This is a genomic window from Micromonospora sp. CPCC 205561 (assembly GCF_036906775.1).
Lineage (GTDB): Bacteria > Actinomycetota > Actinomycetes > Mycobacteriales > Micromonosporaceae > Micromonospora.
The window spans coordinates 1-101,083 of the sequence record NZ_JBAKHV010000015.1; the positions used below are offsets into that span (position 1 = coordinate 1).

General features: G+C 74.6%; 93 protein-coding genes, 1 tRNA gene and 1 riboswitch. Of the genes, 41 read left to right on the top strand and 53 right to left on the bottom strand.

Translation table 11 applies throughout. The features are described from left to right. Positions 1-1,697: S8 family serine peptidase (locus V6V16_RS10800; protein WP_334561788.1), on the top strand; the 1,697-nt coding region annotated here is incomplete at its 5' end. Between the two features lie 20 nt (positions 1,698-1,717). On the opposite strand, the gene V6V16_RS10805 is transcribed toward V6V16_RS10800, so the two are convergent. Continuing rightward, entirely contained in the window at positions 1,718-2,308 is a 591-nt protein-coding gene (locus V6V16_RS10805) for a dienelactone hydrolase family protein (RefSeq protein ID WP_334561790.1), read from the bottom strand. 63 nt (positions 2,309-2,371) lie between these two features. Here V6V16_RS10805 and V6V16_RS10810 point away from each other — a divergent pair, with 63 nt between their 5' ends. The 3 genes from V6V16_RS10810 to V6V16_RS10820 all read left to right on the top strand — a co-directional run bounded on the left by V6V16_RS10810 (position 2,372) and on the right by V6V16_RS10820 (position 4,282). Beyond that, the gene (locus tag V6V16_RS10810) at positions 2,372-2,962 is read left to right on the top strand and encodes a helix-turn-helix domain-containing protein (protein ID WP_334561792.1); all 591 of its coding nucleotides are present in this window, start codon (positions 2,372-2,374) and stop codon (positions 2,960-2,962) included. Between the two features lie 103 nt (positions 2,963-3,065). Beyond that, on the top strand, positions 3,066-3,995 hold the full coding sequence (locus tag V6V16_RS10815) for a GNAT family N-acetyltransferase (RefSeq protein ID WP_334561793.1): 930 nt from the start codon (positions 3,066-3,068) through the stop codon (positions 3,993-3,995). Between the two features lie 89 nt (positions 3,996-4,084). After that, complete coding sequence (locus tag V6V16_RS10820) at positions 4,085-4,282, top strand: hypothetical protein (protein ID WP_334561795.1); 198 nt, start codon at positions 4,085-4,087, stop codon at positions 4,280-4,282. A gap of 56 nt (positions 4,283-4,338) precedes the next feature. Here the strand turns inward: V6V16_RS10820 and groL are convergent, their stop codons facing one another. The 3 genes from groL to V6V16_RS10835 all read right to left on the bottom strand — a co-directional run bounded on the left by groL (position 4,339) and on the right by V6V16_RS10835 (position 7,788). Then, a complete protein-coding gene (gene groL / locus V6V16_RS10825) occupies positions 4,339-5,961 on the bottom strand; it encodes a chaperonin GroEL (RefSeq protein WP_334561797.1) in 1,623 nt (540 codons plus the stop codon). Positions 5,962-6,235: 274 nt separating this feature from the next. Next, positions 6,236-7,411 (bottom strand): hypothetical protein, encoded by a 1,176-nt coding sequence (locus tag V6V16_RS10830; protein WP_334561799.1) that lies wholly within the window; start codon positions 7,409-7,411, stop codon positions 6,236-6,238. 173 nt (positions 7,412-7,584) lie between these two features. Next, positions 7,585-7,788 carry a cold-shock protein gene (locus tag V6V16_RS10835; protein ID WP_121656584.1) on the bottom strand — a complete coding sequence of 68 codons (204 nt, stop codon included), beginning with the start codon at positions 7,786-7,788 and terminating at the stop codon, positions 7,585-7,587. Positions 7,789-7,997: 209 nt separating this feature from the next. On the opposite strand from V6V16_RS10835, the gene V6V16_RS10840 reads away from it, so the two are divergent. Beyond that, a complete protein-coding gene (locus V6V16_RS10840) occupies positions 7,998-8,531 on the top strand; it encodes a GNAT family N-acetyltransferase (protein WP_334561803.1) in 534 nt (177 codons plus the stop codon). 104 nt (positions 8,532-8,635) lie between these two features. Here V6V16_RS10840 and paaN read toward each other — a convergent pair whose 3' ends face one another. The 3 genes from paaN to thrC all read right to left on the bottom strand — a co-directional run bounded on the left by paaN (position 8,636) and on the right by thrC (position 13,106). Next, positions 8,636-10,309, bottom strand: coding sequence for a phenylacetic acid degradation protein PaaN (gene paaN / locus V6V16_RS10845; RefSeq protein ID WP_334561804.1), 1,674 nt, complete (start codon positions 10,307-10,309; stop codon positions 8,636-8,638). A gap of 52 nt (positions 10,310-10,361) precedes the next feature. Then, entirely contained in the window at positions 10,362-11,381 is a 1,020-nt protein-coding gene (locus tag V6V16_RS10850; protein WP_334561914.1) for a GNAT family N-acetyltransferase, read from the bottom strand. Between the two features lie 438 nt (positions 11,382-11,819). Beyond that, a complete protein-coding gene (gene thrC, locus V6V16_RS10855) occupies positions 11,820-13,106 on the bottom strand; it encodes a threonine synthase (protein WP_334561805.1) in 1,287 nt (428 codons plus the stop codon). A gap of 10 nt (positions 13,107-13,116) precedes the next feature. Then, positions 13,117-13,252: riboswitch (SAM riboswitch) on the bottom strand. A 240-nt stretch (positions 13,253-13,492) separates the two neighbouring features. On the opposite strand from thrC, the gene V6V16_RS10860 reads away from it, so the two are divergent. After that, entirely contained in the window at positions 13,493-14,233 is a 741-nt protein-coding gene (locus V6V16_RS10860) for a hypothetical protein (protein WP_334561806.1), read from the top strand. Positions 14,234-14,478: 245 nt separating this feature from the next. Then, positions 14,479-15,195 (top strand): DUF4232 domain-containing protein, encoded by a 717-nt coding sequence (locus V6V16_RS10865; RefSeq protein ID WP_334561808.1) that lies wholly within the window; start codon positions 14,479-14,481, stop codon positions 15,193-15,195. Positions 15,196-15,208: 13 nt separating this feature from the next. Here the strand turns inward: V6V16_RS10865 and V6V16_RS10870 are convergent, their stop codons facing one another. Both V6V16_RS10870 and V6V16_RS10875 read right to left on the bottom strand, forming a co-directional pair. Continuing rightward, positions 15,209-16,081 (bottom strand): ABC transporter permease, encoded by an 873-nt coding sequence (locus V6V16_RS10870; RefSeq protein ID WP_334561810.1) that lies wholly within the window; start codon positions 16,079-16,081, stop codon positions 15,209-15,211. Continuing rightward, positions 16,078-18,942, bottom strand: a complete 2,865-nt coding sequence (locus tag V6V16_RS10875) for an alpha/beta fold hydrolase (protein WP_334561812.1) — start codon at positions 18,940-18,942, stop codon at positions 16,078-16,080. Before V6V16_RS10875 ends, V6V16_RS10870 begins: the two co-directional genes overlap by 4 nt. 370 nt (positions 18,943-19,312) lie before the next feature. Between V6V16_RS10875 and V6V16_RS10880 the strand changes: the two genes are divergently transcribed. The 7 genes from V6V16_RS10880 to V6V16_RS10910 are packed head-to-tail and all read left to right on the top strand — an operon-like array spanning position 19,313 to position 27,576. After that, positions 19,313-20,491 carry a hypothetical protein gene (locus V6V16_RS10880; protein ID WP_334561814.1) on the top strand — a complete coding sequence of 393 codons (1,179 nt, stop codon included), beginning with the start codon at positions 19,313-19,315 and terminating at the stop codon, positions 20,489-20,491. Beyond that, positions 20,478-23,075 carry a nitrate- and nitrite sensing domain-containing protein gene (locus tag V6V16_RS10885; RefSeq protein WP_334561816.1) on the top strand — a complete coding sequence of 866 codons (2,598 nt, stop codon included), beginning with the start codon at positions 20,478-20,480 and terminating at the stop codon, positions 23,073-23,075. Before V6V16_RS10880 ends, V6V16_RS10885 begins: the two co-directional genes overlap by 14 nt. Beyond that, the gene (locus V6V16_RS10890) at positions 23,072-23,542 is read left to right on the top strand and encodes a roadblock/LC7 domain-containing protein (protein ID WP_334561818.1); all 471 of its coding nucleotides are present in this window, start codon (positions 23,072-23,074) and stop codon (positions 23,540-23,542) included. Before V6V16_RS10885 ends, V6V16_RS10890 begins: the two co-directional genes overlap by 4 nt. Then, a complete protein-coding gene (locus tag V6V16_RS10895) occupies positions 23,539-24,012 on the top strand; it encodes a DUF742 domain-containing protein (RefSeq protein ID WP_334561820.1) in 474 nt (157 codons plus the stop codon). Before V6V16_RS10890 ends, V6V16_RS10895 begins: the two co-directional genes overlap by 4 nt. Further along, positions 23,990-24,727 (top strand): GTP-binding protein, encoded by a 738-nt coding sequence (locus tag V6V16_RS10900; RefSeq protein WP_334561822.1) that lies wholly within the window; start codon positions 23,990-23,992, stop codon positions 24,725-24,727. Before V6V16_RS10895 ends, V6V16_RS10900 begins: the two co-directional genes overlap by 23 nt. A 43-nt stretch (positions 24,728-24,770) precedes the next feature. Beyond that, complete coding sequence (locus V6V16_RS10905; RefSeq protein WP_334561823.1) at positions 24,771-25,283, top strand: hypothetical protein; 513 nt, start codon at positions 24,771-24,773, stop codon at positions 25,281-25,283. 55 nt (positions 25,284-25,338) lie between these two features. Then, entirely contained in the window at positions 25,339-27,576 is a 2,238-nt protein-coding gene (locus tag V6V16_RS10910; RefSeq protein WP_334561825.1) for an AAA family ATPase, read from the top strand. Between the two features lie 108 nt (positions 27,577-27,684). Here V6V16_RS10910 and V6V16_RS10915 read toward each other — a convergent pair whose 3' ends face one another. The 11 genes from V6V16_RS10915 to V6V16_RS10965 form a co-directional block, all read right to left on the bottom strand. Further along, positions 27,685-28,815 carry an SRPBCC family protein gene (locus tag V6V16_RS10915; RefSeq protein WP_334561827.1) on the bottom strand — a complete coding sequence of 377 codons (1,131 nt, stop codon included), beginning with the start codon at positions 28,813-28,815 and terminating at the stop codon, positions 27,685-27,687. A 2-nt stretch (positions 28,816-28,817) separates the two neighbouring features. After that, on the bottom strand, positions 28,818-29,411 hold the full coding sequence (locus V6V16_RS10920; protein ID WP_334561829.1) for a hypothetical protein: 594 nt from the start codon (positions 29,409-29,411) through the stop codon (positions 28,818-28,820). Positions 29,412-29,674: 263 nt separating this feature from the next. Further along, positions 29,675-30,184 carry a GNAT family N-acetyltransferase gene (locus V6V16_RS10925; RefSeq protein ID WP_334561830.1) on the bottom strand — a complete coding sequence of 170 codons (510 nt, stop codon included), beginning with the start codon at positions 30,182-30,184 and terminating at the stop codon, positions 29,675-29,677. A 186-nt stretch (positions 30,185-30,370) separates the two neighbouring features. Next, a complete protein-coding gene (locus tag V6V16_RS10930) occupies positions 30,371-31,273 on the bottom strand; it encodes a hypothetical protein (protein ID WP_334561832.1) in 903 nt (300 codons plus the stop codon). Further along, positions 31,242-31,937: a DUF3618 domain-containing protein gene (locus V6V16_RS10935; protein ID WP_334561834.1), complete on the bottom strand. Its 696-nt coding sequence runs from the start codon at positions 31,935-31,937 to the stop codon at positions 31,242-31,244. The genes V6V16_RS10930 and V6V16_RS10935 overlap by 32 nt, the downstream gene beginning before the upstream one ends. Positions 31,938-31,959: 22 nt before the next feature. After that, positions 31,960-32,352, bottom strand: coding sequence for a phage holin family protein (locus V6V16_RS10940; protein ID WP_334561835.1), 393 nt, complete (start codon positions 32,350-32,352; stop codon positions 31,960-31,962). After that, positions 32,349-33,074 carry a hypothetical protein gene (locus V6V16_RS10945; RefSeq protein ID WP_334561836.1) on the bottom strand — a complete coding sequence of 242 codons (726 nt, stop codon included), beginning with the start codon at positions 33,072-33,074 and terminating at the stop codon, positions 32,349-32,351. The genes V6V16_RS10940 and V6V16_RS10945 overlap by 4 nt, the downstream gene beginning before the upstream one ends. Before the next feature lie 253 nt (positions 33,075-33,327). Further along, positions 33,328-33,819: a DUF3263 domain-containing protein gene (locus tag V6V16_RS10950; protein ID WP_334561838.1), complete on the bottom strand. Its 492-nt coding sequence runs from the start codon at positions 33,817-33,819 to the stop codon at positions 33,328-33,330. Positions 33,820-34,107: 288 nt separating this feature from the next. Then, the gene (locus tag V6V16_RS10955) at positions 34,108-35,124 is read right to left on the bottom strand and encodes an ABC transporter permease subunit (protein WP_334561840.1); all 1,017 of its coding nucleotides are present in this window, start codon (positions 35,122-35,124) and stop codon (positions 34,108-34,110) included. Beyond that, entirely contained in the window at positions 35,121-36,131 is a 1,011-nt protein-coding gene (locus tag V6V16_RS10960) for an ATP-binding cassette domain-containing protein (protein ID WP_334561842.1), read from the bottom strand. The genes V6V16_RS10955 and V6V16_RS10960 overlap by 4 nt, the downstream gene beginning before the upstream one ends. Positions 36,132-36,229: 98 nt before the next feature. Continuing rightward, complete coding sequence (locus V6V16_RS10965) at positions 36,230-37,015, bottom strand: DeoR/GlpR family DNA-binding transcription regulator (protein WP_334561843.1); 786 nt, start codon at positions 37,013-37,015, stop codon at positions 36,230-36,232. A gap of 195 nt (positions 37,016-37,210) precedes the next feature. On the opposite strand from V6V16_RS10965, the gene V6V16_RS10970 reads away from it, so the two are divergent. Genes V6V16_RS10970 through nagA form a run of 3 tightly spaced genes read left to right on the top strand, consistent with a single transcriptional unit; the run spans position 37,211 to position 40,166 of the window. Continuing rightward, positions 37,211-38,140 carry an SIS domain-containing protein gene (locus V6V16_RS10970; RefSeq protein WP_334561844.1) on the top strand — a complete coding sequence of 310 codons (930 nt, stop codon included), beginning with the start codon at positions 37,211-37,213 and terminating at the stop codon, positions 38,138-38,140. Next, positions 38,137-39,057, top strand: coding sequence for an ROK family protein (locus tag V6V16_RS10975; RefSeq protein WP_334561846.1), 921 nt, complete (start codon positions 38,137-38,139; stop codon positions 39,055-39,057). Before V6V16_RS10970 ends, V6V16_RS10975 begins: the two co-directional genes overlap by 4 nt. Continuing rightward, complete coding sequence (gene nagA, locus V6V16_RS10980) at positions 39,057-40,166, top strand: N-acetylglucosamine-6-phosphate deacetylase (RefSeq protein ID WP_334561848.1); 1,110 nt, start codon at positions 39,057-39,059, stop codon at positions 40,164-40,166. The genes V6V16_RS10975 and nagA overlap by 1 nt, the downstream gene beginning before the upstream one ends. Positions 40,167-40,408: 242 nt before the next feature. Here the strand turns inward: nagA and V6V16_RS10985 are convergent, their stop codons facing one another. Next, positions 40,409-41,617 carry a DUF4032 domain-containing protein gene (locus V6V16_RS10985; RefSeq protein ID WP_334561850.1) on the bottom strand — a complete coding sequence of 403 codons (1,209 nt, stop codon included), beginning with the start codon at positions 41,615-41,617 and terminating at the stop codon, positions 40,409-40,411. Between the two features lie 124 nt (positions 41,618-41,741). Between V6V16_RS10985 and V6V16_RS10990 the strand changes: the two genes are divergently transcribed. Both V6V16_RS10990 and V6V16_RS10995 read left to right on the top strand, forming a co-directional pair. After that, positions 41,742-42,509, top strand: a complete 768-nt coding sequence (locus V6V16_RS10990) for a phosphatase PAP2 family protein (protein ID WP_334561852.1) — start codon at positions 41,742-41,744, stop codon at positions 42,507-42,509. A 9-nt stretch (positions 42,510-42,518) separates the two neighbouring features. Further along, a complete protein-coding gene (locus tag V6V16_RS10995) occupies positions 42,519-43,757 on the top strand; it encodes an APC family permease (RefSeq protein ID WP_334561853.1) in 1,239 nt (412 codons plus the stop codon). Between the two features lie 46 nt (positions 43,758-43,803). On the opposite strand, the gene V6V16_RS11000 is transcribed toward V6V16_RS10995, so the two are convergent. Then, on the bottom strand, positions 43,804-45,591 hold the full coding sequence (locus V6V16_RS11000; RefSeq protein ID WP_334561854.1) for a potassium channel protein: 1,788 nt from the start codon (positions 45,589-45,591) through the stop codon (positions 43,804-43,806). Between the two features lie 111 nt (positions 45,592-45,702). Here V6V16_RS11000 and V6V16_RS11005 point away from each other — a divergent pair, with 111 nt between their 5' ends. The 4 genes from V6V16_RS11005 (at position 45,703) to V6V16_RS11020 (ending at position 49,810) form a co-directional block, all read left to right on the top strand. After that, entirely contained in the window at positions 45,703-46,200 is a 498-nt protein-coding gene (locus tag V6V16_RS11005; RefSeq protein ID WP_334561855.1) for an MSMEG_6728 family protein, read from the top strand. Positions 46,201-46,296: 96 nt separating this feature from the next. Continuing rightward, entirely contained in the window at positions 46,297-47,829 is a 1,533-nt protein-coding gene (locus V6V16_RS11010) for an FAD-dependent oxidoreductase (protein ID WP_334561856.1), read from the top strand. A 66-nt stretch (positions 47,830-47,895) separates the two neighbouring features. Beyond that, positions 47,896-49,071: a hypothetical protein gene (locus tag V6V16_RS11015; protein ID WP_334561858.1), complete on the top strand. Its 1,176-nt coding sequence runs from the start codon at positions 47,896-47,898 to the stop codon at positions 49,069-49,071. 295 nt (positions 49,072-49,366) lie between these two features. Beyond that, the gene (locus V6V16_RS11020; protein ID WP_334561860.1) at positions 49,367-49,810 is read left to right on the top strand and encodes an HNH endonuclease; all 444 of its coding nucleotides are present in this window, start codon (positions 49,367-49,369) and stop codon (positions 49,808-49,810) included. Between the two features lie 112 nt (positions 49,811-49,922). Here V6V16_RS11020 and V6V16_RS11025 read toward each other — a convergent pair whose 3' ends face one another. Both V6V16_RS11025 and V6V16_RS11030 read right to left on the bottom strand, forming a co-directional pair. Further along, positions 49,923-50,696 carry an enoyl-CoA hydratase/isomerase family protein gene (locus tag V6V16_RS11025; protein WP_334561861.1) on the bottom strand — a complete coding sequence of 258 codons (774 nt, stop codon included), beginning with the start codon at positions 50,694-50,696 and terminating at the stop codon, positions 49,923-49,925. 119 nt (positions 50,697-50,815) lie between these two features. Continuing rightward, positions 50,816-53,209: a M4 family metallopeptidase gene (locus tag V6V16_RS11030; protein ID WP_334561862.1), complete on the bottom strand. Its 2,394-nt coding sequence runs from the start codon at positions 53,207-53,209 to the stop codon at positions 50,816-50,818. 165 nt (positions 53,210-53,374) lie between these two features. Here V6V16_RS11030 and V6V16_RS11035 point away from each other — a divergent pair, with 165 nt between their 5' ends. After that, positions 53,375-53,914, top strand: a complete 540-nt coding sequence (locus V6V16_RS11035; RefSeq protein WP_334561863.1) for a hypothetical protein — start codon at positions 53,375-53,377, stop codon at positions 53,912-53,914. A gap of 51 nt (positions 53,915-53,965) precedes the next feature. On the opposite strand, the gene V6V16_RS11040 is transcribed toward V6V16_RS11035, so the two are convergent. The 3 genes from V6V16_RS11040 to V6V16_RS11050 all read right to left on the bottom strand — a co-directional run bounded on the left by V6V16_RS11040 (position 53,966) and on the right by V6V16_RS11050 (position 55,556). Continuing rightward, positions 53,966-54,385, bottom strand: coding sequence for a VOC family protein (locus V6V16_RS11040; protein ID WP_334561864.1), 420 nt, complete (start codon positions 54,383-54,385; stop codon positions 53,966-53,968). A gap of 57 nt (positions 54,386-54,442) precedes the next feature. Next, positions 54,443-54,844: an AraC family transcriptional regulator gene (locus V6V16_RS11045; RefSeq protein ID WP_334561866.1), complete on the bottom strand. Its 402-nt coding sequence runs from the start codon at positions 54,842-54,844 to the stop codon at positions 54,443-54,445. 73 nt (positions 54,845-54,917) lie between these two features. Then, on the bottom strand, positions 54,918-55,556 hold the full coding sequence (locus V6V16_RS11050) for a TetR/AcrR family transcriptional regulator C-terminal domain-containing protein (RefSeq protein WP_334561868.1): 639 nt from the start codon (positions 55,554-55,556) through the stop codon (positions 54,918-54,920). A 184-nt stretch (positions 55,557-55,740) separates the two neighbouring features. Between V6V16_RS11050 and V6V16_RS11055 the strand changes: the two genes are divergently transcribed. Further along, a complete protein-coding gene (locus V6V16_RS11055) occupies positions 55,741-55,968 on the top strand; it encodes a hypothetical protein (protein ID WP_334561870.1) in 228 nt (75 codons plus the stop codon). Between the two features lie 62 nt (positions 55,969-56,030). Here V6V16_RS11055 and V6V16_RS11060 read toward each other — a convergent pair whose 3' ends face one another. Then, positions 56,031-56,705, bottom strand: coding sequence for an HNH endonuclease family protein (locus V6V16_RS11060; protein WP_334561871.1), 675 nt, complete (start codon positions 56,703-56,705; stop codon positions 56,031-56,033). A gap of 1,245 nt (positions 56,706-57,950) precedes the next feature. On the opposite strand from V6V16_RS11060, the gene V6V16_RS11065 reads away from it, so the two are divergent. Further along, entirely contained in the window at positions 57,951-58,259 is a 309-nt protein-coding gene (locus V6V16_RS11065) for a hypothetical protein (RefSeq protein ID WP_334561872.1), read from the top strand. 1,603 nt (positions 58,260-59,862) lie between these two features. On the opposite strand, the gene V6V16_RS11070 is transcribed toward V6V16_RS11065, so the two are convergent. Then, positions 59,863-59,939, bottom strand: a tRNA-Thr gene (locus V6V16_RS11070). Positions 59,940-60,267: 328 nt separating this feature from the next. On the opposite strand from V6V16_RS11070, the gene V6V16_RS11075 reads away from it, so the two are divergent. Continuing rightward, entirely contained in the window at positions 60,268-61,359 is a 1,092-nt protein-coding gene (locus V6V16_RS11075) for an ABC transporter ATP-binding protein (RefSeq protein WP_334561873.1), read from the top strand. A 235-nt stretch (positions 61,360-61,594) separates the two neighbouring features. On the opposite strand, the gene rlmB is transcribed toward V6V16_RS11075, so the two are convergent. Beyond that, positions 61,595-62,731: a 23S rRNA (guanosine(2251)-2'-O)-methyltransferase RlmB gene (gene rlmB, locus V6V16_RS11080; RefSeq protein ID WP_334561875.1), complete on the bottom strand. Its 1,137-nt coding sequence runs from the start codon at positions 62,729-62,731 to the stop codon at positions 61,595-61,597. Further along, positions 62,731-64,146 (bottom strand): cysteine--tRNA ligase, encoded by a 1,416-nt coding sequence (cysS, locus tag V6V16_RS11085; protein WP_334561877.1) that lies wholly within the window; start codon positions 64,144-64,146, stop codon positions 62,731-62,733. Before cysS ends, rlmB begins: the two co-directional genes overlap by 1 nt. A 63-nt stretch (positions 64,147-64,209) precedes the next feature. Between cysS and V6V16_RS11090 the strand changes: the two genes are divergently transcribed. Beyond that, complete coding sequence (locus V6V16_RS11090) at positions 64,210-64,857, top strand: IclR family transcriptional regulator (RefSeq protein ID WP_334561878.1); 648 nt, start codon at positions 64,210-64,212, stop codon at positions 64,855-64,857. A gap of 194 nt (positions 64,858-65,051) precedes the next feature. Further along, positions 65,052-66,068, top strand: coding sequence for a hypothetical protein (locus V6V16_RS11095; protein WP_334561879.1), 1,017 nt, complete (start codon positions 65,052-65,054; stop codon positions 66,066-66,068). 98 nt (positions 66,069-66,166) lie between these two features. Here V6V16_RS11095 and V6V16_RS11100 read toward each other — a convergent pair whose 3' ends face one another. Both V6V16_RS11100 and V6V16_RS11105 read right to left on the bottom strand, forming a co-directional pair. Then, on the bottom strand, positions 66,167-67,855 hold the full coding sequence (locus tag V6V16_RS11100) for a S8 family serine peptidase (protein ID WP_334561880.1): 1,689 nt from the start codon (positions 67,853-67,855) through the stop codon (positions 66,167-66,169). A 129-nt stretch (positions 67,856-67,984) separates the two neighbouring features. Then, entirely contained in the window at positions 67,985-68,950 is a 966-nt protein-coding gene (locus tag V6V16_RS11105) for an EamA family transporter (protein ID WP_334561881.1), read from the bottom strand. 76 nt (positions 68,951-69,026) lie between these two features. Between V6V16_RS11105 and V6V16_RS11110 the strand changes: the two genes are divergently transcribed. Further along, positions 69,027-69,572 (top strand): CGNR zinc finger domain-containing protein, encoded by a 546-nt coding sequence (locus tag V6V16_RS11110; protein WP_334561882.1) that lies wholly within the window; start codon positions 69,027-69,029, stop codon positions 69,570-69,572. Between the two features lie 51 nt (positions 69,573-69,623). On the opposite strand, the gene V6V16_RS11115 is transcribed toward V6V16_RS11110, so the two are convergent. The 4 genes from V6V16_RS11115 to V6V16_RS11130 all read right to left on the bottom strand — a co-directional run bounded on the left by V6V16_RS11115 (position 69,624) and on the right by V6V16_RS11130 (position 74,955). After that, positions 69,624-71,033, bottom strand: a complete 1,410-nt coding sequence (locus V6V16_RS11115; protein WP_334561883.1) for a class II fumarate hydratase — start codon at positions 71,031-71,033, stop codon at positions 69,624-69,626. Positions 71,034-71,077: 44 nt separating this feature from the next. After that, entirely contained in the window at positions 71,078-72,745 is a 1,668-nt protein-coding gene (locus V6V16_RS11120; protein WP_334561884.1) for a fumarate hydratase, read from the bottom strand. A 67-nt stretch (positions 72,746-72,812) separates the two neighbouring features. Further along, positions 72,813-74,255 (bottom strand): outer membrane protein assembly factor BamB family protein, encoded by a 1,443-nt coding sequence (locus tag V6V16_RS11125; RefSeq protein WP_334561885.1) that lies wholly within the window; start codon positions 74,253-74,255, stop codon positions 72,813-72,815. A 214-nt stretch (positions 74,256-74,469) separates the two neighbouring features. After that, positions 74,470-74,955 (bottom strand): Lrp/AsnC family transcriptional regulator, encoded by a 486-nt coding sequence (locus tag V6V16_RS11130; RefSeq protein WP_334561886.1) that lies wholly within the window; start codon positions 74,953-74,955, stop codon positions 74,470-74,472. Positions 74,956-75,188: 233 nt separating this feature from the next. Between V6V16_RS11130 and hppD the strand changes: the two genes are divergently transcribed. Genes hppD through hisC form a run of 4 tightly spaced genes read left to right on the top strand, consistent with a single transcriptional unit; the run spans position 75,189 to position 79,233 of the window. Then, positions 75,189-76,394: a 4-hydroxyphenylpyruvate dioxygenase gene (gene hppD / locus V6V16_RS11135; RefSeq protein ID WP_334561888.1), complete on the top strand. Its 1,206-nt coding sequence runs from the start codon at positions 75,189-75,191 to the stop codon at positions 76,392-76,394. Between the two features lie 10 nt (positions 76,395-76,404). Next, positions 76,405-77,130, top strand: a complete 726-nt coding sequence (locus V6V16_RS11140; protein ID WP_334561889.1) for an RDD family protein — start codon at positions 76,405-76,407, stop codon at positions 77,128-77,130. A gap of 22 nt (positions 77,131-77,152) precedes the next feature. Continuing rightward, entirely contained in the window at positions 77,153-78,133 is a 981-nt protein-coding gene (locus V6V16_RS11145; protein ID WP_334561890.1) for an RDD family protein, read from the top strand. Beyond that, a complete protein-coding gene (gene hisC / locus V6V16_RS11150; protein ID WP_334561891.1) occupies positions 78,130-79,233 on the top strand; it encodes a histidinol-phosphate transaminase in 1,104 nt (367 codons plus the stop codon). The genes V6V16_RS11145 and hisC overlap by 4 nt, the downstream gene beginning before the upstream one ends. A 427-nt stretch (positions 79,234-79,660) precedes the next feature. Here hisC and V6V16_RS11155 read toward each other — a convergent pair whose 3' ends face one another. The 5 genes from V6V16_RS11155 to V6V16_RS11175 all read right to left on the bottom strand — a co-directional run bounded on the left by V6V16_RS11155 (position 79,661) and on the right by V6V16_RS11175 (position 84,143). Then, a complete protein-coding gene (locus V6V16_RS11155) occupies positions 79,661-80,932 on the bottom strand; it encodes an outer membrane protein assembly factor BamB family protein (protein ID WP_334561892.1) in 1,272 nt (423 codons plus the stop codon). Between the two features lie 139 nt (positions 80,933-81,071). Then, positions 81,072-81,545, bottom strand: a complete 474-nt coding sequence (locus tag V6V16_RS11160) for an SRPBCC family protein (RefSeq protein WP_334561893.1) — start codon at positions 81,543-81,545, stop codon at positions 81,072-81,074. A gap of 105 nt (positions 81,546-81,650) precedes the next feature. Beyond that, the gene (locus V6V16_RS11165) at positions 81,651-81,860 is read right to left on the bottom strand and encodes a DUF397 domain-containing protein (protein WP_334561894.1); all 210 of its coding nucleotides are present in this window, start codon (positions 81,858-81,860) and stop codon (positions 81,651-81,653) included. A 173-nt stretch (positions 81,861-82,033) separates the two neighbouring features. Next, positions 82,034-83,233, bottom strand: coding sequence for a fumarylacetoacetase (gene fahA, locus V6V16_RS11170; protein WP_334561895.1), 1,200 nt, complete (start codon positions 83,231-83,233; stop codon positions 82,034-82,036). Positions 83,234-83,270: 37 nt separating this feature from the next. After that, a complete protein-coding gene (locus V6V16_RS11175) occupies positions 83,271-84,143 on the bottom strand; it encodes a hypothetical protein (protein WP_334561896.1) in 873 nt (290 codons plus the stop codon). Between the two features lie 95 nt (positions 84,144-84,238). Here V6V16_RS11175 and V6V16_RS11180 point away from each other — a divergent pair, with 95 nt between their 5' ends. Continuing rightward, positions 84,239-85,405: a homogentisate 1,2-dioxygenase gene (locus V6V16_RS11180; RefSeq protein ID WP_334561897.1), complete on the top strand. Its 1,167-nt coding sequence runs from the start codon at positions 84,239-84,241 to the stop codon at positions 85,403-85,405. A gap of 50 nt (positions 85,406-85,455) precedes the next feature. Here the strand turns inward: V6V16_RS11180 and V6V16_RS11185 are convergent, their stop codons facing one another. From V6V16_RS11185 to V6V16_RS11200, 4 genes are read right to left on the bottom strand one after another with little or no spacing between them, the layout of a single operon-like run. Further along, a complete protein-coding gene (locus tag V6V16_RS11185) occupies positions 85,456-86,481 on the bottom strand; it encodes a tetratricopeptide repeat protein (RefSeq protein ID WP_334561898.1) in 1,026 nt (341 codons plus the stop codon). Positions 86,482-86,490: 9 nt separating this feature from the next. Continuing rightward, a complete protein-coding gene (gene ispF, locus V6V16_RS11190) occupies positions 86,491-86,973 on the bottom strand; it encodes a 2-C-methyl-D-erythritol 2,4-cyclodiphosphate synthase (protein WP_334561899.1) in 483 nt (160 codons plus the stop codon). 16 nt (positions 86,974-86,989) lie between these two features. Continuing rightward, the gene (gene ispD / locus V6V16_RS11195) at positions 86,990-87,685 is read right to left on the bottom strand and encodes a 2-C-methyl-D-erythritol 4-phosphate cytidylyltransferase (RefSeq protein ID WP_334561900.1); all 696 of its coding nucleotides are present in this window, start codon (positions 87,683-87,685) and stop codon (positions 86,990-86,992) included. A gap of 55 nt (positions 87,686-87,740) precedes the next feature. After that, positions 87,741-88,226, bottom strand: a complete 486-nt coding sequence (locus V6V16_RS11200; RefSeq protein WP_007073334.1) for a CarD family transcriptional regulator — start codon at positions 88,224-88,226, stop codon at positions 87,741-87,743. Between the two features lie 327 nt (positions 88,227-88,553). Between V6V16_RS11200 and V6V16_RS11205 the strand changes: the two genes are divergently transcribed. Further along, on the top strand, positions 88,554-89,240 hold the full coding sequence (locus V6V16_RS11205) for a hypothetical protein (protein WP_334561901.1): 687 nt from the start codon (positions 88,554-88,556) through the stop codon (positions 89,238-89,240). A gap of 62 nt (positions 89,241-89,302) precedes the next feature. Here V6V16_RS11205 and V6V16_RS11210 read toward each other — a convergent pair whose 3' ends face one another. The 4 genes from V6V16_RS11210 to V6V16_RS11225 all read right to left on the bottom strand — a co-directional run bounded on the left by V6V16_RS11210 (position 89,303) and on the right by V6V16_RS11225 (position 93,236). Next, on the bottom strand, positions 89,303-90,085 hold the full coding sequence (locus tag V6V16_RS11210) for a hypothetical protein (RefSeq protein ID WP_334561902.1): 783 nt from the start codon (positions 90,083-90,085) through the stop codon (positions 89,303-89,305). A gap of 31 nt (positions 90,086-90,116) precedes the next feature. After that, entirely contained in the window at positions 90,117-91,175 is a 1,059-nt protein-coding gene (locus V6V16_RS11215; RefSeq protein ID WP_334561903.1) for a type III polyketide synthase, read from the bottom strand. A 100-nt stretch (positions 91,176-91,275) separates the two neighbouring features. After that, positions 91,276-92,442 carry an acyl-CoA dehydrogenase family protein gene (locus V6V16_RS11220; protein ID WP_334561904.1) on the bottom strand — a complete coding sequence of 389 codons (1,167 nt, stop codon included), beginning with the start codon at positions 92,440-92,442 and terminating at the stop codon, positions 91,276-91,278. A 44-nt stretch (positions 92,443-92,486) separates the two neighbouring features. Beyond that, positions 92,487-93,236 (bottom strand): methyltransferase domain-containing protein, encoded by a 750-nt coding sequence (locus V6V16_RS11225; RefSeq protein ID WP_334561905.1) that lies wholly within the window; start codon positions 93,234-93,236, stop codon positions 92,487-92,489. A 45-nt stretch (positions 93,237-93,281) separates the two neighbouring features. On the opposite strand from V6V16_RS11225, the gene V6V16_RS11230 reads away from it, so the two are divergent. From V6V16_RS11230 to disA, 4 genes are all read left to right on the top strand, one after another. Next, positions 93,282-94,121 carry a UbiA family prenyltransferase gene (locus V6V16_RS11230; protein WP_334561906.1) on the top strand — a complete coding sequence of 280 codons (840 nt, stop codon included), beginning with the start codon at positions 93,282-93,284 and terminating at the stop codon, positions 94,119-94,121. Positions 94,122-94,260: 139 nt separating this feature from the next. Then, positions 94,261-95,040: a hypothetical protein gene (locus tag V6V16_RS11235; protein WP_334561907.1), complete on the top strand. Its 780-nt coding sequence runs from the start codon at positions 94,261-94,263 to the stop codon at positions 95,038-95,040. A 93-nt stretch (positions 95,041-95,133) separates the two neighbouring features. After that, complete coding sequence (gene radA / locus V6V16_RS11240; RefSeq protein ID WP_334561908.1) at positions 95,134-96,585, top strand: DNA repair protein RadA; 1,452 nt, start codon at positions 95,134-95,136, stop codon at positions 96,583-96,585. A 130-nt stretch (positions 96,586-96,715) separates the two neighbouring features. Then, entirely contained in the window at positions 96,716-97,906 is a 1,191-nt protein-coding gene (gene disA / locus V6V16_RS11245) for a DNA integrity scanning diadenylate cyclase DisA (RefSeq protein ID WP_334561909.1), read from the top strand. 40 nt (positions 97,907-97,946) lie between these two features. Here disA and V6V16_RS11250 read toward each other — a convergent pair whose 3' ends face one another. The 3 genes from V6V16_RS11250 to V6V16_RS11260 all read right to left on the bottom strand — a co-directional run bounded on the left by V6V16_RS11250 (position 97,947) and on the right by V6V16_RS11260 (position 99,932). Further along, the gene (locus tag V6V16_RS11250) at positions 97,947-98,690 is read right to left on the bottom strand and encodes a hypothetical protein (protein WP_334561910.1); all 744 of its coding nucleotides are present in this window, start codon (positions 98,688-98,690) and stop codon (positions 97,947-97,949) included. A gap of 148 nt (positions 98,691-98,838) precedes the next feature. Further along, complete coding sequence (locus tag V6V16_RS11255) at positions 98,839-99,423, bottom strand: peptide deformylase (protein ID WP_334561911.1); 585 nt, start codon at positions 99,421-99,423, stop codon at positions 98,839-98,841. Then, positions 99,420-99,932 carry a glycine cleavage system protein R gene (locus tag V6V16_RS11260; protein WP_334561912.1) on the bottom strand — a complete coding sequence of 171 codons (513 nt, stop codon included), beginning with the start codon at positions 99,930-99,932 and terminating at the stop codon, positions 99,420-99,422. The genes V6V16_RS11255 and V6V16_RS11260 overlap by 4 nt, the downstream gene beginning before the upstream one ends. A gap of 143 nt (positions 99,933-100,075) precedes the next feature. On the opposite strand from V6V16_RS11260, the gene V6V16_RS11265 reads away from it, so the two are divergent. Beyond that, the gene (locus V6V16_RS11265; protein ID WP_334561913.1) at positions 100,076-100,975 is read left to right on the top strand and encodes an A/G-specific adenine glycosylase; all 900 of its coding nucleotides are present in this window, start codon (positions 100,076-100,078) and stop codon (positions 100,973-100,975) included. The last annotated feature ends 108 nt before the right edge of the window (positions 100,976-101,083 follow it).

Below are 101,083 nucleotides of genomic sequence, written 5' to 3' on the forward strand. Positions count from 1 at the left end.
CGCCCGCCGCGCCGATCGACCCGGCAAGCGCCGTGCCCGCCGCGCCGACCGGCCCGCCGGGCACCGTGCCCGCCGGCCCGCCGGGTGCCGTTCCGCTCGGCGGGGCCGGGCGGGCGGCGCCGGCAGACCCGGCCGCGATCCGCTGGCTGGTCGGGCTCGCCGTGTTCGGCCCGCTGGCGTTCACCGACCCCGAGGAGATCACCCTCGTCCTCGCCAACACCCGCGACGTGCCGTTCTGGGTCGCGGCCGCCACCGGCGCCGGGCTCGCCGTCGCGGTCCTGCTCGCCGTGGCGTACGGCGTGCTGCTAGGCCGGGGCCGGCGGCCGAGCCGGCGGGTGGCCGGGGTGACCGCCGCCGCGCTGCTGGTCGCGGTCGGCGTGGTGGCCGTGGCGGCCCAGCCCGGTCTGCACGGCGAGCGGCTCTTCGTGGTGCTGCGCGAGCAGGCCGACCTCGGCGCCGTCCCGGCGGCGACCGGGCGGGCCGGCCGCGACGCCCGGGCCGGCGAGGTCTACCGGCGGCTGGTCGCCACCGCCGAGCGGACCCAGGCCGACCTGCGCCGGGACCTGCGCCGGCTGCGGCTGGGCCACACCCCCTACTACCTGGTCAACGCGGTCGAGGTGGACGGCGGGCCGGCGGTGCGGGCCTGGCTGTCGAGCCGGCCCGAGGTGGCCCGGGTGCTGGTCAGCCAGCGGGTACGGCCGCTGCCCGCGCCGGCCGGCCAGAGCCGCGGCACCGCGCCCGCGCCGGCCGGTCCCGAGTGGAACGTCCGGATGCTCGGCGCGGACCGGGTCTGGTCCCAGCTCGGGGTGGACGGCGCCGGGATCGTGCTGGGCAGCTCCGACTCCGGGGTGGACGGCGGGCACCCGGCGCTGGCTGGCGGCTTCCGGGGCGGCGACGACTCCTGGCACGACCCGTGGGACGGCACCCGGGCGCCCACCGACCAGGGCGGGCACGGCACCCACACGCTGGGCAGCGCGGTGGGCCGGGGCGGCATCGGGGTGGCCCCGGGCGCGCGGTGGGTCGGCTGCGTCAACCTGGACCGCAACCTGGGCAACCCGGCCTACTACCTGGACTGTCTCCAGTTCATGCTGGCGCCCTTCCCGACGGGTGGGGACCCGTTCACCGACGGGCGCCCGGCACGCGCCCCGGAGATCCTCACCAACTCGTGGGGCTGCCCGGCGATCGAGGGCTGCGACCCGGGGGTGCTCCGGCCGGCCACCGCCGCCCTGGAGGCGGCCGGCATCCTGGTGGTCGCCGCGGCCGGCAACACCGGGCCGTACTGCGGCTCGATCGACGATCCGCCGGCCCCGTACGCGGACGTGCTGACCGTCGGCGCGGTGGACCGGCAGCGCCGGGTGACCAGCTTCTCGTCCCGTGGCCCGGTGCCCGGGGCGGCCAAGCCGGACCTGGTGGCGCCGGGCGACGAGGTGCTCTCCGCGATGCCCGGCGGCGGCTACGCCGCCCTGAGCGGCACCTCGATGGCGACGCCGCAGGTGGCCGGCGTGGTGGCGCTGATGTGGTCGGCCAACCCGGCGCTGGTCGGCGACCTGTCCCGTACCCGGCGGATCCTCGCGGAGACGGCGACCCCGGCCGTGCCGACGTACGCCTCCCCGACGCGGACCTGCGGCGGCGACCGGAACGTCACCGGCGCCGGCCTGGTCGACGCGTACGCGGCGGTGCGGGCGGCCCGGGGGTGAGGCCCGGGCGGGGCGCCGGTTCACCCCAGCCGGTCGAGGAACTCCCGCGACCGGCGCAGCACCAGTGCCGTCGCCTCCGCGTCGTACGACGGCAGCGCGCTGTCGGTGAACAGGTGCTGGTCGCCCGGGTAGACGAAAAGCTCGCCGACGTCGGCCCCGGCGATGCCGACCAGTTCACGGGCGGCTTCGATGTCGCCCTCCAGGGCGAAGAACGGGTCCTTGTCCATGCCGTGGATCTGCACCGGAACCCCGGCGGGCCAGGGGCCGACGGCCCATTCGCCGGTGACGGGCAGGCAGGATTCGTAGAGCAGCGCGCCACGGACGCCGGGCCGGGTCTGGGCGAGCCGCTGGGCGGTGGCGGCGCCCCAGGAGAAGCCCGCGTAGACCAGGGCGTCAGGCAGCTCGGCCACGGCCCGGTCGGCGCGCTCGCGCAGCACCTCGCCGCCGACGCGCTTGGTGAGCGCGAAGCCCTCGTCGAGGGTCGCCGGGCGTTCGCCCTCGAACAGGTCGGGCGTGTGCACGGTGTGCCCGCCGGCCCGCAACTGCTCGGCGAACCCGCGCAGCCCGTCGGTGAGCCCGCGCAAGTGGTGGAACAGGACCACGTCGGCCATCTCTACACTCCTGTCAACTGACGACGACGATCGAATGATCCATGATTCTAGAACGGTCGAGAAATGTCGAGCAATGAGCGGATCCCGGACTACGACCTCGACGAGATGCTCGTGGTCACCGCACCCGCCCAGCTTCGCGCGCTGGCCGATCCCCTGCGCGCCACCCTCCTGGAGCTGCTCCTGGAGCGGGCCGCCACGGTGACCGAGCTGGCGCGGGCGGTCGACAGGCCCAAGAGCAGCGTCGCCTACCACGTGAACGCGCTCGTCGACGCCGGCCTGCTCCGGGTGGTGCGGACCCGGAGGGTGCGGGCGATCGAGGAGCGGTACTACGGCCGCGTCGCCCGCACGCTCTACATCGGCGCGCTCACCCGACCGGAGGACAGACAGGTCGCCACCGCCGTCAACGGACTCGCGGAGGCCGTGGCCGAATCCGCCGCCGCCCACGCCGCCGACGAGCTGCGCTGCACCCTCGTACACGCCCGCATCCCGGCGGAGGAGGTGCGGGCGTTCTGGGCCGAGGTGCAGGCGCTGGCCCGCCGGTTCGCCCAGATCCCCCGCTCGGGCGACCAGGTCCACGGGTTCGTCGCCGGCCTCTACCCGACCGACGCGCCGACCCTCCCCGAGCCCGACCCGGAGCCGAAGCCGGCCGACTGACGCGTCCGGGCCGTGGCGGCAGGCCAGCCACCTGCTCCACCGACCGGGCCGCGCCGGCAGCGCCCCTTCCACCGGGAACGCCCGGTGATCTAGGGTCGGCGCCATGGACCTGGAGATCGTCGAGCTGGGACCGGATCAGCGGCACACCGTGGTCGAGCTCTGCGGTCGGGCACTGGATCTGCCGGAGGACGCGGCCGAGGCGGCGGCCATCGTGGACGCGCTCTGGGCACGGGCCGCCACCCACCGCCCGGTGGCCGCCTGGGGCGCGCACCGGGAGGGGCGCCTGGTCGGTGCGCTCATCGCTTCCCTCGCCCCCGGCGACGGCGTCGCCCGCGGTCACGTCGACCTGGTCGCGGTGGCACCGGAGCAGCGGCGGCGAGGTGTCGGGCGGGCCCTGCTGGCGGCCGCCGAGGCGTGGCTCGCCGGGCTCGGCGCGGCGGAGGTGCTGCTCGCCGGCAATCCGCCGCACTACGCCTGGCCGGGCATCGACGTGCGGTACACCCCGGCCATCTGCGCGGCGTCGGCGCTCGGGTACACGCAGGACCGGACGGCCTGGAACATGACCGCCGACCTGTCGTACGACGGCTCGCCCGCGTTGCGCCCGACCGAGGAGGCGGAGGCGCGGCTGGCCGGGCGGGGGGTGACGGTCCGCCGCGCCGGGCCGGAAGACCTGCCGGCGCTGGCGGAGTTCGCCCGGGGCGCCTTCGGCGGCGCCTGGGACGCCGAGCTGGCCGGCTCGGTGGGCCACGAGGGGGCGGGCTGCCACCTGGCCGAACGCGACGGCGAGGTGCTGGGCTTCGCCGCGTACGGCTCGTCCCGGCCGAGCTGGTTCGGCCCGATGGGCACGGCCCCGGCGGCCGAGGGCTCGGGGATCGGCGGGGTGCTGCTGCGCCGGTGCCTGCGCGACCAGCGGGCGGCGGGCGTGTCGGCGGCGCAGATCGGCTGGGTGGGCCCGGTGCCCTTCTACTCGGGCAGCGCGGGCGCCCGGATCGAGCGGGTCTTCTTCCTGTACCGCAGGACCCTCGGAGCCTGACAACGGGCGAAAGGGATATAGACCCTGATAACGCCATTCGTCCGCATCGGTGATCCTCCCGCCCTACCGTTTCGGTAGAGGAGGCAGCCATGACCACGGACGACGAAAGCCCCGGCCCGTTGCCGTTCGACCGGCTCGACTACGGCGACGCCGAGCAGCAGGCGGAGATGACCGGGACCGACGAGCCGGCCGACGAGCCCGTGACGCTGGTCGACGAGCCGGTGCAGATCCCCCAGCCGTACGGCCGGGCGCAGAAGAGACGCAACCAGCGACCGCTGCCCACGTGACAGCGAGAGGGGCGGGCCGCTGACGCGACCCGCCCCTCCCGGCGTTGGAGCTGGACTCAGAAGTCCATGTCCCCGCCACCCGGACCAGCCGGGGCGGCCGGGGTCTTCTCCGGCTTGTCCGCCACGACGACCTCGGTGGTGAGGAAGAGCGCCGCGATCGACGAGGCGTTCTGCAGCGCCGACCGGGTCACCTTGGCCGGGTCGATGATGCCCGCGGCCAGCAGGTCGACGTACTCGCCGTTGGCGGCGTTGAGGCCGTGACCCGCTTCCAGGTTACGGACCTTCTCCACCACGACGCCGCCCTCGAGGCCGGCGTTGACGGCGATCTGCCGCAGCGGGGCGTCCAGCGCGACCTTGACGATGTTCGCACCGGTCGCCTCGTCGCCGACCAGGTCCAGCTTGTCGAAGGCGGTCTTGCCGGCCTGCACCAGCGCGACGCCACCACCCGGGACGATGCCCTCCTCGACGGCGGCCTTCGCGTTGCGGACGGCGTCCTCGATGCGGTGCTTGCGCTCCTTCAGCTCGACCTCGGTGGCCGCGCCGACCTTGATCACCGCGACGCCGCCGGCCAGCTTGGCCAGCCGCTCCTGCAGCTTTTCGCGGTCGTAGTCGGAGTCGCTCTTGTCGATCTCGGCCCGGATCTGGTTGACCCGGCCCTGGATCTGCTCGGCGTCGCCGGCACCGTCGACGATGGTGGTCTCGTCCTTGGTCACCACGACCTTGCGGGCGCGGCCCAGCATGTCGAGGCCGACGGCGTCCAGCTTGAGGCCGACCTCCTCGCTGATGACCTGGCCACCGGTGAGGATGGCGATGTCGGCCAGCATGGCCTTGCGGCGGTCACCGAAGCCCGGCGCCTTGACGGCGACCGACTTGAAGGTGCCCCGGACCTTGTTGACGACCAGGGTGGCCAGGGCCTCGCCCTCGATGTCCTCGGAGATGATCAGCAGCGGCTTGCCCGACTGCATGACCTTCTCCAGGATCGGGAGCAGGTCCTTGACCGACGAGATCTTGCTGTTGACGATCAGGAGGTAGGGGTCGTCGAAGACGGCCTCCATGCGCTCCGGGTCGGTCATGAAGTAGGCCGAGATGTAGCCCTTGTCGAAGCGCATGCCCTCGGTGAGCTCAAGCTCCAGACCGAAGGTGTTGCTCTCCTCGACGGTGATGACGCCTTCCTTGCCCACCTTGTCCATCGCCTCGGCGATGATCTCGCCGACGGTGCTGTCACCGGCGGAGATGGAGGCGGTGGAGGCGATCTGCTCCTTGGTCTCGACGTCCTTGGCGAGCTTGGAAAGCTCCTCCGAGACGCTGGCCACGGCGGCCTCGATGCCCCGCTTCAGGGCCATCGGGTTGGCACCGGCGGCCACGTTGCGCAGGCCCTCGCGAACCAGGGCCTGGGCCAGGACGGTCGCCGTCGTCGTGCCGTCACCGGCGACGTCGTCGGTCTTCTTCGCGACCTCCTTGACCAGCTCGGCGCCGATCTTCTCGTAGGGGTCCTCGAGTTCGATCTCCTTGGCGATGCTCACACCATCGTTGGTGATGGTGGGGGCACCCCACTTCTTCTCGAGGACGACGTTGCGGCCCTTGGGGCCGAGGGTCACCTTCACGGCGTCGGCGAGCTGGTTCATGCCCCGCTCGAGGCCGCGGCGCGCCTCTTCGTCGAACGCGATCATCTTGGCCATACGGCGTTGTCCTCCTGGACACTCACGGGCCACCCGGAGTGTGTGTCCCGGATGGGCCGCCTGGTGTACGCACCTTGGGACGTCGCCACCTGGCGACGACGACGTCTCCTCGGCCGGGCCGGATAGCCCGCGACGACCGGCCATGTGCCGCAGCCGCGTCTGGACGCTGCTGCGGCCGTGGCCCTACCGCCCCGACCATTGGCACTCACGGTATGCGAGTGCCAATGACTTGTTTAGCACTCTCCCCTGCCGAGTGCAAGCACGATGGCTCCGGTCAGCCGAGTTCACCGGCCAGCCGGGCGCTGTCCACCGGCCCCTCGTGGGCGCGCTGCTCGGCGTACGTGACGACCAGGCCGACCAGCTGGGCGAGGTGCGTGGGCAGGGCCAGGACCCCGCCGACCAGCGCCACCACGATCACGCCCAGCGCCGTGCCCGGCGCCTCCAGCGGGGTGGTGCCGAACGGCAGCGCGCCGATGCTCTCCACCAGGCCGGCCGCCCCGCCGCCGATGATGACCGCCGCCGCCACCAGCGCCACCCGGCCGAGCAGCAGCCCCAGCCGGTCGTGGAACATCCGGAAGGAACGGCCGATGGGGTGCTGCCGCTCGAAGAGGTAGACGGGGCCGGCCATGCTCAGCGCGAAGGCGAAGTAGATGCCGGGAATGACGCAGAGGCAGACACCGAGCCCGATGATCACGCTCATCAGCAGGGTCCAGCCCCAGAGGCCGAGCGCCCGGCGCGCGCCGTAGGAGAGGGCGGCGCCCACGCTCACCGGCTGACCGGCCGCCTGCCGGGCGACCACCCAGCTGCCCGCCGCCCAGCCCAGGCTCTGCACCAGGCCGAACACGAGGGCGCTGCCGAACACCACGGAGAGCAGGACGCCCATGTCGGTCACGAAGGTGTCGGGCAGCGTGGCGGGATCGCCGGCCATCGACTCCTCCCACTTCGCCGACGGGTCGACGACCAGCGAGAGCACCGACACCACCACGGCCGGCAGCACCTGGGTGAGCAGCAGGATCGGCAGCAACAGCCGCCAGCCCCGACGCACCGCGCCGACGCACCGGTCGAACCAACCGCTCACGCCGGCGCCGGGCGGAGTGACGAGCAGGTCGGCCGGGTCGAGGCCGTGCCCCGGCGGATACCAGCCGTGGACCGGCTGTCCGGGGTAGACGACCGGGGCGCCCGGATACCACGGCTGCCCGCCGTACGGGCCGGAGCCGGCCGGGAACCCGCCGGTGGGCGGGAAGACCCGGTCCTGCGGCGGCTGCGGGCCCGCCGGCCCGCCGGGAACGCCCGACCCCGGAACGCCCGAGCCCGGAACGCCCGGCCCGGCGGACGGGACGACGGGATCACCCGGGGTCCGACCGACCGGCTGCCCGAAGGGCGGGGGCGGCGGGGCGGCGGGGTCGGGATCTCCCGGGGGCGGCGCGGCCGGGGGCGGCTGGTCGGACATGAACCCTCCTCAGCGATGGCTGGAACGGCTCACGATCCTTCCCTGCCGACGCAACCGCGCCGACGCCCGCCCCCGACCGACCTGAGGCCGCGGACGGCCCGGTCGACGCCGGAAGGCTCCGCCCGGCACCCACGGTGGACGGCCGGCGCGGGAGGCGCCAGGGCGGCGGCCGGTCAGGCGATGACGCGTACGCGCTCGGCCTGGGGGCCCTTCTGCCCCTGGGCGACCTCGAACTCGACCCGCTGGCCGTCGTCCAGTGCCTTGTAGCCGTCCATCTCGATCGCGGAGAAGTGGACGAAGACGTCCTGCCCGCCGTCGACGGCGATGAAGCCGTAGCCCTTCTCGGAGTTGAACCACTTCACGGTGCCCTGTGCCACGGTGCACTTCCTCACTCTGCGCGGCGTTCCACGACCCCGGAGGCCGGGCGACCGGCACCGGAGGACCACCGGTTCGGCGATCGACGAGGGCCGCTGAAACGGTGACCGAAATCGCACGCTACACGAAGCGTGACGACCACGCACGACCACAAATCGGACATATTCCGGTCGGTCGCCATCGGCGATCATCGCTGTGGTAGGCATGCGTCATGACGAGCGCGCCCGACGGGTCGGGGCCGGGGCGGCGGGCGGTGGTCCGGCGGGTCCGGCCCCGGGACGCGGCCCGGATGCGGGCCCTACGGTTGGAGATGCTCGCCGACGCGCCGCTGGCCTTCCTGGAGACCCTCGCCGAGGCGGCGGCCCGCTCGCACGCCGACTACGCGGCCCGGATCGCGGCCGTCTCCGCCGGCGCCGGCACCGCCCAGTTCGTCGCGGACCCGGGGGGCCCGCTGGTGGGGCACGCCGGCGGCACGGCGGCCCCCGGGGAGCCGGGGCTGACAGTGGTGTACGCCGTCTACGTCACCCCGTCCTGGCGTGGTACCGGCCTGCTCGGCGGGCTGATCGACGCGGTGGCGGCCTGGTCGCGGGCCTGCGGACGCCCCGAGCTGATGCTGGAGGTCGTGGTCGGCAACGACCGGGCCTACCGCGCGTACCGGCGGTTGGGCTTCGTCGACACCGGCGTACGCGTCCCGCACCCCACCGTGCCGGCGCTCACCGAACTCCAGATGCGCCGCCCGGCCTGATCCGTCGCCGGTGCCGCCCGCGCAGCCCGGCCGTGGGGGCACGTCGTCGGCGACGGGTGCCCGGGCCGGCCCGCTGGAGCCGGCCCGGGAACGATCGCGCCGGATCAGGCGTGGCGGCGGGACTGCACGATGCGGAACCGGTTGGCCACGTACGCGCCGTCGGTGAGCGCGGAGTTGGCCGCCGCGTTGGCGCCGCTGCCGTGGAAGTCGGAGAAGGCCGCCGACTGGTTCACGAAGACCCCGCCGGTCAGGTTGCACGACAGGTGCACCCCGACCTCGATCGCCGCCGCCTCGGCCGCGTCGAGGACCGCCTCGTCGGTGGAGTAGACCGCCGCGGTGAGCGCGCCCTTCTCGCCGACCGTGGAGCGCAGGATCTCCAGGCTGTGCGCCGTGGAGTCCGTGGCGATGGCGAACGAGATCGGCCCGAACCACTCCTGCGAGTAGGTCGCGGTGTCGTCGGCCGCCAGCCTGACGAGCGTCGGGGTGCGGACCACCGCGCCGGGGAAGGCCGGGTGCTCGACCGTACGCGACTCCAGCACCGCCCGGCCGACCTTGGTGACCTCGTCGAGGCGCTCCAGCACCCCGTCGTTGACGATGGCGCCGGTCATCTCCACCCCGCGCGCCGGGTCGGCGGTGATCTTCGCGATCGCCGCCGCGATCCCGCCGGCCACCTCGTCGAAGCTCTTGTGCCCCTGGTCGGTGGAGATGCCGCCGGCGGGGATCAGGATGTTCTGCGAGGTGGTGCACATCTGGCCGCTGTACAGGGTCAGCGTGAAGCCGAGGTTGCGGCACATCCCGGCGAAGTCGTCGGTGGAGTCGATCACCACCGTGTTCAGCCCGGCCTTCTCCGTGTACACCGCCGCCTGCCGGGCGTTGGTCTCCAGCCAGTCGCCGTACTCGGTCGAGCCGGTGAAGTCGACGATCCGCACGGCCGGGTGCAGGGCCAGCGTGGAGGCGAGCTTCTCGCCGGGGGCCTCGGGGGCGAGCAGGACGAGGTTCGGGTCGAAGCCCGCCTCGGCGAGCACCTCGCGGGCGTACCTGACCGTGATGGCCAGCGGCAGCACGGCGCGCGGGTGCGGCTTGACGACCACCGGGTTGCCGGTGACCAGCGAGGCGAACAGCCCGGGGTACGAGTTCCAGGTCGGGAACGTGTTGCAGCCGATGACCAGCGCCACACCGCGGGGCACCACGTGGAACGTCTTGCTCATCCGCAGCGGGTCGCCCTTACCGGCCGCCTTCTCCCAGCCCGCCGTCCCCGGGTGCCGGGTCATCTCCGCGTACGCGTAGGCGACCGCCTCCAGCGCGCGGTCCAGCGCGTGCGCGCCACCGGCCTGGAACGCCATCACGAACGCCTGGCCGCTGGTGAACTGCACCGCGTTGGCCAGTTCGAAGATGTGCTTGTGCAACCGGTCGAGGATCTCCAGGCAAACGCCCACCCGGGCCTGCGGGCCGGCGTCGCGCCAGCCTGGCAGGGCCGCCGAGGCGGCGGCGACCAGCTCGTCGGCGCCGGCGTGCGGGTAGCGGACGTCCAGCTCGACGCCGAACGGGCTCGTCTCGGTGGCGACCCGGTCGGCCGTGCCCGGCTGGTCGAGGGGGAAGTCGCCGCCGAGGTACGCCTCGAAGGCGGCCTTGCCGTCGGCGGCGGCGGTCTCGCCGTAGACCCGGGGGCTGGGCGACTCCGGGTAGGCGGACCAGTACCCGCGCTCCGTGATCGCGGTCAGCGCACGGTTGAGGGTGTCGGCGTGCCTGTCGTACAGGGGGTGCGGGGTCTCCGTCATGCCCGCCATCATGCAACAGGAAGCCCCAGTATCAGTAGGGCCGTGTCACAACTCAGATCGTGAGCTGCCAGTCGGTCCAGCCGTCGACGGGGCGGAACCCGAGCTGTTCGTTGATCCGCACCATGTGGGCGTTCTCGGCCGCGTTGAAGGTGTCGATCGCGCGTACCGCCGGCTCGTGGGCCAGCAAATGGCGCAGGTTCTCGACCTTGGCGAGCAGGCCGAGGCGGTGGCCGCGGTGCTCCGGGTCGACGAGGGTGATCTGCTGGAACGCGTGCCAGTCGGCCGACGCGCCCACGTCGAGCAGGGTCCAGGCGACCAGTCGGCCGGACGCCTCGTGGCGCACCGCCGTGTGGTAGCGCCGCCGGCCCCGCGCGTCCAGCGCCAGGTCCGTGCCCCGCAGCCGGTCGGCGTCGATCCGCTCCGGCTCCCACTCCACGTCGCCCAGGGGCGCGTCGGCCATCAGCCGGCCGTCGAGGTAGGCGATGTCGGCGACGTACTCCTCGGGGGTGTGGCCCTGCCAGCGGACGGTGCGGTAGCCCGCGGCGCGGGACCGGGCCTCGGCGAGCGCCGCGTCCAGGGCGGCGTCGTCGAGCCGGGTGGTGTCGAGCCGGCGGCGGACCTCGGCCAGCGCCGGCCGGGCGCCCGCCCAGGCGGCGAAGGCGGCGCCCGCCCCGGACCGGGCCGGGCCGCCGGGCAGCGCGTGGACCGCCATCCCCACCACCCGCTTGCGACCCCGCTCCCGCAGCAGGCGTACGGCGTGCTCGCGCAGCGCCCGGCCGACGCCGCGGCGCCGGTACCCCGGGTGCACGATCAGGTCGACCGTGGCGTTCTCGGTGTTGTCGAGCTGCGGCAGCTCCAGCGCGAGGTAGCCGGCCGGCAGGCCGTCGAGCCGGGCCAGCGCCCAGAGCGGGGCGTTGCCCGGCATCGGGTGCCGGACCGACGCCTCGAAGCGCCGCCGGCAGAAGGGCGGGAAGTCCGGCAGATCGGCCTCGTTGGCCGCCGCGCCGATCCGGTAGGCCTGGTCGATCGCGGCCTGGTCGGCGACGTCGAGCGGCGCGATCGTGATGCCCATCAGGTGAGGGTGCGTCATGAAACGACGATCGGGCCAGCGATTTTACGCCGGCCCGATCGGAACGTTGGTCGGGAGGGACGCTCGCACAACGCCTCCGGCGTTGGGTCGCAAGAACTGAAAGTCTCCGGCGAAACGCCCTCCCGCAGGGAGCATCCTGCGCCGTCCCTTTCCTGCCGTCAAGTCCTCGGGACCGCATTTCGCGTACGCACAGCAAAACCACAGCTACCCACCGCTCCCCGCCCCCCCCTCCCCCGCCCCCTCCCTCCCCGCCCCGCCCCGTCCTGCCCCCTCCTGCCCCCGCGATCTTGCACTTTCCGCCCCCAGCCGGGCCGAAATGTCGGGAATGCGGGGGCGACGAGTGCAAGATGGCGGGGCGGGTGTGGCGGGGGCGGGGCGAGGGGTGGGGTGGGGGTGGGAAGGCGGGGCGGGTGGGGGTGGTCAGGAGAGGAGGTTGGCGTCTCGGGCGGCGCGCAGGGAGGGCTTGATGCGGTGGGTGGGGCCCACCTCGGCGGCCACGGCGTCGAGGGTCTTGAGGCCCTCGCCGGTGTTGAAGACGACGGTCTCCGCCGTCGGGTCGAGCCGGCCCGCCTCGACCAGCTTGCGCAGCACCGCCACGGTCACCCCGCCGGCGGTCTCGGCGAAGACGCCGGTGGTCCGGGCCAGCAGCCGGATGCCGGCGCGGATCTCGTCGTCGTCGACGTACTCCATCCAGCCCCCGGTGCGGCGCACCGCCTCCAGGGCGTAGAGGCCGGCGGCCGGGTCCCCGATGTTCAGCGACTTGGCGATGCCGGTCGGCTTGACCGGGACGATGGTGTCGCTTTCGGCGTGCAGCGCGGTGGCGATCGGGTTGCAGCCGGCCGACTGGGCGCCGAACACCTTCCAGCCGCCGGCCGGCGCCTCCACCAGGCCGATCTCGACCAGCTCGGTGAACGCCTTGTCGATCTTGGTGAGCAGCTCGCCGGAGGCCATCGGGATCACCACCTGCGCCGGGATCCGCCAGCCGAGCTGCTCGGCCACCTCGTAGCCGAGCGTCTTGGACCCCTCGGCGTAGTAGGGGCGTACGTTCACGTTGACGAACGCGGTGTCCTCGAACTCGTCCGTCTCCACCAGCTCGCCGCAGAGCCGGTTCACGTCGTCGTACGAGCCGTCGATGGCGACCAGCTCGCCGCCGTAGACGGCGGTGGTGACCACCTTGCCCTGCTCCAGGTCGCTCGGGATGAAGACCACCGACGGCGCGCCGGCCCGGGCGGCGTGCGCGGCGACCGAATTGGCCAGGTTGCCGGTGGAGGCGCAGGCGTAGCGGCTGAAGCCGAGGGCGTGGGCGGCGGTCAGGGCCACGGAGACCACCCGGTCCTTGAACGAGTGCGTCGGGTTGGCGCTGTCGTCCTTGACCCAGAGCGGAGCGGTGATGCCCAGCTGGGCGGCGAGGTGCGGGGCGGCCACCAGCGGGGTGAAGCCCGGGTCGAGGGTGACCCGCGTCGCCGGGTCCTGACCGGCGGGCAGCAACGCCGCGTACCGCCAGATGTTCTGCGGGCCCGCCTCGATCTGCTTCCGGGTGACCCGCGCGAGCGCGGCGGCGTCGTAGTCGACCTCCAGCGGGCCGAAACACTCGTAGCAGGCGTGCTGGGCGGCGAGCGGGTAGCGGGCCGAGCAGGCGCGGCAGACCAGGGCGCGGGCGGGGCTGGCCGTGGTGTCGATGCCGGGCGGGGCGAACGTCGACGTCATGTCGAGGGTCCTCTCATCTTTCCCCGCATCGCACCCTGCGGCGGGGACGGAATTGGCACCTGCCCCGCCGGTCGCTCTGCGATGAGCGCGCGGGGTGGTTGCCGGGGCGTCGTCGGGCCGTATCCCTCAGCCCCTCTGGATGAGGTATGCAGTTGTGCCGTCGAGTCTAAGCACCGACGCCGCCCGGACCGGCGGGACATCCCACGCTGTGAGCGACGCCGCAGGCCCGGCCGTCCGGCCGGACGGTCCGCGGCACGCCCCGCCGCCCGGGCCGTCGAGCGCTGCCGCCCTCCGGATGGACGCCGCGCCGGCCCTGGTCCACCACCGGCGGGCGCGCTGGCGCGAGGCCGCTACGGTGCGGGCACATCGACGGAAAGGAACGCGTGATGCGTCGCAAACTCGTCCCGGTGGTGGCGCTCTCCATGGCCTGCCTGCTGGTGGCCACCACCGCCTGCTCCTCGGGCAGCCGGAAGAAGCGGAGCCGGTCCGCCGACCGGGCCGCCGGCACCGCCGCGCAGCGGGACGACGCCGACGCCGCCCCGGCGACCAGCCGGGCGACCCCGACGCGCCGCACCGGTGACCGGCTCACCTGCGCCGCGCTGCGCGACACCCGGGTCGGCAGCCCGAAGGTCCGCTACCAGGGGTACGCGGCCCCGATCCCCCTCGCCGACGGCCGCTGGTCCGACCGGGACGGCACGACAGTGGAGTTGCAGCGGCCGTGCGCCGTCGGCGACCTCGACGGCGACGGCGCGGCCGACGCGATCGGAGTGGTCATGCTCGACGGCGGCGGCACCGGCCGCTTCTTCACCCTCGCCGCCTGGCGCAACGTCGGAGGAAAGCCGGACTACCAGGCCCAGGCCGACCTCGGCGACCGTACGCCGGTGCAGAGCGTCAGCGTCCGCGACGGCAGGGCGACGGTGGTCTACCTGACCCGGCCCGCGGACGGCCCGACGGCGGAGCTGAGCATCCGACGCACCGCCGTCTACCAGCTCAGGGGCACGAAGCTGGTGGAGCTGAGCCACGCCGACACCCGCGCGACCGGCACCGACGGCGGCACGGCCGGCTCCGCCGACGGCGACACCGCAGTGGACTCCTCCACCCGCAGGCGCGGGCCCCGTTCCCACTGACCCCGACACGCCCCCGCTTACGTCGGTGCGGGCCCGCCACCACCCGGGCGAGGCGGACCGGCGGCTCCCGTCCCGCTCCGACCGCGTCGGCCGGGTTCCGGGACCGGTGATGTCGTGGCCGAGCCGGCGCGACAGGCGCCCGGAGGGTGCCCGGAGCGGTGGTCGCGCAGGTGGGGCGGCCGAACCGCGCTCGACGGCCGCCGTCCCAGGATCGGCGCCGCACCGGCGGGTGCGATGATCGGGCGATGGCACTTCCCGAAGCCCGACCCGCGGCGCGCCGTCACCGGGGAGTTCCAGACCCGACGCGGACGGTCGGGCTCGCGGTCTGCGGACTCGTCCTGCTGGGCGCCTGCTCCCCGGCGGGTGACCTGCCGTCGGTCGAACCGGCGCCGAGCAGGGTACCGAGAGGGACCGCGCCGGCGTCCGGGGCCGCCCCCACCGCCGGCTGCCCGGACTCCGGCGTCCACATCAGTTCGCCGGGCACCAGCGCCGCGATGGGTCTGCGGGCCCTCGGGCTGGAGCTGGTCAACTGCGGCACGGAGCCCTACCGGCTCGACGGCTACCCGGTGCCGCGACTGTTCGACGGCGACGGCGACCCGATCCCGGTCCGGGTGATCGACGGGGCCGAGGGGATCACGTCGGGCTTCGACGATCCGCCCCGGCCGCTGATCCTGCGGCCCGGCGAGCGGGCCGGCGCCGCCGTGCTCTGGCGCAACCTGGTGACGGACCCGACGGTCGTCGCCACGGCCGGCGAGCGGCTGGAGGTCGCCCCCGCCGTGGGCCGGTCCGCGCAGGTCGTCGGCCTCGACGGGCCGATCGACCTCGGCAACACGGGCCGGATCGGCGTCAGCGCGTGGCAGAAGCGGGCGGCCGACCCGGCGCCGACGCCCACCCGCCCGCTGCCGGGCGACCCGGACCCGGGCGGCTCGGCGCCGAGCAGTTCGACGCCGCCGCTGCCGTGAGGCGCGCAGGACCTCAGCTGGTGATGTCCTTGCGGGTGAAGCGCCAGAAGGCCAGCCCCCAGAAGAGCGTCGCGTAGCTGATCGCGGAAATCGCGCCGCGTACCACGTCGTCGGTCTGCACCGGCGTCGACAGCAGCCCCAGCCAGGCGTTGCTGTAGTGCGTCGGCAGGAACGCGCGCAGCGCGCCCAGCGCGGTGATCTGGTCGAGGATGCTGGAGAGGATCCAGAGCAGCACCGCGCCGCCGACCGCGCCGAGCGCGGCGTCCGTGACCACCGACAACAGGAACGCCAGGCCGGCCACCACCAGGAGGACCACCGCCAGGTAGCCGAGGGCCCCCAGCAGCCGCAGCAGGCCCTCCCCCGGTTCGAGCTGGGCGGCGACCGTGCTGCGCAGCGGCTCCCAGCCGTAGCGCAGGGTGCCGATCAGCAGGGCGGTGCCGGCGAGCAGCAGCAGCGCCAGGGCCGAGTAGACGAGCGCGACCAGCAGCTTCACCGTGAGCAGGCGGGCGCGGGGCACCGGTACCGCCAGCAGGTAGCGCAGGCTCCCCCAGCTCGCCTCGCTGGCGACCGTGTCGCCGCAGAACAGCGCCACCACCACGACCATCAGGAACGACGCCGACACGAAGATCGTGAAGAGGGTGAAGTTCAGCCCGCCAGAGGTGGCAAACTCCACCAGGCTGCCGAACTCCCCGCGCCCGTTGTCGTCGTCGCCCGTGTCGAACTGGAACGCGATCAGGATGATCAACGGCAGCAGCACCATGAACCCGAGCGCGAGCTGCGTACGCCGCCGGGACGCCTGCCGCCGGAACTCGGCGCCGAACGGCAGGGTCGCCGAGGGCCGGTAGCCGGCTGCCGCGCCCGCCGTGGGTGACGTGCCCGCCATCATCGGTCCCCGCTTCCCCGAGAGTTCTCGCCCACCAGGGCGAGGAACGCGTCCTCCAGGCGGCGCCGCGGCACCACCCGGTCCACCCCGATGCCGGCCCGGACCAGCTCGGCGACCACCTCGCTGCGGGCGGTGCCGTTGGTGTCCACCACGAGCTGTCCCTCGCCGTCGGGGAGCACCCGTACCCCGTGCAGGCCGTCCAGCACCGCCCGGGCGGCCACCGGATCGGTCACGTCGAAGAGCACGCTCGGCGACTCGCCGACGATCTCCTCGACCGGGCCCGACGCCACGATCCGGCCCTTGTTCACCACCACCGCGTGCGTGCAGGTCTGCTCCACCTCCGCCAACAGGTGGCTGGAGACCAGCACCGCGCGCCCGTCGGTGGCGTAGCGCTGGAGCACCCGGCGCATCTCCGCGATCTGCGGTGGATCGAGCCCGTCCGTCGGCTCGTCGAGCACCAGCAGCTCGGGCAGGCCCAGCATGGCCTGCGCGATGGCGAGGCGCTGCCGCATGCCGTGGCTGTAGTTCCTGGTCCGCCGGTGCACGGAGTCGCCCAGCCCGGCGATCGCCAGCGCCTCCTCGAAGTGCGCGTCCTCGGCCGGCCGGCCGGTGGCCCGCCAGTACGCCCTCAGGTTCTCCAGCCCCGACAGGTGCGGCAGGAACCCCGGCCCCTCGACCAACGCGCCGATCCGGGACAGCACCGGCGACCCGGGCACGAGCCGGTGCCCGAAGACGTAGATCTCGCCGGCGGTGGGCTGGGTCAGCCCCATCAGCACCCGCAGCGTGGTGGTCTTACCCGCGCCGTTCGGGCCGAGCAGGCCGACGACCTGACCGGGGTGCACCTCGAAGTCGACGTTCGAGACGGCGACGAAGCCGTCCGCGTACTCCTTGCGGAGCTGCCGCACGGCGAGCGGGACGCCCGCGTACTCCGGGTGCACGGAGCTGTCCTGGCGGCGGTGCCGGCGGCGGACCACGGCGACGACCACCGCGAGCCCGACCGCGATCGCGGCGAGCAGCCCGACCAGCACCCAGCGCCACACGGTGGCGGAGGTGGGGATCGGGTCGCCGGCGACGGTCGGCAGGCCGACCGCGCCGTTGGCCGCGACGGTGTGCACGGCCGGCTGGACCGGGGTGGCGTACGCCTGGTCCGAGGTCGCCACCACCACACGCAGCCGGTGCCCGGCCTCGATCCGGCGCACGATCGCCGGCAGGGTGACGGTGACCGGCCGCGCGGCGTCGATCTCGCGCGGCAGGCCGGTGAGCCGGACCGGGGCGACCAGGCCGTTTGGCAGGGTGGCCGCGCCGTTGGGGTCGACGTCGTAGAGCTTGACGAAGAGCACCGCCTCGCCGGTCGGCGACGCCGCCCGGATGTCGACGGTCGGCGCGCCGACCACGTCCACCGCCTCGGCCAGCGGCTCCGACTCGAACCGGGCGTGCTGGCCGGGGATGTCCCCCGCCACGCCGCCGAGCAGCGCCGACAGCTCGCCGGCGAACGGCACCGAGGAGATGGCGGCGGGGTTGCCGGCCGGCGGGTTCGCCACGGGCTGGGCGGGGCCGGCGACCGGTACGTCCCGGCGGGCCGTGCCGGCGATGCCCGGGTAGTCGGCGGTGCGGTAGCCGGTGGCCACCAGTCCCCGGTCCAGGGCGTCGAAGCCGGCGATGCGGGACCAGGTGAAGTCGTCGCCCGGAGCCTCGCCCTCGCCCTTGACGTAGTGGTCGAGCCACTGCACCGTCAGGAACTTCACCCGGTCCGAGTCGGTCTTCGGGCCCTCGCCGCCGTCGTGCCCGCCGGTGAACCAGGCGACCCGGACGGGGGTGCCGGCGGCGGCGATGCCGCGCGCGTTGGCGTCCGCCTCGCCGAGCGGGAAGAGGGTGTCCGCCTCGCCCTGCACCAGCAGGGTGGGCGCCTTGATCCGGTCGAGCACCCCGGCCGGGCTCGAGCGGCGCAGCAGGTCCACGGCGGCCTGGTCGGCCCGACCGGTGGTGGCGATGCGCAGGTACGCGGCGCAGATGTCGGCGGCGAACCGGCCGCACGCCGGGTCGGCGGCCCCGGCGGGGGCGCGCCCCGGACCGGTGCCCGGGCCGGCGCCCGGCCCCGGGCTGGGCGGGCCGGCGGAGACGGGCGCCCCCTCGGGCTGGGCGGCGCCGGTGCCGGAGAGCCCGGCCGGCCCGGAGCCGACGTTGCCGCCACCGCCGAAGAAGAGGCCGGCCCAGCCGGCCTTGAACACGCCCTCGGTGGGCTCCTTGCCGGTGCTCTCCGCCAGGAAGGAGCGGGCCAGATCGTTCCAGGTGATCATCGGCACGATCGCGTCGACGCGCTGGTCCTGCGCCGCGAGCAGCAGCGCCAGGCCGCCGCCGTACGAGCCCCCGACGACGCCGACCTTCGGGTCGCCGGCCGCGTCGGTGCGGATCTCGGGGCGGGCGGCGAGCCAGTCCAGCAGCCGTTGCGCGTCCCGCACCTCGTAGTCGGGGTGGTCCAGGTGGATCTGCCCGCCGCTGCGGCCGAAGCCCCGCGCCGTCCAGGTGAGCACCGCGTAGCCGCGCCCGGCGAACTCCTCGGCGTCGGCGCGGACGGAGTCCTTGGTGCCGCCGAAGCCGTGCGCCAGCAGCACCGCCGGCACCCTGTTCCCCGCCGAGGCGTCCTCGGGCAGGTAGAAGGTGGTGTCCAGGTCGACCGGCTCGTCGCCGGCCGGCCCGGAGGAGACGTTCACGAACGCCGCCTCGGTGCGCACGACCGGCCCCCGCGGCAGCACCGCCCAGGTCACGGCGGCGGCGAGCAGCAGGACGACCACCGTCGCGGCGACGGCGCGCCGCCGGGTGGGCAGGGCACGCCGGATCCACGCGGCCGACAACGGCGATCTCATGCGGCACACGGTACGGGCCGTTCGCTGAGCGTTGGCTGAGATCCTCCGTACGTCCGTCCGGTTGATCCGATCGGTGTCCGAAGCGGTGCGACCGCCGCGGACACGGGCCATCCAGCGAGATGAATTCGGATCACGTGAATTCCGATCTTCATGGAGAATCCGCTCCGATCCATCCATGTCACTCGCTGGATTCGCACGCAGCGTAGCCCCCTACGGACGAAACGTGACATCGGGGCCGATGACGCAAAGCCGACTCCGCGGCACGGGAACAGCCCCGCGTCGGTCGGTTAGTTTTCCGGTCCGGTGCACGGGACTTCACCGTCGACCCCGACACCCCACGATCCCGCGCTCCCGCCGGAGGAGACAGACCATGAGTGTCCCCGCGCCACCGGACCGTCGGCGGCCCTCCGCGGTGGGCCGCGTACTGCCGCTGCTGCTCCTCACCGCCCTGCTCGTGCCGACGACCCTGCTCTTCGCGCAGGCCTGGCGGCTCACCGCCGACGACCGGGACCTCGCCGGCCGGGAACGGCTGGGCGTGGAGTACCTGCGCGCCCTCGCCCCCGTCACCGAGGCTCTGGTGGACGCGCAGTCGGCCGCCGTCGCCGCCCGGCCCGCCTCCGGCGCGGCGCTGACGGTCGCGGTCGAGGCCGCCGCCTCGGTCGACGCGCGGATCGGCGACGAGCTGCGCACCCAGGAACGCTGGGCCGGCCTGCGGGCCAGGATCGAGGCGCTGGGCGCCCGCGGCCCGGCCGACCCGGAGGCGGCCTTCGCGACGTACGGCGAGGCGACCGACCTGCTGCTGGCCCTGCACCGCAAGGTCCGGGAGACCTCGGGGCTGGTCCGCGACCCCCGGTCGGACTCCTTCTTCCTCCAGGACGGCGCCGGCCGGGACCTGCCCGAGGCAATGGTGGCGACCGGGCGGCTGGCCGACCTGGCCGTGCTCGCCGACCGCCGGCCCGCCGCCGACCGGAACCGGACCGCGGCCGAGCTGGCCGCCCTCCGGGTGGCCGCCCTCGCCCCGGCCGGCGACCTGGTCAGCGACCTGCGGGCCGCCGTGGACAACTCGGAGAGCGCCGATCTCGGCCCGAGCGTGCTGACCCCGCTCGACACCTACCAGCGCGCCGTCGAGGCGCTGGCGGCCCACTCCGCGCCGGCCGACCACAGCACGGGGGTGGACCAGGCGCGGGTCGCCGCCGCCCGGCTCGACGCGCAGTCCGCCGCCAAGCGCCTCCAGCCCGTCATCCTGGGCGAACTCGACGCCCTGCTCGCCGAGCGCCGCGACGGCCTGGACCGGGACCGTCGGCTCACGGTCGGGGCGGCCGTGCTGACCGTCCTGCTGTGGGGGGCGCTCGGCTGGGTGTGGTTCGCCGCCGCCCGGCGGGCCCGGCGGCGCGCGGCGCAGGCCCGGCGCGAGCGGGACGGCGCGCCGCCGGGTGACGCCCCGTGGCGGCCGGCCAGCCGCGGCCCGGAGCCCCGCCAGCTCCAGCCGGTCGGGTCGGCCCGCGAGCCCGGGACAGCGCAGTGGGGGCCCGTCGATGCTGCTCGCTAGGCTCCGGATCCGGGGCAAGCTCGCGCTGCTCGTCGTCATCCCGCTGCTGAGCATGGTGGGGCTCGCCGTGCCGGCGGTGCTCGACCGGGTGGCCGCCGCGCAGCGGGCCGGCGACATCGCCGAGCGCGTCCGCTTCGCCAGCCGGATCGGCAGCCTCGTGCAGGACCTGCAGCAGGAACGCGTCCTCTCCGTCGGTCTGCTGCTCGGCCGGGTCACCCGCTCCGAGCTGGTGCGGAAGACGGCCACCGTGGACGACCGGGTCGCCGACCTGCGCGCCAGCCGGAGCGACCTGCTGCCGCGCCGGGTCACCGAGGCTCTGCAGGGCGTACGCGGGCTGACCGACCTGCGGGCGGCCGTGCTCGCAGGTGCCGCCACCCCGGACCAGATCATGGGCGCCTACGGGCCGGTCAACACGAGACTGATCGAGTCGCTGCGGCTGCCGTTCGGGGTGGACACCGGCACGGCGGCCGGCCGACAGGTGCTGGCGCTGGACGGGCTGCTCCGCTTCGACGAGGGGCTGGGCGCCTGCGCCACCCTGATCGTGCTGGTCAAGGCCACCGACTCCCCCCGGGTGACCGCCTCGTACGTGGCCTGCATGGCCGCGCTCCGGGTGGACAACCAGCGGTTCCGCAGCCTCATCACGCCGGAGCAGTTGAAGCTGGCGACGCTCAACGACGCGGCGGTGGCCGCCCGCACCAGCGCGGACTTCCTCACCACCAGCGCCCTGGACCCGGCCGGCGCGGTCCGGAACATCCCGCTGGACGCGCTCTTCCCGTCGGTCCGCTCGATGATCACCTTCGGGCAGTTCATCGAGAAGAAGCTCGTCGCTGACGTCATCGCGGAGGTGACGACGCAGCAGCGCCGGGCGCTCACCGAGGCGTACCTGGTCGGCGGCCTGGCCGCGCTGATCCTCGCCGTCGTGGTGCTGCTCAGCGCGGCCGTCGCCCGGACGGTGGCCCGGCCGCTGACCCGGCTGACCCGTTCGGCCGACCGGGTCGCCCGGGTCGCCGAGGCGGAGCTGACCCGGGTCGCCGACGACGAGGCCGAGGGGAGCGCGCCGGTCCGCCTCGACCCGGTGGACGTACGGGCCCGCGACGAGATCGGCGACCTGGCCCGGGCGTTCGACCGGGTGCAGAGCACCGCGGCCCGGCTCGTCGAGCGGCAGGTGGCCGGCCGGCGCAACGTGGCGCAGATGTTCGGCCACGTCGGCCGCCGTACGCAGAACCTCGTCGGCCGGCAGATCGCGCTCATCGACCGGCTGGAGCGGCAGGAGGCCGACCCCACCCGGCTGGAGGACCTGTACCGCCTCGACCACATCTCCAGCCGGCTGCGCCGCAACGCCGGCAGCCTCGTGGTGCTCTCCGGCTCGACCGGCGCGGATCCCCACGTGGCGCCGGTGCCCCTCGGCGACGTGGTCCGCCTGGCGCTCGGCGAGATCGAGGACTACACCCGGGTCGACGTGCGGGTCCCGCCGGGCGTCTCGGTCGCGCCCGGCACCGTCGGCGACCTCGTGCTGGCGCTGGCGGAGCTGATGGAGAACGCGACCGTCTTCTCCCCGCCGCACACCCGGGTCACCGTCGGCGGCGAGCCGACCGGCGCCGGGGCGCGGCTGACGGTGGTCGACCAGGGCATCGGCATGAGCCAGGAGCGGCTGGCGGAGGAGAACGCCCGCCTCACCCGGCGGGAGCGGCTCGACCTCGCGCCCACCGAGGTGCTGGGGCTCTTCGTGGTGGGCCGGCTGGCCCGCCGGCACGCCTGGACGGTTCGGCTGGCACCCACCGCGGGCGGCGGGGTCACCGCGTACCTGGAGATCCCCGAGACGTCACTGGTGACCCACCGGGCGGCGGAGCGGGCCGGGGTCACCGTGGCGCGGGCCGCCGTGCCCGCCCGCGACCGGCGCTCCCCGGTCGACCCGCAGGACGCCACCCGGGCCGACCCGGCCGCGCCGGACGCCCTGCCCTCCGGCTTCGACGCCGCGCTGCTCAGCCGGGCCAGCCGCACCATGGAGTCCGGCCGGTCCTGGAACGCCTTCACCCCGGGCGACGAGCCCGCCGACGCGGCCCCGGCGGCGTCCCCCACCAGCCCCACCAGCCCCGACGACCCGACGCCCGGCCAGCCGGCCACCGTCGGCGCCCCCCGGAGCGTGCCGTCGACCGACGCGTCCGCCGCGCCGACCGGGCCCGCCCCGGCGGGCATCCGGCAACGGGTGCCGGGTGCCACCCTGCGCGCGGCCGCACCGGCGGCCCGGACAGCGAACGGCCCGCCGCGAACCGGGCCGGTGCGCGGGCCGGTGGAGGTCGTCGGCACGGACCCCGCCGCGGCCCGCGCGCTCGTCGAGGCGGTCGAGTCCGGCGTACGCCGGGCCGAGGCGGGCCGGCCGAAGGCCGACCTGGCGGCGTCGCGGCTGACCCGGCGGGTGCCCGGGGCGAACCTCGCCGCCACCCCCGCGCGCCCGCCCGACAGCCCGCCGCCGGGCGACCCGAACAAGGTGCGGGAACTCCTCGACGAGTTCGAGGCGGGCGTCGCCCGCGCCCTGAGTGAAGTCAGTCAAGACCGCCGCCACGAAGAGGGAACATCACGGTGACCAGCCCCTTCCCGCACGACAACGTCGACCACCAGAACCCGGCCGCCGGGGACCTGAGCCCGGAGGCACGCACCTTCAACTGGCTGCTGGACTCCTTCACCTCCAGCACGGCCGGGGTGCTGGAGGCGATCGCGGTCTCGTCGGACGGGCTGCTCATGGCCATGTCGGCGATCAAGGACCGCTCGAACGCGGAGCGGCTCGCCGCGGTGGTCTCCGGCATGACCAGCCTCGCCGGCGGCGCGGCGAGTTGGTACGCCCTCGGCGGACTCAACCGCGTCGTCGTGGACATGGCCGAGGGCTACCTGTTGATCAGCGCGATCAGCAGCGGCTCGGTGCTCGGGGTGGTCGCGGACCGTTCGGCGAACCTCGGCACCGTCGCGTACGAGATGACGCTCTTCGCCGGGCGGGCCGGTGGCGCCCTCACCCCGAGACTGATCGCCGAGCTGAAGAACGCCGCCCAGCAATGAGCCCCGAGGCCGCCGGTGCGGGGCCGGACCCGGAGCCCAGCTTCCGAATCCGGCCCTACCTGCGCGCGTCCTCCCCGGACGACGCCCGGCCCGGTCTGCCGGCGGCCACGGCCGCGCCGGAGCCCGAGGAGGGGCCGGCCGGCCTGCGACCCTTCGTACTCACCGCCGGCCGGGTGGCCGGTGCCGACCCGGCGATCGGGCTGGAGACGCAGGTGACCGCCCGGCCGGCAGCGGACCGGGCGGCGCCGCTGAGCCGGCTGGCACCGGAGTCGCAGGCGATCGTCGCGCTCTGCGGCGAGCCGATCTCGGTCGCCGAGATATCGGCCCGGACCCGGCTGCACTTCGGCGTCACCCGGGTGCTCGTCGGCGACCTCCGCGCCGCGGGCCACCTCGACGTGCACGACGGCGCCGACGTCCTCGACCCCGACATCATCCTGCGAGTGATTGATGGACTCCGTGCGATCTCCTGAATGGCCGGTCGCCCCGCTGGGCGGGATCGTCGCCAACAGCGCCACCGCCCGCTACGGCTCCGCGGCCGGGCCCCAGCCCGCCTCGTCGGCGCCGCCGCCGTACCGGTCACCGGCGACGGGGGTGGCCGCCGTGCCCCGCCCCGCCCCCGCCGCCGCGCCGCCGATCCCGGTCAAGATCCTCATCGCCGGGGGGTTCGGGGTCGGCAAGACCACCACGGTCGGCGCGATCTCCGAGATCGCCCCGCTGACCACCGAGGCGGAGATGACCAGCGCGGGCATCGGCGTCGACGACCCGGGCGTACGCTCCGCGAAGACCACCACGACGGTGGCGATGGACTTCGGCTGCGTCACCATCGACCGCAGCCTGAAGCTGTACCTGTTCGGCACCCCGGGGCAGGCCCGGTTCGGCTTCATGTGGGACGACCTTGCCCTGGGGGCGCTCGGCGCGCTGGTGGTGGTGGACAGCGCCCGGCTCGACGACTGCTACCCGGCGATCGACTTCTTCGAGCGGGCCGGTCTGCCCTTCGTGGTGGGGGTGAACGCCTTCGACGGGCGGCTGGCGCACGACCTCGACGCGATCAGGTGGGCGCTGGCCGTCGGCGACCACGTTCCCCTGGTGCAGTTCGACGCCCGCGACCGGCTCTCGGTGCGGGACGCCCTGCTGGTCGTCCTCGACCGCGCACTGGAGCGGGCCACCCGGGAGAGGAAGTCCTGAGGGGCCTACGGTTCGACCCGTTTCCCGAGAAGGGGTGGTCGTGATGAGAGGTGGACTGGACGAGACACTGGCCCGGATGGCCCGCCGCGAGGAGGCGCTGCGGCGGCGCGCCGCCGAGACGACGGCGGGCGGGGGGACCGCCGGGCCGCCGGAGACCCCGGACGACCCGGGGCCGGGGCGCACCGAGCCCCGGGGCGAGGGGCGCAACGCCGGGCCCGGCTGGACCGACACCCGGCGCGGCACCGAGCCGCGTGACCCGGTGGCGGAGGTCGCCGAGGCCGTCCGCCGGGTGGTCGCCGGGCATCCCGGCATGGCGGTCGGCCTCCGCGTCGAGCACGACGGCGAGGCGTACCCGCTGCGGATCGGCTGGACCGACGCGGGCGTCACGGTCGAACTGGAGCCCGTCGCGCCGCCGCCGGCGTGGCCCATGTCGGGCAAGACGGTGCCGGCCTGGACGCCGGCCCGGGAGGGGTTGGCCCCCGACCCGGCAGGACGGCTGGCCGAGCTGATCCGTCGCGACCCCTCCCTGCTCGACGGGGGTGGCCCGCCCCGTTGACCGGGAAAGGCACCGGTGCCGGGCGAGGCGTGCCGGCGGCGGCTAGGGTCGGGCGGTGGCCGAACCCGACCTGACCCTGACCGCGAGCCTGCGGCCGGCGGCGCTCGACGCCCGACGGGGCATCGTCCGGCTGCACCCGGAGGTGCTCACCGCGTTGGCGCTGCGCCCCGGCGACCCGGTTCGGCTGGCGGGCCGGCGGGTGACCGCCGGCATCGTCGCGCCGGCCGAGCCGTCGACCAGCACCGCGCTGCTCTACGCCGACGACCTGATGCTGGGCAACCTCGGGGTCCGCGACGGCGGCCAGGTGACGGTGAGCCCCCTGCCGGTCACCGCGGCCGGGCGGGTGCTCCTCGCCGGCCCGGCGCAGGTCGCCGCGGTGGTCTCCCCCGAGATGCTCCGGCTGGCCCTGCTGGGCAAGGTCGTGACGACCGGCGACGACGTGTCGCTGCTGCCGCAGGACGTGCTGCCGGACGCCTCGGTACGCAGCCTGGTGGAGGCCGCCCGGCGCAGCCTCTCCAACAGCGTCGGGTACGCCTGGACCAGCACCCTGCTCACGGTCGTCGACGCCGGGCCCGGCGTCGGCGCCCTGGTCACCATGGACACCGTCGTCGGTTGGGAGCACGGCCAGATCACCCACGGCGCGGCCGGGAGCGACGGGGCGGACGCGGCCGGGAGCGACGCGACGAGGACGGCCGGGCCGGACGGGGCGGTCGGGGCGGAGGCGGAGACCGGGCCGGCCGTGGACGAGCTGCCGGGCCTGCGGGCCCAGGCCGAGGAGCTGACCGAGCTGCTCGACCTCGGCTTCCACCACCGGGAGGTGCTCGGCCGGCTGGGCACCACGATCTCGCTGGGCGTGCTGGTCGCCGGGCCGGCCGGCTCCGGCAAGGCCGCGCTGGTGCGCGCCGTCGCCGCCCGGGTCGGGGCCCGGGTCTGCCCGCTCTGGGCGCCGGAGCTGGCCGCGCTGACCAACCAGGCGGCCGCCGACCGGCTGCGCGCCGCCGCCGCCGAGGCTCGCGCGCACGGCCCGGGGGTGCTGTTGGTGACCGACGTGGAGGCCCTCGCCCCCGCCGACCGGCCGGGGCCGGTGTCCACCGTGTTCCGGCAGGTGGTCGCCGAGACCGTACTGGCGGGGGTGGCGGTCGTCTGCACCACCGGCCGGCCCGAGGCGGTCGACCCCGCGCTGCGCGCCCCCGACCTGCTGTCGCTGCGGATCAGCGTCCCGCTGCCGGACGCGGCCCTGCGCCGGGAGCAGTTGACCGTGCTGACCCGGCAGGTCCCGCTCGCCGACGACGTGCGCCTCGACGAGGTGGCCGGGCGTACCCCCGGCTTCGTCGCCGCCGACCTGGCCGCGCTGCTGCGCGAGGCCGGGGTGCGCGCGGCGCTGCGGCAGAAGTCGGCCGAGACGCCGACGGTGGCGATGGCCGACTTCACCGCCGCGCTGGAGGTGGTCCGCCCGACCACCATGGCGGCGTCCACCCTGGAGCTGGCCTCGGTGACGCTCGACGACGTGGGCGACCTGGTGGAGGTCAAGGAGACGCTGACCGAGTCGGTGCTCTGGCCGCTGACCTACCCGGACACCTTCGCCCGCCTCGGCGTGCAGCCGCCGCGCGGCGTGCTGCTCTACGGCCCGCCGGGCTGTGGCAAGACCTACCTGGTCACGGCGCTGGCCGGCTCGGGGCGGGCCAACGTGCTCTCGGTGAAGGGAGCCGAGCTGCTGTCGAAGTGGGTCGGCGAGAGCGAGCGAGCCGTGCGGGAGCTGTTCCGCCGGGCCCGCGAGGCCGCGCCCACCCTGATCTTCCTGGACGAGGTGGACGCGCTCGCCCCGGTACGCGGGCAGGCCAGCGACGGCGGCACCACCGACCGGGTGGTGGCCGCGCTGCTGACCGAGCTGGACGGGGTGGAGACGCTGCGCAACGTGGTGGTGGTCGGTGCCACCAACCGGCCGGACCTGGTGGACCCCGCGCTGCTGCGCCCGGGGCGGCTGGAACGGCTCGTCTACGTGCCGCCGCCGGACGCCCCGGCGCGGGCGGAGATCCTGCGGGCCTCGTCGCGCAACGTGCCGCTGGCGCCCGAGGTGGACCTGGCGGCGCTGGGCGCGGAGCTGGAGGGCTTCTCGGCGGCGGACTGCGCCGCGCTGGTGCGGGAGGCGGCGCTGGCCGCCATGCGGGAGTCGCTGAGCGCGTCCACGGTCAGCGTCGCGCACGTGGCGGCGGCCCGCGCCAGGGTCCGCCCGTCCCTGGACCCGGCCCAGGTCGCCTGGCTGGCCGCCTACGCCGAGAAGCGGGCCGGCTGAGCGCCGGGGCCGCCGGCGGGGCCCGCCCGGCGGCCGGTGTGCCCGCCCCGCCGGCAGGGCCCGGCCGGCCGCCGGCGGGTATACCGCCCCGCCGGGCGGCGCGGTGCGTCAGTCGCGATCCTCCCGTCGACGGCGTAGCTCGGGTCGGCGGGGCGCCTCCGGGGAGCGGCGGGGCCGGGGCTCGTCACGGGGTTGGGGGCGGCGGGCCCGCTCCGGGGCCCGGCGGCGCGGCGCGGGCCGGTCCTCCCCCGGCTCCTCCTCGTACTCGTCGTAGTCGCCGTCGTCGTCCTCGTACTCGTCCTCGGCCGGGCCGCGGCGCGGGGGAGGCCGACGGCGGCCGCGCGGCTCGCGTTCATCCCGCCCCTCCTCCCGTAGCTCGCGCTCCTCCTGCTCCTCGCGCAGCGCGGTCTCGTGGTCCCGGACCACCCGCGAGTCCTCGATCTCGCCGCGCCAGCCCCGCACCGCATCCGGGTCGAGGACGGTCTGGGTCATCACGTGCCGGACGAAGTGCTTCATCTCCAGCCGGACGCGGCGGCCCTGGGCCCGCCACAGGTTGCCGGTGTGCTCGAAGAAGCCCTGCGGGTGGTATTCCAGCACCACCAGGATCCGGGTCAGGTCCGGCGTCAGCTCGTGGAAGCTGACGGTGCCGTCGACCGAGCCCTTCTCTCCCTTCGAGCGCCAGTGGATCAACCTGTCCGGGATCTGCCGGACGATGGTGGACTCCCAGGTGCGGTGCGACCAGAAGACCTGTGCCTTCCAGGTCAGCTTCTCGTCCGACTCGGTGTCGACGCTCTCGACCTTCTTCATGAAGCTCGGGAAGTCACCGAACTCGGTCCACTGGTCGTACGCGACCCGGACCGGCACGCCGACCTCGATCGCCTCGACGATGTTCGTCACCTTGATCTTGCCGCCGCCACCGTCGCCGCCCTTGCCGCCCCTGCCGCCCCTGCCGAGTGCCGACATCACCTTCTCCTTGCCGCCGGCCAGTCCGGCCTGGACCATGGCCTTCGCGGGCGAGCCGCCCTCGGAGAGCTGACGCGCACCCGTCGCGGCGGCGATCAGACCGGGGCCGCCGCCCTGCTTGGCGTAGTCGTTGAGCCGGCCGGTCGCGGCCGTGATCCGCTCGGTCACCGCGTGCGTCGCACGCTCGCCGATCGCGCTGGCAAGGTTCCGCGCCTCGCCGACGAGCTGGCCCCGGATCCGGGCCCCGAGGCCACCGGGATTCGTCGTGTCGTTCATCGTCACCGCCCCCGCTCTCCGGCAGCGGAACCGCCGCCCGCGCCCCGGTCCGGCCGGTCGCCGCCGCCACCCGGCTGACCGCCACCGCCGTTGGGCCGGCCGCCGCCAGGTCCGCCGCCGTTGGGCCCGCCGGAGCCGCCACCGTTGGAACCGCCGCCGTTGGAACCGCCGCCGGGACCGCCACCGCCACCTTCGGACCCGCCACGTGCGGACCCGCCGCCAGGCCCTCCGCCGCCAGGCCCGCCCCCGCGCCCGCCGGGGCCGTCGCCACCCCGCCCGCCGGGGCCGCCCCGGCGACGCAGCGCGTCGGCCGAGCCGCGCAGCTTGCCGCCGAGCGCGTCGATGCCGCTGCCGGCGGCGGCCGTCGCGGCCGCCTTGGAGGCGGCGGCGAGCGGACCACCCAGGCGACCGATGTCGGCCAGGTGCGGGGACGAGTGGAGCAGCTTGCCGCCGGCCTTCAGCAGCCCGCCGGGCTCCCGGCTCGCGCGACCGGCCGCGACCGCGGCGGCCAGGGTGAGGGCCGTACGCAGCTTGCGCCGACGGCCGAGCAGATAGCCGAAACCGACCGCAAGCCCGATTCGTGCTCCGCTTCTCATCAGTTCTCCTTCGCTCCCCGGAGCGTCGGACACCGGACGGCGTTGTTCGGAGAATGGCCGCCGGGAATCAGCACGCGCCGGAACCGCAATCAGGAGTCCCGTTCGACAGGACCCGGCGGGCAGTACCCGTTGACCTGGCGAAGAAACGCGAGCGCCGCACCCACTGCCAATTCGGGGAAACGGCGGTACGCCCGGTTCCACCGTCCCGAACCGGGCGTACGAGAACGTCCCGGCTGGGACGACTCAGGGCGAAAAGAACCGCGTCACAATGCCGGCGGCGGCGAATCGAGACATATCTCGGCGTGCACCTTCGCGCCGTCCTCGCGCAATTTCGCGCCGCATTTGCGGAGGACCGACACCGCACCACGGTTGTCGGCGGTGGTCTCCGCCACGACGAGCCGCATACCGGCCGCCGCCGCCTCGTTCAGCAACTCGCGCAGGGCGGCCACGCCGATTCCCTGGCCCCGAGCGGAGCGCCCCAGCCACATCCCACTCTCGACCGTGCCCGGCTCGTCACGCAGAGTCATACGGATCATGCCGACCACCTCGCCGCCGGCCAGGATCGCGTACATGCGGGTGCCCGTCGGGCCCTCCAGCCCGGCGAAGCTGGCCCGGTGGAACTCCCGGAACGCATCGCGCCGGGCGTGCGACCAGCCCGCCGGGGCCTCCACCGGCGGCATCACGTCGCCGGGCTCCGCCTCCGCCGCCGCTACGGAGAGCAACGGCTCCAGGTTTTGCTCGTCCACCGGCTCCAACCGGACCGTTCCCGCCACGTGCCGCAGTCTGCCGCCCCCACCGGCCCAAGTCCACCCCATCGGGCTTCGACTGGCGATCCGGCGGAAGGTACCGGCCGGTCGGCCCCGCATGGTGTTCCTCCTCACGCTCCGCTGTCGGGCTCCCGGAAACGGAGGGCGGAACGCGGCGGGAGCGCCGGCGCTCCCGGACCAGTCCGGAGCGAGTCAGGGCGCCGGTGCGTCGAACTCGCAGAGCACCACCGAGGCGTCGTCCGCCGACTTGTGCCGGCGCAGCCGATCCGGATGATCGCGCTCGGCGGCGCGTACCCGGTCGATGAGCGCGCCCGGCCCCTCGGCGCACGCCGCGTCCAGCAGCCCCGCCCAGCCGAGGAGGTCGAACTGCTCCACCAGCGCCGACACGCCGTCGCTGAGCAGCGCGGCGCGCCGCACCGCGCCCGGCCCGCGCAGCGGCAGCGTCCCGGTCACCGCGTGGAACGCCGCGTCCGGGTCGGCGGCCGCCACCCAGTAGCCGTGGGTGCGGTTCATCCGCGCCCGCTGCACACCGACGGCCTGGCGGAACCGGGCGACCCGGTCGGCGGCGGGTCCCGCCGGCACGGCGGCGACCATGGCCCGCAGCTCGGCCGTGGCGGCGTCCAGCCGGTCGTCGGTGACGACGCTGACCCGGCCACCGGCGTCGAGCACCAGCGGGCTGTCGCAGAGCACCAGGTAGTCGACGTGGTCGCCGCCGTCGCGCAGCAGGCAGACCGTGCTCGACGGGGTGCCCGGATGATCCAGGTCGCACGCGTCGCCGTGGTCGCCCCGGACCGCCAGGATCGCCGCCGCCAGGTTGCTCGTCAGGGTGGCGGCCGGGCGGACCGCCTCCGCGAGCCCGAGCCGGGCCGCGAGGTGCCGGACGTACCAGGCGGGGTCGTGCACGCAGCCCGTGTCGAAGCCCTCCGGCACGGTCGCGCCGTCCAGCACGCCGACCAACGGCCCGAACCGGAAGACCAGGTCCTCGTTGCCGGGCCGGCCGGGGGGCGGCGCGGACGCGGAACTCACCCGCATGGTCCGCGCCGCCCCCACCACCCTGGTCGCCTCAGCGGCGACGGAGGTCGTCGGCGGTCTCATGCGCCTGCCCCTGCACCTGGTGCGCCGCCGACATGCCCTGCTCCCGTACGGCCGAGGCGCCCCCGGCGGCCGTGGAGCGGACGGCCTGGGCCGCCTGCTGCGCCGGCTCGCGCAGGTTGTCGCGCATCTCGTGGCCGACCTGGCTCGCCTGCTCGCGCAGGTGCCCGGCCTGCTCGCGGAGCTGGTCGGAGTGCTCGCTCACCTTGCCCCTGGCCTGCCCGGCCAGCCGTCGCTCCGGCCGGCTGGGCGGGATCAGCGACGAGACCAGCAGCCCGGCGCCGAAGGCGATCAGGCCGGCGGCGAGGGGATTTCCCCGCGCGTGCTGGCGGGACTGCTCGCCGAGCGAGCGGGCCTCGTCCCGCACCGAGGCCGCGGCGTGCGACACCTGCTCCCGGGACTGCTCCCCGAGCGCCCGCGCCGAGTCGGCCGCGTGCGACACCCGCTCTCCGGCCGCGTGGGACACCCGCTGTGCGGCGCCCTGCCCGTCCGTCTGCACGCCCATCACCTTCTCCCTGGCCCGGGTGAGCGCGCCACGAGCCTGCCCGACGCGCTCACCGGCGATCCGTCGCGGGTTGACCTTGTCGGCCAGCGCGTCGACGTCACTGCTCAACTCGTTCCGGGTGTTCTCGATCTCCCACCGAATCCGGTCCGGATCGTTGGACATGATCTTCTCCCTCCCGGCGACCTCACCGGCCTCGCACCGCGTTCGGTATCTCCTGTGCGGTCTCTCTCGTCCTGGGCAGCACCGAGCGGAGCTGCGCCTTCTCCTTGCGCGCCCTGGAGAGCAGGAAGCCCGTGACGACGGCCCAGATGACGGCCACGATCAGCGCCGCCCAGCCCTGGTCCATCACGTTGGACAGCCCCCACCACAGCGCGTACGACACGAACAGCACCGTCAGGAAGCCGGCCAGCGCGGCCCCGCCGAACATTCCGGCGAGCTTGCCGGCATGGCCCGCCTCCTCGCGCAGCTCCGCCTTGGCCAGCTCGACCTCCTTGCGGACCAGCGTGGAGAAGTCCCGGGTCACGTCGCCCAGCAGGTTCCCGACCGACTGGGTCCGCTCCCTCTCCGGGGCGCTCACGGGGCCACCCCACCCGGGATGTCCGGCCCCGGCCGGCCGGGCGGCGCGGCGTTGCGCACCCGGGCCGTCCCCGAGTACGCCCCCTCGGCCTCGTACGGTGCCTCGACCGTCCGCTCGTACGGCTGCGGCCCGCCGGGCATGGGCGCGGCGGCCGGCGGCGGGGTGGACGGCTGGCCGCCCCGCGCTCCGCCGTCCGGAGACGGCCGGACGCCGTGCGCCCCGTCGCCCGAGGCGGTCAGGTTCCGGGTGAGCCGCCCGACCAGCATGCCGGCCAGGGCCGCGCCGGCCAGGAAGGTGCCCGGGTGCCGGCGCGCGTACGCCCGCACCTCCTCGACCACCGCCCCGGGTTCGCGCTCGTCGAGCCAGCCGGCGGCCTGCTGGGCGGCGTCCGCGGCGCGGCGGACCGCCTGACCGGCCATCCCGGAGTCCTCGCTCCGCTCCGCCATCGAGCCGAGTTCGCGCCCGATGCTGCGCAGCCCCTCGGCGGCCCGCCGCTGCTGCGCATGGGCCTGGTCGCGCAACTGCGTGCCGGCCTCACCGGTCAGGTTGCGCGCCTGCCGCCGGGCTTCCGACGCCACCTGGCCGCCCTGTTCCGCGGCCGCGTGCGCGACCTGTCCGCCGGCCTGGGCCGCCTGGTGCCCGACCCGGGACGCTTCCTGCCGGGCCTGATGTGCGGTGCCGGTCGCACCTTCCGGTGGCCGGCTCGGGTTGATTCCCGTCATCGCCCGCTCCCTCCGTCGGCCCCGGGCCGCCGGTCACGGCCCGGAACGTGAACCGGCCGCGAGTCGCGGCCCGGAACGACACCCGCCTACCCGCGTGGGTCGCCGACATTCGCCCGACTCCCGGGCCGGGCGGCGGGGCCGGCCGGGCCGGTGCCGCGGGCGCCCGGCGCCCGCCCGGTCGAACGGGACCCGGCCCACGCGGGGGCGCAAGACAGCCCAGAGCGGGCCGGCGGTGCGAAAGGTGGCGGCGAGCTCAGCGGCGGCGGTTGCGGGCCCGCGACGACCGCAGCCGGCGCAGCCGGCCGACCAGCACCGGCTCGGCGGCCAGGGCCGCCGGGTTGTCGAGCAACGCGTTGAGCAGTTGGTAGTAGCGGGTGGCGGAGAGCCCGAAGGTGTCCCGGATGGCCTGTTCCTTGGCGCCCGCGTGCCGCCACCACTGCTGCTCGAAGGCGAGGATGCCCAGCTCCCGCTCGGTCAGCCCGCTCTCCGGCCGGGTGCCCGCCGCGGCCGGTGGCGCCGTTTCGGCGACCGGTTCCGTCGCCGGACGAGGCTGCGGGACGGCCGGCGCCGCGGCGTCGGGACCGGTGCGCGGCTGGGGGACGACCCCCGCCTCCCGCACGTCGTCGGCCGTACCCGAACCGCCCGACTGCCCCGCCCCGCCCCGCTGGCCCGGCGCGCCCGACTGGCCCGTACCGTCCGCCGTCGGCGGCTCGGTGGCGGCCGGGGCGGCGTCGGCGGGCTGCATGGCGCTCCTCGTGGGGCTGGTGGGGCGGCACGGCAGGACACCGGCCCGGGGGGACACCAGCCTAACCAGGGCCGACCCGGTCCGCATCGGGCGAGCGTGCCGGAACGTGACCGCTCCGGTTCACCCCGTGCCCGCGCCCCGGCGGCCACCCGCGTCGCCGCCCCGGAGGGCCGTCGCGTCGCCCGGACCCCGGTCGGCAGGCCCCGGCCCGGGACCGGCCCCGGGGGACCGGCTCCCGTGCGGCGGTGCGACCGGAGGCCGGGGAGAGCCGCCGGTCGCACCGCCCGGTCAGGAGATGTCCCGCCGGCGCATCGCCCAGAGGGCCGCGCCGAGGATCACCGTGAACCCGACCGCGAGCAGCAGCGACGACTGCTGCCAGGTGATTTCCAGGGTGTCCGGCTTGCACTCCCCGAAGTAGGTGGCCTGGCAGGCGTTCCAGTCCTCCAGCGTCACCTTCTTCTGCATCCACGCGACGGCGTACGTGGGCAGCAGCCACGCCTCGGCGAAGCGCACGCCGGCCATGGCCAGCAGGACGCCGAGGCCGAACTGGCCGACGACCATCAGGGCGATCACCCCGCCCAGGGCCATCGCGGTGTGCCGCCCCAGCGACGCCAGCGCGAACCCGATGGTCGCGGTGACCACGGCGAGCACCAGCCCGCGCAGCCCGGTGAGGGCGAAGGACTGCCAGGCCCCCGAGGTCATCTTCGCCGTGCTGCCGCGCAGGCTGGCGACCAGCCAGAAGCTGCCGAACCAGAGCGCCGTCGTGGGCACCGCCAGGGCCACCAGGCCGGTGAGCAGCGCCGCCAGCTTCGTCAGCAGTACGGTCAACCGCCTCGGCCGCCAGAGCAGCAGGTTCATCATGCCGCCGGTGTTCCACTCCGCCCCGACGAAGGAGGCGCCGACCACGAACCCGACCAGCGCGAGGATGGCGGCGAGCGGCAGCAGCGTGTCGCCGAAGTTCTCCCGGAAGTCGAAGGTGGAGGGCAGGAACCACCGCGCCTCGATCGCCTCGCGCGGCGGCGGCTGGATCGTCGCGCAGTCCTCCGGGAAGCCGTCGCTCTGCCCCGTGCCGGCTGCCTTCGCCCGCTCGCACTCCGCGCGGTACCGCTCGTTCTGCCGGACGTCCTGCTGCCACTGCTGCTCGGCGGCGCGCTCGGCCTTGGCCAGCGCGGCGGCGTCGATCTTCTCGTTGGTGAAGAAGACCCCGATCACCACCATCGCGAGCACCAGCAGGCCCAGCAGGCTCATCCAGCGGGTGAAGCGCCGCTTGGCGAGCCGGCGCAGCTCCGTACGGTAGAGGCTCACGCGCCCCACCCTCCTCCGGCGGTGCCGGGCTGTCCCGCCCCGCCGACCTTCGTGGACTGGTCGACCTGCCGGTGCTGGCCGGGTACCGGCGCGGTGGCGGTCAATTCGAGGAAGACGCTCTCCAGGTCGACGGCGACCGGGGCGAGCTCGCTCACGTAGAGGCCCTGCTCGGCGAGGAGCCGGGTCACCGTGGCCGGCTTGTCGACCCCGGCGAGCATCAGGTGGTCGGCGTGACCGTCCACCCGGAGCCCGGCGCGGGTCAGCGCCTCGGCGGCGACCGGCAGGTCGGCGACCGCCTCCAGCCGCACCCGGAGCGCGCCGGAGGAGTGCTGCGCGAGCACCTGCTCGACCGGGCCGTGGGCCACCCGCCGGCCCAGCGAGATGATGGTGACCGAGTCGCAGATCAGCTGGATCTCGCCGAGGATGTGGCTGGAGAGCACCACGGTCATCCCGGACTCGGCGAGCCCGCGGGTCAGCGTGCGCATCTCCCGGATGCCGCCCGGGTCGAGGCCGTTGGCCGGCTCGTCCAGGATCAGCAGCTTCGGGTTCTTCAGCAGCGCCGAGGCGACCGCGAGCCGCTGCTTCATGCCGAGCGAGTAGGTCTTGACCCGCTCGCCGGCACGGTCGCGCAGCCCCACCAGTTCGAGCACCTCGTCGACCCGCTGCCGGGGCACGTCGCCGGCTCCGGCCAGCAGGGAGAGGGTGTCGCGCGCGGTGAAGTGCGGGAAGAACTGCGGGCTCTCCACGATGGCGCCGACCTGGCCGGCGACGGCGGGCAGCGCGGCGGGCAGCTCGTGTCCGAGGATCGCCATCCGGCCGGCGTTGGGCCGGATCAGGCCGAGCAGCGTACGCAGCGTGGTCGTCTTGCCCGACCCGTTGGGGCCGAGGAAGCCGTGCACCTGCCCCTCCTCGACCCGCATGTCGAAACCGTCCAGCGCGTTGCGAGTGCCGCGCCGGCGGCTCTTGTACGTCTTGCGGAGACCTTCGATCTCCAGGACAGCTGGCAAGCTGCACCTCCCCCGATGGGTGTATGACAGGCGACACCATACGCGGTATGCAGTGCCGCGCAATACCCGGTATGCACGACGCGCCGATCGATGGCGGGTCAGGCGCAGACGACGGTGACGCCGGCGGCGCGGAACGCCTCCACCACCTCGGGATTCGCGCCGGAGTCGGTCACCAGCGTCTCCACCCGGTCCACCGGGCAGATCCGGGCGAAGGCGTGGCCACCCAACTTGGACGAGTCCGCGATGATCACCACCCGCTTCGCCCGGGCCACCATGAGGTTGTTCATCGCGGCCTCACCCTCGTGGTGCGCGGCGGCGCCGAGCTGCGGGTCGATGGCGTCCACGCCGAGCAGCGCGACGTCGAGGGTGACCTCCCGCAGCAGCGCCCCGCCCAGCGGGCCGACCAGCTCGAACGACTTCGGGCGGACCACGCCGCCGGCCACCACGACCTTCATCCGCGAGCGGACCAGCAGCTCGTTGGCGATGTTGAGCGCGTTGGTGACCACGGTCAGCTGGGCGCCCTCGGCGCTGGTGTTGAGGTCGGGCCGGACGGCGAGGGCCCGGGCCACCTCCGTGCTGGTGGTGCCGCCGTTGAGGCCCACCACGGTGCCGGGCGAGACCAGCGCCGCGGCGGCGGCGCCGATCCGCTGCTTCTCCGCCGAGTGCTTGGCGGTCTTGTAGCGCAGCGGCAGGTCGTAGGAGACGCCGTTGGCGACCGCCCCGCCCCGGGTCCGGGTGATCATCTGCTGCTGGGCGAGCTGGTCGAAGTCGCGCCGGATGGTGGCCTGGGAGACGTCCAACCGCTCGGCGGCCTCCTCGACGCTCACCCGACCACTGTCGGTCAGCATCTCGAGCAGGGCGTTCCATCTGGCGTACCGGTCCACCCCGGGCCCTCCAGCTACTGCACGGTCGGTGATTGATTGCGTGCACAGTAGTGCGCGAAACTACGAGGGCGCAAAACCATGGCGTGCGCGATCCCCGAGCCGGTTGCCACAGCCAGCCGCTTTCGCGCAGAATAACGCGCGAAAGGCGGCCCTAACGAGCCGTATTGCGCACCGCTCCCCTGCGTAGGAGTTCTCATGTCGTACGTCGACGCCGAGATCGCGAGCCAGCCCGACTGCTGGCGGGAGGCGGCGCGACTCGCCGCCTCGGCGACCGCCCATCTGCCCCGCCCCGGCGAGCGGGTCGCCGTCGTGGGGTGCGGCACGTCGTGGTTCATGGCGATGGCGTACGCGGCCCGCCGCGAACACCTCGGCCAGGGCGAGACCGACGCCTTCCAGGCCTCCGAGTTCCCCACCGGGCGGCGCTACGACCGGCTCGTCGCGATCACCCGCTCCGGCACCACCACCGAGGTGACCGAGCTGCTCGCCGCCCTGCGCGGGCGGGTGCCGACCACCGTCCTCGTCGGCGACCCCGACTCCCCCGCCGTCGCGCTGGCCGACGCGGCGGTGCCCCTCGCCTTCGCCGACGAGCGCTCGGTGGTGCAGACCCGCTTCGCGACCACCGCCCTGGCCCTGCTCCGCGCCCACCTCGGCGACAACATCGACGCGCTGGCCGCCGACGCCGAGGTGGCCGTGCGCGCCCCGCTGCCGATCGACCCGACCCGGATCGAGCAGGTCACCTTCCTCGGTCGCGGCTGGACGGTCGGGCTGGCGCAGGAGGCCGCGCTGAAGTGCCGCGAGGCGGCCACCTTCTGGGCCGAGGCGTACCCGGCGATGGACTACCGGCACGGGCCGATCTCCGTCGCCGCGCCCGGTCGGCTGGTCTGGGCGTTCGGTGAGCTGCCCGACGGGCTGGCGGAGGACGTGGCGGCGACGGGGGCCGCGTTCGTGCACAGCCGCACCCACGGCTGCCGCACCGTGCTCGCCAGCTGGGCGGCGGGGCGCACGCCGGTCGACCCGATGGCGGACCTGATCCTGGCGCAGCGCTTCGCCGTCGCGCTCGCCACCAGCCGGGGCCTCGACCCCGACGCGCCCCGACACCTGAGCCGTTCCGTGGTACTCGCGTGAGCGCAGCCGAGGTCGTCGTCGCGCTGGACGTCGGCGGCACCGGGATGAAGTGCGCCCTGGTCGGGGCGGACGGCGCCGTGCGGCGCGCCGAGCGGCACCCCACCGGGGCCGGGCGCGGCCCGGACGCCGTGGTCGACACCGTCCTGCGGGTCGCCGAGGGACTCGCCGCAGTGGCCCGCGCCGACGGGCTCGACCCGGTCGCGGTCGGCATCGCCGTGCCCGGGGTGATCGACGAGGCACGCGGCGTCGCCGTCTGGTCGGCGAACGTGGGCTTCCGGGACGTACCGCTGCGGGACCTGGCGCGGGAGCGGCTCGGGCTGCCGGCGACGCTCGGCCACGACGTGCGCGCCGGCGGCCTGGCCGAGGCCCGGCTCGGCGCCGGCCGCGACGCCGAGGAGGTGCTCTTCGTCGCCATCGGCACCGGGATCGCCGCGGCGCACGTGGTCGGTGGCACCGCCGCGACCGGCGCGCACGGCGCCGCCGGCGAGATCGGCCACATCCTGGTACGCCCCGGCGGGCCGCGCTGCGGTTGCGGCCGCCCCGGGTGCCTGGAGGCGGTCTCCTCCGCCTCCGCCATCGGCCGGCGCTACTCGGAGCTGGCCGGCGTCACGGCGACCGCCGCCGAGGTGGCCGAGCGGGCGGCGACCGGCGAGCCGCTGGCGGTGGACGTCTGGCGGGAGGCCGTCGAGGCGCTCGCCGACGGGCTGGCCACCGGCCAGTCCCTCTTCGACGTGCAGACCGTTGTGCTCGGTGGCGGGCTGGCCCGGGCCGGCGCGCTGCTGTTCGACCCGCTGCGGAGCGCGCTGCACGAGCGGATGACGTTCCACCGGGAGCCGCGCCTGGTCGCGGCGGCCCTCGGCGACGAGGCCGGGTGCCTCGGCGCCGCCCTGCTGGCCCTCGACAAACTGGAGAAGTGATGGCCCACCGGGTGAACGGCAAGGTGGTGACCCCGACCGGTGTGATCCGGCAGGGCTGCGTGGAGGTGGACGGGGACCGGATCACAGCGGTGGCCGAGTATCCGTCGGTACGCGACGGACACTGGATCGTGCCCGGCTTCGTCGACATGCACACCCACGGCGGTGGTGGGCACACCTTCACCACCGGCGACGCCGGGCAGGCCCGGCAGGCCGCCGACTTCCACCTGCGGCACGGCACCACCACCCTGCTCGCCAGCCTGGTCAGCTCGCCGTTCGACCTGATGCGCGCGGCCACCGAGGCGTTCGCGCCGCTGGTCACCGAGGGGGTGCTGGCCGGGATCCACTTCGAGGGCCCCTACCTCTCCTCCGCCCGCTGCGGCGCACAGAACCCCGAGTACCTCCGCGACCCTTCGGCGGACGAGCTGACCGAGCTGATCGAGCTGGGCGGCGGGGCGGTGCGGATGGTCACCCTCGCCCCCGAGCGGGACGGCGCGCTGGAGGCGATCAAGCTGCTCACCGCGCACCGGGTGGTGGCCGCGGTCGGCCACACCGACGCCACGTACGACGAGACCCGCGCCGCCGTCGCGGCGGGCGCGAGCGTCGGCACCCACCTGTTCAACGGGATGCGACCGGTGCACCACCGCGAGCCCGGCCCGGTGGTGGCCCTGCTGGACGCCCCGAACGTCGTCTGCGAGCTGGTCGCCGACGGCGTGCACCTGCACGGCGGGACGCTGGCCTTCGCCACGTCGACGGCGGGCCCCGAGCGATCGGCCCTGATCACCGACGCGATGGCCGCCGCCGGTATGCCCGACGGCGAGTACGACCTCGGCGGCCAGGCCGTCACGGTCGCGGACGGCGTGGCGCGGCTGGCCCGCGACGGCGCGATCGCGGGCAGCACGCTGACCATGGACGCCGCGCTGCGGCACGCGGTCGACGCCGGGATCCCCGTCGCGGACGCCGTCCGGATGGCGGCCACCACGCCGGCGCGCGCCATCGGCCTCGGCGACCGGCTGGGCGCGCTCCAGGTCGGGCTGCGGGCCGACCTGGTGGTGCTCGACGACGACCTCGACGTGGTCCGGGTGATGCGCGGAGGCTCCTGGGTGGAGTGACCGGCGGCCGGACCGGCGCTCCTGCCGCACCTGCCCGGCGGTCCTGCCGCTGGTGGTCCTGCCGCCGGGCAGGGCCGACGCCCCTGCCGCACCTGGCCCCTGTCGCGCCAGCGCTGTCGAGCTGAGTCGTTTGCGACATCAGCCGCCCTCGTCCGTCTGAGTCGTCTACGACATCAGCTCGAAAGGGCCGCGAGACCCCACCACCCGAGGAGGAGCGCCGGCTGGGCGTCGGGCCTCGTGCGTCAGGCGGTGGGGACCTCCACGCCGAGCACGGCCTGCTCGTCGGGACGGTGCACCAGCACGTCGGAGAGGAACGACTGCACGGCCGGGGCCATCCCGACGTCCCGGCCGGCCCGCTCGGAGAGCAGCCACTTGTGCTCGATGATCTGCGCGAAGAGCTCCTGCGGCTCCAGCTTGCGGCGCAGGTGCGCGGGCACGGCCCGGACCACCGGCTCGAAGACCTCGGTGAGCCAGCGGTGCGCGGCCTGCTGCTCGTCGGTCAGGTCGCTCTCGGCCCGGTAGGCGTCGAGGTCGTTGAGCAGCCGGCGGGCCTGGTTCTCCTCGGCGTCCAGGCCGGTCAGGCGCAGCAGCCGCCGGGTGTGGTAGCCGGCGTCGACCACCTTCGGCCGGATCAGGTAACGCCCGTTGTCGATCGTGGACATGGCCACCTCGGCGACGTCGAAGCCCAGCTCGTTGAGGCGGCGGATCCGCCCCTCGATGTCGTGCCGGGCCTCCCGCTCGACCTGCTGCTCGTAGGTGATCTCGTGCCACAGCCGCTCGTAGCGCTGCACGACCTCCTCGCAGACCACCTCCGGGTCGATCGACTCGTGCAGCAGCCCGGCGGCCTGGAGGTCCAGCGCCTCGCCGAAGATGTTGACCCGGGCGATCTCCAGGTCCTCGCCGCGCTGCCCGTTGGAGAGCGAGTGGTGCAGCGCCCCGGTCTCGGCGTCCACCAGGTAGGCGGCGAACGCCCCGGCGTCCCGGCGGAAGAGCGTGTTCGACAGCGAGCAGTCGCCCCAGAAGAAGCCGGTCAGGTGCATCCGGACGATGAGGGCGGCCAACGCGTCGAGCAGCCGGCCCATCGTCTCCGGGCGCAGCGTGTGCGAGAAGAGCGCCCGGTAGGGCAGCGAGAACTGGAGGTGCCGGGTGATCAGCACCGGGTCGAGCGGCTCCCCGTCGTCGCTCTGCCGGTCGGCGACGATCGCCACCGCCTCCACCGACGGGAAGCCCATCCGTTCCAGTGCGCGCAGCAGGTCGTACTCCCGCTCGGCGACCCGCTCGCCGGTTTCCTTGACCGCGTAGACGTAGCCGCCGAGGCGGACGAAGCGGACGACGTGCCGGGAGATGCCCTGGGGCAGCGCCACCAGGTGCTCCGCGGGCCACTCCTCCAGCGGGGTCGACCAGGGGAGGTCGAGCAGCGCCGGGTCGACGAGGGCCGAGGTGATCCGCACGGGACAAGTCTGACGGGTTCCCCCCGCCGAGCGCCTCCCTTCGTGGCTCGGCACACAGCCCGGCCCCGGCCCCGGCCCCGGCCCGTCCCGGCCGGGCGCCGGACGGGGCCGGTAGCGTGACGGGGTGCGGGAGACCACGGCGGTACGGGGAAAGGTCCAGCTCCGGCCGGTCCGGCCGGCCGGCTGGTGGTTCGACGCGCTGCTGCTCACCGCCCTCGTCGGGCTGACCGTGGCGCTCGCCGGCGAGCGGCTCTTCGGGATCGACCGGGCGATCGCCGACTGGTCGCAGTCGCACCGGCCGACGGCCGCGCACTGGATCGCGGTGGTCCTCAACCACCTCGGCCAGGGCACCCCGCTGACGTTGCTCGCCCTGGCGCTCGGGGTGCTGCTCGCGGTGCGGCTGAGATCCGTGCGCCCGGTGCTGCCGCCCGTGCTCGCCTTCGTGCTCAGCTATCTGACCATCGGCCCGCTCAAGGTGTGGACCGCCCGGCCCGCGCCCAGCGCCAGCGTCAAGGAACCCTTCCTCCCCGTCGAGCGGACCCTGCCGTTGTTCCAGGACGAGCTGCCGCTGCGCTTCGCCCAGTCCTACCCCTCCGGCCACGTCGCGAACGCGATCCTCTGGTACGGCGTCATCGCGCTGCTGCTCGTCCCGCTGCTGCGCACGTACGGCCGCGCCGTGCCGCCCCGGCTGGTCACCGTGGTGCGGGTGGTGCCGCCGGTCGTGGTGCTCTGCACCACCACCTACCTGGGCTGGCACTGGCTGACCGACTCGGTCGCCGGGCTGCTGCTCGGGCTCCTGCTCGACCGGCTGCTGCACCGTGTCCCGTGGGACGCGCTGCCGTTGCCGGGGGCGCCGCGGGACTGGAACCGTCCGTTCATCTCCGCCCCCTAGGGTTCCGGCGTGGATCGACTGGCGCGCCGGCTGGGCGTGGCGGACGCGGTGGTCATCGGCCTGGGGTCGATGCTCGGCGCGGGCGTCTTCGTGGTCTTCGCTCCCGCCGCGGCGGCGGCCGGCGGGGCCGGGCTGCTGGCGGCCCTGGTGCTGGCGGGCCTCGTCGCCTTCTGCAACGCGACCAGCTCGGCCCGGCTCGCGGCCCGCCACCCGGAGTCCGGCGGCACCTACGTGTACGGGCGGGAGCGGCTCGGGCCGTTCGCCGGGTTCCTGGCCGGCTGGGGTTTCGTGGCGGGCAAGACGGCGAGCTGCGCGGCGATGGCGCTGACCGTCGGGGCGTACCTCTGGCCGGGGCAGGCCCGGCTCGTCGCCGTCGGCGCGGTGCTGGCGGTGACCGCCGTGAACCTGCGTGGCATCGCCAGGACCGCGACCGCGACGAAGGTGCTGGTCGGCGTGGTGCTGGCGGTGCTGGCCCTGGTCGCGGTGGCCGGCGCCTTCGGCGGCGACGTCTCGCTCGGCCGGCTCGGCGACCTCGACGGCGGCGGGCGGGGGGTGCTCACCGCCGCCGGGCTGCTCTTCTTCGCCTTCGCGGGGTACGCCCGGATCGCCACCCTCGGCGAGGAGGTGCGCGACCCGGAGCGGACCATCCCCCGGGCGGTCCCGCTGGCCCTCGGCGTGGTGCTGGCGGTCTACCTGGTGCTGGCCGTGGTGACGGTCGGCGTGCTCGGCGCCGACCGGCTGGCCGGTTCCGCCGCGCCCCTGGCCGACGTGGTGACCGCCGCCGGGCTGCCCGGCCTGGCCTGGCTGGTGCGGGCCGGGGCGACGGTGGCGGTCGCGGGGGTGCTGCTCTCCCTGCTAGCCGGGGTGGGGCGCACCGCGCTGGCGATGGCCCGCCGCCGCGACCTGCCGGCGGCGCTGGCCGCCGTCCACCCCGTGCACCGGGTGCCGCACCGCGCGGAGCTGGCCGTGGCCGCCGTGGTGGTGGCGATCGTGCTGCTGGGCGACGTCCGCGACGCGATCGGCTTCTCCAGCTGCACCGTGCTGGTCTACTACGCGATCACCAACGCCGCCGCGCTGACGCTGGGCCGGGACCCGGGCCGGCGGCTGCCCGTGCGGGCGCTGGCCGCGCTGGGGCTGGCCGGCTGCCTGCTGCTCGCGGTGAGCCTGCCGCCGGCCAGCGTGTTCGCCGGCACCGCCGTGCTCGCCGCCGGCGCCCTCTGGTACGCCCTTCGCCCCCGCCGGGCCTGACGCCGCTCCGCCCCGCGGCGGGCGGGCGCCGGCGCGGCGGCGGCCGTCACTCCTGCGGCTGCCGGGGCGCGGGCGCGACCGGATCCTCCGGCGGGGGCGGCGCGGCCTCGCGGATCAGGGCGTTCAGCCCCGCCCGGCGGGCCACCACCGTCAACCGGTCGCCCGCGACGATCACCAGCCGCGGGTCGGGCGCCCAGTCGCGGCGCTGGCCGGCCCGGGCGTGCGCCAGCAGGCGTACGCTCTCGGCCCGCCCGACGGCGGCGAGCGGCCGCCCGTCCAGCGACGACCCGGCGGCGACGGGGACCTCGGTGACCAGCAGCGCGTGCCGGCCGACCGGGATGGTGGCGATCACCGCGCGGTCCAGCAGCGCGGCGGCGAACGACGGCGCGGCGAGGTAGGAAACGCTGCGCGAGACGCCGATGCCGAACGCCTGCTGGATGCGCTCGGCGAAGTGCCCGTCGAAGAGGCGCAGCACCACCTGTAGCTCGGGGTTGACGGCCCGGCCGTTGAGCGCCGCCTGGAGGTTGGTCTCGTCGTCGGTGGAGACCACCACCAGCGCCTGGCAGCCGCCCACGGACGCCGACTGGAGGGTCTCCTCCAGCGCGGCGTCACCCACGATCAGCGGCACGCCCAGGCGCCGGGCCAGCGCCCCACCGCGCGGCTCGGGCACCTTGTCGATCGCCACCACCTCGACGCCGAAGTCGCAGAGCTGGGCCATCACCCGGGTGCCGACGTTGCCCAGCCCGACCACCACCACGTGTCCGGACCGCTCGGGCTGGATGCGCCCGGAGTGCAGGGCCAGGCGGGCGTTGACGATGCCGTCCACCACGACGGCGGTGATCAGCGGGATCAGCGCCAGCCCGGCCAGGTTGAGCACCACCTGCATGATCTGCTGGGCGATCGGCTTGTTCGCATCCGGATCCTGCCCGCTCAGGGTCGTCACGAGCGTCAGGTAGAGCGAGTCGCCCCAGTTGGCGTTCGTGGCGCGACCATTGAGCCAGCCGAGCACCCCGATCACCACCAGCAGCACGATCACCGCGACGCCGATCTTGCGCGTGGCGAAGCTGCGTACCGCGCGCAGCAGCACCGTCAGTGGGCGGCGGCGCCGGCGGGCCCGTCTCAGCCGGCGGGCGGCCAGCTCCGTGCCGGGCGGCGTCCCGGTCGCCTCGGCGATGACCAGGTCGGCCGCGCGCTCGTCGGCGGGCAGCAGCCGGACCTGCCGCGGGTCGCGGGTGTCGGCCACCCCGCAGACCACGTCGGTCGGGCGTACGTCGTCGCGGCGGGCCACGTAGAGGGTGCGCCCGCCGTGCCGGAAGTGGGTGGGGGCGACCTCACCGAGCGCGGCGGCCACGAAGGCGGGGGCGGCCATGGAGGCGTCGGAGAGCACCGCCGAGTCGGGGAAGATCTGCCGCACCCCGTTGGCGAGCCCGGTGTTGAACATCCGCACCACCAGGCGCAGCCGGGGCTCGACCTCCTGCGCGCAGAGCGCGGCGTGCATGTTGCCGACGTCGTCCTGGTGCAGCAGGGCCAGCCCGTCGGCGCCGGCCAGCCCGGCCCGGCGGAAGGTGACCTCGTCGAGCCGGTCGGCGCGGACCACCTCGACGCCCTGGAGGTCACGCCCGTCGGGCTCGTCCGAGCGCGGTCGTTCGGGCACGACCAGGGTGATCCGTACCCGGTCGGCCTGGAACTCGGTGGCGAGCAGCGCCCGCACCACCCAGTAGGCGAGCGCGTCGCGGCCACAGACCACGTAGTGCGCCCGCGCGTCCCCGTTGGCCCGCAGCCGCCGGCCGGCACGGCGCGCACGATCCAGCAGGGGTTCCGCCATGCGCCGCATCGTAGCCAGCCGGTCGCGCCGCGCGCAGTCCAGTGATCATGGAACTGGCCGTCCGGCATGTCCCGGCACGCCGGGCGGGTTTCCCGGCCGGCTGACGGGTAGACCGGCGGCATGCAGACGTTCCTGCCGTACCCGGACTTCCTGGCCAGCGCCCGGACGCTGGACCAGAAGCGGCTGGGCAAGCAGCGGGTGGAGGCCATCCAGGTGCTGCGCGGGCTGACCTGGCCCACGTACGGCTGGCGCAACCACCCGGCGGTGAAGATGTGGGCCGGGTACGAGGAGGCCCTCACCCGGTACGGGCTGGACGTCTGCGCGGTCTGGTGCGAGCCCGGCCGGGCCGACACCTGCGCGGCCACGATGACCACCGACCTCGCCGCCGCCTGCGGCCTGACCGGCGTGCGCACCCAGCGGGAGCTGGCCGAGGCCGGGGAGCTGCCGCCCTGGCTGGGCCGCGACGACCTGCACCGGAGCCACCGCTCGTCGCTGCTGCGCAAGGACCCCGGGCACTACGGGCCGCTCTTCGGCGACGACGTCCCGCCCGACCTGGAGTACGTCTGGCCCGCCTCCGACCGGCAGCGGCGCTGCCTGCCGCCCCCGACGCCGGAGTGAGGAGGGGCGCGCCGGGAGGACGCCCGCGCGGCGGAGAAGGGGCCGCCGAGCGGCTGAGGGGGGCAGACTGGAGGCCCACCCGGCGGAAAGGTGCACATGGCGCTGTCGAAAGTGGTTGGTCGCCTCATCGGCGTACGCGAGCACGAGGTGGACCCGGGCGGTGGCGGCGCCCCCCGCGTGCCGGGCCCGGTCGAGGCGGTGGTTGTCGGCGGCGGGATCGCCGGCATGTCGGCGGCGGTGGTGCTGGCGGAGCGCGGGGTGACGGTGACCGTGTTGGAGGCCGCGCCGACGCTCGGCGGCCGGCTCGGGGCGTGGCCGGAGACGCTCGCCGACGGCACCCGGCAGCTGAACGAGCACGGCTTCCACGCGTTCTTCCGGCAGTACTACAACTGGCGGTCGATCCTGCGCCGCGTCGACCCGGGGCTGGGCTTCCTCAAGCCGGTTCCGGGCTATCCGATCCTGAGCGGGCAGTGGCCGACCGAGGAGTTCGGCCGGCTGCCGCCCGCGCCGCCGATGAACCTGCTGGCGCTGCTGCTGCGCAGCCCCAGCCTGCGCCTGGGCGACCTGCGCGGGATGGACCGGGAGGCGGCGCTGCCGCTGCTAACCTACGACCCGGGGCGCACCTACGCCGAGTTCGACGACACCACCGCCGACGCGCTGCTCACCTCGCTGCGGCTGCCCGACCGGGCCCGCGCGATGCTCTTCGAGGTCTTCTCCCACTCGTTCTTCAACCACGAGGCGGAGATGTCGGCGGCGGAGATGATCGCGCAGTTCCACTTCTACCTGCTCGGCAATCCGGAGGGGCTGGCCTTCGACTGCCCCGACGAGGACTACGCGACGGCGATCTGGGAGCCGCTGGCCCGGCACGTCGAGAAGCACGGCGGCCGGTTGGTCACGGACGCCGCCGCCACCGGGGTGGGCCGCGACGGCGCCGGCTGGCGGGTGGCGACCGCCGACGGCACGTCGTACCCGGCCGGGCACGTGGTGCTCGCCGTCGACCCGCCCGCCCTGGCCGCGCTGGTCGCCGCCTCGCCCGGCCTGGCCGACCACGCGCCCCGGCTGGCGGCGCGGATGCCCGCGTTCGGCCGGCCCGGCCCGCCGTACGCGGTGGCGCGCTACTGGTGCGACGGGGACGTGGCCGCCGACCGGGCGGTCTTCAGCGGGGTGTCCCGGCAGCCCACGCTGGACTCGGTGACCCTCTACCACCGGCTGGAGAACGAGTCCCGCCGCTGGGCCGGGCGCACCGGCGGCTCGGTCGTGGAGCTGCACGCGTACGCCTGCGAGGCGGACGTGCCGGCCGAGGAGCTGGCCGAGCGGATGCGGGCCGAGCTGACCGCGCTCTGGCCGGAGGCGGCCCGGCTGCGGGTCCGCGAGCTGCGCGCCCGGGTGGAGGCGCGGGCGCCGGCCTTCACGCCCGGCAGCCACGCCTGGCGGCCCGGGGTGCGTACGGACGCCGACGGGCTCCATCTGGCCGGCGACGGCATCCGGACGGACTTCCCGAGCGCGCTGATGGAGCGGTCGGCGGCCACCGGGATCATCGCGGCCAACCACATTCTGCGGGCCGAGGGCGGCGCGGCCGAGCCGGTCCGCTCGATCCGGCCTCGGGGGCTACTCGCCGGGAGAGGTTGAGCAAACGGGCAAATGGTGCCTACGGTTGATCTAGGCTGATCGTCTGGGGTGAGCCGGGAGGTCGGGATGTCACCGCGCGGGGACGACGGCCCGCTCGTCGCCGACGTGCCGCGGGACGACGCGTACCCGCTGATCCGGGACGAGCGGGCCTGCATCGTGACCGCCCTGCGCCTCGGCTGGTGGATGGCGGACGCCTACCACCACGCGCAGACCGTCGAGCTGCTCGACGCCGGGGCCGGCCGGCCGGCGGGCGCCCCCGCGAAGCTCTCGAATCTGACCGAGATATCGGGTCGGCGACGCATGCGGATGTACCTGGAGGGCGTGGAGGTCGCGCTGGTCCAGATCGCCGAGCTGACCCGGCGCGTCGGCCCCGTGCCCGCCACCGCCGGGGCGCACACCCGGCTGGCCGACCCCGCCGTGGACGCCGACGCGCTGCTGCTCGCCCTCGACGATCTCAACGTGGAGCTGCTGCGCTGGACGATGGCGACCAACCAGCGGGTGGGGCTGGCGTACCGGCTGGGGCGCTCGCTGGCCGACACGGTCCGCTTCGGCGAGCCCGAGCAGGTGGCCCGCCGCTTCGGCGGCCGGCAGTTCGAGATCGGCCGCTGGCTGGGCGAGCTGGCCAGCGTGCTGCCGCCGTACTCGGCCGCCGTGGTCCGCCGCTCGCTGTCGGCGTGGGCGTCGGCGGTCACCCGGGCGGGCGTGGGCGACCACACCGAGGCGGGGCTGCCCGAGCTGGCCCGCGAGTTGCGCAACCAGGGCGAGCTCTGGCAGGGCGTGCTCACCGGCGGGCTGCACCCCCGGGACCTGCTGGACGAGGAGGACTACGCGATCGTCGCCCGGAACCTGATCATCCGGGACCGGAAGCTGGTGGTGCAGGCCGCCCGGGGGATCTTCTGGCCGGTGCTCGTGCCGCTGCTCGCGGTGCTGTTCGCCGTGGTCGGGGTGAGCGCGCTCGCCGCCGCCGGTTCGCCGGTCACCCGGGCCGCCGTGGCCCTGCTCGGGCTGGGCGCCGGACTGGCCGCGATCTGGCGTACCGTCTCGGGGCCCGCGCTCACGGTCGCCGCCGAGGTGAACCGGCCGCTGCTGGAGAGCGAGCTGACCGCCCGGATGGCCGTACGCATCGACCGGCCGCTGGCCGCCGCGAGGGCCGCCGGTCGGGCCCGCCGGCAGCGCCGCCCCGACGAGCCGGCGCCTCGATCGAAATCCGTTGCCCCGCTCTCCCCCGCCGACCTACCGTGATCACGCAAGGTCAACCACCGCCGCGGGAGTTCGTCATGTCGATGTCGCACGTCACCTGTGTGCCGTCGACGCCGTCCCCGGCGCGCCCCGGCACCCGGCAGCTCCTCCCGACGCGCCTGCCCGCGCGCCCGGCGACGCCGTCGGCCGGCGGCGGTGACCGCGCCGAAGACCCCGGGGGCGGCCGACCCGACTGACGTGTGCCCGCACGACGTCGAGCCGCCCGTCCACGCCGGACCGGGCGGCTCTTTCGCTGCCCGGCCCGTCCAGCTCGTCACCGCCACGGAGGGAGACACCGGTGGACGCCGTCCTCGTCGTCAACGCCGACCTCGGCCCGCTGCACCGGGTCACCGTCCAGCACGCGATCCGGATGCTCTGCCGGCGGGTCGCCGAGATCCACGAGGCCGAGCCGGACCGGGCGATCGGGGTGTTCCCGGTCCCCCGGGTCGTCCGCCTCGTCCGGTACGTGGTGACGCGCTGGCGGTTCAGCGCCGGCCCGGCCTGGTCGCGTGCCGGCGTGCTGCGCCGGGACGGGCGCTGCTGCGCGTACTGCGGCGGGCCGGCCGGCACCATCGACCACATCCTGCCCCGCTCGCGCGGCGGCCGGAACACCTGGCGGAACACGACGGCCGCCTGCTACGGGTGCAACCAGCGCAAGGGCGACCGGACGCCGGCCGAGGCGGGCATGCCGCTGCGGCACGAGCCGGCGGCCCCGAGCTGGGCGGCACTGGCCGGACGGTGACGGACCGGCCGGCGGGAACGGGGGGCCGCGTCGGGGGTACGCCCCCCCGGCGCGGCACCCGCCGGCCCCCGGCGCACCGGGTCCGGCGCGCCACCGCCCCGCCAGTTCCCGGTCAGCGGCGGGCGGGCGGCGTCCAGCCGAAGCGGGGCGGACGGCGCTCGTGGAAGGCCGCGACGCCCTCGCGGGCCTCGCCGCTGGCCCGGACCTGCCCGTGCCACCAGGCGATCCGGTCCTCGTCCGCCCGGCCGTCGACGATCTCCTTGGCGGCGGCGATGCTGAGCCGCGAGCGGGCGACCACGGCGGCGGTGAGCTCCGCCACCCGGGCGGCGAGCCCGTCGGCCGGCAGCACCTCGTCGACCAGGCCCACCCGCAGCGCCCGCTCGGCGTCGACCAGCTCGGAGGTGAAGAGCAGGTGCTTGGCCGCGGCGGGACCGACCAGCCGGGCCAGCCGCCGGGTGGTGGGCGCCGGGTAGACCAGGCCCAGCCGCGCCGGCGGCACGCCGAACCGCGCGTCGGCGGCGGCGACGCGCAGGTCGCAGGCGACGGCGAGCTGGCAGCCGCCGCCCACGCACGCGCCCCGGACGGCGGCGACGGTCGGCTTGCCGAAGGCGGCGAGCCGCTCCTCGGCGGCCACCGCGATGCTGGCGTCGCCGGCGTCCAGCAGCTCGTCCAGGTCGCCGAGGTCCGCGCCGGCGCAGAAGGTGTCCCCGGCGCCGGTGAGCACCAGCGCCCGGACGGCCGGGTCGGCCTCAAGCCCGTCGAGCAGCTCGGGCAGCCGCCGCCACATCGCGGTGGTCATCGCGTTGCGCCGGGCCGGATTCCTGATCACCACCGTCGCCACCGGCCCCGCCACCTCGACGAGCAGCTCCGCGTCCGCCACCGTCACCACCCCTTCGAGCGCCCCGGCCGCCGGAACCGGCGGCTTCGGTGCGGCGACCATAACGGCGGGGGCCCGGCGACCACCCGGGCGGGGTGGTCGCCGGGCCCGGCGACGGCGCGGTTACGTCAGGAGACGTTGAGCGCGGTGTCGTCCACGACGAAGGACGTCTTGAGCGACGCGTCCTCGGTGCCGGTGAACTTCAGGGTCACGGTCTGCCCCTTGTACGCGGCCAGCGAGAACGACTTCTGGCTGTACCCGGCGGCCTTGTTCAGGTTCGAGTACGTGGCGAGGGTCGCCAGCACCGTGCCGGAGGAGCTGAGCACCTGCACCCGCAGCGTGTCGTACGCGGTGCCGGTGGTGGTCTCCGCCGAGTCGACGTGCAGCCAGAAGCTGAGGTTGTACGACGTGCAGCCCGCCGGCAGGCTCACCGACTGGGCGAGCGTCTCGGTGCGGGTGGTCCCGTACCCGTTCATCCACGCGCTCCACGTGCCGGTGCGGGCCGGCTGGGCGGTGCCGTGCTGGCCGATGACGCCCGAGGTCTGCGTCCAGGCGGTGGCCCCGGACTCGAAGCCCGGGTTGGCGAGCTTCTGTCCCGGGCTGGTGCAGCCGCCGCCGGCGCCGTTCACGGTCAACGTGTAGGTGGCGCTGCGGGTGACCGCGCCGGCGCCGTTCACGGTGACCGTGTAGGTGCCCGCCGGCGTGCCGGCCGTGGTGGCGACGGTCAGGGTCGAGGAGCCGCCCGAGGTCACCGAGGCCGGGCTGAACGAGGCGGTCGCGCCGCTCGGCAGGCCGCTGGCCGACAGCGTCACGGTCTGCGCGGAGCCGCTGGTGGTGGCCGTGGCCACGGTGGTGGAGACCGAACCGCCCGGGTTCACCGCGCCGGAGGTCGGCGAGAGCGAGACCGAGAAGTCGTTGCCGGTCGAGCACGGCGCGTCGTTGCCGGCCACGTTCACCGCCGTCCAGGCCGCCTGCACGGTCCGGTACTCGGTGGAGCAGCTGCCGTACAGGTCGGTGGCGGCCCGCAGGCTGTACGCGCGGGCGGTGTTCGCCGGGTTGCTGGTGTTGACGTACGAGGTGTTGGACGTGAAGTACGCGTCCAGCGCCCGCCACCAGATCTTCTCGGCCTTGGCGCGGCCGATGCCGGTCACCGCCGGGGCGGAGCCGCAGATCGGCGAGGTGCCGTACGGGGTGGCCCCGGTGCCCTCGGCGAGGTTGAAGAAGAAGTGGTTGGCCACGCCGGACGAGTAGTGCACGTCCTTGCTCTTCGTGGCGGTGGACCAGCAGCTGTCGCCGGAGCCGTCCAGGGACGGGTTGTACATGTAGCGCAGCGGCGTGCCGTCGCCGTTGATGTTGATCTTCTCGCCGACCTGGTAGTCGCCCGGGTCGGCGGGGCTGTTGGCGTGGAACTCGACCATGTTGCCGAAGATGTCGCTGGTGGCCTCGTTGAGGCCGCCGGACTCGCCGGAGTAGGTCAGGCCGCCGGGCACGACGTTCTCGGTCACGCCGTGGCTCATCTCGTGGGCGGCCACGTCGATGGAGACCAGCGGCCGGGAGTTGCCGCTGCCGTCGCCGTACGTCATCCGGAGGCCGTCCCAGAAGGCGTTGACGTAGTTGTTGCCGTAGTGCACCCGGCTGGGCACGCCCCGGCCGTCGCCGAAGATGCCGTTGCGGCCGTGCACGTTCTTGAAGTAGTCGTACGTCTTGGCGGCGCCGTAGTGCGCGTCCACGGCGGCGGACTGCCGGTTGGAGGTGGCGCCGGTGCCCCAGGTGTTGTCGGCGTCGGTGATCGTGGTGCACGTCGACGTGCCGTTGTTCATGTCGCAGGTGGAGCCGTTGCCGCGCGCCGGGTCGATCATCTGGTACGTGCTGCCGGAGAGCGTGGTGTCGACCGTGACGGTGCCCGAGTAGACGCTGTTGCCCGTGCCGGCCACGGCCTCGATCTCGTCGTACGAGCCGATGACCGCGCCGGTGCCGGCGTCGGTGATGACGTGGAACCGGGACGGCGTCTGGCCGTCCGGGTGCCAGCCGGTCACGACGGTCTCCCAGGCCAGCCGGCCCTTGCCGGAGCTGGCGTCGACGAAGAGCTCCGGGGTGCCCACCGCCGTCAGCGTGCCGGAGAAGGCGGCCCGGGCGGTCTTCTTCGCGGCCGCCGCGGGAACCTTCGCCGCGGTGGGGAGGGTCAGCGGAGCGTCCAGGCCGACCGAGGAGCCGGCGTAGCCGCCGTTCGGGGCGGTGTGGATGACGAAGTCACCGCCGTACACCCGCAGGCCCTGGTAGGTCCGGGTGTAGCGGGTGTGCGCGGCGCCGTTCGCGTCCACCTTGGTGCTGTGCACCTGGTAGGACTCGGCGCCGGTGCCCTGGACGGCGCCGGGGTTGGCGCGCAGGACGCTGGCCGCGGCGGCAGCGGGCCCGCCCGGGGCGGGGGCGGTGGGGGGTGCCGCGAGCGCCGGGGTGGCGACGCCGGTCAGCAGGCCGCTGCCGAGCAGGGCCGCACCGACGGCGGCAAGGGGTCTCTTCACGTGCCCTCCTGGAGGCGATGCGTGACGGGGATAGTCACGCATGTAGATACAACGATGTGAAGAGACAAAAGAGAAGGGGTGATCGCGATTCCATCCCGATCAATGACCGTTCGGAGGAACCGGAGCTGGTGGGAACCCCGCCGACGCGCCGAGCGTCCGAGCGGCATGAGATCAGCTTCGATGGCCGGCGTCAGGGTCGTGCTGGCGGTGTCGGTCCTGTCCGGCTGCGCGACGCCCCAACCGCCGCACCGGGTGACGCCGCCGAAGAGCTTCCCGGCGGGCCCGTCCGCACCGACCACCGCGTCGCCCACCTCCGTACCGACGGCCGCGGCGGCGAGTGTCGTGCTGACCCGGTCGGGCGGGATCGCCGGGCGCGGCGACACGGTGACGGTGGAGCCCGACGGCCGGTGGACCGTCGTCGACCGCGCCGGGTCGCGGCGTACCGGCCGGCTCTCCGGCACGGACCTGGACCGGCTGCGCCGGCTCGTCGCCGACCCGGCCCTCGCCGCCGAGGCCGGCCGCCCGTCGACCACCACCGCCTGCCGGGACGCCTTCAGCTACCGACTCAGGGCCGGGGCGGTGCAGACCGGCTACGTGGACTGCCCGGACGGCGACGCGGCGACCACGACCCGGGCGGTGGTGGAGCTCCTGCTCGGGGCCACCGACCGGGCGGCGCCCGCCGGGACGGCGACACCTCAGAGGTGACCGGGGGCGTGCCGCCGGCGGCACGCCCCCCATCGCGACCCCGCCGCCGGGTCAGCCCCTCGGGAACATCTGGCCGATACGGATCTTGTTGCCGAACGGGTCGCGGATGCCGAAGTCGATCCCGTACGGGCGCTCCATCGGCTCGTCGGTGATGTCGACGCCCTTGGCGACCAGGTCCTCGTACGTCTTGCGCGCGTCGTCAGTGGTCATGAAGAGGTAGCCACCCAGCGCCCCCTTGGTGAGCAGCTCCCGGACCTGCTCGGCCGTGGCCGGGTCCAGCGCCGGCGGGCCCGGCTTCTCCAGCAGGATCTCGCGCTCCGGGTCGCCGGGCAGGTTCACCGTCAGCCAGCGCATGAAGCCGAGGTCCTGGTCGGTGTTGACCTCCAGGCCGAGCTTGCCGACATAGAAGTCGAGGGCCTCGTCCTGGTCGAGCACATAGATCTGGGAACGGCTGATCGCGTTCATCGTCATGCCGGGAACGCTACGGCAGGGCCCTGACCTGCTGCTTATCCAAAACTGACCACTCGCTCATCCGAAGCTGCTGGGGCGGGTCCAGGCCTTGGTGAAGCAGCCCGGCACGGCGGCGGAGGGCGGCTCGCGCCGGCGGTACGTCGACGGCGACTCCCCCACGATCCCCCGGAACGTGCGGCTGAACGTGCCCAGGCTGGAGAAGCCGACGGCGTAGCAGACGTCGGTGACGTCCCGGTCGGTGTGCAGGAGCAGGTACATGGCCCGCTCCACCCGCCGCCGCTGGAGGTAGCGGTGCGGGGTCTCGCCGAAGGTGGCCCGGAAGGTGCGGATGAAGTGCGCCTCGGAGACGTACGCGATCCGGGCCAGCGCGGGGATGTCCAACGCCTTGTCGTACGCGCGGTCCATGGCGTCCCGGGCGCGCAGCATGGCCCGGTTCGACTCCTCCGTCGCCCTGCTCACGCCGCCCAGCATAGGCGCGGTTCGGACCGTCTCCCGGTGGGCCGCCCCTGCCGCGCGCCGCCGCCGGGGCCCGCTACCTCGGCGCGGTGGCCAGGATGGCGTCCAGGCCGTGGTCGAAAAGCTCGTCGTCGCTCCACCGGGCATCGTCGAGGTGGCCCGAGGCGCCGAGGGTCGGGTAGGCGCCGGGATTCGCCGCGATGTGCCGCCGGGCCTCGGTCCGCGCGCCCGGATCCGCTGCCTGGCGCCACGTGGCCTCGGTCAGCGCGGCCCCGACGACGAAGTTGGCGAGCAGGCGGGTGGCCACCGCCAGTCGGCGGTCGGCGAAGCCACCGCGGACCAGGGCCGACTGGAGGAACTCCGTGCGCGCGAGCACGTTGGGGCCGAGCATGGGACGCCCGATCAGGTTCGCCGCCCACGGGTGGCGGAGGATGGCCGCACGCCAGTCCCGGGCCAGCGTGCGGACGTCGTCGCGCCAGTCGCCCACGGCGGGCGGGAGCCGTACGTCGCCGAAGATCTGGTCGACGGCCAAATCCAGCACGTCGTCCTTCGTCTTCACGTGCCAGTACAGCGCGGTGGGGGTGACGCCGAGCCGCTGGGCCAGGCGACGCATCGTCAGGCCGTCGATACCGTCCCCGTCGAGCAGGGTGACCGCCTCGTCGACGATGCGTTCACGGCTCAGTGGCGGCGTACGGCGCGGGCGGTCGGGCTCCACGCGCAGCCACACAGAGCCGGCGGCCCCGCGTCGACCGGCCGACTCCGCGCGTGGTGCCTGCTCTGATCGGGTGTCGTCCACCCGGACCACACTAGTACAGCGCTTGGTTGACTTAACGATGGTAAGTTGCTCGACAGACGTTAGGTGGCGCGCTCGGATCACCTGACGCGGCGGGAGGCCGGGCATGCCCCTCATGCGGATCCATCTCGACACCGACCCGACGACAGCGCGCCGGGTCCTGGCCCTGCACCTGGCGGGGAAGCACCACCACGAGTCGCGCGACGCCGCCCGGAGCGAGGTCTGGCGCCTGGGCCGCACCCCCGCCGCCGAGCCGGTCTTCGTCGGCGTCACCAACGGCCGGCCCGTCCGCCTGATCTACGACGTGGAGGTCCACCTGGACACGACGCGGTGAGCCGGGGCGGGGCGCCGGCACGCGACGGAGCACCGGAAACGGACGCGGGTGGTGCGCGGGACTCAGGAGCCGCAGGTGTTGAGCATGCCCTGCAACGCGGACTTCTCCGAGGACTGGAGGGTGAGACCCCAGTTGTACTTCACGTTGATCCACATCTTGCTGTAGGTGCAGCGGTAGGAGGAGAGGGGCGGCTGCCACGTCGAGGGGTCCTGGTCGCCCTTGGCCTGGTTGACGTTGTCCGTCACCGCGATCAGCTGCGGGCGGCTCAGGTCGTTGGCGAAGCTCTGCCGGCGGCTCGTCGTCCAGGAGTTGGCGCCCGAGCGCCACGCCTCGGCCAGGGGCACCACGTGGTCGATGTCGACGTCGGAGGCCGCCGACCAGGTCGCCCCGTCGTACGGGCTGTACCAGCGGCCAGAGGTCGCGGCGCAGGAGCTGGCGACCACGACGGAGGTGCCGTCGCGCTTCAGGACCTGCTCGCGGGTGTCACACGTCCCGCTGACGGTGATCCAGTGCGGGAACAGGTCCCGCGAGTAGCCGGCCATCGACCCGTGCGCCGCCACCGTCAGGGCGTTGAGCTGGGACTGCGCCGTACTCTTCGACGGTATGCCGGGAGGCGTGGCCGAGGCCGGCTGGGCGTGCACGGCGGCCAGGGAGGCCCCCGCGAGGGTGGCGACCACGATCACGGCGGCGCGGTTCCTGGCACGCGCGACGAAGGTGGCAGCGGGTGCGATCGGCATGAGCGGTGGCCTTTCGTCAGGGATGGACGGCAACGGTCCCTGACGATCATGTCAATCGAAGGTCTTGCACGTAAAGGATCTCCGTCCGGTCATTGACATCCCAGCGGCGGCGGCCGCCGAGGTGTGGGGGACCACGACCTTGGCCGCCCCTCGGAACCGGGCACCGTGATGGTGCCCACCCACCCCGGCAGCTCGTTCGCCTGGCCGCCTGAGCCCGCGCCGAGGGCGGCCGGGCTGCCTGGTGTCCCGCCTGCGCGGTTGACAGCACACCGTCGTGTCGCTGCTGACGGAGCCTCGACGGATGCGGCAGGCCCTCGGCAGGCTCGACGGGGAACTCTCCTGCCCCCCGGCTGTTGTCAGCATCGCCGCCAGAAGCCGACGCGCGACCGTGCCCGGCGCGGAACGCCTGGGTTGGCACTTCCTGCTGGCTGGCGGCCTCAACTGCGGAAACGTAGTTGGCGCCGCAGGAGCTTGCTTGATCACTCCGCGCACATCGGATTTTCAACCGTCGTGGTCGGGTCCGATCACCAGGTACGACCTGGCCCTCGTGCCGCTTACGTGCATGGCAGAGGCAGCGAATCCCGGCAGAAGGCCGGCCGCTCGCGGCAGATGGTCCACACCCATGGGCGGCTTGACCGCGACCCGGCAACTCGCCTCCGCACCGATCGCCATCACCACCTCAAGAGGAAGTAGATCGCGGCCAACAACGACGCGTTGGACGTGGCCCATCGGCCAGTCCCAGCGCATACACCGCCACCAGGAGTTGCTGCGCATCCTGCGTACCATCCGATCGAGCAGACCCCGACCGAGCTGGAACTACATATCATGCTGGGCAGCTACGCCACCCACATGACGCCCGCCATCCAACAAGGCCTCATTGAGCACCCCAGTTTCACCTGGACTTCACGGCGAGCTACTCGTCGTGGCGCGACCCTGGTCAAAGTGGCGCGACCCTGGTCGAACTGGTTCCGCGGTCGAACTGGTTCCGCGAACCAGCCTACCGCAAACCACGCCGGTTGGCCCAGCGCAGTCTCGCCGACCTGAAAGCCGACGTAACCGCCTGGATCGCGGCATGGAACGCCGACTCAAGCCGTCTACCTGGACTGAGACGCCAGACGACATCCTCGAAACAACCGTCGCGCCCTACCAACGATTAACAACTGCCGACATCAGGCGCGAGTGAATTGACAGTGATTGATTCTCGTGGCAGGCTCGGGGCATCCCTTCGAACAGAACGGAGCTTCAATGCGCGCGATTCGAAAGATCCTCGCTGCCACCGCCGTCACCGGCGCGACCGCTGTGTCCCTGCTGGCGGGTGCGGCCCCCGCGTCCGCGGATGCTGGAGCCAACGCAGTCGGCTGGTACACGGGTTACGGCTCGGGATCCTCCGCCTCGCTCGCCATCTGGTCGGCGGAGAACGACGCCAAGTGGAAGGCCCAGATGGGCGGCTTCAACACGTACCTCGACTGCCGCACGACCTACAGCAGCAGCTCCAAGGTCAGCGACTACTACTACACCGCCAACGTGCAGCTGTACTGCTACACCTTCAGCTGAGCCACCGCTCGCCGATCACCGGAAGGAGTTCGTCGGGCACCGCCAGGCGCACTCCTTCCGGTCGTCGGTGACTTGCCCGGGGCGCGGAGGATGCATCAGCTCGTCGGCGGACGCACGACGTCGCCGCCGTGCGTCCGCTGGCCGACCAACACTCCGCTCCCCGGGCCGCTTCCTCGCCGCCACCCAACAACATCGTCGTCTGGTTCGAGAGGCCCGGCTCTCCCTCAATAGTTTGCCACAGCCGACTGGATCAGCCGCGCTGATTACCTTCGCTCGCCGTGCCATTCTTGACTTGGCTGTGCGCGGACTTCCGGTCGAACAGGACCCTAGGCGAGGAGAGCCCGCACGCCTGGTTGATCCCTTTGCGGAATTGAATATGTGCCCTCGGACGCCTTCTCCATCCAGCATCGCGGACATGGGTGAAGGATCGGAGCTGTGGCGAGGTTTCTGCTGGATCGGGTCAAGAACCTGGAAAGCTATCGACGGCACCTCCGGAACGTCAATGTAATGTGATTCGCCTTCGGTCGTTCAGACGTCGCGGAGACGTGTTTCGGGGACTCGGAGCTGGAATGCCTTGCGTTGCGCGCAGGAGACGTGCCGGCCTGTGCGGGCGGCGAGCCGGGACGCGCCCCACGGGTGTCAAGATCAAGCATCTGACCGGAAGGACCCCGCATCATTCGCACTGCCGTTTCCGCCGTTGCAGGAGCAACGCCGGATCGTGGCGAGGGTGAACGAGCTGATGAGCCTGTGCAACCAGTTGGAGCGGCAACTGCCGACAGTCGCAAGGCGTCGCCAAGCACTTCTTGATTCCCTAGTGCGTAAAGCCCTGAGTTCCGCTGGCTAGCCGCTGGACCCGACCTGCGCCGGTAGCGCTAGTGGACCCAGGGTCCCGCTCGCCATTCCGTCTGCCATCCACCGCCCTTCGGGGCACGGGCCGCCGCCCGGCCCGCCATGGCAAGCGGACCTGGACACACGTACGGACGCTGGCGGGTCGGGCGGTGGTCTGCCCGGCCTGCCCGGGTCGATGGTGGGCGGGATGGCCTACCGCATCCACCCACGGACCGCGGCCCGTCGACGCAGCCCCGGCCATTCTGGAGCCGAGCGCCCGCACTAGCCGCAACCCCGCCCGCCCCAGATCGGCGACGCGCGGCCGGCGTCCGCTCCCCTTCGCCGCGCGGGCTCGTGGCCGCGCGGGCCCGGCCGGCTGCCGGCCCACCACACCACCGGTCAACCGCCTGTCGTTCTGCGGCGGCCCTTCCGGGCTTCCCCGCTGTCCGCGCCAGCCGCCGGGCGTCAGGCGTGCCGGCCGCAGAGCGACAGCGGCAGCGGCCGGCACGCGCCTCGGCGGCGGCGCGTGCGGCCCGTCAAGGGCCGCCTTGAAGCTCGCCGCCTACCTGCCCTACTGGCTGTCCGCGTACGTCACCGGCCTGAAGCCGACCACGGCACGCGGGTACGCCTGCACCTGATCACCGGCCCGCCGCACCAAACGGCTCGATGGGTTGCAGGTCCGACACGTCAAGGCATTCACGGAGGAGCTCCGCCGCAAGTGCCTCTGTCGACCCGGCACTCACGGCAGCGCCCGTCGCGGAACGCCTGATGGAATTGGAGCCCCCGGCCGGGATCGAACCGGCGACATCTCGCTTACAAGGCGAGTGCTCTGGCCAGCTGAGCTACAGGGGCGTGTGGTGCCGACGTCAGCATAGCGACTGACGTCCGGTTTTCTCCCTCGGCAGGCCCCCCGACCACCGGAAACGTCGGCGGCCCCGCGCCGACGGCCCTCGTGGCGGTCGATTGATGTCCGCCCGTGCCCGAGTGACCGGAATGTCTATGCCGCCCGTCCCATCCCGGGCTCTCCGCCTTGGCAGGTGACGGAAAGCCGTTTACCGTGCAGTGACACGGACGACATCTCGATCATCGAGGCGTCGCCCGTGGGCCGGCGCCCCCGTGCCGGCCGCTCCTTCACTCGGATCGTCCGGCACGTTCCTGCCGGTGAAAGGAAGCACCCACCATGGCTACGGTCACCTACTCCAAGGCGTCCCGGATCTACCCGGGCCAGGAGCGTCCCGCCGTCAACCAGCTCGACCTGGAGATCGGCGACGGCGAGTTCCTCGTCCTGGTCGGCCCCTCCGGTTGCGGCAAGTCCACCAGCCTGCGCATGCTCGCCGGCCTGGAGGACGTCGACCAGGGCTCGATCCACATCGACGACCGGGACGTCACCCACCTGCCGCCCAAGGCCCGCGACATCGCGATGGTCTTCCAGAACTACGCCCTCTACCCGCACATGACGGTCTACGAGAACATGGCGTTCGCGCTCAAGCTGCGCAAGACCTCGAAGGCCGAGATCGACCGGCGGGTGAAGGAGGCGGCGGCGCTGCTCCAGCTGGAGGAGTACCTGAGCCGCAAGCCGAAGGCGCTCTCCGGCGGTCAGCGCCAGCGGGTGGCCATGGGCCGGGCGATCGTCCGCGAGCCGCAGGTCTTCCTCATGGACGAGCCGCTGTCGAACCTCGACGCGAAGCTGCGCGTGCAGACCCGTACCCAGATCGCGTCGCTCCAGGCGAAGCTGGGCGTCACCACCGTCTACGTCACCCACGACCAGGTCGAAGCCATGACGATGGGCCACCGGGTGGCGGTCATGCTCGACGGCGTGCTCCAGCAGGTGGACACCCCGCGGGCGCTCTACGACAGCCCGGCCAACGTCTTCGTCGCCGGCTTCATGGGCTCCCCCGCCATGAACATCAAGACCGTGCCGCTGAACGAGCGGGGCGCCGCGTTCGCCGACCTGCACATCCCGCTCACCCGCGAGCAGGTCGAGGCGGCGCGCGCCGACGGCGGCAACAGCAAGGTGACCGTCGGCTTCCGTCCCGAGGACTGCGACCTGGTCAGCCCCACCGAGGGCGGCATGCCGGTCGTGGTCGAGCTGGTCGAGGACCTCGGCTCGGACGCCAACATCTACGGCCACGCCGCGCTCGAGGGCAGCAACGAGCGCTTCGTGGTCCGCACCGACCGGCGCACGATGCCGAACATGGGCGACACCGTGTTCGTCAAGCCGCGCGAGGGCCGCAGCCACGTGTTCAACGCGAGCACCGGCAACCGCATCTGACGTACGACCAGACGGGGGTGCCGCCGATCGGCGGCACCCCCGTCGTCGTGTCGGGTCCTTCTCCGGTCCTCGCCGCGGTGCCCGGCACGGGCACTTCCTGACCGGCGTCCCGTTCGCCGGCCGCGCTGGCCGGCACCGCCGCCGTTCACCCGCCGGCCCACGCTGGCCCCGCACGGCGCGGACGGGCGAAGGGCGGCCCGCCACCGGCGGACCGCCCTTCTGTGGATCTGCGGGATCAGCTGTCGGCGGCCCGGCGGCGCGCCACCTCGGCGAGGGTGACGGCGGCGGCGACGCTGGCGTTGAGCGACTCGACGTCGGAGACCATCGGGATGCTGACCGTGAGGTCGCAGGTCTCGCCGACCAGCCGGGAGAGCCCTCGGCCCTCGGAGCCGACCACCACGACCAGCGGGCCGACGGCGGCCTCCAGGTCGTAGAGGTCCGTCTCGCCGTCGGCGTCCAGGCCCACCACCAGGAAGCCCGCCTCCTGGCAGGCCTTGAGCGACCGGGTCAGGTTGGTCACCTGGGCGACCGGCACCCGTGCGGCCGCGCCCGCGCTGGTGCGCCAGGCGGTCGCGGTGATCCCGGCGGCCCGCCGCTCCGGCACGAAGACACCCTGCGCGCCGAAGGCGGCGGCGGAGCGGATCACCGCGCCGAGGTTGCGCGGGTCGGTCACCCCGTCCAGCGCCACCAGCAGCGGGGCGGTCTGCTCGACCGCCGCCGCGACGAGGTCCTCGAAGGGCTCGTACGCGAACGGCGGCACCTGGAGGCCGACCCCCTGGTGCAGCACGCCGCCGGTCATCCGGTCGAGCTCGGCCCGGCTGATCTCCAGGTTCGCGATGCCCCGGTCGGCGGCCGTGCGGATGATCTCGTTGACCCGGTCGTCCATGTCGATGCCCTGCGCGGTGTAGAGCGCGGTCGCCGGCACCTGGGCGCGCAGCGACTCCAGCACCGGGTTGCGCCCGACCAGCAGCTCCGGGGTGTCCTTCGACGGGTTGGACTTGCGGCCCGGGGCCACCCGGGGACCGCCGCGACCGGCGGCCCGGCCACCGCCCTTGCCGCCCGTGCCGCGCCCGCCGCCCGCGGGCGTGCCCCGGCCGCCACCCTTGCCCCAGGTGGTGTCCTTGCTGCCCGGCTGGCCGATCTTGGGGGCACGCCCCTCCTCGGCCGCCGCGCGGCGCTCCTTGTCCTGCTTCCAGGCGGTGCGCTGGGGCAGCTTCTCGGTGCCCGAGTAGGCCTTGTGCCAGGGCCGCTCGTCGGCGGGGAGCGTTTTGCCGCGCCCGGTGAGGGAGTCCCTGTTCTTGCCACCGGAGCCCTTCGGGGCTCCCGCCTTCGGCGTCAGTCGCCGGCCACGGCGCTGCGAGTTGCCGGCCATCAGTCCTGCTCTCCAATAGTCCAACGGGGGCCCTGGGGGGTGTCCTCGACCGCCACTCCGGCCTGCTTGAGCTGATCGCGTACGGCGTCCGCGGCGGCCCAGTCCTTGCGAGCGCGGGCCTGGGCGCGCTGCTCCAGGGCCAGCGCGACCAGCGAGTCCAGCACGCCGCGCAGGTCGTCGGCGCGGCCCCCGCCGGTCCACGCCGGGTCGAGGGGGTCGACCCCGAGGATATCCAGCATCGCGCGGGCGGCGGCGAGCGTCGTGCGGACGGTCACATCGTCGCCGTCGGTCAGCGCGGTGTTGCCGTCGCGGACCACCTCGTGCAGGACGGCGAGCGCGGCGGAGGTGTTCAGGTCGTCGTCCATCGCCGCCGCGAAGGCGGCGGGCAGCTCACCGAGCTGGCCGGTGCCGACCCGCTCGGCGGCCCGCTGCACGAACCCCTCGATCCGGCGGTACGCGACGGCCGCCTCGCGCAGCGCGTCCTCGGAGTAGTCGATGCGGGAGCGGTAGTGCGCGGCGGCGTAGTAGTAGCGCAGCTCCACCGGACGCACCCCGAGCGAGTCGACGTACGTCAGGTCGAGGGCGTTGCCGAGCGACTTGCCCATCTTGGCGCCGCCGATGCTGAGCAGCCCGTGGTGCACCCAGTAGCGGGCGAACGGCAGCCCGGCCGCCTGCGACTGGGCGATCTCGTTCTCGTGGTGCGGGAAGGTGAGATCCAGCCCGCCGCCGTGGATGTCGAACTCGGCGCCGAGGTAGCGCCAGCACATCGCGGAGCACTCGATGTGCCAGCCCGGCCGGCCCCGCCCCCACGGCGACGGCCAGTACGCGTCCGCCGGCTCGTCGGGCTTGGCGCCCTTCCACAGGGCGAAGTCGCGGGGGTCGCGCTTGCCCCGGTCGGGGGCGTCCCCGGCCGACTGCATCGCGTCCGGCGACTGCCCGGACAGGGAGCCGTACGCCGGCCACGAGCAGACGTCGAAGTAGACGTCGCCGGATCCGTCGGTGGCCGGGTAGGCGTGCCCGTCGGCGATCAGCTTGGCGATCAGCTCGTGCATCTCCGGGACGTGCCCGGTGGCCCGCGGCTCGTACGTCGGGGGCAGCACGTTCAGCGCCCGGTAGGAATCGGCCAGGACAAGCTCGTTGGCGTACGCGATCGACCAGAACGGCTGCTCCCGCTCCGTCGCCTTGACCAGGATCTTGTCGTCGATGTCGGTCACGTTGCGGATGAAGGTGACCTCGTAGCCGGCGGCGAGCAGCCAGCGGCGCAGCACGTCGTAGTTGACGCCGGAGCGAAGGTGACCGATGTGCGGGGGTGCCTGGAGGGTGAGACCACACAGGTAGACCCCCACCTTGCCGGCTTCCCGCGGGACGAAGTCCCGCACCGATCGGGTGGCGGTGTCATACAGGCGTAGCGTCACCGTACAAGGGTAGCCGTCCACGCCTTCGGCGGTTGTCCGGAGCCGGGTCGTACGCTGCTGCTCGTGGAGACGACGGCGCGGGGCGGCGAGACGGCGCAGACGCTGGACCGGGGGCTGCGGCTGCTGCACCTGGTCGCCGACGCGTCGGGCGGGCTGACCGTCACCGAGGCGGCGAACCGGCTGGGCGTCGGCCGGGCGGCCATCTACCGGCTGGTCGGCGCGCTCGCCGCGCACGGCATGGTGCGCCGGGACGGCACCGGCCGGCTGCGCCTCGGCGCCGGGGTGCTGCACCTGGCCAGGCGGGCCCAGCCGCTGCTCGCCGAGGGGGCACTGCCCGCGCTGCGCCGGCTGGCCGAGCAGGCCGGCGCGACCGCCCACCTGACCGTGGTCGAGGGCGGCGAGGGGGTCGCGCTCGCCGTCGTCGAGCCGAGCTGGACGTCGTTCCACGTCGCGTACCGCACCGGGGCACGCCATCCGCTGGAGCGCGGGGCGGCCGGGCGGGCCATCCTCGCCGGCCGCGCGGGCACCGCCGGCCCGGTGAGCACCGCCGGGGAGCTCCAGCCCGGGGCGTACGGCGTGGCCGCCCCGGTGCTCGGGGTGCCGGGGCTGGAGGCGAGCGTCGGGGTGGTGGCGCTGGCCCCGCTGGACGCCGAGGCGGTCGGCGCCCAGGTCCTCGCCGCGGCCACGGCCGTCGCCGCCGCCCTCTCCTGAGCCGCCGCTCCTCGCCGAACCGCGGGCCCGCTACCTGGCCCGGACCGCTCCCGAGCGTCGACCGCACCCGGCGGAGGCTTCTTTACCACGCCGGTCGGCGGTCGTGCGGGTTGTCCACAGTCGGCGGTCGGCCGGGTGGCACCGGTTGTCCACAGGGCTGCCGGGGGCGCCCGGCCGACGGGCACGCTCTCCGCATGCCACCTCGACCGCACCGGCCCGGCCCGCTCGCCTGGCAGGTCTTCCGCGGCTCCGACGCGATCCGGCAGGGGCTCGTCACCGAGCACCAGCTGCGCAGTTCGGCCTGGCTGCGGCTGCGCCACGACGTCTACGCCGACGCCCGGCTGGAACGCGACCACGCCCTCGCGTGCCGGGCCGCCGCCCTGCGGCTTCCGCCCGAGGCCGTCGTCGCCGGCCCCTCGGCGGCCTTCCTGCACGGCGTCACGCACGCCGCCTCCTTCACCGACGACGTGCACGTCGTCGTCCCGAGGGCGACGCGGCTCGGTGCGCAGCGGGGCCTGCGCGTGCACTCCACGGGCCCGGCCGCGGCGCCGCCACCCGCCCCCGCCGGCCGGCCACGCGTCGGCGCGGGCGTCGGGGCCCACCGACCCGGGGGCGGCCCGAGCGCGGCGGGGTCGCGGGGCGCGGGCGGCCTGCGGGTGGGGGAGCTCCGGACCGCCGGCCCACCGGCCGGCACCGAGCCGACCACGGCGGCGTGGGAGACGGCGGTCTGGATCGAACCGCTCCGGGCGGTGGGCATCGTGGACACCATGCTCCGACAGGGGCTGACCACCCGCGCGGCGCTCGCCGAGATTTCGGGGCGCCACGCCGAGCGGCCCGGCGGGCGCCGGGCACGCTGGGTGTTCGGGCTCGCGGACCCGGGTGCCCGCTCGCCGGCGGAGTCCGAGCTGCGGGTGCGGCTGGTGCTGGCCGGGCTGCCGCGCCCCGCCGCCCGGCACCCGGTCCGGGTCGCCGGTGGGCTGGTGGTGCACGCCGACCTGGCGTGGCCGGCCTACCGGGTGGCGGTCGCGCACGGTGGCGAGGAGGCCGGCGCACCCGCCGGTTCCCCGGGCGGCGAACTGGACCGGTTGGCTGGGTTCGTCGGCGCCGGCTGGCTCGTGCTGCCGGTGACCGGCCGCCGACTGCGCCACGACTTCCCGGCTGTCCTGCGCGAGGCCCGGGCCGCGCTCGCCGCCCGTGGCTGGCGCCCGTGAACCGGGCACCCCGGGCACCGGTCCGCCGGCCGTCCGCCCGCCGCCGGACGCGCCGAGGGCCCGGCCGAGGGTGTCGGCCGGGCCCCCGCTGTCCGCCGTTACGGGCGGGCGTTGGGCTTGAGCGGGGTCTTCACCGCCGCGTACGCGTCGACGATGCCGTAACCGTAGAAACCGTTGAAGTTGAGGCTGCCGGCGCAGTACGCGTCGAACTCGGCGTCGCGGCCCTCGTTGGCGTACGACTGGAGGCGCGGCTCCGGGCAGGCGTGCTCGGCCGCCGTCCGGTAGAGGTGCTGCTCCACCAGCTTCGGCGCCATGCCGTAGCCGCCGTTCCGCTCCTTCTTGCCGTGCTTGCTGACGATCAGCGCGGCGACGCCGGAGGCGTGCGGGGCCGCCATCGAGGTGCCCTGCAGGTAGGTGTAGTACCCGCACTCGCCGTTGGCCTTGCACTCCTTGAAGACCGTCTCCTCGAACCCGGCGACGATGTTGCCGTCCGCGTCGACCGACCCCTCCTCCTGGAGCACCTTCTTCGGGTACGTCGAGAGGATCATGTTGGCGTCGGTGCGGTAGGTGTCCGTGCCGAAGCCGTCACGGAACCAGCCGCCCGGCGCCGCCACCGCGGTCTGCTCGGTGCCGTAGTTCGAGTAGTCCGACTTCTTGCCGGACGGCCCGACCGCCGACACGCTGATCACGTTCGGGCCCTCGGTGGGCAGGTCCCAGCAGCTGTCGTTGTCGATCGGGCGCGGGTAGGGCGCGGTGTCGCCGTAGTCCGGGCTCGACACGTCCGTACGCGGGGCGCCCAGGTCCTCGTGGTTGTTGCCCATCGCGCCGACCAGGGTGACGCCCCGGGCGTGGGCGAAGTTCAGCGCCCGCTTCACGGCCTTGATGGTGGCCCGCTGCTCGGCCTGGTCCTCGGGGGAGTCGGCCGGGTTGGCGGTGCAGTTGTAGAGCCACGGGTCGACGTAGAAGGACATGTTGACCACGTCCAGGCCGGCCTTGCCCGCGTGCAGCAGGCTGTTGACCACCGGCTCCAGGAAGAAGTAGCCGGAGTCCTGCCCGCCCTTGAGCTCGACCAGCGAGATGTTCGGGGCCACGCCGGAGAGGCCGAAACCGTTGGCGGCGGCGCCGATCGTGCCGGCCACGTGGGTGCCGTGCCCGCCGTCGTCGGTGCCGACCGGGTCGAGGCAGCTCGCCACCTCGCAGGGGCCGTCGACGTCCACCAGGTCCGGGGCGAAGTTGCGCGACAGCGCCCAGTTGAAGTTGGGCGCGATGTCGGGGTTGCTGGCGTCCACGCCGGTGTCCAGGACGCCGACGGTGACCCGGCGGTCGCCCGGTTCGACCTTGCGGGCCTGGTCGGCCCTGATCATTTCCAGGCCCCAGAGCTTCTCGTCCAGCGGGTCCATCTTCTTGCCACGCTTGGCGCCCGTGCCCTTGGCCGCGGCGGCGGCCAGCAGGTGCTCCTGCTCGACCCGGTCCAGCTTGGGCTTGCGGCCGATGGCCTTCTGCTCGGCGGCACCGATCAGCGCGGTGGCGGCGGTGGCCTTCGCGGCGAAGTCCGCCCGGTCGCTGGTCACCCGGAACATGCCGACGTCGTCGGAGCGGGAGACCACCGTGCCGCCGGCCGACCGGATGGCGGCGATGGCGGCGTCCGCCGACACGCCGTCCTCGGCGACGACGGTGAAAGTACGGGCACTGCTCGGCTCGGCACTGGCCGGCACGCTCATGCCCGTCACCGCAAGTGCCAGCGCGGTCGCGGACGCGACGGCACCGGCGGTGAAGCGCTTGCTCACCACATCGGATCCTCTCGTTGAGGGACGTGGCAGCCATCAGACATCACCGGTGAGCATTCCGCCAGGGCAGCGTCGGCTATGACGTGAATCTGTTTTTCATCCGCTATGGACCCGGGCGGGCCGTTCGGTTCACGGCAGAGCGGGCGCGGCGGCGCGTGGATCCTGGCGCTCCTCGGCGCGGGGAGCGCGCAGCTCGTCCACGCGCACCAGCGCGACCCCGGCGACGATCAGGGCGCCTCCGAGCAGTTGCACCGGGGTGGGCAGTTCGCCCAGCACCAACCAGGCGATCAGGACGGCGAACATCACCTCGGTCAGCCCGACGAACGACGACAGTCGCGCGCCGAGGATCCGGGTGCCCGCGATCCCCGCGAGATACGCGACGACGGCGGCGACCAGCGACAGGCCGGCGATCGGGAGAAGCCAGCTGGTGCGCTGCCCGGCGAAGGTGACCTCGCCGAAGGTGGCCCGCAGCGGCAGCGCCCCGACCGCGCCGAGCAGCAGCAGGACGGCGGCGCCCACGGCCATGCCGCCACTGGCCATGGCCACCGAGGGCAGCCCCTCGTCCACCCGGCCGGCGAGCACGAAGTAGCCGGCGAGCCCGACCGCCGCCCCGAGGCCCCAGAGCACGCCCACCGGGTCGAGCCGGCCGGCGCCGGCCAGGTCCAGGACGAAGAACAGGCCGGCGAGGGCCGCCACCGAGCCGGCCACGGTCAGCCGGCGGGGACGCTGGCCGTGGACCAGCCACATCCAGCCCACCACCAGGATGATGCCGAGATACTCCAGCAGCAGCGCCACGCCGACCGGCAGGTGCCGGACGGCGTTGAAGAAGCAGACCTGGGCGGTCGCGACCCCGAGCAGGCCGAACACGCCGATCGCGGCGAGGTTGCGGCGCAGCACGTGCCACCTGCCTCGCAGGGACAGCACGGCCGGGACGGCGACCACCAGCGCGGCGATGCCGACCCGGGCGATCACGGCCGCCTCGGCCGACCAGCCCGCGTCGATGAGGGAGCGGGCGAACGTCCCCGACGTGGCGAAGGTGACGGCGGAGAGCAGGGCGAGGCCGAGACCGAGCCCGGCGACGGGTGGTTGACGCATCGATCCACTCCCAGCTGTCATGAGCCAAATGCCGGTATGCTGATGACGCTAGGCGGATGCCCCGACAGGAGTCAAGTTGCTTTTCGCTCATGACACGGAATGCTCCCTGAGCGCCGCCGCCGCGCTGGTCAACACCGACGGCCGCGACGGCGAGGCCCTGCCCGACGTCCCCGCCCTGGACGCGTTCTACGTCGCCCACTCCTACAGCGGTCGGCACGAGCACACCGAGGAGGAGCTGCTGGCGGTACGCCGGCTGCGGCCCCGACTGCGGCGGATCTGGCACGCCGACACCGACGAGGTCGTCGCCATCGTCAACGCGCTGCTCCGCGAGAACGACGCGCTGCCGCAGCTCATCACGCACGACGACGAGCCCTACCATCTCCACGCCGTGCCGCGTGACGCGCCGCTGGCGACCCGGATGGCCGTCGAGGCGGCGATGGCGATGGCGGATCTGGTCCGCAGCGGGGAGCTGAGCCGGCTGCGGGTCTGCGACCACCCGGACTGCGAGAACGTGCTGGTCGACCTCTCGAAGAACCGGTGCCGCCGGTTCTGCGACGCGGGCTGCGGCAACCGCGCCGCCGTCACCGCCTACCGCGCCCGCAAGGCCGCCGGCCGGAGCTGAGCCCGAGGCGGGTCGCCGCCGGGGACGGCGACGACCGCACCGGCGCGGGGCTCAGGGGTGGGTCATCCGGAGCAGGTCGAGCGCCTCGTCGAGCTGGGTCTCGGTCAGCTTGCCCGAGGCGACGTGCCCCCGGGAGACGACCACCTCGCGGATCGAGACCTGCTTGGCCAGCGCCTCCTTGGCGATCGAGGCGGCCTCGTCGTACCCGAGGTGACGGTTGAGCGGGGTGACGATGGACGGGGAGCCCTCCGCGTACGCCAGGCAGACCTCGGCGTCCGCGACCAGGCCCGCCACCAGGCGGTCGGCGAAGAGCCGGCTCGACGCGGCGAGCAGGCGGATGGACTCCAGCAGGTTGCGGCCCATCACCGGGAGCATGACGTTCAGCTCGAAGTCGCCCTGCGAGCCGGCGAACCCGATGGCGGCGTCGTTGCCGATCACCTGGGCACAGACCTGACGCACCGCCTCGGCGACCACCGGGTTCACCTTGCCCGGCATGATCGACGAGCCGGGCTGGAGATCGGGGATGCGCAGCTCGCGCAGCCCGGCGCGGGGGCCCGAGCCCATCCACCGGATGTCGTTGGCGATCTTGTAGAAACCGACGGCGACCGTACGCAGCTGCCCGGAGGTCTCCACCAGCGCGTCCCGGGCGCCCTGCGCCTCGAAGTGGTTGCGCGCCTCGGTCAGCGGCAGCCCGGTCGAGGCGCGCAGCTTCTCGACGACCCTCGCGGCGAAGCCGAGCGGGGTGTTGATGCCGGTGCCGACGGCGGTGCCGCCCAGCGGCAGCTCGGCCAGCCGGGGCAGCGCCCCCTCCAGCCGCTCGATGCCGTAGCGGACCTGGGCGGCGTACCCGCCGAACTCCTGGCCCAGGGTGACCGGGGTGGCGTCCATCAGGTGCGTACGGCCGGCCTTGACCACGGTCTCGAACTCCGCCGCCTTCGCCTCCAGCGCCTCCGCCAGGTGGGCCAGCGCGGGCAGCAGGTCCCGCGTGACGGCCTCGGTGGCGGCCAGGTGGATCGAGGACGGGAAGACGTCGTTGCTGGACTGCGAGGCGTTCACGTCGTCGTTCGGGTGCACGCCCCGGCCCAGTTCCCGGCCGGCGAGGGTGGCGATCACCTCGTTGGTGTTCATGTTCGACGACGTGCCGGAGCCGGTCTGGAACACGTCGATCGGGAACTGGTCGTCGTAACCACCGTCGGCCACGTGCGCCGCCGCGGCGGCGATCGCCGCCGCCACGTCCTCGCCGATCACCCCCAGTTCCCCGTTGACCTCGGCAGCCGCCCCCTTGATCTGGGCCAGCGCCCGGATCTGGGCCGGCTCGATGCCCCGCCCGGAGATCGGGAAGTTCTGCACCGCGCGCTGCGTCTGCGCCCGCCACAGCGCCTCGGCGGGCACCTCCACCTCGCCCATCGAGTCGCGTTCGATCCGGTATCCCGTCGCATCTGGAGTCGTCACGCGTACCATCCTGCCGCGCCGCACGCCGACCTGCAGATGATCGCCCAGCCCGGTCAGCGGCGGCCCACCGTCAGCACCGGCTTGGTGACCTCGGCGAAGAAGTCGTTGCCCTTGTCGTCGACCACGATGAAGGCCGGGAAGTCCTCCACCTGGATCTTCCAGACCGCCTCCATGCCCAGCTCCGGGTATTCCAGGACCTCGACGTGCTTGATGCAGTCCTGCGCGAGCCGGGCGGCGGGGCCGCCGATCGAGCCGAGGTAGAAGCCGCCGTGCTGCTGGCAGGAGCGGGTGACCTGGGCGGACCGGTTGCCCTTGGCGAGCATCACCTGCGAGCCGCCGGCGGCCTGGAACTTCTCCACGTACGCGTCCATCCGGCCGGCGGTGGTCGGGCCGAACGAGCCGGACGCGTAGCCCTCCGGGGTCTTGGCCGGGCCGGCGTAGTAGACCGCGTGGTCGCGCAGGTACTGCGGCATCGGCTCGCCCGCGTCCAGCCGCTCGGCGATCTTGGCGTGCGCGATGTCGCGCGCCACCACCAGCGGGCCGGTCAGCGAGAGCCGGGTCTTCACCGGGTACTTCGACAGCTCGGCGCGGATCTCGTCCATCGGCCGGTTCAGGTCGACGCGGACCACCTCGGAGGCGTCGAGCGTCTCGTCGGTGACGTCGGGCAGGTAGCGCGCCGGGTCGGTCTCCAGCCGCTCCAGCCACACGCCCGACGGGGTGATCTTGGCGACCGCCTGCCGGTCGGCCGAGCAGGAGACGGCGATCGCCACCGGGCAGGAGGCGCCGTGCCGGGGCAGCCGGACCACCCGCACGTCGTGGCAGAAGTAGCGGCCGCCGAACTGCGCGCCGATGCCGAAGTTGCGGGTCAGCTCCAGCACCTCCGCCTCCAGCTCCAGGTCCCGGAAGCCGTGCGCGCTCATCGAGCCGGAGGTGGGCAGCGCGTCGAGGTACTTGGCGCTGGCGTACTTGGCGGTCTTCAGGGCGTACTCGGCGGAGGTGCCGCCGATGACGACGGCCAGGTGGTAGGGAGGGCAGGCCGCCGTGCCGATGAGCCGCAGCTTCTCCTCCAGGAACTGCATCATCCGCGTCGGGTTCAGCAGCGCCTTGGTCTCCTGGTAGAGGTACGACTTGTTGGCCGAGCCGCCGCCCTTGGCCATGAAGAGGAACTTGTACGCGTCCGGGTGCCCGTCCGGGTCCTCCGCGTAGAGCTCGACCTGGGCGGGCAGGTTGCTGCCGGTGTTGCGCTCCTCCCACATGGTCAGCGGCGCGAGCTGCGAGTAGCGCAGGTTCAGCCGGGTGTACGCCTGGTAGACGCCGCGCGAGACTGCCTCGGCGTCGCTGCCGTCGGTGAGCACGTGCCGGCCGCGCTTGCCCATCACGATGGCGGTGCCGGTGTCCTGGCACATGGGCAGGACACCGCCGGCCGCGATGTTGGCGTTGCGCAGCAGGTCGAGCGCGACGAACCGGTCGTTGGGCGAGGCCGCCGGGTCGTCGATGATCGACCGCAGCTGCGCCAGGTGCGCGGGGCGCAGGAAGTGGGCGATGTCGTGCATCGCCTCGGCGGTCAGCGCGGTGAGCGCGGTCGGCTCCACGGTGAGGAACCGGCGCCCCCCCGGCCCGTTGACGACGTCGACGCCCTCGTCGGTGACCAGCCGGTATTCCGTCTGGTCGGGACCGGTCGGCAGCAAGGGAGCGTACGAGAACGCGGCGGCACTGCTCATGAGCGGAAAGCCTAGGGCAGAGGGGGCGTCCAGTCCCACCCGCCGGGTCGGTCCTGGGACGACGCTCTCACCCCGGGCAGAGCTCCCGCTTCGGGCCGCAGCTGTCCTCCGGTGCGGGAACCCCCGCAGTGCTTCCGGGGCCCGGCACGCCGGCGTCGCCGGGTGGGGCGGGGACGCCGGGTGGGGCGGGGACGCCCGCCGAACCGCCGAAGCGGACGTACCCGATCTCGCGCCCCTCCCCGATGATCATGCCCTGCGGGCCGACGGCGAGGGCGTTCGCGGAGGTGCGCAGGGTCGCCAACTCCCGCCCGGTACGCGGGTCCAGCGCCACCAGCCGGGACGGCTTCTCGTCGGCGAGCACGGCCGCGTACGGGGTGAGCGCGGCGCCGGCCTTCGCCCCGGCGGGACGGCTCCACCGCACGCGCCCCGTGCCCAGTTCCCGGCCGACCACCGCGCTCTTGTCGGCGGACCGGACCAGGGCGTACCGGTCGTCGACCGCGAGCAGCCGCTCCCCGGCGGAGGTGACCAGGAGCAGTCGCCCGTCGTAGCCGTCGAGGACCGCCTCGCGGGCGTCGGGCGAGACCCCGATCAGCACGTTCCGCGCGCCGTGCGGGTCCTCCCGCTGGGCGCAGCCGGCGTTGTCGGCGGTCCGCAGGTTGATCCCGGCCCGCTGCCAGGTCTCCCGGCCGGTCGCCGGGTCCCGGCCCGAGATGGCGAAGTAGCAGGCGCCGTCCTGGGACCGGGCGGTGATGCGCAGCAGCCGACCGCCGACCACCGAGAGCCGCTCGTCCCGGCCCGGCTCGACGTTCTGGAGCACCCGCCCGGTCGCGGTGTCGAGCACGTGCACCCGGCCGTCGATGGGGAAGCCGAGCAGCGGCGGTACGGGCTCCGGGCCCGCCACCTCCTCGTCGATCCGGACGGCGTCGAGTCGGCGGGTGCCGAGCAGCCCCGGGTTGTCGCCGAGCAGCCCGCTGCGCACCCCGGGCACGAAGGCCGTCCAGAGTGGGGCGGTGCCGCGCGGGTCCCAGGCGCTGAGCGTGCAGTCGGTGGCGTCGACGCAGCGGGCGTCGAGCAGCATGTTGCGGTACGTCCAGACGGCCACCGCGTCGCCGCTGCGCCGCCGCGTGGCGCCGGTCGTCGGGTCCAGCACCTCGTACCCCTTGACCAGCAGCTTGCCCACGACGACGACCGGGTCCCGGCCGCCGCCGGCCACGGCGGCCCAGTCGGCCTTGCGCTCCCACAACTGGGTGCCGGTGGCCAGGCTGCGCGCCTCCACCCGGGTGCGCTGCTCGACCACCACGGCGTCACCGGCGATGGTCACGCTGCGCGGGGTGCCGCCGACGCGCTGCTGCCAGACCACGTCCGGCTCGGATATCGGCTCGCTCCGGTCGACCCAGGTCCACACCGCGGGGAACGGGTTCCAGACGCCGGTGACGGCGAGCGCGACGACCACGATCAGCGCGAGCAGCAGCCCGCCACGCCACCCCCCGAGGCCGCCCGCCTTCGCCACACGCACACGGTAGCGACGACCACCGAACTCCCGCGCTCCCGCACCGCCGTGTCGCCCCCCTTTCTCCCACCCCCGCCACTCTCGATTCCGCGATCTTGCACCTTCGGCCCTCGGGCTGCCCGAAAGATCCGGTGTGCCGGGGCCGCAACTGCGAGATCGCCGCCGACGGGCGGGGGCGGGCGGGGGGCGGGCGAGGGCGGGAGGGCGGGCGGGGTCAGGGGGTGGTGGAGCGGATCAGGGGGAGGGTGCGGTAGGGGATCTGCTCGGCGAGGGCGATGATCGTCGAGGCGCGGCGGATGCCCTCGTACGAGACGATCTGGTCGATCACCCGCTGGAGGTCGGTGTTCGAGCGGGCCACGATCCGGCAGAGCAGGTCGCTGGAGCCGGTGATGGTGTGCGCCTCCAACACCTCGGGGATCGCGGCCAGGTGCGCGGCGACCCGGTCGTGCCCGTGCCGTTGACTGATCTCCAGGGTGACGAAGCTGGTCACCCCGAACCCGATCGCCGCCGGCGAGATCTCCGGCCCGAACCCGCCGACGACCCCCCGCCCGACCAGCTTGTCCAGCCGGGCCTGGACGGTGCCCCGGGCGACGCCGAGGCGCCGCGAGCACTCCAGCACCCCGATCCGCGGCTCCGCGGCGAGCAGTTCGATCAACCGCACGTCGAGGGCGTCCAGCTGTACAGCTTGACCATCGCTCATGCCGTCGCACCCTACTGAATGCGCAACCTGACCAGGTCAGGGGCCGACAGTTGCCCAGTGCTCCCCATCGGCGCGATCCTCGCCACAGCAGCACCGGAGCACGGCAGCACGCGAAGCACAGCAGCACCGGAGCACGGCAGCACGCTAAGCACGGCAGCACCCGAAGCACAGCAGCACCGAACACGACCGACGGCGGCGGCCACGAGCCGACCGGTTACTTGAGGGAGACCGCGATGACCCAGGCGCTCGACCGACCCCACCCGACCGACGACGTCGACGTCGACGTGCTCGTCGGTGCCGTCGACCACGACATCAGCCGCGACCCGTTCCCGGTCAGGGGCCTCGACCACGTGCACTTCCTGGTGGGCAACGCCAAGCAGGCCGCCCACTACTACTCCACCGCGTTCGGCATGACCTGCGTGGCGTACCGGGGGCCGGAGCAGGGCTACCGCGACCACGCCCAGTACGTGCTGACCAGCGGCTCGGCCCGCTTCGTGCTGACCGGCGCCGTCCGCCCGGACGCCGAGGGCGCCGAGCACGTCGCCAGGCACAGCGACGGGGTCTCCGACATCGCGCTGGAGGTGCCCGACGTCGACGCCGCGTACGCGCACGCCACCGCGCAGGGCGCCACCGGCCTGGTCGAGCCGCACGACGTCGCCGACGAGCACGGCACCGTCCGGCTGGCCACCATCGCGGCGTACGGCGACACCCGGCACACCCTGGTCGACCGGTCCCGCTACCGCGGCCCCTTCCTGCCCGGCTTCGTGGCCCGCAAGCCGATCGTGGACCGGCAGCCGATGATCGACGCCGGCCTCCAGCCGAAGCGCTTCTTCCAGGCCGTCGACCACGTGGTCGGCAACGTCGAACTCGGCCGGATGGACGAGTGGGTCGACTTCTACAAGCGGGTCATGGGCTTCTCGAACATGGCCGAGTTCATCGGCGACGACATCGCCACCGACTACTCGGCGCTGATGAGCAAGGTCGTGGCGAACGGGACCCGCAAGGTCAAGTTCCCGCTGAACGAGCCGGCGCTCGCCCGCAAGAAGTCGCAGATCGACGAGTACCTGGAGTTCTACCAGGGCCCGGGCGCCCAGCACATCGCCGTCGCCACCAACGACATCCTGGCCAGCGTCGACGCGATGCGGGCCGCCGGCGTCGACTTCCTGGACACCCCGGACTCCTACTACGACGACCCGGAGCTGCGCGCCCGGATCGGCCAGGTGCGGGTGCCGATCGAGGAGCTGAAGGCCCGCAAGATCCTGGTGGACCGGGACGAGGACGGCTACCTGCTCCAGATCTTCACCAAGCCGGTGCAGGACCGCCCGACCGTCTTCTTCGAGCTGATCGAGCGGCACGGCTCGCTCGGCTTCGGCAAGGGCAACTTCAAGGCGCTCTTCGAGGCGATCGAGCGGGAGCAGGAGAAGCGCGGCAACCTGTAACACTGACGGCGTGACGCAGCCTCCGACGTACCCGACGCCGCCGGCCGGTGGGCCAACGCCCGCCGCCGGCGGCTTCGCGCCGCCGTCCGGTCCCGCCAGCCAGGGGTACGCGGTGCCGCCGCAGCACGCCCCGCCCGGTCAGGCCCCACCACCCGGCTGGATGCCGCCGCCCCCGGGCTGGGCCGGACCGCCCCGCCCCGGCCCGGCGCTCGCGCCGGGCAACCGGCCGCTCGCCGGCTTCGGTGACCGGCTGCTCGCGGCGCTGATCGACGGCGCGCTGAGCACGCTGGTGGTGATGGTCCTCTTCGTGCCGCCGTTCGTGTTCCTGTTCTGGAACATGACGACCGAGCTGACCCGGACCGACCCGGACGGCACGCTCGTCGGGCCGGACCCCGGGTCGTTCATGACCGACTTCATGCTGCCCATCCTGCTGCTGGAGCTGGGCCTGATGGTGGTGATGCTCGGGCTGTACTGGCTCTACCACGTGGAGTACATGAAGCGCACCGGGCAGACGTTCGGCAAGCGGGTGATGAAGCTGCGGGTCGTGCCGCTCGACCCGGCCGCCACGCTGGACCGGCAGATGGCCGGCAGGCGGTACGCGGTGCAGTTCCTCGCCGCGGTGCTGCTGCCCGGCCTCAGCTACCTCGACGGGCTCTGGCAGCTGTGGGACAAGCCCTGGCAGCAGTGCCTCCACGACAAGTTCGCCGGCACCGTCGTCGTTAAGGTGTCTGCGTGAGCGAGCAGAGCGAGGCCAGGGCATGAGCGTCGAACCGGGCTGGTACGTCGACCCGGCGGATCCGGACACCCGGCGCTACTGGGACGGCGGGGGCTGGATCGGCGCGCCGATCCCGGTCGACGCCACCCCGCCCGAGGGCCCGCCGCCGGCTGAGCCGCCGCCCGCCCCGACACCGCCTGCCGTCCCCGTCCCGGCCCCCGCCGCCCCCGTCCCGGCCCCCGGCGCCCCCGGCGCACCCGGGGTCGGCGGGGCACCCGCCGGCCGGTCGCAGCCCGGCCGGCCGCTGCCGGGGCAGGCGTACCCCTGGCAGCCGCCGCAGGGGCACGGGCACCCGCAGGGCCCGCCGCCCGGCTGGCCGCCGGGGGGCTGGCCGGGACGGCCGCCGGAGCCTCGCCCGCACGGGCTCCCGCTGGCCGGGTTCGGCGCCCGGCTGGTCGCCCGGCTGATCGACTTCGCCGTGGTCTTCGCGTTGAACGCGGTGGTGAACGGCTGGTTCGTCTGGCGGCTGGTCGACGAGGTCACGCCGTACTGGCGGGAGGTGTTCCGGCGGGCGATGGCCGGCGACACCTCCACCGATGGGCTGCCACAGCCCAGCGAGCAGGCCGGCGGCCTCCAGGTCGTCATCCTGCTGATCGCCACCGCCCTCTGGCTCGCGTACGAGGTGCCGACGATGGCCTCCGGCGGGCAGACCTTCGGCAAGCGGCTGGTGGGCGTCAAGGTGGTGCCGGTGAGCGCGGACGAGCCGCTCGGCTTCGGCAGGGCGCTGCGCCGGTGGAACACCCTCGGCCTGCCCACCCTGCTCTGGTACTGCTGCGGCCTCGGCCTGCTGCTCCAGCTCGTCGACGCCCTCTCCCCGCTCTTCGACCACCCGCTGCGCCAGGCGTTGCACGACAAGCGGGCGCAGACCGTGGTGGTCCAGCTCCCCCGCAACCGCCGCGCCGCCCCCGGCGACGGCACCGCCGCCCAGGAAGACCGCACCGACCCCTCGGGAGACACCCCATGACCGACCCCGGACGCCACCGGCCGGCGCTGCGACTGACCCGCGCCGACCTGGACACGCTGCCCAACTACGTGCCCGGCCGCAGTCCGGTCGACCTGGCCCGCGAGCTCGGGCTCCCCGAGGCGATCAAGCTGGCCAGCAACGAGGTGCCGTTCGGTCCCCTGCCCGGCGTGGTGGAGGCCGTCACCGAGGCCGTCGCGGGGGTGCACCGGTACCCGGACATGGGGGTGGTGGCGCTGCGCGGGGCGCTCTCCGAACGGTACGGCGTGGACGCCGACCGGATCGCCACCGGATGCGGGTCGGTGGCCCTGGCCGAGCACCTCGTCCGGGCCACCTGCCTGCCCGGCGACGAGTTCCTCTACGCGTGGCGCTCCTTCGAGGCCTACCCGATCATCGCGGCGACCAGCGGCGCGACCAGCGTACGGGTGCCCAACGACGCCGGGCACGGGCACGACCTGGCGGCGATAGCGGCGGCCGTGACCGACCGGACCCGGCTGATCGTGGTCTGCAACCCGAACAACCCGACCGGCACCTCGGTACGCCGGGCGGAGCTGGACCGGTTCCTCGACGCGGTCGGCGAGGACGTGCTCGTGGTGATCGACGAGGCGTACCGCGAGTTCGTCACCGACCCGGAGGTGCCGGACGGCCTCACCTACCTGGACCGGCCGAACGTGGTCGTGCTGCGGACGCTCTCCAAGGCCTGGGGCCTGGCCGGCCTGCGGATCGGCTTCCTGGTCGCCCAGCCGGCGGTCGCGGCGGCCGTACGCAAGGTCGTGACGCCCTTCTCCAGCAGCATGGCCGCCCAGGCCGGCGCGCTCGCCGCGCTGGCCCAGGAGGACGAGGTGCGACGGCGGTGCGCCCTCGTGGTGGCCGAGCGCGACCGGGTGACCGAGGCGCTGCGCAAGCTCGTCCCGGACGTGCCGGACAGCCAGGCGAACTTCGTCTGGCTGCCGCTGGGCGACCGGACGGTGGACTTCGGCAGGGCGTGCGAGGCTCGGGGCGTGATCGTCCGGCCGTTCGCCGGCGAGGGGGTCCGGGTCACCGTCGGCACCCCGGCCGAGAACGACGCCTTCCTGGCCGCGGCCGAGGCCGCGCTGGCCTGAGTCCGGACCGGTCCGGTCCGCCATCCCCTCGCGGACCGGACCGGAGTCTCCGGTCCCGCCACCGGCCGTCGGTGCGCGGGGCCGCGAACAGCGCCGGGGCCGGCCCGGGACGGCCGACCCGCCGGCGCGCGGGCCCCGATCGTCCGGCCGGGCGGGTGATCCGCCGGCATGCGTGCGGTGCGGCCGACGTGGGTGCCCGACCGTGACCGGGAGGGGTCAGGCTCGGCCCGGTGACGCGGGCCCGGCCAGGCCATCGGGACGGGTCACCGTCGCACTACGGGTGCCGCGCGACGCGACGGCTCGGCGTCGGCCGGCGACGCGGTGACGAGGATCAGGATCGCGCCCAACAGGGCTGCCAGGAGTCGCACAGGTGGGACTATAAATAACTTATGTCCGTTTTGTCGAGTGACCGGCCCGGCCCGGCGTGTCAGGTCGCCGCGAGAATCACCGGCTCCGAGGTGAGGTAGTAGCGCTGGTCGTCGCCCGTCGGGTCGACCGGCTTGCGGAGCCGCTCCACGGCCACGAACCCGCCGGCCGCGTACGCCGCCCCGGGCGCCCAGCCGACGCCGTCCGAGCCCGCGTTGAGCACGAACCAGGACCGCTGCGCCCCCGTCGCCGGGTCCAGCGTCACCAGGTCGTTCGTCCCCGTCAGCAGGTGCGCCCGGCCGGGCTGGACGGCCACCAGCCGCGCCTGCGGCAGGTCGGCACGGCGCCACAGCTCCGCACCCGTACGCGCCGAGCGGCCCACCACCACCCCGTCGACGACCGCCACGGCCGTGCCGTCGACGAGTTCGGCGTCCGGCCGGTCCAGAGCCGGCGCGGCGGCCGGCTCCCCGGCGCCGAGCAGCCAGCCCCGGCCCGCGTCGTCGCCGGGGGCGGCGGTGCGCAGGCCGGCGCACCCGGTCCGGCCGGTCCCGCAGCCGACCGGCGTCGCCACCAGTTCGTCGCCGGCGCCCGCCGGCCGCCAGCGCAGGCCCACCCTGCCGGTCGCGGCGTCGCGGAACTCCACCACCGTCGAGTTCCCGCAGGAGTCGACGATGATCAGCTGCCCGGAGGCGGTCGTCCCGACGGCGTCCCGGCAGGCGCTCTCGTCGGGTGGCAACGTGACGGTGGTGTGCGACTGCCACAGCTCACGGCCGTCGGTCAGGTCCACGGCGCGTACCCAGGCCCCGGCCGTCAGCACGACCTCCCGGCCGTCGGCCGCCCGCGCCACGAAGAGCCCTCGCGGGTCCCAGACCGTCGCCGCGCCGGTGCGTCGGACCGCCCGCTCCCCCACCGGCGCCGGCCCGTCCGCCCGCCAGGCGACGCGGCCCGTCCGCGCGTCCAGCGCCACGACCCGCCCGTCCGACCAGCGGGTGACCACCGTCGTCCCGGACGCCACGACCCCGTCCAGCGCGGCCGGCCAGCGGCGGTAGGACCAGAACGGGGTGGTCCGGTGCCGGCCGCCGACCGGCCGGTCGGCGTAGACCTGGCGGTGGGCCGCGTAGACGCGCAGCCGGCCGTCCACGATCAGCGGGGCGACGGGCAGCCGACCGACCACACCGGGAGCGGGGGAGGCGGCCGGCGGGTAGCCGGCCCGCGCGGGCGTGCTGACCTCGGCGGGAGCGAGCACCCGGTACACCGTCGCCGCGACGGCGACGGTGGCGAGCAGCGCCGCGACCGCCACCGCGATCCGCCGCCGGCCGTTCCGCAACCCCATGCCGCACCTCCGCCCGGCACCCTACCCAGTAAGGAGGGCCCGGGGCCGGTCAGGTCACCGGCGGCGCGCGGGAACGTCGCGGGCGGCGGGCCCGACGCCGCCGCCGGGTGGGACACGGCCTCGCCGCCGGGTGCCCGGCTCAGGCCGCCTCGGTCGCCTCCGACAGCGCCGCGGCGGCCAGGTCGGCGAGATCGTGCCGCAGCGCGCGCTCGACCGCCCGCGCCGCCAGCCCGCCGAGCAGCAGCGCCACCACCCGGCCGTACGGGGCGGTCGGCACCGCCTCCTGCTCGACGGTGACGGCCGTGCGGCCCCGGCGTCGCCGCTCGACCGGGCGCAGCGTCCAGGTGATCCGGTAGTCGACGCCGGCGCCCCGCGAGGCGAGCACCAGCCGCCGGGGCGACTCGGCCTCGATGACGACGAACTCCTCGACCAGCGCGGTGCCGTCGGGCTGGGAACGGGTCTCCCGCCAGGCCGTCCCCGGGCCGAACGGGCCCGGGGTGAGCACCTGCACCGGGCCGGTGAAGCGCCGGGTGCGGACGGTCAGGTCGGTGAGCAGCCGCCAGAGGACGACGTCGTGCGCCGCCACGAGCTCCGTGACCACCACCGTCGACATGGCACCTCCCGTGGCGTCGACGGTACGCCGCGTGAACGCGGATCGGGGCCCCTGGGGCGGAAAATCCACCGCCGGGGCCCCGGATCGCGGGTCGGGAACGGCCGGTCAGCGACCGAACTGGCCGGCCTGGATCGCGCCCACGAAGGCCGCCCATCCCGGCGGGCTGACCGCCAGCGCGGGGCCGGCCTGATCCTTGGAGTCGCGTACGCCCACCAGGCCGAGCGCGTCGACCAGGTTGTCCGCCACCTCCACGCAGAGACCCTGGTCGTTGGAGCGGCTGCTGGTGCGCCACACGGCGCCCGGGAGAACGTTCATCGTCGTCACCTTCCTGTCGTCGGTACGCCAACCGGCGGCCGGGCCCGGACCGGAAGGGGGGCGACCGGCCGGGCCCGGCGCGGCATGGCGACGGAATCCGCGACGATCAACGGACGAACGACGGTCCCCGGTCGCACCAACTGTGCGACCGGGGACCGTCGTTCGAAATGCGGTCAGCGCGCGGGGAGGATCTTCCCGCTCACCTCGCCGAGGGCGACGGTGGTGCCGTCCGGGCCGGGAGCGGTGGCGGTGATGGTCACCGTGTCGCCGTCCTCCAGGAACGTGCGGGTCGCGCCGTCGGCGAACGTGACCGGCTCGTTCCCGCCCCAGCTGAGCTCCAGGAACGAGCCGACCTGCCCCCGTTCCGGTCCGGAGACGGTGCCCGAGGCGAAGAGGTCGCCGGTGCGCAGCGAGGCACCGTTGACGGTGAGGTGGGCCAGCTGCTGGGCCGGCGTCCAGTACATCGTGGCGAACGGCGGCTCGCTGACCCGCTCGCCGTTCCACTCCACCGACAGGCGCAGGTCCAGCCCCAGGTGCGGGACGTCGCGCAGGTAGTCGGCGACCAGCGGGTCCTGTTCGGGAGCGGGGACGAACGCGTCGGCGAGCGCGTCCAGCGGGGTCACCCAGGCCGAGACCGAGGTGGCGAAGGACTTGCCCAGGAACGGGCCGAGGGGCTGGTACTCCCAGGCCTGGATGTCCCGGGCCGACCAGTCGTTGACCAGCACGACGCCGAAGACGTGGTCGGTGAGGTCGTCGACCGGGACCCGGTCGCCCAGCGCGCTGGGCACGCCCACCACGAAACCGACCTCGGCCTCGATGTCGAGGCGTACGGACGGGCCGGTGACCGGGCCCTGCGGGGTGGCCCGCTGCCCGCTCGGCCGCACCACCGGCGTGCCGGAGACGACCACGGTGCCGGCCCGGCCGTGGTAACCGATCGGCAGGTGCTTCCAGTTCGGCAGCAGCGGCGGCTGGCCGGGGCGGAAGATCTGGCCCACGTTGGACGCGTGGTGCTCCGAGGAGTAGAAGTCGACGTAGTCGGCGACCTCGAACGGCAGCTCCATCCGCGCCTCGGCCAGCGGCACCAGCAGCGGCTCCACCGCCGGCCGGTGCGTGGCGTCGGTGAGCAGCTCGGTCACCCGCTGCCGGACGGCCGTCCACTGCGGACGCCCGAGGGCCATGAACCCGTTGAGCGTGGGCCGGCCCAGCGTCCCGGCGGCCAGCACCAGACCGGCCTCCTCCGCGCCGGCCAGGTCCAGCACGAAGTCGCCGATGCGTACGCCCACGCCCGGCGCGCGCCCGCCGTGGCGGAACACCCCGTACGGCAGGTTGCTCACGCCGTACGGCGAACCGTCGGCACCCGTCACCCAGCTCATGCCGGCCCGCCGAGATGACTCGCTCGCTGACGCTCGCTCATGCCTCGAAGCCCCCGTTCACCAGCCCCAGCCGGATCAGATCGGTCAGTGGTTCCAGGATGCTGCACGAGCCGAAGCCGATCCACACCGGGCGCGGGGCGTCCAGCCCGGCCTCGGCGTACCGCACCAGCGGGCGCGGATCGGTGGCGGTGAGCAGCTCGGCGACCCGGTCCACCCCGGCGCCCCCGGCGGCGGCCAGCGTCGCGGCGAGCACGTTGACGAAGCCGTGGTGGGTGAAACCGGTCTCCGGGTCCAGGTGGCGGACCGCTTGGTGCAGCCCGGCGGTCAGCTTGAACGGCAGGGCCCGGTCGCGGCAGGCGCAGATCACCGCCGCCAGCTCGGCCGGGGTGGGGAAGAGCTCGGCGGCCACCCCGCCGGTGCGGAACTTCGCGGCGACCGGCACCCCGTCGGCGCGGGCGGCGGCGAGCGCGTCCAGCGCCCCCATCAGCCCGAACGTGAGCGGCAGCTCGGCGTGGACGGCGTCCAGGGCGGCCGGGCCGTCATGGGCCCGGCGGGCCTGCGCCACCAGCTCGGCCAGGCCGGGCAGCGGGTCCTCGCCGCGTCTGGCGACCGCCGCCTCCACCTGGCGTACGCGGATGCGCGGGTCGACCGCGGCGCGCACCTCGTCGAGCCGGTCGAGCGGCACGTCGCCGATCACGCCGACCGCGATCCGCTCGTCGGCGCCGAGCAGGCCCGCCAGCTCGGGCAGCCTGGTGGCCGGGACCAGGAGCGGGCCCACCAGGCCCGCGTACCAGGAGGTGCGGTGCCGCCGGTGCGCGGCGACGGCGTCGGGCAGCGGCGCGCTGCCGGGCGGGAAGACGGCGGCGTCGTCGACGAGGCCGTCGAGAAGCGCGGGCACCTGCGTTGACACGAGACAAGAATGTACGGGACGCTACAAGGAACGGACAACAGCGTCCGATTATCGGACGCCGCTGGATCGGTGAACGGGACGAACCGGGAGGCGAGATGCCGTACTACCGCAGCGTCGGCGAGGTGCCGCGCAAGCGCCACACCCAGTTCCGCCAGCCCGACGGCCGCCTCTACGCCGAGGAGCTGATGGGGCAGGAGGGCTTCTCCTCCGACTCGTCCCTGCTCTACCACCGGCACGCGCCGACGGCGATCGTGGCGGCCGAGGAGTTCACCCCGCCGGCGTTCACCCGGGTGCCGAACCTGCCGCTCAAGCCCCGGCACCTGCGCACCCACAAGCTCGACGGCGCCGGCGCCGACCCGGTGCTCGGCCGGCGGTACCTGCTCGCCAACGACGACGTGCGCATCGCGTACGTGCTGGCGGACCGGCCGTCCCCGCTGTTCCGGGACGCCACCGGCGACCACTGCCTCTACGTGGAGTCGGGCAACCTGCGGGTCGAGTCGACCTTCGGCGTGCTCGACGCGGTGCCCGGCGACTACGTGGTCATCCCCACCTCGACCATCCACCGGCTGGTGCCGACCGGCGACGCGCCGACCCGGCTGCTCGCCGTCGAGGCGGCCGGCCACGTCGGCCCGCCCAAGCGCTACCTCTCGGTGCGGGGCCAGTTCCTGGAGCACTCCCCGTACTGCGAGCGCGACGTCCGGGGGCCGGACGCCCCGCTGCTGGTCGACGGGGAGGACGTGGAGGTGCTGGTCCGGCACCGGCGCGGCTGGACCCGCTACGTCTACGCGAACCACCCGTTCGACGTGGTCGGCTGGGACGGGCACATGTACCCGTGGGCCTTCTCGATCCACGACTTCGAGCCGATCACGGGCCGGATCCACCAGCCGCCGCCGGTGCACCAGACCTTCCAGGGTCCCAACTTCGTGATCTGCTCGTTCGTGCCCCGCAAGGTCGACTACCACCCGGACGCGATCCCGGTGCCGTACAACCACCACAACGTCGACTCCGACGAGATGCTCTTCTACACCGGCGGCAACTACGAGGCCCGGCGCGGCTCCGGCATCGAGCAGGGGTCGATCTCGTTGCACCCGTCCGGCTTCACCCACGGCCCGCAGCCGGGCGCCGCCGAGCGTTCCATCGGCGCCGACCACTTCGACGAGCTGGCCGTCATGGTCGACACCTTCCGGCCGCTCGACCTCTGCGACGCCGCCCGCGCCTGCGAGGACGACGGCTACGCCTGGACCTGGGCCCGCCGCGGCTGAGGCGCGTCCCGGCCGCCGGAGTTCCCCGGAGACCGCCCGGCGGCGGGCCGTCAGACCTGCGTACGGGACAGCACGGCGAGTTCGGCGGCGGCCGCGGCGACGATGGCGAGGACCAGCGGCCACGGGGTGCCGATGAGGGCGTAGAGCAGGATCAGCCCGGGGGCGGCGGCCGCCGCGTAGACGGCCAGCGCCAGGATCCGGTCGGAGCGGAGCAGGCTGGGCAGGATGGTGCGCGAGAGGCCGGGCAGCCGGGCGGCGAAGCGCCAGACCACCAGGGCCCCGCCGAGCGCCGCGAACGCCGCCGCGACCCGGGACAGCCCCGCGCTGCCCGGCGCCATGCAGGCGATCAGCACGGCGGTGATCATCGTCCAGCCCGCGCCGTAGACGACGAGCTGACGCAGGCCGACCGAGATGGTCCGGCCGGAGTCGACCCGGCCGGGGCTCATCGCGGCGGCGTCGGCGAGGTGCTCCAGCGCCTCGCTCCAGCGCCGCTGCTCCAGCCGCAGCACCCCGATGTCGTGCCGGGCCTCGGCGAGCTGCGGGTCGAGCCGGAGCGCCTCCCGGTAGGCGCGCTCGGCCAGGTCGAACATCTGCATGTTCGCCGCCACCAGCCCGAGCACCAGGTGCGCCTGCGGGCTCTCGGGCGCCAGCTCCACCCCGCGCCAGGCCGCGTTCAGCGCCGGCTGCCCGTTGCGCGAGCCGGCCAGGATCGCCGCGGCGCTGCTCTGCGCGTACGCGTCGTCGGGGCCCAGCGCCAGGATCCGGTCGGCGGTACGGGCAGCCTCGGCGTACTCCTCCAGGTCGGCCAGCGCGAGGGCGCGGGCGACCAGCGCCGGCACGTTCTCCGGGGCGGCGGAGACCGCGGCGTCGGCGGCGGTGAGCGCCTCCCCCGGCCGGTCGGCGGCGAGGTGGACCCTGGAGAGCATGGTCAGCGCCCCGGCGTCCGCCGGGTCCAGGGCGACGGCGTAGGAGACCTCGGTGGCCGCCTCGTCGTAGCGGCCCAGCTCGGCGAGGAGCTGGGCCCGCTGGAGGTAGCCGTCGGCGGCGGACCGGTCGGGGGTGGTGTCGCTGGACATCGCGCGAGCCTAGGCGGCCGGGGCGTGGTACACCAGGGCCACCGCGATGCCGGTGAGTCCCTCGCCGCGCCCGGGGAAGCCGAGGCCGTCGGTGGTGGCGGCGGAGACCGTGACGGGCGCGCCGACCGCCTCGGAGAGCACCCGCTGGGCCTCCTCGCGGCGCGGCCCGATCTTCGGCCGGTTGCCGATCACCTGCACCGACACGTTGCCGATCTCGAAGCCGGCGGCCCGCACCCGGCGGGCGCTCTCGGTGAGCAGGGCGACGCCCGACGCTCCGGCCCACTCGGGCTGCCCCACGCCGAAGTTCGTCCCCAGGTCTCCGAGCCCGGCCGCCGAGAGCAGCGCGTTGCAGGAGGCGTGGGCGGCCACGTCGGCGTCCGAGTGCCCGGCCAGGCCGTCCTGGTCGGGCCAGTGCAGGCCAGCCACCCAGCACGGCCGGCCCGCCTCGAAGGCGTGCACGTCGGTGCCGATGGCCACCCGAGGAACGATCATGCGACGAGGGTACGCGTCAGGCGCCGGTCGCCAGCAGGTGCTCGGCCAGCGCCAGGTCGAAGGGGCGGGTGACCTTCAGCGCGTACTCCGAGCCGGGCACGCAGCACACCGCGACGCCCTGCTTCTCGACCAGGCCGGCGTCGTCGGTGAGCGGGTCACCGGCGGCGGCGTGCGCGGCGGTCAGCACGGCCCGACGGAAGCCCTGCGGGGTCTGCACCGCCCGCAGGGCGGAACGGTCGACGGTGCCGAGGACGACCTCGTCGGCGCCGACCTCCTTGATCGTGTCGGCCAGCGGGAGCACCGGGATCACCGCGTCGTGTCCGGCGCGGACCGCCGCCGCGACGGATTCCACCAGGTCGGGCGGGGTGAGCGCGCGGGCGGCGTCGTGCACCAGCACGATCTCCGGGCCGGGCGGCACTGCGGCGAGGGCGGCGGCCACCGACGCCTGCCGCTCCGCGCCGCCGGGCACCACGGTCACCGGGGCGACCGGGGCGAGCAGCTCGCGCACCGCCGCCACCTCGGCGGCCGGGGCGGCCACGACGATGGTGTGCACCGACGGCGCGGCGGCGAGCCGACGGACCGCGTGCACCAGCAGGGGCACCCCGCCGAGCAGCCGCAGCGCCTTGGGCCGGCCGGGACCGAGCCGTACGCCGGCACCGGCCGCAGGCACGAGGACCGCGACGTCACCGCGCGGATTGAGCTGCGCGGTCACGTCGCGGTCCTCGGTGGTTTGTTCGCCACGAATCGGGTACGACGATGCTGTGGGACTAGGCCTCGGTGAGGACCTTGTCGAGCAGCGTCTCCGCCTCGTCCTTGGTGCTCTTCTCGGCCAGCGCGACCTCGCCGACGAGAATGTCGCGGGCCTTGGCGAGCATCCGCTTCTCACCCGCGGAAAGACCCCGCTCCCGCTCCCGGCGCCACAGGTCGCGGACGACCTCGGCAACCTTCAGCGGGTTACCGGAGGCCAGCTTCTCCAGATTCGCCTTGTAACGCCGCGACCAGTTGGTCGGCTCCTCGGTGTGCGGTGCGCGCAGCACGTCGAAGACCTTGCCGAGGCCCTCTTCGCCGACCACCTCGCGCACACCCACGATCTCGGCGTTCTCGGCAGGCACCCGGACCGTCAGGTCACCCTGCGCGACCCTCAGGACGAGATATTGCTTTGGCTCGCCCTTGATGACCCGAGTCTCGATTGCCTCGATGAGTGCGGCCCCGTGGTGGGGGTAAACAACGGTCTCGCCGACACTGAAAACCATAGGTTCGAAACCCCTTTCGCTGTGTCTAGGGTAACACGCTCAGGCACCGATGTCTCACCGCTGTCCTGACCGTTGGCGCAGCTCAGGGGCCCTGTGAGAGGTATTTCTTCAGCTTGACAGGCCGCCAAACCGGTGGTTTGACCACGCTCCGTAACGCTTGGATGACGTCCCGGTACGAGTGACGCGAACGTCGAGATCAAGGGCTATGCGCTCCTCCCATGGTAGCCGGCCGGCCGGGTAAGCGCCCAGGTGTAGCGACAGCCGGTCCCGTGGGGGACGCTGGAGGACGAGCCGCAGTCCGCTCGCCGAGACGTACTGGGGGTCCCGATGGGCAAGCCCGACGCAGACGGCCCCGGGCTGCCCGACCTGCCGCCGGAATGGGGTCGGGTGGTCGTGCCGGACGACGCCTCCGCTTTGGCCGCGGAGGCCGAGCGGCTCCGCCGCGAACTGCGGGGCGCGCCGCACCGCACCGCCCCGCGCCCGCCCGCCCGCTCCCCGCTCGCCCTGCCCGGCCTGGTCCTCCTGGTGGCGGTGCTGACCACCCTCGCCGGCCTGGCGGCGGTGACCTGGCCCCGGTCCGGTCGGTCCACCCCCGCGCCCTCCCCCAGCGCCGCCCCGCCGCCGGCGGCGACCGGTCGCCCGTTGCCGGCGCTGGACCTGGTCGACGCGGGGCAGTCGCCGGTGCCGCTGCGCGGGCTCGTGCCAGCCATGATCGTCCTGGTGGACGGCTGCGCCTGCCCGGACGAGGTGGCCGCCGCCGCCGCGCTGGCACCGTCCGGCGTCACGGTGGTCACCGTCGCCGGGACCGCACCCGTCGCGCCGGGGGCCGCCGGGGCCGGCGTGCGGTCGCTCGCCGACCCGGCCGGCGGGCTGCGCGCGTTCCTGCACCTGCCGGCCCGTCCGGGCGCCGCCACGGCGCTGCTGGTCGACCGCGCCGGCGTCCTCGTCAAGGTGGTGCCCGAGATCCGCTCCGCCGAGGACTACCGGGCCGACCTGGCACGCCTGGCCGGCTGACTTCCACGGCGCACCGACCGACCCCCGCCACGCCGGCGACCACGCCGAAGCGAGGCGGGGGCTCAGGACAGGGCGACCAGGTGCGCCTCGACCCGGAGCGGCTCGGTGTTGGCGCTCGACAGCGAGACCTGGAACGGCCCGCCCCTGCCGACGACCTCGGTCGACGTGATCGAGCCCTCGCAGGCGCTCGTGATCGGGTCGGCCGCCCGCGCGCCGTCGATCACGATCAGCAGCTCGCCCGGGCCGAAGCAGCGGTAGCGGAGCAGGTGCCGGGCACCCTCCTCCGCGCTGTGCTGCCGCACGTGCCCCGCCGTCCCGTCGAGGCGGGTACGCACGGTCCAGACCGTGCCGGGGAGGCCGTCCAGCCGGCCGCGCCGCACGGCCTCGTCGAGCCGGCCGTCCAGGGGTCGGCGGGGATCCGGCCCGTCGTCCGCGATCTCGACCCGGATCGTGTGGCCGCTGCGCGGGTCGACCCGGAAGGTCGCGCCGCTGCGCGGGTCGATCCCCATCGCGGTGCCGGTACGCGGGTCGATGCCGAACGCGGCGCCGGTGCCGGGGTCGACCTGGAACGCGGCGCCGGTGCGCGGGTCGACGCGGACGTCGACCCGCCGCCGGGACTGCGCCGCCGCCGCGCCCCGGCCACGGGCCTCCGGCTCGGCGCCCGTGGCGACCGCCGGGCCGGTGCGGGGCGCCTCGGCCTGCCACCACCACCCGCCGCCCACCAGCGCGGCCAGCCCCGCCGTGACCAGCACGGCCGTGCGCAGCCGGTCGCCGGCCGCGGCGGGCGTCGCGGGTGCACCGGCGCCCGGCCCGTCTCCCGGCCGGCCTACCGCCTCGGCGTCCATCATCCGAGGGTAACCGCACCGGGTGGACGGTTCACCCGGCTCTTTCCAGCAGCGCCGCGTAGAGGGTCAGACCGGGACCGAACGCCAGCATCACCACCCGTCGCGGCGGCGACGCGGCCCGGCCCAGCCGGTCGAGGATCAGCAGCACCGTCGGCGACGAGCAGTTGCCGTGCTCGTCGAGCGTCGCCCGGGACGCGGCCAGCCCCTCCGGCGGCAGGGCAAGCTCGCGCTCGACCACGTTGAGGATGCGGGGGCCGCCCGGGTGCACCGCCCAGCCGTCCACCTCGGACAGCGTCGTGCCGTGCCGGGCCAGCAGGCCCTCCACCAGCCCCAGAACGTGCCTGGAGAGCACCTGCGGCACCTTCGGCGAGAGCCCCATCCGGAAGCCGGTGTCGGTGACGTCCCAGGTCATGTGGTCGGCCGTCGAGGTGTCCGTGACTGAGCTGACCTCGCGCAGCGCGTACCCCCGGCCGCCGGGGACGACCACGGCGGCGACCGCGGCGTCCGAGAAGAGCGCGTGGGAGACGATCTGCTGGGTGTCCACCCTGGCGCTGGTGGGCTGGATGTGCAGGCTGGTCAGCTCCGCGCAGAGCAGCAGCGCGGGTCGGCCGCGGGCGGTGACGAAGTCGCTCGCCGCGCCCAGCCCCGGCAGGGCGGCGTAGCAGCCCATGTGTCCGACGAACATGCGCTGCGCGTCCGGAGCCATGCCCAGGTCCCGGGCGAGCAGGATGTCCAGCCCGGGGGTGGCGTACCCGGTGCAGGAGCAGACGACGAAGAGCCCGACGTCGCCGGCGGCCAGGCCGGCGGCGGTGAGCGCCCGGCCCACCGCCTCCTTGCCCAGCGGCAGCGCCTCGACCTGGTAGCGGCGCATCCGCCGCTCGGTCGGCCAGTCGGAGACGTCCTCCAGCAGCGGGTTCACCGCCGCCTGGCGACGGGTGACGCCCGAGTGGGCGAAGATCCGCTCGGCCAGCGCCCGCGTGCTGCCGGTGAAGTGCTTCGAGAAGAAGCCCTCCCACAGCTCGTCCTGCCGGGCCGACGGCGGCTGTGCCGTTCCCAGCCCCGCGATCACCGGTACGGCCACGATGCCCACCTCTCGTCCGGCCCTGCGCGGCGGGCGGTCCGCCCCGCCCCTGGACGGGTCTCCCGCACCTCGGGCCCGTCGGTCCGCCGTCCCGGCGAACTCCTCACGCTCACCAACGAGGAACCGTTCCGTCGCGGTCCGGGTCGCCGCCCATCGCCGCGACACCGAGCCAGTCGGCGCAGACGTCCGACGTCGCCGGGTGCAGCGAGCCGCAACGGGCGTCCCGGTAGAGCCGTTCCAGCGGATGCCCCCGCCGGGTGGCGGACGTGCCGGCCGCCTCCAGCACGGAGGCGGCCACGTCGGCGGCGGTGGTGCCGGCGAGCAGCTTGGCCCGCCAGACCCAGCGGTTGGTTTCGGCCTCGCCCGGCGCCTCGTCCACCCGCCGGGCCGCCTCCGCCACCACCAGGTGGGCCGCCGCCACCGCCGCGTCGGCCCGGCCGAGGCGGGCGCGGACGGCCGGCAGGCCGGCGAGGTTGCGGGCGTTCAGGTGCTCGGCCGCCGCGTCGGCCGCCGCCCGGGCCACCCCGACGTAGACGGCGGCGTAGCTGGCCACCAGCCAGTGCGGCATGAGCTGGGCCACCACCAGGGCCAGCCCCTCCACGCCGCCGAGCAGCCGGTCGGCCGGCACGGTCACGTCCAGGTGCAGGTCGTGCGAGGAGGTGGCCCGCATGCCGAGCGAGTCCCAGGTCGGCTCGACGGTGAGCCCGTCGCCCGCCGGCACCAGGAACTGGGAGACCACTGACTGGTCGGCGGCGCTGCGGGCGGCCACCAGGTAGCCGTCCGCGTGCCCGGCCCCGGAGCAGAACGTCTTGCTGCCCTTGAGGTGCCAACCGCCGTCGACGGGCTCGTAGACGGTGTTGAGCTGGGAGAGCCGGGCACCGGCGCCGCGTTCGCTCATCGCCACGGCGTACCAGGCGCCCTGGGCCGCGGCGGCGAGCAGCCGGTCCCGGGCGGCCAGCGCGTCGTCCGGCAGGCCGAGCGACTCGGCGAGGTCCTCGGTGACGGCGCCGAGCGCGCCGGTGACCGAGGCGTGCATGTTGAAGACCAGGGCCGTCGCGCCGTTGCCCCGGGCCAGCTCGGTGGCGACCGCCGCGTACTCGGCGAAGGTGGCGCCCATCCCGCCGAGCACGGTGGGGACCATCAGGCCGAAGAGCCCGGCCTCGCGCAGATCCCGGAAGTCCTCGACGGGGAACGAGCCGTCCCGGTCGTGTTCCGCCGCCCGGGCGGCCAGCCTCGGTGCCAGGCGGCGAGCCGCCTCCAGCGCGTGCAGCGTCATACTGCCCCCTTCTCGGCCCTCTCCCTACCCAGGGACGGGCACCCCTATCCGCTCCGCGTGCCGCGTCCCTGATAGAGCACGGCGGTCGACCAGGTCGGCACGATCCGAGGAGTCGGCCCGCCGACCGTCGGGCCGGGACGGTCGGCGCCGCGTACGCGACGTGCCAGCCAGCCGAGCAGACCGGGCACGCCCGGCCGGATGCCACGCAGCCGCAGCCCGACGCCGTGCCGGGCGCACTCGGCGACCAGCGCCCGGGCATCCACGAACAACCGTGGATCGTGGATGCCCTTCGGGACGGTGGGCAGCCGCTCGGCGATCCGGACGGCGAGCAGCCGGCTCAGCACCGTGTCGTTCAGCGTGTCCAGGACGAGGAGTCCACCGGGGCGCAGCAGCCGGCACGCCTCGGCCACCGCCCGCCGCCAGTCCGGCACGTGCTCCAGCAGCTCGCCCGCGGCGACCACGTCGGCACAGCCGTCGACGAGCGGAACCGCGGTGGCGTCACCGTTGACGGCGGTCACCCCGTGCGCGGCGGCCTGTGTCAGGGCCGACCGGGTGAGGTCGACGCCGACGTGCCGGTAGCCCTTGCCCGCCAGGTGGGGCGCGAGCAGCCCGGCACCGCAGCCGAGGTCCACCAGGAGGGCGCCGGGGCGGGGCGCGGGCGGCACCAGGGCCGCGCGGGCCTCGGCCAGCCAGTGCAGCATCGCGAACGCCCCGTCCGGCCGCCACCACTCGCCGGCCAGGTCGTCGTACTGGCGCGGATCGTTGCGAGGCAGGGTGCGACCCGCGTCTGGCATGGACCGAGCGTGGCACGACTGCCCGGTAACGACCAGACTTTCCTCATGTCGCCATCGGTGCTAGGGCTGATCAGGGCGAGCCATCCGGAACCCGCCGCCGCGGTCACCACGGTGGCCGGGTTGCTGGCGTGGGGCGTCGGGCACCGGCCGGCGGGGATGCTCGCCGTGGTGCTCGCCGTGGCGGCCAGCCAGCTCGCGGTCGGCTGGGCCAACGACGCTCTCGACGCCGACCGGGACGCCACGGTGGGGCGTACCGACAAGCCCGTCGCCGCCGGCGCGGTCAGTCGGCGCGCCACGGCCGTGGCCGCCGCGGTGGCCGCGCTCGCCACCCCGGCGCTGGCCCTGGCCACCGGTCCGGCCGCCGCGCTCTGCGCCACCCTCGGGCTGGTCTCCGCGCTGCTCTACGACTGGCCGCTGAAGTCGACCCCGGTCTCGGTGCTGCCCTACGCGGTCTCCTTCGGCGCGCTGCCCGCCTTCGTCGTGCTCGCGCTGCCCGGCGGGGTGCTCCCGCCCGGCTGGCTGGTCGCCGCCGCGGCCTGCCTGGGCGCCGGGGCGCACTTCGCCAACGTCCTGCCCGACCTCGCCGACGACGCCCGGACGGGAGTGCGCGGCCTGCCGCACCGGCTCGGCCCGGCCGGGAGCCGCGCCGCCGCCGCCGCGCTGCTGCTCGGGGCGACCGTCACGCTGGCCCTCGGACCGCCCGGGCCGCCGTCGGGCGTCGGCGTCGCCGCGGTCGCCACCGCCGTCGTGGTGCCGCCGCTGAGCTGGTACGGCGGGCGCGCCGCCGCCCGGAGGGGCGGCCGGCAGGTGGCCGCCTTCCGGGCCGTGATGCTGGTGGCCCTCATCGACGTCGTCCTGCTGGTGACGAGCGGTCGACTGGTGTGAGGCGCACCCCCGGGAGGGGCATCTCCGGGTCGGCGTGCGGGGGTGGATCTGGCCCAACTACCCTGGAGCGCGGTCTGCGCGGGCAGGGCCACCACGCCCGGCGTGAGCACCGGGTGGGATCGTGACGAGGAGGACCGACGTGACGCGCTCGATCAGGGGTTCCCGGCGGGCGGCGCTGCTGCTGTCCGGGATGGCCGCGGCGACCGGGCTGCTGCTGTCCGGCTGCGGCGCCGGCCAGGTCTCCGAGACCGCCAACAAGGAGCCGTCGGTCCAGGGCGTCAACCTGTCCGCCCGCAACGGTGAGTACGCGGTCCGCGGCCTGCTGGTCGACTTCCCCGGCGTCGAGGGCTACAAGGCGGGTGCCGACGCCGTCCTGAACGCCGTGATCTACAACGACTCGCGGAACCCGGTCACCGTGACGGTGACCACCGAGAGCGCCCGCGAGGTCGTGATCACCGGCACCGGCGCCTCGGCCAGCCCGTCGGCGTCTCCGAGTGGGCCGGCCTCCGGGTCGCCGTCGCCCGAGATGTCCGGATCACCCTCGCCCGAGGCGTCCGGGTCGGAGTCCGCGAGCCCGGACGCGTCCGGAAGCCCGTCGGGGTCGGCCAGCCCGAGCGCCCCGGAGAGCCCGTCGGCTTCCGAGAGCCCGGCGGCGCCGGCCGGCGAGCCGGCCCGGATCGAGATCCCGCCGCTGAGCTACGTGCAGCTGAACACCGGGTCGGACCGGGTCCTCCGGCTCATCGGGCTGACCGAAGGGCTGCGTTCCGGCCAGAACGTCTTCCTGACCTTCGACTTCGGCAACGGCGTCACGCTCACCGGCCCGGCCCCCGTCGCCGTGCCGCTCACCCCGGCGCCGGCCCCGTCGCCGATCATCGAGCGCGAGGGCGGCTACGAGGGCCAGGAGGACGGCGGCCACTGAGCCCGCCCCGCTCGTCCGGACGAAGACACCGCCGGCGTGGTCACCGCCACGCCGGCGGTGTCTTCGTCGTACCCGGGGACTAACGTCGCGGATGTGACCACTCCCCGATCGACCTCCCGCGCCGGCGGGGCCGGCGCGCGCGGCCGGACGGCCGCCCGCGAGCCCCGGCCGGCCTACGAGTGCGACGCCTGCGGGCACCAGCCGCCCAAGTGGGTCGGGCGCTGCCCGGAGTGCGGCGAGTGGGGTTCGGTGGTCGAGTGCACGGTCACCGGCCCGACGGTCTCGGGGAAGGTCGTCAGCTCACGGATGCCGGCCGAGCCGGCCCGCCCCATCGCCACGATCAGTGCGGCGCCCGCCCGGGCCCGGCCCACCGGGGTCAGCGAGCTCGACCGGGTTCTCGGCGGCGGGCTCGTCCCCGGCGCGGTGGTGCTGCTCGCCGGGGAGCCGGGCGTCGGCAAGTCCACCCTCCTGCTCGACGTGGCCCAGCAGTGGGCCGCCGGTGCCGGCAGCCCGTCGCTCGTGGTCAGCGGCGAGGAGTCGGTCAGCCAGGTGCGGCTGCGCGCGGAGCGGATGGGCGCCCTGCACGACCAGCTCTACCTCGCGGCCGAGAGCGACCTCGCCGCGGTGCTCGGCCACCTCGACGCGGTCAAGCCGGGCCTGCTGGTGCTCGACTCGGTGCAGACCATCTCCACCGGCAACGCCGAGGGGGTGTCGGGCGGGGTGACCCAGGTGCGGGCGGTCACCGCCGCCCTGGTCTCGGTGGCGAAGGAACGCGGCATCGCCACCGTGCTCGTCGGCCACGTCACCAAGGACGGCCAGGTCGCCGGCCCCCGGGTGCTCGAGCACCTGGTCGACGTCGTGCTGCACTTCGAGGGCGACAAGCACTCCTCGCTGCGCATGGTGCGTGGGGTGAAGAACCGGTTCGGCGCCGCCGACGAGGTGGGCTGCTTCGAGATGCACGAGGGCGGCATCAGCAGCCTGGCCGATCCGTCCGGGCTCTTCCTGACCCGCTATTCCGAACCGGTGCCCGGCACCTGCGTCACCGTGGCGATGGAGGGGCGACGGGCCCTGGTCACCGAGGTGCAGGCGCTGATCGGCGCGACGGTCGCCGGCTCGCCCCGGCGGACGGTGTCGGGGCTCGACTCGGCCCGGCTCGCGATGGTGCTGGCGGTGCTCCAGCGGCGCACCGAGCGGCTGACCCTGCACGACCGGGAGGTCTTCGCGGCCACCGTCGGCGGCATCCGGGTGGTGGAGCCCGCGGCCGACCTCGCCGTCGCCCTCGCCGTCGCCTCGGGCGGGCTCAACCTGGCCATCGCGCCGCACCTGGTGGCCATCGGCGAGGTGGGCCTCACCGGCGAGGTGCGCCGCGTCGGGGCGGTGCCGCGCCGGCTGGCCGAGGCGGCGCGGCTCGGGTTCCGGCTCGCGCTGGTGCCGACCGGCTGCGGCCCCGACAGCACCGGCGTCGGGCCTGGCGGGATGCGGGTGATCGAGGTGACCGACGTACGGTCGGCACTCCAGGCCGTCGCCCGCGCGTCGGCCGAGTGACCGCCGGTGACGTCCGGCCCGTTTCCGGACAGCCCGGACTTCGGCCCACGCTCCGGGCGAGGCGGGGCATCGTGACACATCACAGTAACCACGACAGCACCCACCGCAGGGCAGTCCGTAGACTGTGCCCGTGCCGATCGACCGCGACACCACCAAGCCTGCCGGCGCGACGCCCCACGCCCGCACCGGTGCCGTCGGCTCGCCCGCCCGTCCGATCAGCGTGAGCGTGACCGGGGGCGCCGGGGGCGCCGGGGGCGCCGGCGATCCGCTGCGGGCGAACCTCGCCCTGATGGCTCCGGGCACCGCGCTGCGTGACGGTCTCGAACGCATCCTGCGCGGCCGCACGGGGGCCCTGATCGTCCTCGGCTACGACAAGGTCGTCGAGGGCCTCTGCACCGGTGGGTTCCCGCTCGACGTCGAGTTCTCCGCCACCCGGGTTCGCGAGCTGTGCAAGATGGACGGCGCGGTCGTGCTCTCCAGCGACGGCACCCGGATCGTACGGGCGGCCGTGCACCTGATGCCCGACCCGACCATCCCGACCGAGGAGTCCGGCACCCGGCACCGCACCGCGGAGCGGGTCGCCCGGCAGACCGGCTATCCGGTGATCTCGGTCAGCCAGTCGATGCGGATCATCAGCCTCTACGTCAACGGCCAGCGCCACGTGCTGGACGACTCGGCGGCGATCCTGTCCCGCGCCAACCAGGCGCTCGCCACGCTGGAGCGCTACAAGCTCCGGCTGGACGAGGTCTCCGGCACCCTCTCCGCGCTGGAGATCGAGGATCTGGTCACCGTACGGGACGCGGTCGCGGTGGTGCAGCGGCTGGAGATGGTGCGCCGGATCGCCGACGAGATCGCCGGCTACGTGGTGGAACTGGGCACCGACGGCCGCCTGCTGGCCCTCCAGCTCGACGAGCTGATGGCCGGCGTCGACGCCGACCGCACGCTGGTGATCCGGGACTACCTCCCGACGGGCCGAAAGTCCCGCACCCTCGACGAGGCCCTGGTCGAGCTGGACCTGCTCGGCGCTACCGAGCTGATCGACCTGGTCGCGGTCGCCAAGGCGATCGGCTACCCGGCCGCGTCCGACGCGCTCGACGCCGCCGTCAGCCCGCGCGGCTTCCGGCTGCTGGCGAAGGTGCCCCGGCTGCCGGTGACCGTGGTCGACCGCCTCGTCGTGCACTTCGGCAGCCTCCAGCGCCTGCTCGGCGCCACGGTCGAGGATCTGCAGGCCGTCGAGGGGGTCGGCGACGCCCGCGCCCGCGGCGTACGCGAGGGGCTCTCCCGGCTCGCCGAGGCGTCCATTCTCGAACGCTACGTCTGATCCCCACCCGGCCCGGCGGCCGGCCGACGCCCGGGGCCGGTCAGCCGGTGACGGTGAGCTTGACCGGCTCGCTGAGCTTGGTGCCGACCCGGGCGAAGACCTGGTACGTCCCGGGCGGTGGGTTCGGCCCCGCCGCCACCCCGTTGGCGCACCGGCTGCTGTCCCGCCCGTTCCAGCCCACCAGGTAGGAGCGTTCGAACCCCGGCGTGAAGGACTGCGGGTCGGAGCCCTTGCCGGTGCCGCAGGTGTCGGAGGACCAGACCTTCTCGGCGCCGGACTTGATGAACAGCTCCTGCTCGTCGGCGCCGACGTCGCGGCTGCACGTCCGCTCGGACCGGTTCTTGATCTTGAGCTGGAGGTCCGTCACGGCCCCCCGCACGACCGCGGCGGGCTGGACCACCGGGATCACCGTGATCTCGGCGTCGGTGCACGTGCCGTCGCCGGCGGCCGGCACGACCGGCGCGGCGGGCGGCGACTCGCTGGCGGGCCCGCCCGCCGGTCCGCCGGCAGCCGGCCCGTCCGACGGCTCACCGGCACCCGGCCCGCCCGCCGCGCCCGGTGAGGGCGCCCCGGTCTGCGGGGTGAGCACCGAGCCGGTCGGCTCAGGCGTGGCGCCGGACGGCGGCGCACCCGGCGAGGGGCGGGCGTCGCCCCTACCCTGGTTCCGGTCCGATCCGGTGCACGAATAGAGCAGGACAATCAGGAAGAGAAGCCCCGCTCCGAGTACGACGGCGCGACGCCGCCAGTACACGGCGGGTGGCAGGGGGCCGACCGTCAGACGCATGATGCCCCCACCGTAGCCGCGCGGGGCACGACAGCCCCGCGCGACGCGCCGAGTCGTCGACAGCCCACCTTCTCCACCCTCCACACGCGACGGTTCCGCCTGCCGAACGTGTTGTGCCGGCGACTCCGGGTGGCCGCGCCGCCGCCCCTCAGAGGTAGACCTTGCGCTGGTAGATGGCGTGCGCGCCGGCCACCCGGTCGAGGAAGAGCAGCCCGGCACAGTGGTCGATCTCGTGCTGGAGGGCCCGCGCCTCGAACCCGTCCGTGACCAGCCGAACGGGCTCGCCGGTGCCCGGCAGCAGGCCCTCGACCACCAGCCGGCTGGCCCGCCTCACGTCCCCGGTCAGGTCCGGCACCGACATGCACCCCTCGCGGGCCACCTTCCACCGGCTCGCCTCGACGACGCGGGCGTTGCAGAGCGCGAAGGTGCCGTGCAGGGTCACCGCCTTCGGATGGCCGGTCACGTCCACCGCGAAGACCCGCGCGGCCACGCCGATCTGCGGGGCGGCCAGCCCCACGCAGCCCGGCGACACCCGCATCGTGGCGATCAGGTCGGCGGCCAGCCGTACGGTCTCCTCGTCCGTCGGATCGACCTCGCCACCGACGTAGGTGAGCACGGGCTCCGGGGCGGACACCACCGGCCGCACCTCCCCCGGCACGCCCAGCGACTCCGGGGTCCAGTCGCCGAGGCCCGCATACGCCCCGTTCTCGGAGCCGGGCCCGTCGCCGGTCACAGCAGGTCCGGATCGACCGGTCGGAGGGTCACCCCGACGCCCAGTTCGGCGGCCGTCGCCGCCAGCCGTCCCGCCAGCTCGTCGGCCATGCCGGCCGGCAGCTCCACCTCGGCCACGACCACGTAGAGCGAACCGGCCAGCCGGGTACTCAGGTCGGTGACGTTGCCGCCGGCGTTCTCCAGCACCCGGGTCATGGCCGCCACGATGCCCAACCGGTCCGCGCCGTGCACCGCCATGACGTACGGCTCGCCGGCCGCGGCCGTCCCGCCGTCGGGCGTGACCGCGCGTACGGTGGCCAGCAGCTGACCGTCGGCGCAGAGCGGCGCCAGCGCGGCCTCGACGTCGGCGGCGGCCGGGCCGACGCAGATCAGGGTCATCGCGAAGTGCCCCCGCAGCCGGGTCATCGTGCTGTCGGTGAGGTTCGCGCCGAGGCGGGCGAGCACCTCCGCGACGTCGGCCACGATGCCCGGCCGGTCCCGGCCGATGACGGTGATCGCGAGCTCGTTCATCCGCGCATTCTGCCCGATCCGTCGGCCGCCGCCGCGAGGCCCCGCCCGGACCGTCCACACGGCGGGACGGCACGGTGGCGCACCGTGGCAACAGCGGGTGCCCGCGCCACGGCACGCCGCGACGTGACATCATCGGCGGCGCGATGCCTGAGCACACGTTCGCCACCCTGGTCAGCCGGTGGTACGAGGAGAACGCCCGCGACCTGCCGTGGCGCAAGCCCGACGTGGGGGCGTGGGCGATCCTGGTCAGCGAGGTCATGCTCCAGCAGACGCCGGTCGTACGCGTGCTGCCCGCCTGGGAGGCGTGGCTGGCGCGCTGGCCGGATCCGGCCGCGCTGGCGGCCGACAGCCCCGCCGAGGCGATCCGGATGTGGGGGCGGCTCGGCTATCCCCGCCGGGCGGTGCGGCTGCGGGACTGCGCGGTGGCGATCGTCGAGCGGCACGGCGGCCAGGTCCCGGACCGCCTGGAGCAGTTGCTGGCGCTGCCGGGCGTCGGGACTTACACGGCCCGGGCGGTGGCCGCCTTCGCCTACGGACAGCGGCACCCGGTCGTCGACACCAACGTGCGGCGCGTGGTCTGCCGGGCCGTCGCCGGCGAGCCGGACGCCGGCCCCGCGACCCGGCCGGCCGACCTGGTGGCCACCGAGGAGCTGCTCCCCGTCGAGCCGGCCGCCGCCGCCCTGGCCAGCGCGGCCTTCATGGAGCTGGGCGCGGTGCTCTGCACCGCCCGGTCGCCCCGCTGCGGCGCCTGCCCCGTCGAGTCGGTCTGCGCCTGGCGGGCGTCCGGCCGCACGGCCCCCGCCGGCCCGACGCGCCGCCCCCAGCGGTACGCCGGCACCGACCGCCAGGTGCGCGGACTGCTGCTGGGCGTGCTGCGGGAGGCGACCGGGCCGGTGCCGCGCCAGCGCCTGGACCAGGTCTGGGCCGACGACGTCCAGCGGTCCCGGGCCCTCGCCGGCCTGGTGCGCGACGGCCTCGTGGAGCCCGTCGGCCCGGCCTCGTTCCGTCTCGTCGGCGACGGGCCGCCGGTCCCGGTGGGCTGACGGACCCGGGCATGCCGCAAGGGCCGGACCCCGTGCGGGGTCCGACCCTTGTCGTCGGGTGGTGCGGTGTGGTCGCCGGTCAGGCGGTGTAGCCGCGGGTGGCGATCC

Bases quoted from the DNA above. Each gene is read 5' to 3' on its own strand.
- V6V16_RS10880 (WP_334561814.1), top strand. From the start codon at position 19,313: ATGAGTGTCCCCGCGCCACCGGACCGTCGGCGGCCCTCCGCGGTGGGC.
- V6V16_RS10930 (WP_334561832.1), bottom strand. From the start codon at position 31,273: ATGAGACCGCCGACGACCTCCGTCGCCGCTGAGGCGACCAGGGTGGTG.
- V6V16_RS11130 (WP_334561886.1), bottom strand. From the start codon at position 74,955: ATGAGCGATGGTCAAGCTGTACAGCTGGACGCCCTCGACGTGCGGTTG.
- V6V16_RS10885 (WP_334561816.1), top strand. From the start codon at position 20,478: ATGCTGCTCGCTAGGCTCCGGATCCGGGGCAAGCTCGCGCTGCTCGTC.
- V6V16_RS11160 (WP_334561893.1), bottom strand. From the start codon at position 81,545: ATGTCGACGGTGGTGGTCACGGAGCTCGTGGCGGCGCACGACGTCGTC.
- V6V16_RS11250 (WP_334561910.1), bottom strand. From the start codon at position 98,690: ATGCGTCTGACGGTCGGCCCCCTGCCACCCGCCGTGTACTGGCGGCGT.
- nagA (WP_334561848.1), top strand. From the start codon at position 39,057: ATGGCCCACCGGGTGAACGGCAAGGTGGTGACCCCGACCGGTGTGATC.
- rlmB (WP_334561875.1), bottom strand. From the start codon at position 62,731: ATGGCCGGCAACTCGCAGCGCCGTGGCCGGCGACTGACGCCGAAGGCG.
- V6V16_RS11065 (WP_334561872.1), top strand. From the start codon at position 57,951: ATGCGCGCGATTCGAAAGATCCTCGCTGCCACCGCCGTCACCGGCGCG.
- V6V16_RS11205 (WP_334561901.1), top strand. From the start codon at position 88,554: ATGGGCAAGCCCGACGCAGACGGCCCCGGGCTGCCCGACCTGCCGCCG.
- thrC (WP_334561805.1), bottom strand. From the start codon at position 13,106: ATGACGTCGACGTTCGCCCCGCCCGGCATCGACACCACGGCCAGCCCC.
- V6V16_RS10815 (WP_334561793.1), top strand. From the start codon at position 3,066: ATGGACCTGGAGATCGTCGAGCTGGGACCGGATCAGCGGCACACCGTG.
- V6V16_RS10950 (WP_334561838.1), bottom strand. From the start codon at position 33,819: ATGCAGCCCGCCGACGCCGCCCCGGCCGCCACCGAGCCGCCGACGGCG.
- V6V16_RS11040 (WP_334561864.1), bottom strand. From the start codon at position 54,385: ATGACGATGAACGCGATCAGCCGTTCCCAGATCTATGTGCTCGACCAG.
- V6V16_RS10840 (WP_334561803.1), top strand. From the start codon at position 7,998: ATGACGAGCGCGCCCGACGGGTCGGGGCCGGGGCGGCGGGCGGTGGTC.
- V6V16_RS11005 (WP_334561855.1), top strand. From the start codon at position 45,703: ATGCAGACGTTCCTGCCGTACCCGGACTTCCTGGCCAGCGCCCGGACG.
- V6V16_RS11055 (WP_334561870.1), top strand. From the start codon at position 55,741: ATGCCCCTCATGCGGATCCATCTCGACACCGACCCGACGACAGCGCGC.
- V6V16_RS11165 (WP_334561894.1), bottom strand. From the start codon at position 81,860: ATGAACGTTCTCCCGGGCGCCGTGTGGCGCACCAGCAGCCGCTCCAAC.
- V6V16_RS11095 (WP_334561879.1), top strand. From the start codon at position 65,052: ATGCCACCTCGACCGCACCGGCCCGGCCCGCTCGCCTGGCAGGTCTTC.
- V6V16_RS10900 (WP_334561822.1), top strand. From the start codon at position 23,990: ATGGACTCCGTGCGATCTCCTGAATGGCCGGTCGCCCCGCTGGGCGGG.
- V6V16_RS10860 (WP_334561806.1), top strand. From the start codon at position 13,493: ATGCGTCGCAAACTCGTCCCGGTGGTGGCGCTCTCCATGGCCTGCCTG.
- V6V16_RS10830 (WP_334561799.1), bottom strand. From the start codon at position 7,411: ATGTCCGACCAGCCGCCCCCGGCCGCGCCGCCCCCGGGAGATCCCGAC.
- V6V16_RS10905 (WP_334561823.1), top strand. From the start codon at position 24,771: ATGAGAGGTGGACTGGACGAGACACTGGCCCGGATGGCCCGCCGCGAG.
- V6V16_RS11220 (WP_334561904.1), bottom strand. From the start codon at position 92,442: ATGACGCTGCACGCGCTGGAGGCGGCTCGCCGCCTGGCACCGAGGCTG.
- groL (WP_334561797.1), bottom strand. From the start codon at position 5,961: ATGGCCAAGATGATCGCGTTCGACGAAGAGGCGCGCCGCGGCCTCGAG.
- ispF (WP_334561899.1), bottom strand. From the start codon at position 86,973: ATGATCGTTCCTCGGGTGGCCATCGGCACCGACGTGCACGCCTTCGAG.
- V6V16_RS10920 (WP_334561829.1), bottom strand. From the start codon at position 29,411: ATGAGAAGCGGAGCACGAATCGGGCTTGCGGTCGGTTTCGGCTATCTG.
- V6V16_RS10865 (WP_334561808.1), top strand. From the start codon at position 14,479: ATGGCACTTCCCGAAGCCCGACCCGCGGCGCGCCGTCACCGGGGAGTT.
- V6V16_RS11115 (WP_334561883.1), bottom strand. From the start codon at position 71,033: ATGGTACGCGTGACGACTCCAGATGCGACGGGATACCGGATCGAACGC.
- hisC (WP_334561891.1), top strand. From the start codon at position 78,130: ATGACCGACCCCGGACGCCACCGGCCGGCGCTGCGACTGACCCGCGCC.
- V6V16_RS11010 (WP_334561856.1), top strand. From the start codon at position 46,297: ATGGCGCTGTCGAAAGTGGTTGGTCGCCTCATCGGCGTACGCGAGCAC.
- V6V16_RS11105 (WP_334561881.1), bottom strand. From the start codon at position 68,950: ATGCGTCAACCACCCGTCGCCGGGCTCGGTCTCGGCCTCGCCCTGCTC.
- V6V16_RS11185 (WP_334561898.1), bottom strand. From the start codon at position 86,481: ATGTCCAGCGACACCACCCCCGACCGGTCCGCCGCCGACGGCTACCTC.
- V6V16_RS11180 (WP_334561897.1), top strand. From the start codon at position 84,239: ATGCCGTACTACCGCAGCGTCGGCGAGGTGCCGCGCAAGCGCCACACC.
- V6V16_RS11200 (WP_007073334.1), bottom strand. From the start codon at position 88,226: ATGGTTTTCAGTGTCGGCGAGACCGTTGTTTACCCCCACCACGGGGCC.
- V6V16_RS10875 (WP_334561812.1), bottom strand. From the start codon at position 18,942: ATGAGATCGCCGTTGTCGGCCGCGTGGATCCGGCGTGCCCTGCCCACC.
- V6V16_RS11155 (WP_334561892.1), bottom strand. From the start codon at position 80,932: ATGGGGTTGCGGAACGGCCGGCGGCGGATCGCGGTGGCGGTCGCGGCG.
- V6V16_RS10915 (WP_334561827.1), bottom strand. From the start codon at position 28,815: ATGAACGACACGACGAATCCCGGTGGCCTCGGGGCCCGGATCCGGGGC.
- V6V16_RS10895 (WP_334561820.1), top strand. From the start codon at position 23,539: ATGAGCCCCGAGGCCGCCGGTGCGGGGCCGGACCCGGAGCCCAGCTTC.
- V6V16_RS11265 (WP_334561913.1), top strand. From the start codon at position 100,076: ATGCCTGAGCACACGTTCGCCACCCTGGTCAGCCGGTGGTACGAGGAG.
- V6V16_RS10810 (WP_334561792.1), top strand. From the start codon at position 2,372: ATGTCGAGCAATGAGCGGATCCCGGACTACGACCTCGACGAGATGCTC.
- V6V16_RS11120 (WP_334561884.1), bottom strand. From the start codon at position 72,745: ATGAGCAGTGCCGCCGCGTTCTCGTACGCTCCCTTGCTGCCGACCGGT.
- V6V16_RS11060 (WP_334561871.1), bottom strand. From the start codon at position 56,705: ATGCCGATCGCACCCGCTGCCACCTTCGTCGCGCGTGCCAGGAACCGC.
- V6V16_RS11000 (WP_334561854.1), bottom strand. From the start codon at position 45,591: ATGCGGCGCATGGCGGAACCCCTGCTGGATCGTGCGCGCCGTGCCGGC.
- V6V16_RS10870 (WP_334561810.1), bottom strand. From the start codon at position 16,081: ATGATGGCGGGCACGTCACCCACGGCGGGCGCGGCAGCCGGCTACCGG.
- V6V16_RS11075 (WP_334561873.1), top strand. From the start codon at position 60,268: ATGGCTACGGTCACCTACTCCAAGGCGTCCCGGATCTACCCGGGCCAG.
- V6V16_RS10850 (WP_334561914.1), bottom strand. From the start codon at position 11,381: ATGGGCATCACGATCGCGCCGCTCGACGTCGCCGACCAGGCCGCGATC.
- V6V16_RS10820 (WP_334561795.1), top strand. From the start codon at position 4,085: ATGACCACGGACGACGAAAGCCCCGGCCCGTTGCCGTTCGACCGGCTC.
- V6V16_RS11035 (WP_334561863.1), top strand. From the start codon at position 53,375: ATGAGATCAGCTTCGATGGCCGGCGTCAGGGTCGTGCTGGCGGTGTCG.
- V6V16_RS11230 (WP_334561906.1), top strand. From the start codon at position 93,282: ATGTCGCCATCGGTGCTAGGGCTGATCAGGGCGAGCCATCCGGAACCC.
- V6V16_RS10805 (WP_334561790.1), bottom strand. From the start codon at position 2,308: ATGGCCGACGTGGTCCTGTTCCACCACTTGCGCGGGCTCACCGACGGG.
- V6V16_RS10935 (WP_334561834.1), bottom strand. From the start codon at position 31,937: ATGTCCAACGATCCGGACCGGATTCGGTGGGAGATCGAGAACACCCGG.
- V6V16_RS11015 (WP_334561858.1), top strand. From the start codon at position 47,896: ATGTCACCGCGCGGGGACGACGGCCCGCTCGTCGCCGACGTGCCGCGG.
- V6V16_RS11145 (WP_334561890.1), top strand. From the start codon at position 77,153: ATGAGCGTCGAACCGGGCTGGTACGTCGACCCGGCGGATCCGGACACC.
- V6V16_RS11210 (WP_334561902.1), bottom strand. From the start codon at position 90,085: ATGGACGCCGAGGCGGTAGGCCGGCCGGGAGACGGGCCGGGCGCCGGT.
- V6V16_RS11260 (WP_334561912.1), bottom strand. From the start codon at position 99,932: ATGAACGAGCTCGCGATCACCGTCATCGGCCGGGACCGGCCGGGCATC.
- V6V16_RS10945 (WP_334561836.1), bottom strand. From the start codon at position 33,074: ATGACGGGAATCAACCCGAGCCGGCCACCGGAAGGTGCGACCGGCACC.
- hppD (WP_334561888.1), top strand. From the start codon at position 75,189: ATGACCCAGGCGCTCGACCGACCCCACCCGACCGACGACGTCGACGTC.
- V6V16_RS11225 (WP_334561905.1), bottom strand. From the start codon at position 93,236: ATGCCAGACGCGGGTCGCACCCTGCCTCGCAACGATCCGCGCCAGTAC.
- paaN (WP_334561804.1), bottom strand. From the start codon at position 10,309: ATGACGGAGACCCCGCACCCCCTGTACGACAGGCACGCCGACACCCTC.
- fahA (WP_334561895.1), bottom strand. From the start codon at position 83,233: ATGAGCTGGGTGACGGGTGCCGACGGTTCGCCGTACGGCGTGAGCAAC.
- V6V16_RS10970 (WP_334561844.1), top strand. From the start codon at position 37,211: ATGTCGTACGTCGACGCCGAGATCGCGAGCCAGCCCGACTGCTGGCGG.